104 protein-coding genes and 8 pseudogenes (1 of these 112 only partly in view) are annotated in these 113346 nt (G+C 63.3%); 61 read left to right on the top strand and 51 right to left on the bottom strand.

Annotation, left to right across the window (positions count from 1 at the left end; genetic code table 11):
* Both M3A49_RS31560 and M3A49_RS31555 read right to left on the bottom strand, forming a co-directional pair.
* Positions 1-391, bottom strand: the 5' portion of a protein-coding gene (locus tag M3A49_RS31560) for an MFS transporter (RefSeq protein ID WP_266232469.1). It extends 878 nt beyond the left edge of the window; only the first 391 of its 1269 coding nucleotides appear in the window; its start codon is at positions 389-391; the stop codon falls past the left edge of the window.
* Positions 392-520: 129 nt separating this feature from the next.
* Complete coding sequence (locus M3A49_RS31555; RefSeq protein ID WP_266232459.1) at positions 521-1603, bottom strand: tartrate dehydrogenase; 1083 nt, start codon at positions 1601-1603, stop codon at positions 521-523.
* 110 nt (positions 1604-1713) lie between these two features.
* Between M3A49_RS31555 and M3A49_RS31550 the strand changes: the two genes are divergently transcribed.
* On the top strand, positions 1714-2652 hold the full coding sequence (locus M3A49_RS31550; RefSeq protein ID WP_254353228.1) for a LysR family transcriptional regulator: 939 nt from the start codon (positions 1714-1716) through the stop codon (positions 2650-2652).
* Positions 2653-2659: 7 nt separating this feature from the next.
* Here M3A49_RS31550 and M3A49_RS31545 read toward each other — a convergent pair whose 3' ends face one another.
* The gene (locus M3A49_RS31545) at positions 2660-4147 is read right to left on the bottom strand and encodes a PLP-dependent aminotransferase family protein (RefSeq protein ID WP_266232458.1); all 1488 of its coding nucleotides are present in this window, start codon (positions 4145-4147) and stop codon (positions 2660-2662) included.
* 122 nt (positions 4148-4269) lie between these two features.
* Here M3A49_RS31545 and M3A49_RS31540 point away from each other — a divergent pair, with 122 nt between their 5' ends.
* From M3A49_RS31540 to M3A49_RS31515, 6 genes are all read left to right on the top strand, one after another.
* Positions 4270-4908 carry an FMN-binding negative transcriptional regulator gene (locus tag M3A49_RS31540; protein WP_254352978.1) on the top strand — a complete coding sequence of 213 codons (639 nt, stop codon included), beginning with the start codon at positions 4270-4272 and terminating at the stop codon, positions 4906-4908.
* Positions 4909-4938: 30 nt separating this feature from the next.
* Positions 4939-5292, top strand: coding sequence for a cupin domain-containing protein (locus tag M3A49_RS31535; protein ID WP_266232457.1), 354 nt, complete (start codon positions 4939-4941; stop codon positions 5290-5292).
* Positions 5293-5455: 163 nt separating this feature from the next.
* Positions 5456-6376: an SMP-30/gluconolactonase/LRE family protein gene (locus M3A49_RS31530; RefSeq protein ID WP_266232456.1), complete on the top strand. Its 921-nt coding sequence runs from the start codon at positions 5456-5458 to the stop codon at positions 6374-6376.
* A complete protein-coding gene (locus M3A49_RS31525) occupies positions 6373-7920 on the top strand; it encodes a UxaA family hydrolase (RefSeq protein WP_266232455.1) in 1548 nt (515 codons plus the stop codon). The genes M3A49_RS31530 and M3A49_RS31525 overlap by 4 nt, the downstream gene beginning before the upstream one ends.
* Before the next feature lie 71 nt (positions 7921-7991).
* Positions 7992-9266: an MFS transporter gene (locus M3A49_RS31520; protein ID WP_266232454.1), complete on the top strand. Its 1275-nt coding sequence runs from the start codon at positions 7992-7994 to the stop codon at positions 9264-9266.
* A 49-nt stretch (positions 9267-9315) separates the two neighbouring features.
* Complete coding sequence (locus M3A49_RS31515) at positions 9316-10434, top strand: malate/lactate/ureidoglycolate dehydrogenase (RefSeq protein ID WP_266232453.1); 1119 nt, start codon at positions 9316-9318, stop codon at positions 10432-10434.
* 23 nt (positions 10435-10457) lie between these two features.
* On the opposite strand, the gene M3A49_RS31510 is transcribed toward M3A49_RS31515, so the two are convergent.
* Entirely contained in the window at positions 10458-10871 is a 414-nt protein-coding gene (locus M3A49_RS31510) for a hypothetical protein (protein ID WP_266232452.1), read from the bottom strand.
* 143 nt (positions 10872-11014) lie between these two features.
* Between M3A49_RS31510 and M3A49_RS31505 the strand changes: the two are divergent.
* A pseudogene (locus tag M3A49_RS31505) lies at positions 11015-11203 on the top strand (cysteine desulfurase); the annotation flags it as partial.
* A gap of 283 nt (positions 11204-11486) precedes the next feature.
* Here the strand turns inward: M3A49_RS31505 and M3A49_RS31500 are convergent.
* Positions 11487-11954: a CBS domain-containing protein gene (locus tag M3A49_RS31500; RefSeq protein ID WP_266232451.1), complete on the bottom strand. Its 468-nt coding sequence runs from the start codon at positions 11952-11954 to the stop codon at positions 11487-11489.
* 275 nt (positions 11955-12229) lie between these two features.
* On the bottom strand, positions 12230-13126 hold the full coding sequence (locus tag M3A49_RS31495; protein ID WP_266232450.1) for a LysR family transcriptional regulator: 897 nt from the start codon (positions 13124-13126) through the stop codon (positions 12230-12232).
* Positions 13127-13227: 101 nt separating this feature from the next.
* Between M3A49_RS31495 and M3A49_RS31490 the strand changes: the two genes are divergently transcribed.
* Positions 13228-14829, top strand: a complete 1602-nt coding sequence (locus M3A49_RS31490) for an MFS transporter (protein ID WP_266232449.1) — start codon at positions 13228-13230, stop codon at positions 14827-14829.
* A gap of 4 nt (positions 14830-14833) precedes the next feature.
* Here the strand turns inward: M3A49_RS31490 and M3A49_RS31485 are convergent, their stop codons facing one another.
* Both M3A49_RS31485 and M3A49_RS31480 read right to left on the bottom strand, forming a co-directional pair.
* The gene (locus tag M3A49_RS31485; RefSeq protein WP_254352969.1) at positions 14834-15238 is read right to left on the bottom strand and encodes a DUF934 domain-containing protein; all 405 of its coding nucleotides are present in this window, start codon (positions 15236-15238) and stop codon (positions 14834-14836) included.
* Positions 15235-17025, bottom strand: coding sequence for a nitrite/sulfite reductase (locus M3A49_RS31480; protein WP_266232448.1), 1791 nt, complete (start codon positions 17023-17025; stop codon positions 15235-15237). Before M3A49_RS31480 ends, M3A49_RS31485 begins: the two co-directional genes overlap by 4 nt.
* 349 nt (positions 17026-17374) lie before the next feature.
* Between M3A49_RS31480 and M3A49_RS31475 the strand changes: the two genes are divergently transcribed.
* From M3A49_RS31475 to M3A49_RS31460, 4 genes are all read left to right on the top strand, one after another.
* Positions 17375-18301 (top strand): LysR family transcriptional regulator, encoded by a 927-nt coding sequence (locus tag M3A49_RS31475; protein ID WP_266232447.1) that lies wholly within the window; start codon positions 17375-17377, stop codon positions 18299-18301.
* 148 nt (positions 18302-18449) lie between these two features.
* Positions 18450-19658: a YbfB/YjiJ family MFS transporter gene (locus tag M3A49_RS31470; RefSeq protein ID WP_266232446.1), complete on the top strand. Its 1209-nt coding sequence runs from the start codon at positions 18450-18452 to the stop codon at positions 19656-19658.
* On the top strand, positions 19655-20935 hold the full coding sequence (locus M3A49_RS31465) for an MFS transporter (protein ID WP_266232445.1): 1281 nt from the start codon (positions 19655-19657) through the stop codon (positions 20933-20935). The genes M3A49_RS31470 and M3A49_RS31465 overlap by 4 nt, the downstream gene beginning before the upstream one ends.
* A 29-nt stretch (positions 20936-20964) precedes the next feature.
* Positions 20965-22065: an NAD(P)H-dependent flavin oxidoreductase gene (locus M3A49_RS31460; RefSeq protein ID WP_266232444.1), complete on the top strand. Its 1101-nt coding sequence runs from the start codon at positions 20965-20967 to the stop codon at positions 22063-22065.
* Positions 22066-22152: 87 nt separating this feature from the next.
* On the opposite strand, the pseudogene M3A49_RS31455 reads toward M3A49_RS31460, so the two are convergent.
* Positions 22153-22604: pseudogene (locus M3A49_RS31455) on the bottom strand (RidA family protein).
* Between the two features lie 102 nt (positions 22605-22706).
* Here M3A49_RS31455 and M3A49_RS31450 point away from each other — a divergent pair.
* Both M3A49_RS31450 and M3A49_RS31445 read left to right on the top strand, forming a co-directional pair.
* Positions 22707-23663, top strand: coding sequence for a LysR family transcriptional regulator (locus M3A49_RS31450; protein WP_254352963.1), 957 nt, complete (start codon positions 22707-22709; stop codon positions 23661-23663).
* A 312-nt stretch (positions 23664-23975) separates the two neighbouring features.
* Positions 23976-24935, top strand: a complete 960-nt coding sequence (locus M3A49_RS31445; RefSeq protein ID WP_416339050.1) for a hypothetical protein — start codon at positions 23976-23978, stop codon at positions 24933-24935.
* 91 nt (positions 24936-25026) lie between these two features.
* Here the strand turns inward: M3A49_RS31445 and M3A49_RS31440 are convergent, their stop codons facing one another.
* Entirely contained in the window at positions 25027-25386 is a 360-nt protein-coding gene (locus M3A49_RS31440) for a hypothetical protein (protein ID WP_266232442.1), read from the bottom strand.
* Positions 25387-25581: 195 nt separating this feature from the next.
* On the opposite strand from M3A49_RS31440, the gene M3A49_RS31435 reads away from it, so the two are divergent.
* The 3 genes from M3A49_RS31435 (at position 25582) to M3A49_RS31425 (ending at position 27898) form a co-directional block, all read left to right on the top strand.
* On the top strand, positions 25582-26652 hold the full coding sequence (locus M3A49_RS31435) for an MBL fold metallo-hydrolase (protein ID WP_266232441.1): 1071 nt from the start codon (positions 25582-25584) through the stop codon (positions 26650-26652).
* Between the two features lie 22 nt (positions 26653-26674).
* Positions 26675-26938 carry a hypothetical protein gene (locus tag M3A49_RS31430; RefSeq protein WP_254352960.1) on the top strand — a complete coding sequence of 88 codons (264 nt, stop codon included), beginning with the start codon at positions 26675-26677 and terminating at the stop codon, positions 26936-26938.
* Between the two features lie 111 nt (positions 26939-27049).
* Positions 27050-27898, top strand: coding sequence for an AraC family transcriptional regulator (locus M3A49_RS31425; protein WP_266232440.1), 849 nt, complete (start codon positions 27050-27052; stop codon positions 27896-27898).
* A 16-nt stretch (positions 27899-27914) separates the two neighbouring features.
* On the opposite strand, the gene M3A49_RS31420 is transcribed toward M3A49_RS31425, so the two are convergent.
* Both M3A49_RS31420 and M3A49_RS31415 read right to left on the bottom strand, forming a co-directional pair.
* On the bottom strand, positions 27915-28094 hold the full coding sequence (locus tag M3A49_RS31420; RefSeq protein ID WP_266232439.1) for a hypothetical protein: 180 nt from the start codon (positions 28092-28094) through the stop codon (positions 27915-27917).
* 26 nt (positions 28095-28120) lie between these two features.
* A complete protein-coding gene (locus tag M3A49_RS31415) occupies positions 28121-28873 on the bottom strand; it encodes a hypothetical protein (protein WP_254352957.1) in 753 nt (250 codons plus the stop codon).
* A 162-nt stretch (positions 28874-29035) separates the two neighbouring features.
* On the opposite strand from M3A49_RS31415, the gene M3A49_RS31410 reads away from it, so the two are divergent.
* The 4 genes from M3A49_RS31410 to M3A49_RS31395 all read left to right on the top strand — a co-directional run bounded on the left by M3A49_RS31410 (position 29036) and on the right by M3A49_RS31395 (position 32470).
* A complete protein-coding gene (locus M3A49_RS31410; protein WP_266232438.1) occupies positions 29036-29317 on the top strand; it encodes a hypothetical protein in 282 nt (93 codons plus the stop codon).
* Positions 29318-29396: 79 nt separating this feature from the next.
* Positions 29397-30980, top strand: a complete 1584-nt coding sequence (locus M3A49_RS31405; RefSeq protein ID WP_266232437.1) for a methyl-accepting chemotaxis protein — start codon at positions 29397-29399, stop codon at positions 30978-30980.
* A 188-nt stretch (positions 30981-31168) separates the two neighbouring features.
* Complete coding sequence (locus tag M3A49_RS31400) at positions 31169-31297, top strand: hypothetical protein (RefSeq protein WP_266232436.1); 129 nt, start codon at positions 31169-31171, stop codon at positions 31295-31297.
* Positions 31298-31372: 75 nt separating this feature from the next.
* Complete coding sequence (locus M3A49_RS31395; RefSeq protein WP_266232435.1) at positions 31373-32470, top strand: glycosyltransferase family 9 protein; 1098 nt, start codon at positions 31373-31375, stop codon at positions 32468-32470.
* A 135-nt stretch (positions 32471-32605) separates the two neighbouring features.
* Here M3A49_RS31395 and M3A49_RS31390 read toward each other — a convergent pair whose 3' ends face one another.
* A complete protein-coding gene (locus tag M3A49_RS31390; protein ID WP_266232434.1) occupies positions 32606-32737 on the bottom strand; it encodes a hypothetical protein in 132 nt (43 codons plus the stop codon).
* A 33-nt stretch (positions 32738-32770) separates the two neighbouring features.
* Between M3A49_RS31390 and M3A49_RS31385 the strand changes: the two genes are divergently transcribed.
* The 4 genes from M3A49_RS31385 to M3A49_RS31370 all read left to right on the top strand — a co-directional run bounded on the left by M3A49_RS31385 (position 32771) and on the right by M3A49_RS31370 (position 37249).
* Positions 32771-33790 carry an ABC transporter substrate-binding protein gene (locus M3A49_RS31385; protein ID WP_266232433.1) on the top strand — a complete coding sequence of 340 codons (1020 nt, stop codon included), beginning with the start codon at positions 32771-32773 and terminating at the stop codon, positions 33788-33790.
* Between the two features lie 61 nt (positions 33791-33851).
* Positions 33852-35228 (top strand): sensor histidine kinase, encoded by a 1377-nt coding sequence (locus tag M3A49_RS31380; protein WP_266232432.1) that lies wholly within the window; start codon positions 33852-33854, stop codon positions 35226-35228.
* Positions 35229-35247: 19 nt separating this feature from the next.
* A complete protein-coding gene (locus M3A49_RS31375; RefSeq protein ID WP_254332940.1) occupies positions 35248-35928 on the top strand; it encodes a response regulator in 681 nt (226 codons plus the stop codon).
* Between the two features lie 172 nt (positions 35929-36100).
* Positions 36101-37249, top strand: a complete 1149-nt coding sequence (locus M3A49_RS31370; protein ID WP_416339049.1) for a porin — start codon at positions 36101-36103, stop codon at positions 37247-37249.
* Positions 37250-37328: 79 nt separating this feature from the next.
* On the opposite strand, the gene M3A49_RS31365 is transcribed toward M3A49_RS31370, so the two are convergent.
* Positions 37329-37628: a hypothetical protein gene (locus M3A49_RS31365; RefSeq protein ID WP_266232431.1), complete on the bottom strand. Its 300-nt coding sequence runs from the start codon at positions 37626-37628 to the stop codon at positions 37329-37331.
* Between the two features lie 395 nt (positions 37629-38023).
* Between M3A49_RS31365 and M3A49_RS31360 the strand changes: the two genes are divergently transcribed.
* From M3A49_RS31360 to M3A49_RS31350, 3 genes are all read left to right on the top strand, one after another.
* Complete coding sequence (locus M3A49_RS31360) at positions 38024-39364, top strand: 2-hydroxycarboxylate transporter family protein (protein WP_266232467.1); 1341 nt, start codon at positions 38024-38026, stop codon at positions 39362-39364.
* A 118-nt stretch (positions 39365-39482) separates the two neighbouring features.
* Positions 39483-41348, top strand: a complete 1866-nt coding sequence (locus M3A49_RS31355) for a sensor histidine kinase (RefSeq protein WP_266232466.1) — start codon at positions 39483-39485, stop codon at positions 41346-41348.
* On the top strand, positions 41338-42708 hold the full coding sequence (locus tag M3A49_RS31350) for a sigma-54-dependent transcriptional regulator (RefSeq protein WP_266232430.1): 1371 nt from the start codon (positions 41338-41340) through the stop codon (positions 42706-42708). The genes M3A49_RS31355 and M3A49_RS31350 overlap by 11 nt, the downstream gene beginning before the upstream one ends.
* A gap of 5 nt (positions 42709-42713) precedes the next feature.
* On the opposite strand, the gene M3A49_RS31345 is transcribed toward M3A49_RS31350, so the two are convergent.
* Both M3A49_RS31345 and M3A49_RS31340 read right to left on the bottom strand, forming a co-directional pair.
* Positions 42714-43151, bottom strand: coding sequence for a hypothetical protein (locus M3A49_RS31345; protein ID WP_254358178.1), 438 nt, complete (start codon positions 43149-43151; stop codon positions 42714-42716).
* 384 nt (positions 43152-43535) lie between these two features.
* The gene (locus M3A49_RS31340) at positions 43536-45461 is read right to left on the bottom strand and encodes a hypothetical protein (RefSeq protein ID WP_266232429.1); all 1926 of its coding nucleotides are present in this window, start codon (positions 45459-45461) and stop codon (positions 43536-43538) included.
* Between the two features lie 641 nt (positions 45462-46102).
* Here M3A49_RS31340 and M3A49_RS42785 point away from each other — a divergent pair.
* The 3 genes and pseudogenes from M3A49_RS42785 to M3A49_RS31325 form a co-directional block, all read left to right on the top strand.
* Positions 46103-46570: pseudogene (locus tag M3A49_RS42785) on the top strand (LysR family transcriptional regulator); the annotation flags it as partial.
* 24 nt (positions 46571-46594) lie between these two features.
* Positions 46595-47247: pseudogene (locus M3A49_RS31330) on the top strand (MFS transporter); the annotation flags it as partial.
* Positions 47248-47448: 201 nt separating this feature from the next.
* Positions 47449-48003, top strand: coding sequence for a lytic transglycosylase domain-containing protein (locus M3A49_RS31325; RefSeq protein WP_266232428.1), 555 nt, complete (start codon positions 47449-47451; stop codon positions 48001-48003).
* Positions 48004-48412: 409 nt separating this feature from the next.
* Here the strand turns inward: M3A49_RS31325 and M3A49_RS31320 are convergent, their stop codons facing one another.
* The 3 genes from M3A49_RS31320 to M3A49_RS31310 all read right to left on the bottom strand — a co-directional run bounded on the left by M3A49_RS31320 (position 48413) and on the right by M3A49_RS31310 (position 50261).
* Positions 48413-48784 carry a hypothetical protein gene (locus M3A49_RS31320; protein ID WP_266232427.1) on the bottom strand — a complete coding sequence of 124 codons (372 nt, stop codon included), beginning with the start codon at positions 48782-48784 and terminating at the stop codon, positions 48413-48415.
* 397 nt (positions 48785-49181) lie between these two features.
* Positions 49182-49796: a GNAT family N-acetyltransferase gene (locus M3A49_RS31315; RefSeq protein WP_266232426.1), complete on the bottom strand. Its 615-nt coding sequence runs from the start codon at positions 49794-49796 to the stop codon at positions 49182-49184.
* Positions 49797-49844: 48 nt separating this feature from the next.
* On the bottom strand, positions 49845-50261 hold the full coding sequence (locus tag M3A49_RS31310; RefSeq protein WP_254358173.1) for a universal stress protein: 417 nt from the start codon (positions 50259-50261) through the stop codon (positions 49845-49847).
* Between the two features lie 167 nt (positions 50262-50428).
* Here M3A49_RS31310 and M3A49_RS31305 point away from each other — a divergent pair.
* Positions 50429-50749, top strand: a pseudogene (locus M3A49_RS31305) (AraC family transcriptional regulator); the annotation flags it as partial.
* A gap of 19 nt (positions 50750-50768) precedes the next feature.
* Here M3A49_RS31305 and M3A49_RS31300 read toward each other — a convergent pair.
* Complete coding sequence (locus tag M3A49_RS31300) at positions 50769-51752, bottom strand: aldo/keto reductase (protein WP_266232425.1); 984 nt, start codon at positions 51750-51752, stop codon at positions 50769-50771.
* Between the two features lie 142 nt (positions 51753-51894).
* Between M3A49_RS31300 and M3A49_RS31295 the strand changes: the two genes are divergently transcribed.
* Together M3A49_RS31295 and M3A49_RS31290 are read left to right on the top strand one after the other, a co-directional pair.
* Positions 51895-52818, top strand: coding sequence for a LysR family transcriptional regulator (locus M3A49_RS31295; RefSeq protein WP_266232424.1), 924 nt, complete (start codon positions 51895-51897; stop codon positions 52816-52818).
* 113 nt (positions 52819-52931) lie between these two features.
* The gene (locus tag M3A49_RS31290; RefSeq protein ID WP_266232423.1) at positions 52932-54281 is read left to right on the top strand and encodes an ATP-binding protein; all 1350 of its coding nucleotides are present in this window, start codon (positions 52932-52934) and stop codon (positions 54279-54281) included.
* 46 nt (positions 54282-54327) lie between these two features.
* On the opposite strand, the gene M3A49_RS31285 is transcribed toward M3A49_RS31290, so the two are convergent.
* The gene (locus M3A49_RS31285; protein ID WP_028204378.1) at positions 54328-54693 is read right to left on the bottom strand and encodes a hypothetical protein; all 366 of its coding nucleotides are present in this window, start codon (positions 54691-54693) and stop codon (positions 54328-54330) included.
* Between the two features lie 235 nt (positions 54694-54928).
* On the opposite strand from M3A49_RS31285, the gene M3A49_RS31280 reads away from it, so the two are divergent.
* From M3A49_RS31280 to M3A49_RS31270, 3 genes are read left to right on the top strand one after another with little or no spacing between them, the layout of a single operon-like run.
* Entirely contained in the window at positions 54929-55312 is a 384-nt protein-coding gene (locus M3A49_RS31280) for a GFA family protein (RefSeq protein ID WP_266232422.1), read from the top strand.
* Entirely contained in the window at positions 55309-55491 is a 183-nt protein-coding gene (locus tag M3A49_RS31275) for a hypothetical protein (protein WP_254358168.1), read from the top strand. The genes M3A49_RS31280 and M3A49_RS31275 overlap by 4 nt, the downstream gene beginning before the upstream one ends.
* Positions 55436-56179, top strand: coding sequence for a response regulator (locus M3A49_RS31270; RefSeq protein WP_069266943.1), 744 nt, complete (start codon positions 55436-55438; stop codon positions 56177-56179). Before M3A49_RS31275 ends, M3A49_RS31270 begins: the two co-directional genes overlap by 56 nt.
* 12 nt (positions 56180-56191) lie before the next feature.
* Here the strand turns inward: M3A49_RS31270 and M3A49_RS31265 are convergent, their stop codons facing one another.
* The 5 genes from M3A49_RS31265 to M3A49_RS31245 all read right to left on the bottom strand — a co-directional run bounded on the left by M3A49_RS31265 (position 56192) and on the right by M3A49_RS31245 (position 62427).
* Complete coding sequence (locus M3A49_RS31265; RefSeq protein ID WP_266232421.1) at positions 56192-57112, bottom strand: alpha/beta fold hydrolase; 921 nt, start codon at positions 57110-57112, stop codon at positions 56192-56194.
* Between the two features lie 76 nt (positions 57113-57188).
* The gene (locus tag M3A49_RS31260) at positions 57189-57746 is read right to left on the bottom strand and encodes a TetR/AcrR family transcriptional regulator (protein ID WP_266232420.1); all 558 of its coding nucleotides are present in this window, start codon (positions 57744-57746) and stop codon (positions 57189-57191) included.
* A gap of 120 nt (positions 57747-57866) precedes the next feature.
* Positions 57867-59921, bottom strand: coding sequence for an elongation factor G (gene fusA / locus M3A49_RS31255; protein WP_266232419.1), 2055 nt, complete (start codon positions 59919-59921; stop codon positions 57867-57869).
* A 197-nt stretch (positions 59922-60118) separates the two neighbouring features.
* Positions 60119-60892: a slipin family protein gene (locus M3A49_RS31250; RefSeq protein WP_254356836.1), complete on the bottom strand. Its 774-nt coding sequence runs from the start codon at positions 60890-60892 to the stop codon at positions 60119-60121.
* The gene (locus M3A49_RS31245) at positions 60889-62427 is read right to left on the bottom strand and encodes an NfeD family protein (protein WP_254356835.1); all 1539 of its coding nucleotides are present in this window, start codon (positions 62425-62427) and stop codon (positions 60889-60891) included. Before M3A49_RS31245 ends, M3A49_RS31250 begins: the two co-directional genes overlap by 4 nt.
* Positions 62428-62714: 287 nt before the next feature.
* Between M3A49_RS31245 and M3A49_RS31240 the strand changes: the two are divergent.
* Positions 62715-62804: pseudogene (locus tag M3A49_RS31240) on the top strand (metal ABC transporter substrate-binding protein); the annotation flags it as partial.
* A 252-nt stretch (positions 62805-63056) separates the two neighbouring features.
* Here the strand turns inward: M3A49_RS31240 and M3A49_RS31235 are convergent.
* Entirely contained in the window at positions 63057-63182 is a 126-nt protein-coding gene (locus M3A49_RS31235; protein WP_266232470.1) for a hypothetical protein, read from the bottom strand.
* A gap of 322 nt (positions 63183-63504) precedes the next feature.
* On the opposite strand from M3A49_RS31235, the gene M3A49_RS31230 reads away from it, so the two are divergent.
* Positions 63505-63867: a DUF4148 domain-containing protein gene (locus M3A49_RS31230; protein ID WP_266232418.1), complete on the top strand. Its 363-nt coding sequence runs from the start codon at positions 63505-63507 to the stop codon at positions 63865-63867.
* Positions 63868-64104: 237 nt separating this feature from the next.
* Complete coding sequence (locus M3A49_RS31225) at positions 64105-65142, top strand: 2-hydroxyacid dehydrogenase (RefSeq protein WP_266232417.1); 1038 nt, start codon at positions 64105-64107, stop codon at positions 65140-65142.
* 83 nt (positions 65143-65225) lie between these two features.
* On the opposite strand, the gene M3A49_RS31220 is transcribed toward M3A49_RS31225, so the two are convergent.
* On the bottom strand, positions 65226-65648 hold the full coding sequence (locus M3A49_RS31220; RefSeq protein WP_028204368.1) for an organic hydroperoxide resistance protein: 423 nt from the start codon (positions 65646-65648) through the stop codon (positions 65226-65228).
* A 40-nt stretch (positions 65649-65688) separates the two neighbouring features.
* A complete protein-coding gene (locus tag M3A49_RS31215; protein WP_028204367.1) occupies positions 65689-65937 on the bottom strand; it encodes a DUF4148 domain-containing protein in 249 nt (82 codons plus the stop codon).
* Between the two features lie 412 nt (positions 65938-66349).
* On the opposite strand from M3A49_RS31215, the gene M3A49_RS31210 reads away from it, so the two are divergent.
* The 3 genes from M3A49_RS31210 (at position 66350) to M3A49_RS31200 (ending at position 68130) form a co-directional block, all read left to right on the top strand.
* The gene (locus tag M3A49_RS31210) at positions 66350-67393 is read left to right on the top strand and encodes an alpha/beta fold hydrolase (RefSeq protein WP_266232416.1); all 1044 of its coding nucleotides are present in this window, start codon (positions 66350-66352) and stop codon (positions 67391-67393) included.
* Between the two features lie 11 nt (positions 67394-67404).
* Positions 67405-67647 carry a cytochrome P460 family protein gene (locus tag M3A49_RS31205; protein WP_254356829.1) on the top strand — a complete coding sequence of 81 codons (243 nt, stop codon included), beginning with the start codon at positions 67405-67407 and terminating at the stop codon, positions 67645-67647.
* 114 nt (positions 67648-67761) lie between these two features.
* Positions 67762-68130, top strand: a complete 369-nt coding sequence (locus M3A49_RS31200) for a GFA family protein (protein WP_254356828.1) — start codon at positions 67762-67764, stop codon at positions 68128-68130.
* A 5-nt stretch (positions 68131-68135) separates the two neighbouring features.
* Here M3A49_RS31200 and M3A49_RS31195 read toward each other — a convergent pair whose 3' ends face one another.
* Positions 68136-68408, bottom strand: coding sequence for a GFA family protein (locus M3A49_RS31195; protein WP_254356827.1), 273 nt, complete (start codon positions 68406-68408; stop codon positions 68136-68138).
* Between the two features lie 417 nt (positions 68409-68825).
* Complete coding sequence (locus M3A49_RS31190) at positions 68826-69389, bottom strand: thioredoxin family protein (RefSeq protein WP_266232415.1); 564 nt, start codon at positions 69387-69389, stop codon at positions 68826-68828.
* Positions 69390-69707: 318 nt separating this feature from the next.
* Between M3A49_RS31190 and M3A49_RS31185 the strand changes: the two genes are divergently transcribed.
* From M3A49_RS31185 to M3A49_RS31165, 5 genes are all read left to right on the top strand, one after another.
* A complete protein-coding gene (locus M3A49_RS31185) occupies positions 69708-71540 on the top strand; it encodes a cytochrome c biogenesis protein DipZ (protein ID WP_266232414.1) in 1833 nt (610 codons plus the stop codon).
* A 273-nt stretch (positions 71541-71813) separates the two neighbouring features.
* A complete protein-coding gene (locus M3A49_RS31180; protein WP_266232413.1) occupies positions 71814-72170 on the top strand; it encodes a DUF4148 domain-containing protein in 357 nt (118 codons plus the stop codon).
* A gap of 51 nt (positions 72171-72221) precedes the next feature.
* Entirely contained in the window at positions 72222-73010 is a 789-nt protein-coding gene (locus M3A49_RS31175; RefSeq protein ID WP_266232412.1) for an alpha/beta fold hydrolase, read from the top strand.
* 109 nt (positions 73011-73119) lie between these two features.
* Positions 73120-74316: an MFS transporter gene (locus tag M3A49_RS31170; RefSeq protein ID WP_266232411.1), complete on the top strand. Its 1197-nt coding sequence runs from the start codon at positions 73120-73122 to the stop codon at positions 74314-74316.
* A gap of 44 nt (positions 74317-74360) precedes the next feature.
* On the top strand, positions 74361-75761 hold the full coding sequence (locus tag M3A49_RS31165) for an amidase family protein (protein WP_266232410.1): 1401 nt from the start codon (positions 74361-74363) through the stop codon (positions 75759-75761).
* Positions 75762-75773: 12 nt separating this feature from the next.
* On the opposite strand, the gene M3A49_RS31160 is transcribed toward M3A49_RS31165, so the two are convergent.
* Positions 75774-76220: a winged helix-turn-helix transcriptional regulator gene (locus M3A49_RS31160; protein WP_266232409.1), complete on the bottom strand. Its 447-nt coding sequence runs from the start codon at positions 76218-76220 to the stop codon at positions 75774-75776.
* Between the two features lie 119 nt (positions 76221-76339).
* On the opposite strand from M3A49_RS31160, the gene M3A49_RS31155 reads away from it, so the two are divergent.
* Together M3A49_RS31155 and M3A49_RS31150 are read left to right on the top strand one after the other, a co-directional pair.
* Positions 76340-77599, top strand: a complete 1260-nt coding sequence (locus M3A49_RS31155; protein WP_323183445.1) for an MFS transporter — start codon at positions 76340-76342, stop codon at positions 77597-77599.
* A gap of 33 nt (positions 77600-77632) precedes the next feature.
* Complete coding sequence (locus M3A49_RS31150) at positions 77633-78988, top strand: pyridoxal phosphate-dependent decarboxylase family protein (protein WP_266232408.1); 1356 nt, start codon at positions 77633-77635, stop codon at positions 78986-78988.
* Positions 78989-79059: 71 nt separating this feature from the next.
* Here the strand turns inward: M3A49_RS31150 and M3A49_RS31145 are convergent, their stop codons facing one another.
* The 4 genes and pseudogenes from M3A49_RS31145 to M3A49_RS31130 all read right to left on the bottom strand — a co-directional run bounded on the left by M3A49_RS31145 (position 79060) and on the right by M3A49_RS31130 (position 81279).
* Positions 79060-79446, bottom strand: coding sequence for an MAPEG family protein (locus M3A49_RS31145; protein ID WP_266232407.1), 387 nt, complete (start codon positions 79444-79446; stop codon positions 79060-79062).
* Positions 79447-79492: 46 nt separating this feature from the next.
* A pseudogene (locus tag M3A49_RS31140) lies at positions 79493-80146 on the bottom strand (GGDEF domain-containing protein); the annotation flags it as partial.
* Positions 80147-80449: 303 nt separating this feature from the next.
* Complete coding sequence (locus M3A49_RS31135) at positions 80450-80836, bottom strand: hypothetical protein (RefSeq protein WP_254356818.1); 387 nt, start codon at positions 80834-80836, stop codon at positions 80450-80452.
* 20 nt (positions 80837-80856) lie between these two features.
* The gene (locus tag M3A49_RS31130; protein ID WP_266232406.1) at positions 80857-81279 is read right to left on the bottom strand and encodes a universal stress protein; all 423 of its coding nucleotides are present in this window, start codon (positions 81277-81279) and stop codon (positions 80857-80859) included.
* A gap of 209 nt (positions 81280-81488) precedes the next feature.
* On the opposite strand from M3A49_RS31130, the gene M3A49_RS31125 reads away from it, so the two are divergent.
* The 4 genes from M3A49_RS31125 (at position 81489) to M3A49_RS31110 (ending at position 83657) form a co-directional block, all read left to right on the top strand.
* Positions 81489-81809 (top strand): hypothetical protein, encoded by a 321-nt coding sequence (locus tag M3A49_RS31125; protein ID WP_266232405.1) that lies wholly within the window; start codon positions 81489-81491, stop codon positions 81807-81809.
* 203 nt (positions 81810-82012) lie between these two features.
* On the top strand, positions 82013-82240 hold the full coding sequence (locus M3A49_RS31120) for a hypothetical protein (RefSeq protein ID WP_245623649.1): 228 nt from the start codon (positions 82013-82015) through the stop codon (positions 82238-82240).
* Position 82241: 1 nt separating this feature from the next.
* Complete coding sequence (locus tag M3A49_RS31115; RefSeq protein ID WP_266232404.1) at positions 82242-83120, top strand: 4-hydroxy-tetrahydrodipicolinate synthase family protein; 879 nt, start codon at positions 82242-82244, stop codon at positions 83118-83120.
* 102 nt (positions 83121-83222) lie between these two features.
* The gene (locus M3A49_RS31110; protein ID WP_028204349.1) at positions 83223-83657 is read left to right on the top strand and encodes a phosphate-starvation-inducible protein PsiE; all 435 of its coding nucleotides are present in this window, start codon (positions 83223-83225) and stop codon (positions 83655-83657) included.
* Between the two features lie 29 nt (positions 83658-83686).
* Here M3A49_RS31110 and M3A49_RS31105 read toward each other — a convergent pair whose 3' ends face one another.
* From M3A49_RS31105 to M3A49_RS31045, 13 genes are all read right to left on the bottom strand, one after another.
* Positions 83687-84523 carry an IclR family transcriptional regulator gene (locus M3A49_RS31105; protein ID WP_416339048.1) on the bottom strand — a complete coding sequence of 279 codons (837 nt, stop codon included), beginning with the start codon at positions 84521-84523 and terminating at the stop codon, positions 83687-83689.
* A 33-nt stretch (positions 84524-84556) separates the two neighbouring features.
* Positions 84557-85285: an SDR family NAD(P)-dependent oxidoreductase gene (locus M3A49_RS31100; protein ID WP_266232403.1), complete on the bottom strand. Its 729-nt coding sequence runs from the start codon at positions 85283-85285 to the stop codon at positions 84557-84559.
* 27 nt (positions 85286-85312) lie between these two features.
* Complete coding sequence (locus tag M3A49_RS31095) at positions 85313-86614, bottom strand: MFS transporter (protein WP_266232402.1); 1302 nt, start codon at positions 86612-86614, stop codon at positions 85313-85315.
* A 57-nt stretch (positions 86615-86671) separates the two neighbouring features.
* Positions 86672-87409: an SDR family NAD(P)-dependent oxidoreductase gene (locus M3A49_RS31090; protein ID WP_266232401.1), complete on the bottom strand. Its 738-nt coding sequence runs from the start codon at positions 87407-87409 to the stop codon at positions 86672-86674.
* Positions 87406-87927 (bottom strand): 2,4'-dihydroxyacetophenone dioxygenase family protein, encoded by a 522-nt coding sequence (locus M3A49_RS31085; RefSeq protein WP_266232400.1) that lies wholly within the window; start codon positions 87925-87927, stop codon positions 87406-87408. Before M3A49_RS31085 ends, M3A49_RS31090 begins: the two co-directional genes overlap by 4 nt.
* Positions 87928-88043: 116 nt before the next feature.
* Entirely contained in the window at positions 88044-88964 is a 921-nt protein-coding gene (locus M3A49_RS31080) for a LysR family transcriptional regulator (protein WP_266232399.1), read from the bottom strand.
* 205 nt (positions 88965-89169) lie between these two features.
* Positions 89170-91587, bottom strand: a complete 2418-nt coding sequence (locus tag M3A49_RS31075; RefSeq protein ID WP_266232398.1) for a hypothetical protein — start codon at positions 91585-91587, stop codon at positions 89170-89172.
* A complete protein-coding gene (locus tag M3A49_RS31070; protein ID WP_266232397.1) occupies positions 91580-92407 on the bottom strand; it encodes a hypothetical protein in 828 nt (275 codons plus the stop codon). Before M3A49_RS31070 ends, M3A49_RS31075 begins: the two co-directional genes overlap by 8 nt.
* The gene (locus M3A49_RS31065; RefSeq protein WP_266232396.1) at positions 92374-93966 is read right to left on the bottom strand and encodes a hypothetical protein; all 1593 of its coding nucleotides are present in this window, start codon (positions 93964-93966) and stop codon (positions 92374-92376) included. Before M3A49_RS31065 ends, M3A49_RS31070 begins: the two co-directional genes overlap by 34 nt.
* A 118-nt stretch (positions 93967-94084) precedes the next feature.
* Positions 94085-95425, bottom strand: a complete 1341-nt coding sequence (locus M3A49_RS31060; RefSeq protein WP_266232395.1) for a hypothetical protein — start codon at positions 95423-95425, stop codon at positions 94085-94087.
* A 1087-nt stretch (positions 95426-96512) separates the two neighbouring features.
* Complete coding sequence (locus M3A49_RS31055; protein WP_266232394.1) at positions 96513-98861, bottom strand: hypothetical protein; 2349 nt, start codon at positions 98859-98861, stop codon at positions 96513-96515.
* The gene (locus M3A49_RS31050; RefSeq protein ID WP_266232393.1) at positions 98858-99652 is read right to left on the bottom strand and encodes a hypothetical protein; all 795 of its coding nucleotides are present in this window, start codon (positions 99650-99652) and stop codon (positions 98858-98860) included. The genes M3A49_RS31055 and M3A49_RS31050 overlap by 4 nt, the downstream gene beginning before the upstream one ends.
* Positions 99653-99875: 223 nt before the next feature.
* The gene (locus M3A49_RS31045) at positions 99876-101051 is read right to left on the bottom strand and encodes a hypothetical protein (RefSeq protein ID WP_266232392.1); all 1176 of its coding nucleotides are present in this window, start codon (positions 101049-101051) and stop codon (positions 99876-99878) included.
* 1832 nt (positions 101052-102883) lie between these two features.
* On the opposite strand from M3A49_RS31045, the gene M3A49_RS31040 reads away from it, so the two are divergent.
* From M3A49_RS31040 to M3A49_RS31030, 3 genes are all read left to right on the top strand, one after another.
* The gene (locus M3A49_RS31040; protein WP_266232391.1) at positions 102884-103426 is read left to right on the top strand and encodes a DUF6471 domain-containing protein; all 543 of its coding nucleotides are present in this window, start codon (positions 102884-102886) and stop codon (positions 103424-103426) included.
* A 314-nt stretch (positions 103427-103740) separates the two neighbouring features.
* Positions 103741-103884, top strand: coding sequence for a hypothetical protein (locus M3A49_RS31035; RefSeq protein ID WP_266232390.1), 144 nt, complete (start codon positions 103741-103743; stop codon positions 103882-103884).
* Positions 103885-103977: 93 nt separating this feature from the next.
* Entirely contained in the window at positions 103978-104811 is an 834-nt protein-coding gene (locus M3A49_RS31030; protein WP_266232389.1) for an HAD domain-containing protein, read from the top strand.
* 382 nt (positions 104812-105193) lie between these two features.
* Here M3A49_RS31030 and M3A49_RS31025 read toward each other — a convergent pair whose 3' ends face one another.
* A complete protein-coding gene (locus M3A49_RS31025) occupies positions 105194-107632 on the bottom strand; it encodes a hypothetical protein (RefSeq protein ID WP_266232388.1) in 2439 nt (812 codons plus the stop codon).
* A 1154-nt stretch (positions 107633-108786) separates the two neighbouring features.
* Here M3A49_RS31025 and M3A49_RS31020 point away from each other — a divergent pair.
* Entirely contained in the window at positions 108787-110286 is a 1500-nt protein-coding gene (locus M3A49_RS31020) for a G1 family glutamic endopeptidase (protein ID WP_266232387.1), read from the top strand.
* Between the two features lie 534 nt (positions 110287-110820).
* On the opposite strand, the gene M3A49_RS31015 is transcribed toward M3A49_RS31020, so the two are convergent.
* Positions 110821-111429, bottom strand: coding sequence for a hypothetical protein (locus tag M3A49_RS31015; RefSeq protein ID WP_266232386.1), 609 nt, complete (start codon positions 111427-111429; stop codon positions 110821-110823).
* Positions 111430-111756: 327 nt separating this feature from the next.
* Here M3A49_RS31015 and M3A49_RS31010 point away from each other — a divergent pair, with 327 nt between their 5' ends.
* Together M3A49_RS31010 and M3A49_RS31005 are read left to right on the top strand one after the other, a co-directional pair.
* Positions 111757-112557, top strand: a complete 801-nt coding sequence (locus M3A49_RS31010; protein ID WP_266232385.1) for an H-NS family nucleoid-associated regulatory protein — start codon at positions 111757-111759, stop codon at positions 112555-112557.
* Between the two features lie 169 nt (positions 112558-112726).
* Positions 112727-113346, top strand: a pseudogene (locus M3A49_RS31005) (IS5 family transposase); the annotation flags it as partial.

The raw sequence follows: 113346 nt of genomic DNA, 5'->3' as shown, positions 1-113346 counted from the left end.
ATGCGGCCGCTGCCGCGCGTTGTTTCGTCGGGAACCAGAGGCTCAGGTAGAGGATGATGCCGGGGAAAAAGCCCGCTTCCGCCACGCCGAGCAAAAAACGCAGCGCATAGAAACTCGTGGGGCCGGTCACAAAGGCGGACGCCGCCGAGACGATGCCCCACGTGACCATGACGCGCGCGATCCAGATGCGCGCGCCCACGCGGTGCAAGATGAGGTTCGACGGCACTTCGAACAGAAAGTAGCCGATGAAGAAAAGGCCGCCGCCCAGCCCGAACGCCGTGGGCGAAAGGCCAATCGCCTTGTTCATCGTCATGGCCGCGAAGCCCACGTTGACCCGGTCGAGAAAGCTCACGAAATAGAGCAGCATGACGAACGGGATGATGCGCCACATGAGCTTGTGCGTAACGATTGCTTCGGTATCCGAATTCACGTGTCTCCTCCTTGGAGGGTTTTGGCGGGGGGTGCGGGTATTTTTTGTGTCACGCCCCCGTTGTCGGATTTTTTTACGGCACGCTAGCGTTCAGGCAGCGACGGCCGCCTTCCCGACGAGTTCGCACACCGCGGCCGTGACCTGCGCGGTGGTCGCCTTGCCGCCCAGGTCGCCCGTGTGCAGCGCGGGGTTGGCGGTCACGGTCTCGATGGCCTGCATCACATGAGCGGCGGCTTCGGTCTCGCCGAGGTGATCGAGCAGCATCACCACCGACCAGAACGTGCCGATCGGATTGGCGAGCCCCTTGCCCATGATGTCGAAGGCCGAACCGTGGATCGGCTCGAACATCGACGGATAACGCCGCTCGGGGTCGATGTTGCCGGTCGGCGCAATGCCCAGGCTGCCCGCGAGCGCGGCGGCGAGGTCGCTGAGAATATCCGCGTGCAGGTTGGTCGCGACGATCGTATCGAGCGAAGCCGGGCGGTTGACCATGCGCGCCGTGGCGGCGTCCACCAGCTCCTTGTCCCACTTCACGTCCGGGAACTCCTGCGAAATCTGCTGCGCGATCTCGTCCCACATCACCATGGCGTGGCGTTGCGCGTTGCTTTTGGTGATGACCGTGAGCAGCTTGCGGGGGCGCGACTGCGCGAGGCGGAACGCAAAGCGCAGGATGCGCTCGACACCGGCGCGCGTGAGGATCGACACATCGGTTGCGGCTTCGAGCGGATGACCCTGGTGCACGCGGCCGCCCACGCCCGAATACTCGCCTTCTGAGTTCTCGCGCACGATCACCCAGTTCAGGTCTTCGGGCTTGCAGCGCTTCAAAGGCGCGTCGATGCCGGGCAGGATGCGCGTGGGCCGCACGTTCGCGTACTGATCGAGGCCCTGGCAGATCTTCAGGCGCAGGCCCCAGAGCGTGATGTGGTCGGGCACGTCGGGGTCGCCCGCGGAGCCGAACAGAATGGCGTCCTTGTTGCGGATGGCGTCGAGCCCGTCGGCCGGCATCATCACGCCGTGCTGGCGGTAGTAGTCGGCGCCCCAGTCGAAGTTTTCGAATTCGAACGCGAAGCGCTGGGTGGTTTTCGCAAGCGCTTCCAGCACCTCCTTGCCCGCGGGCACGACTTCCTTGCCGATGCCGTCGCCGGGAATGGTTGCGATGCGATAGGTCTTCATGTCTCGTTCCTGTGAAGTGTGGCCAGTGTGGGTTCACTTTACCGAACTCCCGGTTCAAAAACCGGTGCTAGACTCAAAGCATCCTTAACTTGAATTCACAAGTGGCGACCGTGACCGACACCGTTCAGCCCGCCGATCTGGGCTTTTTCTCGACGCTCGCGTCCTCGGGCAGCCTGAGCGCCGCCGCGCGCGAGCTGGGCCTCACGCCCGCTGCCGTGAGCAAGCGGCTCGCGCAAATGGAGGAGCGCGCCGGGGTGCCGCTCGTGAACCGCACGACCCGCCGCATGATGCTGACGCCCGAAGGCGAGGTGTACCTGGAGCACGCGCGCCGCATTCTCGACGAGATCGACGAGCTGGGCGAACTGCTGGGCGGCTCGAAGAAGCATCCCAAGGGGTTGTTGCGCGTGAACGCGACGCTCGGCTTTGGACGCAGTCATATCGGGCCGGCGCTTTCGCGTTTCGTCGTGCAGTATCCGCAGGTTTCCGTGCAGCTTCAGCTCTCGGTCATGCCGCCGCCGCTCACGGAAGATTCATACGATGTCTGCATCCGCTTCGGCGAGCCGCCCGATACGCGCGTGATCGCGCGGCGTCTCGCGGCGAACCGGCGTTTGCTCTGCGCTTCGCCGGCCTATCTCGCGAGCCGGGGCACGCCCGCCACGCCGCACGACCTCGCGAAGCACAACTGCATCAGCATTCGCCAGGGCGACGAAGCCTATGGCGTATGGCGGCTGTCGAACGAGCGCGGCAGCGCGCGCAAATCGGAAGCAGTCCGCATCAATGGCAATCTCACGACCAACGACGGCGAGATTGCCGTGAAGTGGGCACTGGACGGGCACGGCATTTTGATGCGCGCAGAATGGGACATCAACGAATATCTGGCGGACGGGCGGCTCGTGGTCGTGCTGCCCGAGTATGAAACGCCGGGCGCGGACATCTACGCCGTGTATGCGCAGCGGCACCAGCTTTCCACGCGCATTCGGGCGTTTGTCGACTTCCTCGCTATCGAACTGAGCAAGTCGCAGCGATATCCAGTAGCCCGAAGCGCTTAGCCTCGCTTCATTTCGCCGCCGCGGCGATCACGGCGGCGAGGCGCTGCGCGGCCGCTTTCATTTGCGCGCTGCTAAAGCCGCCAAAGCCGAGGATGAGCCCTGGGCGCGCGGTGCCCTTGGCGAACATGGGCGACGCTGCCCGCACTGCGATCCCCTCGTTCGCCGCGAGCCGCACGATCTGGTGATCGTCCAGCCTCGCGGCGAGCCAGAGCACGAGATGCATGCCCTGATCACCGGGCTCGATCCAGGCCAGCTCACGGGGCAAGAGCGCTTCGAGCGTTTCGATCAGGCTGAGCCGCTGCTCGGCGTAGACGTTGCGAACCTTGCGGACGTGTCGCTCGAGGTGCCCCTCGGTCATGAAGGCGGCGAGCACGTGCTGGTCGGCCGTCGGCGGATGGCGGTCCATGAGCACGCGCGCGCCGCAGAACGCATCCACGAGATGGGGCGGCACGACGACATAGCCAAGCCGCAATGAGGGAAACAGGATCTTGCTGAAGGTGCCGAGATACACCACGCGATCCGGCGCGAGGCCCTGCAGCGCCGGAAACGGATAGCCCTCGTAGCGCAGTTCGCTGTCGTAGTCGTCTTCGACGACCCAGCCATGCGCCGAGCGCGCCCACGCGAGCAACGCCGCGCGCCGCGCCATGCTCAGCGGCATGCCGAGCGGATATTGATGCGAAGGCGTGACGAACGCCACGCGCGCCTTCGGCGCCATGCGAATGCCGGCCTCGACGTCGAGACCCTCGGCGTCCACGCTCACGCGCACCATGGCGTCACGGTACGGCAGGCTTTCGAGGATGGCGGTGACGCCACGGTAGGCCGGGTTCTCGACCCATGCCTGGTCGCGCGGCCCCAGCAGCACCTGGCTTGCGAGAAAGAGCCCCTGCTGGGTGCCGCTCGTCACGATGACCTGATCCGCTTCGCAGCGCACCGAGCGGGACTTGCGCACATAATCGGCAATCGCTTCGCGCAGCGCCAGGGCGCCTTGCGGGTCGGCGTAGCCGGTCGGCGAGGCCGGGCCCCGCGCGCGCAAACGGTTGCCGAGCCGGCGCCAGATGTCGCCGGGCGCGGTCATACCCGTTGGCACCGAAATGGCAAACGGCACCGGAGGAAGCGGCTTGAACTCGCGTCCGATCCTGGCGAACGCTTCGGCGCGTTCCGGCAGCCCGGCTTGGGCCACCTGCGATGAAGCGACGCGGGGCTCGCGCGCGGGCGGCGGCTCGGCCAGCGCGAGCGCCACGCGGGTACCGGCTCCGGCTTTCGATTCAAGAAAGCCCTCGGCTATCAGCTGCTCGTAGGCCTCGACCACCGTGCCGCGCGCCACCTGGAGCGAAGCGGCGAGCGCGCGCGTGGAAGGCAGCGCATCGGCGGGCCGCAGATCGCCTTTGCGCACCGCTTCGCGCAGCCCCTCGGCCACCTGGCGGCTGAGGTTGCCGGCCTCCCGGTCCAGCGTGCCGAACGATGGCATCTCTGCGGCCTGCGCGGTTCTCGGCATGATTCTGGTTCACTGGAGTTTGAATAAACTGGATCTATAGAATAAACCACTTTTGAGGCAGACTCCGGTCTGTGGCGGCATCGGCCGCGCTAACCCATCACCTTACGAGCAGGGTCAAACGCATGTACGTACCAGCCCATTTCGCCGAAAACCGCAAGGACGTCCTGCACGACTGCATCGCCCAACATCCGTTCGGCACCTTGGTCACGCAGGGCAAAAGCGGGCTCGATGCCAATCACATTCCCTTTGAACTCGCGGCGGGTGAAGGCGAGTTGGGCGTCCTGCGCGCGCACGTCGCGCGGGCCAACCCGGTTTGGCAGGACGTGGCGAACGGCGACGAAGTGCTCGTGATCTTCCGCGCGGGCGACGCGTATATTTCGCCGAACTGGTATCCGAGCAAGCACGAGGCGCACAAGCAGGTGCCGACCTGGAATTACGTCGTGGTCCATGCTCACGGGCGCATCAGGATTCTCGACGACGAGCGCTACGTGCGCGGCGTGATTGGCCGCCTGACGCGCACGCACGAAGCCACGCAGCCCAAGCCCTGGAAGATGGCCGACGCGCCGAAGGACTACACGGATACGCTCGTCAAGGCGATAGTCGGCGTGGAGATCGAGATCACGCGTCTGGTCGGCAAGAGCAAGCTCAGTCAGAACAAGGAAGAGCGCGATATTCGCGGCGCGGGCGAAGCGCTCAAATCGAGCGGCGAGTCTCGCATTGCCGACGCCATGCTTGCCGCTGCCGACCAGAAGGCGCAATAGCGCGCAACAGCGCACACATGGGGCCCCGTCATGGCAAACGACCCGTCGCTCGCGTCGGGCTTTTCATGCATCGATTCAGCGAGCCTGCCATGGGTGTCCTCCCGCTACGCACCCGGCGTCGAGGTCAAGAACCTCGGCAAGGCAGACGGCCGCGCGATGCAACTGGTCCGGTTCGCTGCAGGGGCAACGTTCCCTGATCACCGCCATACGGGCCCCGAGTTCATCTACGTGCTCGAAGGCGAGGCCGTGCAAAACGGCCGGCGGCTCGCGGCGGGATACGTTGGCGTCGCCGGGCAGGGCACTGTCGACGCAGGATTTCATAGCGACACGGGCTGCGTGTTCCTGCTCATCTACGACCTGGACCAGGTGTTCGACAAGACCTGATTGCCATGCAGGCTCGCGGGTAAACACGGGTAATCCACATTCCAGGCGCTTGAAGAAAATCTTCACAGGCCTATTCAACTAGTATTTAATAAACCGGCGCGGCAGTGAGCGATCGGTCACGCGCGTCGCCGTGACCTGACCCTGACGGTACGAGGCCGGAACGATGAATCCCCACGAATACGAAATCCACGATGCGCGCTTTCGCATGCTGCTGCAGCCCAACGCACAGTTCGAGAAGCTCGCGGGCGGCTGCATGTGGGCGGAAGGACCGGTATGGTTTCCCGCCGGCGACTTTCTTGTCTGGAGCGACATTCCCAACAACCGGATGATGCGCTGGGTGCCCGGCATCGGCACGGGCGTGTTCCGCGCGAACTCGAATTTCAGCAACGGCAACACACTCGACCGCGAATGCCGGCTCGTGACCTGCGAGCACGGCACGCGCCGCGTCACGCGCACGGAGCACGACGGGCGCATCACCGTCATTGCCGACCGCTACGAAGGACATCGGCTGAATTCGCCCAACGACGTGATCGTGCATTCGGACGGCTCGATCTGGTTCACCGACCCCGACTACGGCATTCTCGGCGACTATGAGGGCTTTCGTGCGCCGAGCGAGATCGGCGCATGTCACGTGTATCGCGTGGCGCCCGCTACGGGCGCGGTGCAGCGCGTGGCCGACGACTTCACGAAGCCCAACGGGCTCGCATTCTCGCCCGATGAATTGCGGCTCTATGTGGCCGACTCGGGCGCGTCGCATATCGAGAGCGGCCCGCACCACATCCGCGTATTCGACGTGGACGCGCAAGGCGGGTTGCACAACGGCCGGGTCTTCGCCGAGGTGTCGCCGGGCGTGCCCGACGGCATGCGCGTGGACGAGCACGGCAACGTCTGGACGAGCGCGGGCGACGGCATCCACTGCTATGCGCCCGACGGCACGCGGCTCGGCAAGATCCTCGTGCCGGAGACTGTCGCGAATCTCGTGTTCGGCGGCCCGAATCGCAATCGCCTTTTCATTGCAGCCAGCACGTCGCTGTACTCGCTTTATGTTGGCGTGCGCGGCGCTTCCTACGGAGACCGGCAATGACGCTTCTCGACCCCGCCTCGCTTTCGGCCGCGCTCATTCTCCTCGACCGGCGCGATGACGTAGCCATCGCGCGCGGACAGTTGATGCCCGGCTCGACACTCTATGGCGACCATACGGTCGCGGGCATGATTGCGCCTGGCCACAAGGTCGCGCTGCGCGATATCGAGCCAGGCGAACCGGTGCGCCGCTACGGGCAGATCATCGGCTTTGCGAGCCGGCCGATCCGTCGCGGCGAACACGTGCATACCCAGAATCTCTCGATGGGCGATTTCGAGCGCGACTACGCATTCGGCGTGGACGCGCACGACACGCCCGCCGCCGCGCAACCTGCCACATTCCTCGGCATTCGGCGCGCGGATGGCCGCGTCGCGACGCGTAACTACATAGGCATCCTGACGTCTGTGAACTGCTCGGCCACGGTCGCCCGCGCGATAGCCGATCACTTCCGTCGCGACATCCACCCCGAAGCGCTGGAAGCCTTCCCCAACGTGGATGGCGTGGTGGCGCTCACGCACGGCGAAGGCTGTGCGCTCGCGGCCGAGGGCGAGCCGATTACGGTGTTGCGCCGCACGCTCGCGGGTTATGCACGGCACGCCAATTTTTATGCCGTGCTGATCGTCGGACTCGGCTGCGAGACGAACCAGATCGACGGTCTCGTGGAAGCCGAACAGCTCGAGCGCGGCGCACGCCTCTCGACCATGACGATCCAGCAGACGGGCGGCACCGCGCGCACGGTTGCAGTGGGGATCGAACAGGTGCGTGCGCTGCTGGCCGAAGCGAATCGCGTGACGCGCGAGCCTGTCGATGCGCGTCATCTCATGGTCGGCTTGCAGTGCGGCGGGTCGGACGGCTACTCCGGCATTTCCGCGAACCCCGCGCTCGGCGCGGCCGTGGACAGGCTCGTCACGCACGGCGGCACGGCGATCCTCTCCGAAACGCCCGAAATCTACGGCGCCGAGCATCTGCTCACACGGCGCGCGGTGTCGCGCGAAGTCGGCGAAAAACTGGTGGCGCGCATCCGCTGGTGGGAAGCGTATTGCGCGCGCATGGAAGCCAACATGAACAACAACCCTTCTGCCGGCAACAAGGCGGGCGGCCTCACGACCATTCTCGAAAAGTCGCTCGGCGCGGTGGCGAAAGGCGGCACGACGCGGCTCGTCGAAACCTACGAGTATGCGCAGCCCGTGCGCGCGCAGGGGCTCGTGTTCATGGATACCCCTGGCTACGACCCTGTGTCCGCCACAGGACAGGTGGCGGGCGGCGCCAACCTGATCTGCTTCACGACGGGCCGCGGCTCCGCCTACGGCTGCGCGCCTTCGCCGTCGCTCAAGCTCGGCACGAACAGCGCGCTGTGGCGACGCCAGGAAGAGGACATCGACCTGAACTGCGGCCGCATTCTGGACGGGGAGCAAAGCGTAGAGGAGGCAGGCGCTGCGATCTTCGAGTTGATGCTCGCGACGGCCTCCGGGCAGCGCACGAAGAGCGAGCTGCACGGCTATGGCCAGAACGAATTCGTGCCCTGGCATTTGGGGGCGGTCATGTAGAGCGGGAGCGATTCGGACAGGCGCCGCCACTCACTGGAGAGAGGACGCCACATTCAGAAGGAGTGCTTTCCATGAAGGAAAAATCGCGCTGGCTGGTCATTTTCTTCTGCTTTCTGGCGATTGCGGTCAACTACATCGACCGCGCCAATCTCGCGGTGGCGGCGCCGCACATCATGAAGGACCTCGGCATTGGTCCCGCCGCCATGGGGCTGCTGCTCAGCGGCTTCTTCTGGACTTACGCCGTGATGCAGCTGCCGTATGGCTGGTTCGTCGACCGGGCCGGCGCGCGCATCGCGTTGCCGTTCGCCGTGGGCTGGTGGTCGGTGTTTACCGCGGCCACCGCAGTGGCGGGCAGCTTCGCGGCGATGTTCGGTTGCCGGCTCATGCTCGGCGCGGGCGAGGCGGGGGCATATCCATCGTGCGCGAAGCTCGTGAGCCAGTGGTTCTCGCGCGACGAACGCGCGCTCGCCACGAGCATCTTCGACAGCGGCTCGCGCGTGGGCTCCGCACTCTCGCTGCCGCTCGTCGCCGCGATCATGGCCGCGTGGGGCTGGAAGGCGTCGTTTGTGATTACCGGCGCGCTTGGGCTCGTGTGGATCGTGGGCTGGGTCGTGATGTATCGGGAACCCGAGGCGCGGGCCGCACTCGATCAGCCGCGCGCCCCCGCGCCGGCCGCCGCCTCGATTCGCTGGAGCGCGTTGTTCCGCTACCGCACCGTGTGGGGCATGATGCTCGGCTTCTTCTGCCTGAACTTCGTCATTTACTTCTTTATTACGTGGTTCCCGAGCTATCTCGTCGAGGCGCGCGGTTTCTCGCTCAAGTCGCTCGGTACGCTCGGCACCTTGCCCGCCATTGCCTCGATACCCGGCGGCTGGCTGGGCGGCTGGCTTTCCGATACGCTCGTGAAGCGCGGCTGGAGCCTGACTGCCGCGCGCAAGACGTGCATCGTGGGCGGCATGCTGCTTTCGTCCGCGATCACGCTCACTGGCGTTGTGCAGGATATCTATGTAATGCTCGCACTCTTCGCGATTGCTTATGGGAGCCTCGCGGCCGCGGCAGCCAGCATCTGGTCGCTGCCTGCCGACGTCGCGCCCACGCCGCGGCACGTCGCCTCGCTGGCGGGCATCCAGAACTTCGCGTCGAATCTCGCAGGCATCGCGCTGACGACGTTTACCGGCGTGATGCTGCAGCTCACGCGCGGCTCTTTCACGATTCCGCTCGTTGTCGCCGGCGGGTTTTGCGTGCTCGGCGCGGTGAGCTATCTTTTGATTGTCGGACGCGTCGAGCCGCTGCATGCGCCCGAGGCCAGCGGCGTCGACCAACCGGCTTACGCGACGCGCACGTAAGCAAGAAAGCGCCGCCTCTTACTCCGCTGCCATACACAGGGTCATGGACATGTCGAATGCCACTGCTGCAAAGGGTTCAGAAGTCGTTATCGAGGCTCGCGCGCTGCACGCCTTCGTCGTTGCCATCTGGCGCGCGGCCGGCAGCGAGGCGCGCGAGGCGACGTTGGTCGCCGATCATCTCGTCGAGGCGAATCTCGCTGGGCACGACTCGCACGGCGTGGGCATGATTCCGCGCTATATGCTGTCGTGCCGCGAAGGCGAGCTTAAACTGAACGCGCACGCGCAGGTCGTGCGCGACGCGGGTGCGGTGCTCACGATCGAAGCCGGGCGCGGCTTCGGGCAAGTCACGGCGTTCGAGGCGATGGAGCACGGCATCGAGCGCGCGAAGTCGCTCGGCGTGTGTGCGCTCGGCCTGCGCAATGCGCATCACATCGGACGTATCGGGCACTGGGCGGAGCAATGTGCGCGCGCCGGGCTCGTGTCGTTCCACTTCGTCAACGTCGCGGGCGATCCGCTCGTCGCGCCGTTCGGCGGCATCGACCGGCGCTTCGGCACCAATCCGTTTTGCGCGGCGTTTCCGCTCGAGGGGCGCTCGCCGCTGGTGCTCGACTTCGCCACGAGTGCGATTGCGGCGGGGAAGGTGCGCGTGGCCTACAACAAGGGCGTGGATGTGCCCGCCGATGCGCTGATCGACAGCGACGGCCGCCCCACGCGCGATCCGGGCGCGCTGTTCAGCGATACCCAGCACGGCGCGCTGCGCGCATTCGGCGGCGCAGTGGCGGGCCACAAGGGTTCGGGGCTCGCCGCGATGTGCGAGATTCTGGCGGGCGCGCTCTCAGGCGGCTTCACGACGCGCGAGCAAACCATCGTCTCCACGCACGCGATCGTCAATTGCATGACGTCGGTGATCGTCGATCCGGCGGCGTTCGACGCGCCTTCGCGCGAGCAGGAAGCGCTCGCGTTCGTCGAATGGCTGAAGGCCACGCGGCGCGCGGCGGGCGTCGACGAGATCCTGCTGCCCGGCGAGCGCGAGGACGCGACGCGGCGCGCGCGCGAGGCGCACGGCATTCCCGTGGATGCGACGAGCTGGTCGCAGATCGTCGATGCCGCGCGCATGGCGGGCGTGACTGAGGCGGACATCGCCGCGTGCGAGCGTAGCTCACGCTAACGGCCAGGCTAACTACGAGCCGCTCACTCGTCGCACTTCACCTCGGTTTTGGGCGCGACGATGATCACCGGGTAGGTGCCGCGATCGAGTTCGACGCGCACGACGATGGCGGTGGTGGCAGGGTCGCTATCGTCGTACACGCTCACCTTCTCGTTCTTCAATAGCGTGACGCCGGTGCAGCCGGACGCGTGGCTGTCGTCGTCGGCGATCTTGCATTGAATCTCGTTGTCCTTCAGGTAGCGAATGCGGTCGCGCTCCGGCGTGGCCAGATAGTCGCGCACGCTTGGCGCCGAGCCTGCAACGCCGGTCACATAACCGATTGCGCAGTCGCGCTTCGAATTCGAATCGCCCGACGACGTTTGGGCAAGGACGGGCGTGGCGGCCAGCGCCATGGCAGCGAAGGCAGCGAGGACCGGCGAGGGGGTGAGGCACTTCATGAGTGATCTTTTGCCGCAAAAGGGGAAGCGCCGATTTTAACGCTTTCGCGTAGTCCACAGCGATAGCCGAGTCGAAAAGCATTCGATCGAAGTCGATCACGGCTTGGGATTCAAATGGATCCGTGCGAAGCTCTCCACGACTGTACGAGCACGACCTGTTTGCGTATGCAACGAGCGTGCTCGCGCCGGTGGCGGGCGCGCGCCTCACCGGTACGGCGCACGACAAGGCTAGCGTGCTCTCGTTCGTGCTGAAGGGCTATACGACCGAAGAGGTCGGGCAGGCGTTGAGCCGGGAAGGCAAGTGCGCTCGACCCATCTTCCTGGGTTACGGGGGACTCAGACGCTAAATCCCGCAACTCGCATCAACTGGCGCGACACTGCGCTGCCTGTGCCTTCCGCCTCGAATTGCGCGCGAAGGCTCATTTGCTGGAAACCGTCACAAATATGGGTTGATAAGACGAATCAGTCCCCGTTCCTGGCCGTCGCCGCTGCGGTTCAGGCGCATGGCATCGCGCCGAGTTTGCTGTGCCGCGCTTGCGGGAGGGACACCCTGCAAAGGAGCCGTCGCGCCTGGTTGCGTGTTCTCAGCTATACCTCGCGTGATCTGGGCGCGGTCTAATAGGCGCCGCCAGTATCGATCGTCAGATAGAGCATGTCATGCTCGAGGAGCGTGATGAAATGCTCGTCCTCCTGAAAAAGTTCTTCCAGGAGGTCGCTGCTGGAAAGCACGCCGATGACGCGCCCGGACTCGATGACCGGCAGGTGCCGGATCCGCCTGGTATGCATCGACGCGAGGCACTGATCGCAAGTGTGCTCGGGTGTCACGTAAAACACCTCGGTGGTCATGATCTCGCCAACTCTGGTGTTGGCGGCGTCGCGGCCGAGCAGTTCGACCTTGCGGGCGTAGTCGCGCTGGGACAGGATACCGGCAAGCTTGCTGCCCTGCAGCACCAGCACGGTCGTCACATCCTTTTCCGCCATTAAATGCAGCGCCGCGAGCACCGTGTCATCGGGGCTGACCGAAACAACCTCACGGGAGATCACGGACAGAATCTGCCGTGCGGTCTTCCTCTCCTTTTTCATGGCCACCTCCAGACAGAAGGACAGCACGCACCGACTCCGCATGATCAAGGCAAACGGGATACGATCAGTCCGCAACGGCTGGCCGATCTATTCGGTTGTGCTGAAGTGCAGTGTAGATCGTTTGACTTACAAGACCAGGTCTTGGCAGTTGCTCCTGTTCCTTCTCCTGGTACGGTTACGAGCGGCACGCCGGGTGCGATAGTGCATGCGAGACACACCGCGATGCTTGCTGTTGCGCCCGCGTTATTCCCCGCTGCGCAGAGCGGGCTCGACGGTCACTGACCGATCTCTATGCGCGCGGCTTCAGTGCGTGCGTATTGCAGGAATGCGCGCACTGCACGGGAGCGCTCGTGCCGGCGGTAAAGCAGGGCGATTTCCGAAGGAAGGGGCTTGCCGCCCAGTGGCCGGTAGACGACGCCCGGCAGCGTGACGCATGTGCATAGCGAGCCGGGAACGATTGCCACCGTATTACCGAGCGACACGCTCGCGACTACTGCGACCAGCGGGCCCGGCCGCAACTCGACCTGAGGCGAAAAGCGTCCACGCCGCGCCACTTCAAGTGTGCCTAATTCCTGCTCGGGCACCGCGAACCGCGCGTTGCGCAACTGCTGCGGCGCAATGGTTTTCTGTGCAGCCAGCGGGGAGTCTTCCGGCAGTGCGACGACGAATTCGTCCTGATGCACGCGGCTGGCTTGCAACTCTTCGGGCCAGGACATCGGGGGTCTGACGTAGGCAACGTCGAGTTGCCGGCCGACGAGTCGCGCCGGGATATCGTCCATGGGGATTTCCGAGAGCTGCACATCGATCCGGGGATGCAGGTCGCGAAATTGCGTCAAGGTCCTGCGCATGATGCCTGCAAATACCGCCGAGGCGACGTAGCCGATCTGGATGCGCCCCAGCTGTCCGCGCTCGGCCAGCAGCCCGTGCTCGTGCGCCTCGTCGAGCTGCGCAAGCGCGGCGGTGGCGCGCGGAATATAAGCCTCTCCTGCAGTGGTCAGCGACACGGAACGGCGGGTGCGGTGGAACAGCCGGAACTGAAGCAGGCGCTCGGCGTCCTGAATCTGCTTGGTGAGCGAGGGCGGCGCAATCCCCAACTCTTCGGCCGCGCGTGCGAAATGCAGATGCCGGGCGACCGCGAGAATGCAGCGCAGGTGACGGAGTTCCAGTGTCATCGTATTCATCCACGAATGAATAAACGTGATTTTATCTGCTATCGATAGACAACACAGCGCGCGCTAGCATCAGGTCTGCAATATTCGCTTGAGGAGCGCGCATGGGGAACGAACGGAGCATTGAAGCGGTTGGGGAAGCGGTTGTCGAAGATTCAGGACTCGATATCGAGCCGCGGTCTGCGGGCTTCCTGCTTGCCACGGCATCTGCGACCTGCGCGCTGATCTCGCTGGACACGAACATCGTCGCGGTCTCGCTGCCGTCGATCGCGCGTTCGTTCCACGCAGGATTCGCCGACGTCGAATGGGTCGTGAGCGCGTACATGGTGTCGTTCGCATCGTGTCTGCTGCCAATGGGCGGACTCGCGGACCGCTACGGGCGCAAGAAGATGCTGGTGCTTGGCTTGCTGGTCTTCGCGCTTGCATCGCTTGGCTGCGGGCTGGCGCCCAGCGTGACGTCGTTGAATATCTTCCGCGCGGTGAAGGGCGTGGGCGCTGCGATGCTGTTGACGGCGGCGCTCGCAGTGATCGCCAACGCGTTCCCCGGCCCGCGCGAGCGCGCCCGGGCATGGGCGATCTGGGGCATGACGATGGGCATCTCGACCACCGTCGCACCGCTCGTCGGCGGCGTGATCACGCAATGGGTCGGCTGGCGGTGGATTTTCCTGCTCAATCTGCCTGTGTGCGCCGTCCTGGTGCTCTGCGCGCAGCGTGCGGTAACGGAGTCCCGCAATCCGCACGCACAACGCGTCGACTTTGCGGGAAGCCTGCTGTTCGGCATCGGGCTCGCTAGCGGAATCTGGGCGTTGATCGGCGCGCAGGACAACGGTTGGTACAGCGTGGCCACCGGTTCGCGCTTTGGCGCATGCGTGCTGTTGATCGGGTGCTTCATCGTGGTCGAAAAGCGGCTCGCGCATGCGGTCATCGATTTGTCGCTGTTCTCGCAGGCCCGTTTCGTCGCTGCGGTGCTCGGCATGTTTGGCTACGCAGCCTGTGCCCAGGTGATGATGACGTTCCTGCCGCTGTATCTGCAAAACGCGTTCGAATGGACGCCTGTGCGCGCCGGCATCGGGATGCTCCCATTCGCGCTCTCCATGATCGTTGGCCCGTATCTGGGCGCACGCATCGGGCGGCGCCTCGACGGCGCCGCGTCGACGCTCCCGGTTGGCCTCTGTCTCGTCGGCGCCGGCAATCTGCTTACCGCCGCTGTCGCGCCTTCAGGCGAGTACGGCAGGGTCGCGCTCGGCATGATCGTGACGGGCCTCGGGGCAGGCGTGCTGAATGGCGACACGCAGAAAGCCATCATGGCGTGCGTGCCCTCGCATCGCACCGGCATGGCGTCGGGTATCAGCACGACGACGCGCTTCACGGCAATCGTCACGTCGGTCGGCGTGCTGGGCGCTGTGCTCGCCACGCGCACGCGCGCAGCGATCGATGCTGCAATCGCAAGTCACGGATCGGCGAGCGCGAGTATTGATCCGCTGTTCATGTCGAATCTGCTCGCGGGCGACCTGGGCCACGCGCTTGCGCGTGTCGCCCCCGATATCCGTCTGGAGATCGCATCGATCGCTCCGGCCGGCTTCAGCACAGGGTTCGCCGCGGCGCTGGGCGTCGCCGGTTGCCTCGCGCTGGCGGTCGCCGCGCTGATCTGTCTGCTCGCGGGACGCAACAGGGCGTCTGCGCGCTCAAACGCCACACGACTGTAGGCGGTCAGTCCAACGCCTTCCCGCGCCACGGCGCCTCGCGCAGGGCATCACCCTGATAAAACGCGGGGAAGCGGTCGAGCTGGCGAAGCGCATCCGTCATGGAGACTTCGGCGCCTAACACGGCGCTCGAAAATCCCATGCGCTCCATCTGCAGCAACTGGTCGACGAGCACCTCGCCCGTCGCGCGCAGGTCGCCTTCGAAGCCGAGCCGCCGCCTGATCAGGTAGGCCTGGCTATAGGCGCGCCCATCGGTGAACGACGGGAATTGAAGCTCCACGCGCGACGCAGCTGCAATTTCGATGGCGTAGGCAAGCGGATCGGCATCGTTCGGGAGGATCAAGGTGGATGCCGAAACATTGCCGGCATGATCTTGAGCGTCCAGAAGACGTATGCGTGAGGCGGTTTTCATGCCGTGCCCTCCGTCGTGGCTCGAACCACATCGGCGGCCGCCTTGAACGGTTCGAGCCCAACGCGGCGCACCGTTTCGATGAACGTCTCGTTGCATGCGCCGCGCGGTTCGCGCAGCGCGACGTAAGCACCGATCAAGGCGTCGATGACCTCGGGCACTTCCTGCGCCGAGAAAGACGGGCCGATCACTTTGCCAGGACGCGCATCGCCGCTGCGCACCGCCCCGTCCGAGCCGCCGAGCGTCACCTGGTACCACTCCGCGCCGTCCTTGTCGACACCGAGTATGCCGATGTGCCCGCTATGGTGGTGGCCGCACGAGTTGATGCAGCCGCTGATATGCAGGTCGATCTCGCCGATATCGTTTAGTTCATCGAGGTCCTGGTAGCGTTCCATGATGCTTTGCGCGACCGGCAGCGACCGTGCATTGGCGAGCGCGCAGAAGTCTCCGCCGGGGCAGGCGATCATGTCGGTGAGCAGGTGCACGTTCGCGCTTGCGAGGCCTGTCGCGGATGCCGCCTGCCACAGGGCGAGCAGATCGTCGGCGTGAACCCACGGCAACACGATGTTCTGCGTGTGCGTGACACGCGCCTCGCCCGCGGAGAAGCGATCGACGAGATCCGCCACGCGTTCGAGCTGATCGGCGGATGCATCACCGGGCGCCTGCAGCACGCGCTTGAACGAGAGCGTGACGATGCGCAGAGACGGGTCCCTGTGCGCCGCGACGTTGCGTTCGAGCCAGCGCCGGAGTGGCGGCGTGCTCGCGGCCGTGGCCTCGAGCATGGCGCTGGCATGCGTATCGGCGGTGCGTGCCGTGTCGAGCTTCGGCGGTTCGACAAAGCAACGGCTGACCCGCTCGAACTCGGCCTGCTCGATCGTGTGCGGCCCGCCGTCGATGTCGACGATCTGCCGGAACTCTTCCTCGACTTCGTCGACGAAGCGCTGGCCCTCGGCCTTCACGAGGATCTTGATGCGCGCCTTGTACTTGTTGTCGCGGCGGCCGTACTGGTTGTACACACGTACCACGGCCTCGATGTAGTTCATGATGTGCCGCCACGGCAGGAACTCACGCATCAGCGTGCCGATCATAGGCGTTCGACCCATGCCGCCGCCCACGGTCACGCGAAACCCCAGCTCACCCTGTTCGTCGCGCACGAGGCGCAGGCCGACGTCATGCCAGCCCGTCGCCGCACGGTCTTCGGTCGCGCCGGTGATCGCGATTTTGAACTTGCGCGGCAGGAAGGCGAATTCCGGGTGCAGCGTGGTCCATTGGCGCATGATTTCGGCGAACGGGCGCGGGTCTGCGATCTCGTCGGGCGCGACACCCGCGCGCTCGTCGCACGAAATGTTGCGGATGCAGTTGCCGCTCGTCTGGATGCCGTGCATGTCGACCGTCGCAAGCAGGTCCATCACGTCCGCCGCCTTCGAAAGCGGTATCCAGTTGAACTGAACGTTGGTGCGTGTCGTAAAGTGGGCGTGGTGCGTGGGCAGGCGCCCGGTGCCGAGCTTGCGCTGCGCCTCGAGCGCGCGGCGGTACACCTCGGCCTCGGGCTCGTCGTACTCGCGGGCCACGCGAGCGAGCACGCGAAGCTGCTCGCTCGACAGTTCGCCATAAGGGACCGCCACGCGCAGCATGGGCGCGTGCCGCTGCACGTACCAGCCGTTCTGCAGGCGCAGTGGACGAAATGCATCCTCGCTCAGCTTGCCTTGCTGCCAGCGCTCGATCTGATTGCGGAACTGCGCCGCGCGGCTCGCCACGAAGGCCTTGTCGAATTCGTTGTAGCGATACATGGTGACTGCGGAAATGCCGTGAAACGGCGGACAGGGAACGGGCGACGTTATCGCGTCCGCATCGGTGTCTCAAGAAGCAGATGCTGCAGAAATGAACGCAGCAGTAGCGTGCGCGATGGTCAGCATGGCTTCGATCGCGGAGTTCAATCATGGCTCGTGTGCGGTCGGTCCTGAGCAGTCTCCCGCCTCTTATCACGAGAATTGTGGCGAGTCGCGGCCTGCTTGAACGCGTGAACCCGCGCGTGCGGGTTCGTGATACAAAGTCTGGCAGACGCGAAAGTGCCGGCTATCACTCCGAAGAGCGACGCGGAATTCACAAAGCGAAGCGACCACCAGCCAAAAACGCCCAATGGACCGAATCGACGCCATGAAGGTTTTCGTCGCCACGCTCGACGAGGGGAGTCTCGCGGGCGCGGGGCGCCGGCTGGGCCGCTCGCCCGCGGCGGTGAGCCGGGCCATTGCGTTCCTCGAGGAGCACACCGGCACGCCGCTCCTGTACCGCACGACACGCACGATCCGCCTGAGCGAGGCGGGCGAGCGCTATGCGCTGGCGTGCCGGCGCATTCTCGCCGACCTCGAAGAAGCCGACCTGCTCGCCGCCGACGAGCGTTCCGCGCCGCGCGGGCTGCTGGGCGTAACGGCGGCGGTGGCTGTGGGCGAGGAGGTGCTACGCCCGATGATCGAGGAGTTCATCGAGCGCAACCCCGAGGTGTCGATCCGCCTGCATCTGCTCGACCGCCCCGCGAGCCTCATCGACGAGGGCATCGACGTGGCGTTGCGCATCGCGCATCTGCAGGATTCGACGCTAGTCGCCATTCCGGTGGGCGAGGTGCGGCGCGTGGTGGTGGCCTCGCCCGGCTATCTCGCCACGCATCCGGCCATCGAGACGCCCGCCGATCTCGCGAGTCACCCGATCATTTCGATGACCCATTTCGGACTCGACTCGTGGAGCTTCCCGGCGGCGCGCCAGACCGCGCTGCCCCAGGTGGTGCAGTTCTCGCCGCGCTTCATCGTGAATACGATACGCGCGGCGCGGGCTTCGGCCGTGGCGGGGCATGGCGTCACGCGGCTCTTTTCCTATCACGTGGCCGAAGAGGTCGAGGCGGGCCGGCTCAGGATCGTGCTGCGCGGCAGCGAGCATGGGCCGCTGCCCGCCAATCTGGTTACGCCGCACGGGCGCCTTTCGGTGCCCAAGGTGCGCAGTTTCGTCGATTTTGCCGCGCCCCGGCTGCGTGCGTACTTCGAGCAGGCCCGGCGCATTACCGACGCCGATTGAGCGACCTTCGCCTGAGCGACATTCGCCATCCGTTCGTGGCGCGGAAGAATGACTTCCATGTCGCGGCGATTCTCTCGCCGCGCGATCTAACCTAGACTGGCTCGCATGTTCAGCGGGTGCTTCATAGCATCCGCTCCCGGGAGTCGCCATGCATCGAGCCGTCTCGAATCCGTCCGCGCCTGCGACCTACAACGTCTGGCGGGGCACGCTCGCCGGGGCGAGCGCGAGCCTCATCGGCATTGGTCTCGCGCGTTTCGCCTATACGCCGCTGTTGCCCGCCATCATCGGCGCACACTGGTTCCCCGCCTCGACGGCCGCTTACCTCGGCGCCGCCAACCTGGGCGGCTATCTGGCCGGTGCGCTGCTCGCGGGCGCGATGGTTCGCGCCGCCAGGCCCGCCACCGTGCTGCGCGCGATGATGCTGCTCGCCACCCTCGCCTTCGTCGCCTGCGCGGTGCCGGTTTCGTTCCTCTGGTTCTTCGTCTGGCGCTTCGCCTCGGGCCTCTCGGGCGGCGCGCTGATGGTGCTCGCCGCCCCCACGATCCTCGCGCACGTGCCGGCGGCGCGCCGCGGCTTTGCGAGCGGCGGCATCTTCACGGGCATCGGGCTCGGCATTGCCGCCTCGGGAACGATCGTGCCGATTCTGCTGCGCCAGGGGCTGACGGCCACGTGGCTCGGGCTTGCCGTCGTCTCGCTGCTGCTCACGGCCGTCGCGTGGAACGGCTGGCCCGAGCACGGCGCGCCGGCGCACGCTCACGCGCCCTCGCGCTTCGAACATGCCAAGGCTTACCCCCGCGCGAAGCTGCGCGCGCTCTACGCCGAATATGGGTTGAATGCCGTGGGGCTCGTGCCGCACATGATCTTCCTCGTCGACTATGTGGCGCGCGGGCTGGGCCGCGGCGTGGATGCGGGCGCCGAGTTCTGGGTGCTGTACGGCATCGGCGCGATCGTCGGTCCGCTCGCGGCGGGGCATCTCGCCGACCGCGCGGGCTTCGGTCCGGCGCTGCGCGCCGCGTATCTGGTGCAGGCCGCGGCGGTCGCGATTCCGGCGCTCGGCCTGTTCGGCCCGGCGGGGCTCATGGTCTCCGCCGTGCTGGTGGGCGCCTTCACGCCCGGCATCGTGCCGCTGGTGCTCGGCCGCGTGAACGAGCTGCTCGTGCATCATCCGTCCGCCGTGAAGGGCGCGTGGAGCCGCGCCACGACGAGCTTCGCTGTGATGCAGGCGGTTGCCGCCTACGGCCTGTCGTTCGTGTTCTCGTCGAGCGGCGGCAACTACCTCGTGCTCTTCGCGATCGGCGCCGCGGCGCTCGTGCTCGCGCTCTTCGTCGATCTCTTCTCTGCGTTGGGGGCCAAGTGAATACCACCGTTTCTTCTCCCGCGGCAGCGCTGCGACAGACAAAGCCGCAGCCGCGCGGCTATTCGGAGCGCAACGCGCAGTACTGGCAGCGCAATCTGGTCGTGTGCGTGATCGGCTCGTTCACCACGCTCGTGAGCCTCAGCATGCTGCTGCCGTTTCTGCCGCTCTACGTGCGGCAGCTCGGCGTGACCTCGCAGTCCGCCGTGATCCAGTGGTCGGGCGTGGCGTTCGGCGCGACCTTCCTCGGCACGGCGCTCACCGCGCCGATCTGGGGGCGTCTCGCCGACCGCTATGGCCGCAAGCCCATGCTGGTGCGCGCGGCCATCGGCATGGCCGTGGTGATGTCGTTGATCGGCATGGCGCACAATGTGTACGAGCTCGTCGCGCTGCGTCTGATCGCCGGCCTCGTAGGTGGCTATGCGTCGGCTTCCACGGTGATGGTCGGCACCCAGGCGCCGCGCGAGCGGGCGGGCTGGGCGCTCGGCATTCTTTCCACCGGCGCGCTCGCGGGCAATCTCATCGGGCCGCTGGTGGGCGGCGTGCTGCCTGGCTGGATCGGCATTCGCGGCACCTTTTTCGCCGGCGGCGCGATGATCGCCGCGGCGGCGCTCTTGACCATCTTCGTGGTGAAGGAAGAGTTTCATCCAGAAAGCGACGCGAAATCCCACGCACGCAACGCGGCGGCGGGTTCGGGCAGCGCCGCGCGCCGCCCCGACTATGCGGTGGTGGCCGCGCTGCTCGTGACCGCGATGATGGTGCTGCTCGCCAACATGTCGATCGAACCCGTCATCACCGTGTATATCGGCAGTCTGGGCGTGGGCGCGGCGCATCTCGCGCGCGTGGCGGGCGTGGTCATGGCATGCTCGGCGCTTGGCAGCATGCTCACGGCGGCGCGCCTGGGCGCACTGGCCGACCGCTTCGGGAGCTGGCGCGTGATCGTCGTTTGCCTCGTGCTCACGGGGCTCGCGATGGTGCCGCAAGCGTTCGTCACACACTGGTGGCAGCTCGCGGGCCTGCGCGTGGTGATGGGCATGACGCTCGCGGGACTCTTGCCTTCCATCGGCAAGCTCGCGCGGCAATCGGTAGACGAAAGCAAAACGGGTCGCATGCTCGGCTATCTGCAATCGGCGCAATTCAGCGGCCAGGTGGTGGGCCCGGTGATCGGCGGCGTGATCGGCGTTCACTTCGGCCTGCACGCCGTGTTCTTCGCGACCGGCGCGCTGCTGGTCGCATGCGGTGGACTCGCGCACTGGGCGCAGCGCCGCGCTCACGCTTGAAACTGGAACGCATCCGGAGGGAACGCAACATGAGCACTCAAGTGGACGAACGGGCGTTGCTGCGCTCGCTTGGCATTCAGAAGCCGATCATTCAGGCGCCCATGGCGGGCACCACCACGCCGGCGCTGGCCGCCGCCGTGTCGAATGCGGGCGCGCTGGGCTCGCTGGGCGTGGCCGCGATGAACGCGGAGAACGCGCGCCGCGCGATCCACCAGACGCGCGAGCTGACGGCCAGGCCGTTCAACATCAACGTGTTCTGCCATCGCCCGGCCACGCCCGACGCGGCCGTGGAGCGCGCGTGGCTCGACTGGCTCGCGCCGGTGTTCGAGCAATACGGCGCGAAGCCGCCTGCGTCGCTTTCGGAGATCTACGCGAGCTTTGTCGTGGACAGGGCCATGCAGACCATGCTGCTGGAAGAGAAGCCGGCGGTGGTGAGCTTCCATTTCGGCCTGCCGCCCGATGCGGTGATCGCCGAACTCAAGGACGCGGGCATCCATTTGTTTGCGAGCGCAACGAATCTCGATGAAGCGGCCGCGGCGGTCGAGGCGGGCGTGGATGCGATCGTCGCGCAGGGTGTGGAGGCGGGCGGCCATCGAGGCGTGTTCGATCAGAATGCCCGCGACGACGGCCTCGGCACGTTCGCGCTCACGCGCCTGCTGGTCAGCGAATTCGACGTGCCCGTGATCGCGGCGGGCGGCATCATGGACGGCGCGGGCATTGCGGCCGCGCTCGCGCTGGGCGCGCAGGCGGCGCAACTGGGCACGGCGTTCGTGGCCTGTCCCGAGAGCGCCGCGGACGAAGGCTATCGCGCCGCCTTGCTCGGCGACGCCGCGCGCCATACCACGTTCACTTCGGCGATCTCGGGGCGCCTTGCGCGCAGCATCGTCAACCGCTTTACCGCGCTTGGCGAGGACCCCAAGGCGCCGCGCGTTCCGTCATATCCGATCACGTACGACGCGGGCAAGGCGCTGATCGCCGCTGCGAAGGCCAAGGGCGAATCCGGCTACGGCGCGCAGTGGGCGGGCCAGGCCGCGCCGCTCGCGCGCGCATTGCCGGCGGCGGAACTGGTGGCGCAACTGGAGCGCGAGACGCGTGAGAGCATCGCACGGTTGCAGTCGGTGTGGGCTTGAGCGGCATTTGATCGACGCAAACGGGAACATCGGCACGCGCGATGGCTGCGCGTGCCGATGTTCCTTTACGTGGCGGGAAAGGCGGCTTCAGGCAGGCAGAATCTGCGCGATCACCACGAGTTCGACGGGCAAATCGAGGGGCAGTCGCGGGTGCGAGAACGCGGAGCGCGCGTGCCCGGCCTTTTCGCCGAGCGCGGCGGCGAAGAGGTCCGGCGCGGCGTCGAGCACGGTGGGCTGGTCGAGAAAGCCTTCGGCGCTGCTCACGTGGCCTTCCATGCGCACGATGTGATGGAGGCGCTCGAAGCTGCCCAGGTGCCGCTTGATTTGCGCGAGCACGTTCAAGGCGGTGAGCTGCGCGGCCTCGCGGCCTTGTTCGAGCGTCAGCTCCACGCCCACGCGTCCGCTCCAACGCAGCCTGCCGTCGACGAGCGGCCCCTGGCCGGAGATGAAGAGCAGATGGCCTTGTAGTTGCCGAGCGGTTGCGGTGAGTCGGGCAGCGCGAGACCGAGATCGGCAAGTTTTTGTTGTTCGACGGACACGATGTTCTCCTCCAGTGGTGATGAGCATTCGCCTCATGTGGGACGCTTCAGGATAGAACCAAAGCACCGGGCGCGAACAGGAGCAATCAGGAGAAAACGGGCATGCAACGCAAATTCGACGATCTGCTGCTGGGCAGCATTGAACTGTTCTGCCAGGCGGCGGAGCTGGGCAGCTTCACGCTGGCGGCCAATGCGGCGAGCGTCACGCCCGCCGCGGTGAGCCGATCCGTGGCGCGGCTCGAAGAGCGGCTCGGCGTGCGCCTGTTCGTGCGCACGACGCGCCAGATCCGCCTGACCGATGCGGGGCGGCGCTACTTCGAACAGTGCCGCCAGGCGCTCTCGCAACTCGTGGACGCCGAACGCGAAGTCACGGGCGAGCAGACCACGCCGGCTGGCGTGCTGCGCATCAGCATGCCCACGCCCTACGGGCACTATCGCGTGCTGCCGCTCTTGCCGGCGTTTCGCGAGCGCTATCCGGAGGTGCAGGTCGACACGCATCTGAGCAACCGCAACATCGACTTCGCGGACGAAGGCTTCGATCTGGCGATTCGCGGCCGCGCGCCGGCCGATTCCAACCTGGTGGCGCGCAAGCTGGAAGACGCGGAGATGGTGGTGGTGGCCACGCCCGCCTATCTGAAGCGCGCCGGCGTACCCAAGTCCGTGGCGGATCTACAGTCGCACGAATGCATACAGTTCGAACTGCCAAGTAGTGGGCGCCATCTCGCGTGGACATTCGACGGCAATGCCAATGAAGATGGCGATGTGATCACGAGCGGAAGTTACGGAACGTCGGGCGACGCGCTCGCCGGCGTGACGCTCGCGCGCGCGGGGGCGGGGCTGTTCCAGACGTATCGCTTCGTGGTGGCGGACGACCTGCGCGAGGGCAGGCTCGTGGAAGTGCTGCGCGAGGAGGGCGGGCGTACCCGGCCGTTCATTCTGCTGTATCCGCATGCACGTTATTTGACGTCGCGGGTACGGGCGTTCGTGGACTTTCTGGTGGAGCAGCTGGCGGCGCCTGTGGTTGCACCGAAAGCGCAAACCGGAACGGCGAAACGTTGAAGCGCGCGCAGCGGAATAGCCTCGCTGCTGGATCGTTTACGCAGGACGCGGGGCGCGCGAAGCATGGTGCGTTCACTGGCCGCGCGAGTCGTCCTGGCGTTCCGGACCGTCCCCGCGAGAAGGAGGTGTCAGATGAAAGCTTCTCGCTCGTTGTCTGCATGTCGTTCATACTTCGGCAGGAACCGGGCCGCGCTCGTGCCGCGGCTGCGTCACGTGGCGTTGGGCGCCGGGCTCTTCGCCCTTTCGCTGGGAACGGTCCGCGCCGACGACCTGCAGGCGATCCTGCCGCCGGCGTTCGCGACTTCGTCGACCGTGCCGTCCAATGGCGACGTCAATCCGTACGGCATTGCATTCGTACCGTTCGGCGTGCCCTCATGGAGCACGCTCAAACCCGGCGACGTAGTGGTGTCCAACTTCAATGCGCAATCGAATCTGCAGGGCACCGGCACGACGATCGTGAAGCTCGTTCCGAATGGCCAGCCGGTGACGTTCTTCCAGGGAGCGCACCTCGGTCTCACGACGGCGCTCGCCGTGTTGAGAAGCGGCTTCGTGCTGGTGGGCAACGTGCCGACCACCGACGGCAAGAACGTCACCGCGCCGGGCTCGCTTCTCGTCATCAATCCGCAGGGCCGGGTCGTGAAAGAACTGAAAGATGCGCGGCTGCTCGACGGCCCCTGGGACCTCACCGTGATCGACGGCGGCCAGGTCGTGAAGGTCTTCGTCTCGGACGTGCTCAACGGCACCGTCGCCCGGATCGACCTTGCGATCGGCGAGAACGGCGTGACGGAGTTGCCGTCCTCGACGATCGTCGCTTCGGGCTATCTGCATCGCACCGATCCGGCTGCTCTGGTCGTTGGCCCGACGGGGCTCGCCTATGACGGCCAACACGACGTGCTGTACGTCGCCTCGACGGGCGACAACGCGGTGTTCGCCGTCTACGGCGCGGCGGGTGCGAATCATAGCGGCGGAGTGGGGAGGCTGATCTATCAGGACAATACCCACCTGCACGGACCGCTTGCCCTTGCGCTCGCCCCCAACGGGCATCTCGTCACGGCCAACGGCGACGCCGTGAACGCCGATCCGCAACAGCCCAGCGAGATCGTCGAATTCACCGTGGAAGGCCAATTCGTCGCGCAGATGTCGGTCGATCCCACGGCGGGTTCCGCGTTCGGGCTCGCATTTGGCATGGACAGCCACCATCACTCGCAGTTTGCCGCCGTAGACGACAGCACCAATGCGGCAACGGTCTGGACGTTGCGCACGGGTGACTGATCGACAACAACGCAACGTCACTACCCACGGCTCGCCCCGAAGCACAGGGGCGAGCCTGGCAATGTCGATCGATTAGGTAGCCGAAATAATATCAGGGCTTCACGGTGTGCCACATGCCTTTGAAGCCATCGCCGTTCATCTGGCCGGCGTGCGTGTCCTTCGAGTAGCGATAGAGGGGGTGGCCCTTGTAGGTCCATTGATGCTTGCCGTCTTCGGCAGCGATCAGCCCCCAGTCGCCGCTGGCCTTGTCGTAGGGGTCGGCGAGCGCGGCCGGCCACATGCTTGCGCACGCACCGGCGCAGGCGCTTTTGCCTTGCACCGTGTCCTTGTCGAACGTATAGAGCGTCATGCCGTCATCGTCGACGACCATGCCGCTGGCCACTTTCGGCGCTTCCGCGAACACCGCAATGGGCAGAAGGCAAGCCATGGCGCACACCAGGATTCTGGTCATGATTTCAGTCCTTGTAAAAACCCCGCCGGGATACGTGATAAACGGCTGACGGCGACCTTTCTTCCATTTTCGATTCGTTCGTTCGTTCGTTTCCGAACAAACGCGGCTAGTTCGCGCACGTCGAGCAGCCGGGCCGAAACCGGATGCGGCATACTGCAAAGCGAACCCACGCGTTTGCCAGGACAGAGAGCCGCGATGATCTTTCGCCAGCTTTTCGACCCCGTATCGTCCACCTATACCTACCTGCTCGGCGACCCCGAAAGCGGCGAGGCGCTGCTGATCGACCCGGTCTACGAGCAGGTGCCGCGCGACCTCGCGCTGCTGCAGGAACTGGGCCTGCGCCTGCAGGCGACGCTCGATACCCATGTGCACGCCGATCATGTCACGGGCGCGTGGCGCTTGCGCGAGCGCAGCGGCAGCCAGATCGCGCTCGCCGAAGCGGTAGGCGCCGAGGGCGTGGACCGTCCGCTGCGGCACGGCGATCGCATCGCCTTCGGCAAGCGGTATCTGGAAGTGCGCGCCACGCCCGGCCACACCAGCGGCTGCCTGACCTACGTGCTCGACGACGCGAGCATGGCCTTTACCGGCGATAGCCTGCTGATACGCGGCTGCGGCCGCACCGATTTTCAGGGCGGGAGCGCGGAACAGCTGTTCACTTCCGTGCGCGAGCAGATCCTCTCGCTGCCCGACGACTGCCTGCTCTACCCGGCGCACGACTATCGCGGCATCACGGTCACGAGCGTGGCGGAGGAGCGCCGCTTCAATCCGCGCCTGGGCGGCGACGTCGATCTCGGCGACTTCGCGGGCTACATGCGCAACCTGAATTTGCCGCACCCCAAGCAGATGGCCGTCGCGGTGCCCGCCAACCTGCGCTGCGGCAAGCCCGAAGGCGACGCGCCGATCCAGGAATCGCCCGACTGGGCGCCGCTCACGCTGCGCTTTAGCGGCGTATGGGAAATCGAGCCCATGGCGCTGCTGGAGCATGCGGCGGCGCTGCAGATCGTCGACGTGCGCGAGGCGCCCGAGTTCATCGACCATCTCGGCCATCTGCCCGATGCGAAGCTCGTGCCGCTCTCGCAACTGACGGCGCGCATCGACGAGCTCGATCGCGATCGGCCGGTCGTGGCGGTGTGCCGCTCCGGCGTGCGCTCAGCGCAGGCAAGCGTATTGCTGACCAAGGCGGGCTTCGGCAAGGTGGCCAATCTCGCTGGCGGCATGTTGCGCTGGAAGGCCGAGGGATTGCCGGTTGCGCCATGCAGTCCCTGATGACGCCTTGGAGGAGACGAACATGACAGCCCACGACTTCGCGGAGTTTTCCTGGGACGAACAGGAAGACATCAAGGCTGTGCTCGCGAGCCGGGGGCTCGACCTGCGCGAGTTCCGGATCTCGGACCACGAGAAAACGGCCGTCGGCGGCGAGCGCGCGGCGATCCGGCAGGTGTCTGTCACGCGGATCGCCAACGGCAAGACGGCCACCTACGACACCGACCACTTTGCCCCGTGGATCACGGATTTCGACGAAGCGCTGCAGGCCGGCGAGTTCGACGACTGAACCCGGTCGAGCGGGCCCTGACGACACCGAGGCCACGCTCTGTCTTCCACGCATGCTGGCGTACACTCGTGCCCTTGAGAAAGGAACCGGTAACGAGGAGCGAGGCTGGCCATGACGAACGCCACGGTGTCTGAGGGCCGGAACGATCACTGGCTCGTCGCGCGGCGCGATGTGCTGACGGGCATCGAAAGTTTGCGGGCGCATTTCAGCGGCCACGCCTACGACCCCCACGATCACGACGACATGTTGATCGGCTATACGGAGCAGGGGGTGCAGCGCTTTCAGTGTCACCGGTCGCTGCATACGAGCGTGCCGGGCCGGGCGATCCTGATCGAGCCGGGCGCGCTGCACGACGGCCACGCGCCCGAGCCGGGCGGCTTCACCTATGCGATGTTGTACCTGCCGCAGCCGTGGGTAGAGCGTGCGGCGCGCAGGCTCAACATCGCGGGACTGGGCGGCGTGGCGGCCGCTTTCGGCCAGACGCTCGTTGACGACCCGCGCCTGACCGAGGCGATCCGCCGTGCGTTTCTTGCGCTATATGGCGAGGAATGCCGGCTCGCGCGCGACGAGGCGCTCGACTGCTTGCTGGAGCGCCTGGGCGGCCATCTGCTCGATACGACCGCGGCGGCGCCCTCCGCTTCGCCCGCGCTTGCCCGCGTTCGAGACCTGCTGCACGAGCACATGGGCGCGAACATCGGGCTCGACGAACTCGTCGATAGCTCGGGCATCGACCGGTTTCGTCTGACGCGCCTGTTCCAGCGCGAGTTCGGCACCTCGCCCCATGCGTACCTGGTGCGCTTGCGTCTGCGCGCCGCGCGCAGGCTGCTTGCGGCGGGCCACACGCCGGCCCGGGTCGCCGCGGAAGTGGGTTTCGCCGACCAGAGCCATCTCGGCCGCTGGTTTCGCCGCGCGTACCGCATGACGCCGGCCACCTACCGGCGCATGTGCGCGCGCATGTGATTGCGCTGCGCTCGCGTTACGGGCGGAACAGCCAGCTCGCCAGTTGCGTGCCGACGAATGCGCAAGCGCCGCCGGCAAACGCGGCGATGCCCAGCCATGGGTAGCGGGCCGTGAACGGGTGCACGCAGATCAGCGCGACGCAACTGAAGAGCGCAGTGAACATGCCACGTTTGAACTTGACGGTGGTTTCTCTCACTGCGGCTCCTCGCAGGAAGGTCTGCGCTACCGGCTCAACGCGGCCTGAGCCCGTTGCAGCCACTCGCTATTGTGCTCGCGGGCGTGGCGGGGCCAGTGCTTCGCGTCGTGCACGATCTCGGCATAAAGCTCGCGCGAGCGCTGGCGGTCGGCGTCGCCGGGCTGCTTTGCCAGCCAGTCGGCGAAGAGGCAACGCGGGGCGGCGTCGCTCGCGCACGAGAGCGCGGCTTCGAACGCGGCGCGCGTGCCCGCTGCGCCGTTCGCAGCGAGCGCCCGGGCGTACAGCAAGGAGGGATCCGGTTGCTGGCGGGCGACAGGCTGGACGGCGAACAGCTTCTCCAGCGTCTCCTGCGTGGCCGCGGCATTGCCGTTGGCGAACTGCGCGCGCGCGAGGCCCTCGAGCAAGGCGGGATCGGATGCGAACGGCCCAGTGGCCGCCGCCTGGTAGTGCTCAAGCGCTTCGGCCGCGTTGCCCGCGTCGAGCAGCGCCGCGCCCAGGCGCATGCGGTGCGCAACGGTCGGCGCGCGGTCGAAATCGTTGCGCGCTTCGCGCACGGCGCGGTTGGGGTCGACCAGTTGCGAGATGGCCCGGCCTGTCGCCCTCGCCCCGCGCGACTGGCGCAGGCTCGGCAGATAGATGACGAAGAAGTAGACGAGGCTGCCGAGGCCGGGGAAAAGGAACAGGATCAGCAGCCAGTACATGTTCTGCTGGTTGCGGATGGCATGCACTGCGAAGAGTAGCGCAATGATGACGTAAAGACTGATTCCGAAAATGCGCATTGACGAGAGGGCCCGTTGTGGTGCGTGGTTGTGTTACGTGTCGCAAGGCGTCGAATTGGCCTGAAACTGGCGGATCAATGGCGACGCCCGCGCAGTTTGCACTGCAGCGATTTCAACTGTTCAATAATACCCGCCGGCAGCTTGCGTTCGCACGCAGGTGCCGTGGATTACGACGAATGCGTCGGGTTCGAAATCCGTCTGCCGCCGCCACGCCGGGTGCGGTCCCGGCGTGCCGCGAGCGAGGCCGAGCACGCAGCGCAGCGCGTCGCGCACCTCGCGTTCTTCGTCCGTTTCGTCGGGTTTGAGTCGGCCGAGGAAACCCTTGCACCTGTCGTGAAGCACGGGCGCATTGAGCGGCACTGTTTCGCATGCATCGATTTTCGCAAGAGCTTGTTGCGTCATCTGTCTCTAATGCGGACGCAGCCGGCGCCGTATACGCAGTAACTCTCGCAATGCGTGCCGGCGAAGGCGGGGTGCCGCTTGCTCAGGCACGCTCCTCAAAATATTAGAAAACGACAGACTGATGAAGCTTTCATTTGTGCAAAGGCTTTGGTTGCCGCTGATCCTGAGCCTCGTGTGTCTCGCAGGCGTATCGATTTATGACGCCTGGCAGATGCGGGCAACGCGCCTCGAGGAGCGCAAGGCGGATTTAAAGCACGCCTCGGAAATCGCGCTCGCCGTGGTGAAGTCATACGGCGAGCGCGCCAATGCCGGCACGTTGTCGCAAGAAGACGCCCAGAAACGCGCGATGGAAGCCGTCAAGAACATGAAGTATGGCGAGGGTGGCTACTTCGGCATTATGAATTCGCAGTACGTGCTGCTGATGAATGCCGCGAGCCCGCACCTGGTCGGCAAGAACGTGGGTGACTTTCAGGATTCGAACGGCGTTTATCTGTTCAAGGAAATTGTTGCCGTCATCAAGCAGGAAGGCCAGGGCTTCGTGTCCTATTCCTTCAAGCGCGTCGGCTCGGAAGGCGTTGCGCCGAAAATCTCCTATAGCGTGAGCTATCAGCCGTGGGACTGGATTCTCACGACGGGTCTTTACGTCGACGATATCGACGCGGCGTTCCGCGTGACGCTCTATTGGAGCCTCGGCATTCTGGCGGTGATCGCGCTGGCGCTCTCGGCGGTCGTGGCGGTGGTGAACCGGGGCATCCTGCGCTCGCTGGGCGGCGAGCCCGCCTACGCGGCGCAAATCGCCAACCGCATTGCCAACAACGACTTGACCGCCGTAGTGGAGATCGCAGCGGAAGACCGTTCGAGCCTGCTGTTTTCGATGAAGCGCATGCAGGAGCAGCTTACGCAGACCATCGACACGATCAAGCATTCGGCTGACTCCATCGCCACCGCGACCAACGAAATTGCCGCCGGCAATCAGGACCTCTCGCAGCGCACGGAAGAGCAGGCCGCGTCGCTCGCGCAAACGGCGGCGAGTATGGAGCAACTGACGTCCACGGTTTCGCAGAACGCCGACAGCGCCCGCGAGGCGAATCAACTCGTCGCGCAAGCCGCCGAGGCCGCGGAGCAAGGGGGCGCCGTGGTCTCGCGCGTCGTGCAGACCATGGAGGACATCAACGCCAGTTCGGATCGCATCGCGAGCATCGTCGGCATTATCGAGAGCATCGCGTTCCAGACGAATATTCTCGCGCTCAATGCGGCCGTCGAAGCGGCGCGCGCCGGCGAGCAGGGGCGCGGCTTCGCCGTGGTGGCTTCGGAGGTGCGTTCGCTCGCGCAGCGTTCGTCGGCGGCGTCGAAGGAAATCAAGGAACTGATTCACGAATCGGTCGAACGCTCGCATGCGGGCGCGGCTCACGTGCAGGAGGCCGGCGAAAAGATGCGCGTCATCACGCAGGAAATCCGGCGCGTGACCGATGTCATCAGCGAGATCACGGCCGCGTCGGAGGAGCAAAGCAAGGGCATCGGCCAGGTCGGCCAGGCCGTCACGCAGATGGACGAGGTCACGCAGCAGAACGCGGCGCTCGTGGAGCAGGCCGCGGCGGCGGCAAGTGCGCTCGCCGCTCAGGCGAACGACCTCAAGGGCTCCGTTTCGATGTTCCGGCTGACCGGCTCGCACGATATGCCGGATCGGCGCGCCTTACACGTGTAAGCTTTCCCGCGCGGGCGGCGCAATGCCCCCGCGCGCAACCGCAGCCGCCGCCAATTTTGCACGCGCGGACACGGCACAGGCAGAATACGAAATTCCGGCCGACTCAAATGGGGCTGGATTCCGCGGGCTTGTGGCTACAAGCGGCCGCCCGCGCAACAATCAAAAATCGAGCTTAGGGGGAATTGAACATGATCGGACGGATTCTGGTGGTGGTATCGATGATCGGCGCACTGGCCGCTTTGGCGGGCTGCAACACGGTCGCCGGTTTCGGGCAGGACATCACAGACTCCGCCCGGGCCGTCCAGCGCGTTCTGTGACCTTCGCGCCGGGTGGCATAATAGCCGCTCGGTCAAAGGTTACGGATGGGCTGGACAGGGCTCCTGCTGAATACAATGAAAGTCGATACGGTCCGCGGTTTTATCAGCAAGAGTCTTCGCGTTCCCCATCCGGAAATCGTCCAGGATGAGGTCGAGAGCCTTTCTGCTTATAAAAAACTTTCGCTTCTGAAGAAGCAGTTGCATAAGTGGTCGATCCTTTCGTTGAACCGGCAGCTGGGTCTGTATTCGGAATCTGCACAGTTGCGTCCGGGCGCCCGGATCCTGTTGTTCTACAGCGGCGTCAACAACCTCGGCGACGCGTTGATGGACCTGTCCGGGCGCGCGCTCCTCAGCGGCACGTCGTACAAGCTGGACGTGGTGCTCGATCCTTCTCTGGCCGAGCTTTTCCGCCACGACCGGTATTTTTCGAAAGTCTATACGGATTACCGTGAAATCGATTTCGGCGAATACGATTTCATTATTCTGAACAAGCTCGGCATTCGAGTCATTAAAGAGAAAATCCGCTATGCCGGCCAAGCGAGATTTACGAGCTTGATTGGATGGTATGCGGGCCGCAATTTCAACCACATTCAGTTCAGCTACTACTCGTTTAACAAGATTCTGAATTCCGGGATCGAAGAAGCTGCGCTGTACAGGAACTCGCGGCTAACTCTCGATGTGCCGCAAAGCCAGGATTTTCCGGCGCAAGCGTGGGCCGGCAGAATTGCGATTTCGGTTGGCGGCAGGGAGTCGAACCGTATCTACGGCAAGTGGGCCGACGTTCTTGCCCGGCTCGATGACGATCCCGAGTTGTCGCGCTATCAATATGTGCTGATCGGATCGGACAACGGGCTCAAGGAAGCCAACGATCTCACTGCCTTGTCATTCAGGAACTTGAAACTCGACTCGCTGGTCGGCAAGTTGAAGATCCACGAATGCTATGCGCTCATCGGGCAGAGCAAGCTGTTCGTCGGCGCGGACGGCGGCTTGTTGCATATCGCGCACGCAGCCGGCGTGCCGACCGTCGCGTTGTTCAGCGACGATATCGACCCGAGAACCCGGTACGTGGAGAACGACTTCTTCAGGTGTTCCCCGCTCATCGGGCCGACCGACGTAACGAGCATCGAGCCCAACGATGTGGTGCGCGTCATGAAGGGCGCGCTGCCGCGCTAGGCCCGCGCGAGCCCCGGCTGGCAACTCTCCCTGGCAGATACCCGTGAACCGGGTCTCGCTGCTTTGCGCGAAATCGATCAGGAATCCTGTTGGAATCGACTGCGCCTCGGCCGTCATTCTGAATAAAAGCCATTTTCATTCAGAAAGTTTAAAAGCATAAATAGTGCCGCCGCTCATGGAAATCCCGTATAAATCCGCGTGACCCGCGAAAGCTTCGGGAAGGGTTTGAATCTCTAAAATCCCCGAAACGATCGAGGTGGCGAGCATCGCGCCGCCGGCCCATCCTGACGGAGACAATCAATGCAATCCAGTTTTGGCGCGCTGCGTCGAGCCGCACTCGCTGGTGGCCTGCTGTTTGCCATGGCGCTTCATGGCGCGCATGCCGCCGACGATGCCGGCGACAAGATCACCATCATGGTCGGCGGTATTACGAAGCTCATTTACCTGCCCGCGCGCCTCACCGAGCAACTGGGTTATTTCCGGGACGAAGGGCTGAACGTCGAGCTGCTCTCGCAACCCGCGGGCGTGGATGCGGAGAACGAACTGCTCGCAGGCGCGGTGCAGGCCGTGGTCGGCTTCTACGATCACACCATCGACTTGCAGACCAAGGGCAAGGACGTCAAGGCGATCGTCGTGTTCGGTCAAGTGCCCGGCGAAGTGGAAGTGGTGTCGTCGAAAGCGGCCGGCACGATCAAGTCGATGGCCGACGTCAAAGGCAAGACGCTGGGCGTGACGGGCCTTGGGTCCTCGACCAGTTTTCTCACGCAGTATCTCGCGAGCCAGCACGGCATCGCCTCCAGCGCCTACACCATGTTGCCGGTGGGCGCGGACGCGAGCTTCATCGCGGCCATCAAGCAGGGGCGTATCGACGCGGGCATGACGACCGAGCCGACCGTCTCGGCGCTGCAGAAGGCAGGCGACGCCAGGGTGCTCGTCGATATGCGCACGGTGGAAGGCACGCGCGCCGCGCTCGGCGGCACCTATCCCGCTGCAAGCCTTTACGTGCAGGACGCATGGGCCGAGGCGCACAAGGCTCAGGCGGTGAAGCTCGCGCACGCGTTCGTGCGCACCATGCAGTTCATTCACACGCACAGCGCCGAGGAAATCGCCGCGCAAATGCCCGCCGACTATCAAAAGGACAAGGCGCTCTACGTGAGCGCACTCAAGGCCTCGCTGCCGATGTACACCGCAGACGGCAAGATGCCCGCCGACGGCCCGGCAACCGTGCTGAAGGTGCTCTCGAGTTTCAATCCTTCGGTCAAGGGCAAGCACGTGGATCTGTCCGGCACGTACACGAACGAATTCGTCAGCGCGAAATGAAGCACGCCCGCAGCCGCCGTCCTGCGCGAGCCTCGCGGTTCGGTACCTGAGAGAGCGCGACATGGTGCATAGCCTGCGTGGGCGATTGCTGTTGTGGCTGCTGGTGCCGCTCGCCGCGTTTGTCGTCGTGACGAGTTGCGAGTCGTACGATGCCGCCCGGCAGACCGCGGATCTCGTGCAGGACCACTCGCTGCTGGATTCGGCGCGCACGATCATCGAAGATGTCGACTGGGACAACGGCTCCCTCAGCGCGACCATCCCGCCGGCGGCGCTGGAACTGTTCGAGTCGCCGTGGCAGGATCACGTGTTCTACAAGGTGCTCGCCGACAATAGCCGCCTGCTGGGCGGCGCGCCGGACTTGCCGCTGCCGCGCGCGAGCTCAGCCGAGGCGCCTGTGTTCTACGACACCACGTATGCGGGTTTGCCGATTCGCGCCGTGGCCTACGAGCGCATGCTCTACGACTCGGGCCGCGCCGAACGCGTCATGGTGATCGTCGGCAAGACAATCGCGTCGCGCGAGGCGATGGTCAACGCCTTGTGGAGGCCGCAGCTTACACGCCAATGGTTCATGCTGGCGCTCGTCGCGCTGCTCGTGCCGCTCGGGCTCACGCTCGAACTGCGGCCGCTCATGAAACTCAAGGACGACGTTGCCGACCGCGAGCCCGTGCAACTGGAGCCGATCCGCCCGGATCCTCTGCCATCCGAGCTGAGGCCGATCGTCGAGGCGATCAATCAGTGCATCGCGCGGCTCAAGGTGCATGCCGCCATGCAGCGCCAGTTCATCGCCGACGCGGCGCACCAGTTGCGCACGCCGCTCACGCTGCTCACGACGCAAACGCAATTCGCGAGTCAATGCGACGCGGGCGATCCCGCGCTTTTCGACGCACTCAAGGGCGTGCGCCGCACGAGCCAGAAAATGGCGGAGTTGACAAATCAACTGCTTTTGCTCGCGCAGGCGGAATCGATGACACAGTCGTCGCGCAGTCAGACGCGCGTCGATCTCACGGAAGTCGTTTCTTCCGTGCTCGAAGAGATGGTCCAGGCCGCAGAACGGCGCGGCATCGATCTCGGCGCGGAACTCGACGACGACGTGCACGTGGCGGGCAACACCGGCCTGCTGGCCTCGCTCGTGTCCAACCTGATCGACAACGCCATTCGCTATACGCACAAGGGCGGCCGCGTGACGGCTGTGTGCCGCAGCGAAGGGGAGCAGGTCATGTTGCAGGTGGTGGACAACGGCCCCGGCATTCCAGCCGAGGCGCGCGCGCACGTGTTCGAGCGCTTCTATCGCGTCGCGGCGGATACCGAGGGCACGGGCCTCGGTCTTGCCATCGTGCATCAGGTCGCCCGCTCGCACGGCGGCTCGGTGAGCGTTGCCGCGGGGGCCGAGCGGGTGGGTCTGGTCGCGACGGTGCGCTTGCCGGTCTGGCCCGGATGAGGAGAGGTGAGGAGGCACCATGAAGCTGCTGCTCGTAGAAGACAATGCCGAACTCGCGCACTGGATCGTCAACCTGCTGCGCGCCGAGAATTTCACGGTGGACTGCGTGGCCGATGGCGAAGCCGCCGACACCGTGTTGCTCACGCAGAGCTACGATCTCGTGCTCCTCGACATGCGCCTGCCGCGGCTGAGCGGCAAGGACGTGCTCAACCGTTTGCGGCGCAGGCGCAATAACGTGCCCGTGCTCATGCTGACCGCGCATGGCTCGATAGACGACAAGGTGGCGTGTTTCGGCGCCGGCGCCGACGACTACGTGGTCAAGCCGTTCGACAGCCGCGAACTGGTTGCGCGCATCAAGGCGCTGATACGGCGGCAGACGGGCGAGAAGTCGGGCTGGCTGACCTGCGGCGACCTGCAGTACGTTTGCGACACGCGCGAGTTCCGCCACCAGGATGCGCCGCTCAGCCTGCGTCGGCGCGAGCATTCCATCCTCGAAGCGCTCATGCTGCGCCAGGGCAAGGCTGTGCCGAAGCAGGCGCTGCTGGAGCGCATCTGCAGCCTGAGCGACGAACCGAGTGTGGACGCGATCGATATCTACATCCACCGCCTGCGCAAGCATCTGGCGGAGTCGAGCGTGCAGATCACCACGCTGCGCGGCCTCGGCTACATCCTTCGCGCGAAAGAGCCGGTGGCGGCCTAAGCAGGGCGGCTTATTTACCGGTATTGGTGGATGTACTTAGATATACGAATCGTACGTGAAAGAATCGCGAAGGATTCACCTCTCTAATATTCGTCTCACCCGCTGATTCACACGGCTCGCCGCAACCGGTGAGTGATGGCAGCGGGTCCATGAAAACTTCCAACGAAGCACCCTGGAGACGATCTTGAAGAGAAAACAACTTGCTGTCGCTGCAGTTGGCGCGACCTTCGGCGCACTTGCAGCGAGCGGCGCACACGCGCAATCGAGCGTTCAACTCTACGGCCTTATCGACCTGAGCGTCCCTACGTATCAATCGCATGCGGACGCCAACGGCAATCACGTGATCGGCATGGGCATTGCCGGCGAACCGTGGTTCAGCGGCAGCCGCTGGGGCTTGAAGGGCGCCGAAGACATTGGCGGCGGCACGAAGGTGATCTTCCGCCTCGAAAGCGAATACCGCGTGAGCGACGGCCAGATGGAAGACCCGGGCCAGCTCTTCGACCGCGACGCCTGGGTAGGCGTGGAGGACGAGCGCTTCGGCAAGCTCACGGCGGGCTTCCAGAACACCATCGCGCGTGACGCCGCGGCTATTTACGGCGACCCGTACGGCAACGCGAAGCTCACGACGGAAGAGGGCGGCTGGACCAACGCGAACAACTTCAAGCAGATGATTTTCTACGCGGCGAGCGCAACGGGCACCCGTTACAGCAACGGCGTCGCGTGGAAGAAGGTGTTTGACAACGGCATCTACGCCGCGGCGGGCTACGCGTTCGGCAATTCAACGAGCTTCGGCAATAACGCGAACTATCAGGTCGCGCTCGGCTACAACGCCCCGACTTGGACGGCTTCGACGTTCTATAACCACGTGAACCGCGCCGGCAACACCAACCAGGCGTTCTCGGTTGGCGGCAACTACACGATCGGCATCGTACGCGCCAATGCGGGCTATTTCCGCTACTGGGGCAATCAGGGGGCGCTCGGCCAGCGTCAGGACAATGCGTGGACGGTCTCGTTCAAGCTCGTGCCGAAGGGCGCGCTCGACTACGAACTCGGCTATCAGCAAATGCGCACGCACAACGCCGCGTATAACGTCGATGGCGATATTCCGAACGCCAACCTCGGCGCATTCGATCCCACGAGCGGGCTGCACAACGGCTTCAAGGAAACACTCTACGGCTCGATCTTCTATCACCTGTCCAAGCGCACCGAGGTGTATCTGGCGGGCGACTACATGAAGCTGCACGGCGGCTACACGGTGGGTACGACCTTCGGTGCGACCAACCAGGTCGAAGTGACGACGGGCGTGCGCACGCGCTTCTGATCGCGCTTCTCATTCGTTCTCATGGCACGCGGGGCTCGATTCGTCAGGCGAATCGAGCCCCGCCGTTCTTTCTGCGGCATCAACCGGCGTTCACGCAGGCTACGCTCGGCGCCGTATAGGCGGAGGGATAAGGCGATTCCGGTCCGCTCACGAGCCGCAAACGCTGCGTGGCGAGGACATCGGCTTCCACCTGCTCGCGACGCGTGAGCGCCGCCGTTTCGCCGGCAGGCTGTGATTCGTTCACGCTGCAAAGCAGATTCCTTCCGCTCGATAACTGCACAGGCGTCTGGTAGGCCGAACCCGGCGGCGCGGCCAGCGCGCCGGCACTCCACAGCGCCGCGGCGCAAACGACGGCGCATCCTGGCAAGACGATCTTCATGGCTCGCTCCTCACATTGCGGTATTCCATGTTCTGCCAACGATCGGTGTCGTTCCAGAGCGAATTCTGAAAATCACTCTTGCCATGCACTCAACGGTCGGGCCGAGGCAGGCCGAGATTTCAGCCTGCGGCTCGGACCGATTCTGAAATCTCGGATCGGCGGCGGCTTCGAGAGAAGTGACGCTCCGGAAAATTGCAAATAAATCAATGTGTTGCGGATTATTCGAGAGGCCGGCGCGTGCTGGCACGGCTACTGCTTTATAGAGGCCCGGCGGCCTATCCCATGATGGGCCGCCGCCCTCATTAAACAAGCACCGGAGACGCGACGCAGTCCGGTCGCGAAAACGAAGGAGACATCCCGTGCAGAACAGCGTATCCGCATCCGCCGCCTCGCAGGTGACCCAGACGGTCCCCGAATCATCCCCGACGACCCAAACCCGCTTCTGGCCCGAAGGCTGGTGGAAGCTGATGGAAATCCGCATCGGCATCATTCCGCTGCCGATCTACGTGATCCTGTTTGCGCTGATCGCGGGCTTCGCGGTCACCGGCAAGGTGCCCGGCGAGATCTCGATGGCCATCGCCGTGCTCGCCTTCTGCGGCTTCACGTGCGCCGAACTCGGCAAGCGTCTGCCGGTGTTGCGCAATATCGGCGCGGCGGCGATTCTCGCGACCTTCGTGCCTTCGGCGCTCGTGTACTACCACGTACTGCCCAAGCCCGTGCAGCACCTCACGGTCGAGTTCACGAAGCAGACCAACTTCCTCTATCTCTTCATCGCCTCGATCATCGTCGGCAGTATTCTCAGCATGGACCGGCGCGTGCTGATTCAAGGCTTCCTGAAGATCTTCATTCCGCTTGCGGCCGGCACGGTGGCGGCGACCATCGTTGGCACCGCGGTTGGCGCGGCGCTCGGACTCGGCGTCAAGCACACGCTGCTCTATATCGTCGTGCCGATCATGGCCGGCGGTGTGGGCGAAGGCGCGATTCCGCTCTCCGTGGGCTATTCGGAAATCATGCACGTCGCGCAAGGTGACCTGTTCGCGCAGGTCCTGCCGCCCGTGATGCTCGGCAGCCTGATCGCGATCATCCTCTCGGGCATGCTCGACATGCTGGGCAAGCGCATGCCGCATCTGACCGGTAACGGTCGTCTGCAAGTCGGCGCGAGCGATGAACTGGCGTCGTCGAACGACGAAGCTCGCGGGCACGTGGACGTGAGCCACATCGCCGCGGCCGGCATCACGGCGATCACGCTGTACCTCATCGGCCTGATGGCGAACAAGCTGTTCGGCCTGCCCGCGCCGGTGGCAATGCTGTTCCTCGCCGTGCTCGTGAAGCTCGCGCGCGCGGTTTCGCCGCCGCTGCAGGAAGGCGCGTTCGTGGTCTACAAGTTCTTCTCGACCGCGGTCACCTACCCGCTGCTGTTCGCGATCGGCGTGGCGATGACGCCGTGGGACAAGCTGATGGCCGCGTTCACGCTCGTCAATGTCGCGACGATCGCCGCGACCGTGGTCACGCTCATGGGCACGGGCTTCGTGGTGGGACGCCTGATGAAGATGTACCCTATCGACACCGCAATCGTGAACGCGTGCCACAGCGGCCAGGGCGGCACCGGGGACGTCGCGATCCTCACCGCGGCGAACCGCATGCAGCTCATGCCGTTCGCGCAGATCGCCACGCGTATTGGCGGCGCCATCGTCGTGACCGTGACGCTCATCCTGCTCGCGCATTTCGGCGCATGACGCGCTGCTGTGCGCCCCTCGTGCGCGCCTTCGCGATAATGGCGCCGGTGCTTCCGGCGCGCGGTATCCGCTGAACCCGCCGTCTGGCGGCAGCCAATCGACGAGGGCGAACGTGCAGATGCGTTACAAGGGCATTCCATGGTGGGGATGGGCGGCGGCGGCCGTGCTGTATGTCGGTGCGGCCGCCGCCGCGGTGGAGTTCGCATGGAACCGCGCGATCGACGCGCTGGCCGACGTCGGCGAGCATCGGCTCGATCTCTACGCGGCGAGCCTGAAAAGCGAGCTGGGACGCTTCGAGATGGTCCCCGCGCTGGTGGCGCGGCAGGACAGCGTGCGCGCGTTGCTCAAAGCGCCGCCCGATGAAGCGCGCGGCATGTTGCCCGCGGTCGATGCCTATCTCGAAGCGGTCAACAGCGACGTCGGCAGCGGCGCGGTAGACGTGATCGACGCGCACGGCACGGTGATCGCCGCGAGCAACTGGAACCAGCCGGTCAGCTTCGTCGACACCAACGTGTCGTATCGGCCGTACTTCAAGGACGCGCTCGCCCAGGGACGCGGCCGCTTCTTCGGCATCGGCACGAACACCGGCATCCCGGGGCTGTACTTCGCGAGTGCGATTCATGACGGCGACACGGCAATCGGCGCGGCCGCGGTGAAGGTCAGCGTCGACGCGCTCGAATCCGCGTGGCGCACGCCTGGCGAGGCGGCGATCGTCGTCGACAGCAACGGCGTGATCGTGATCTCGACCCAGCCCGAATGGAAATTCACCGCCATGCGTGCGGTGACCGAGCCGCAGCAGCGCGACATCCAGGCGTCGCGCCAATACGCGGGCCGCATCGTCGAGGCGCTGCAATACCGGCGCATTGGCGACTGGAATGACAGCGCGTGGATCGGCATTTTCCCCGACCTGCGCCGCGCGGGCCGTACGGCCCGCTTTCTCGTGATGGCGCGCCCCGCGCCGCAAGGGCAGGACACGATCATGGTGCTGCTCGACACGGCGGGCGCGCGGCGGCAGCAACGGCTCGCGTTCGCATTCGTGACGGGCGCGTTCCTGATCGCCGCGCTCTATGCGCTGTATGCGGTGCAGCGCCGCCGCGTGATCGTGGAGAAGCTCAAGGCGCAAGAAGCCTTGCGGCGCGCGAACGACCAGCTGGAAACGACCGTGGCGCAGCGGACCGCCGCCCTCACGCAAGCGAATGCGCAGATGCAGCGCGAGATCGCCGAGCGCGAACGCACCGAGCAGCGCTTGCGCGCCACGCAGCAGGAGGTCGTGCACGCCGGCAAGCTCGCCGTGATCGGCCAGATGGCGGCCGGGCTCACGCACGAGCTGAACCAGCCGCTCGTCGCGATCCGCACGCTCTGCGACAATGCGCGTACCTTCTTCGAGCGCAATCAGGGCGCCCAGGCGAACGCCAATCTCGAGCGCGTCGGACGCCTCGTGGACAGCATGGCGGTGCTGACGAGCGAGCTGAAGGCGTTTGCGCGCAAGCCGGAAGTGGAGCGCGTGGCGGTGTCGCTCGGCGAAGCCGTCGCGCATGCGCGGCTCATCTACGAGTCGCGGATCCGCGACGAAGCGGTGCGGCTCGACTTGCGGATCGCGCCCGGCACGACGGTGTATGCGGAGTCGAGTCAACTGCAACAGGTGATCGTCAATCTGCTGGGCAATGCGCTCGACGCCGTGCGCGACGCGAGCACGCGCGCGATCGCGATCGAGGCGGGTGAGCCCGACGCGCAAGGCCGTGTGCGCTTCACGATCGAGGATAGCGGCCCCGGCATCGCGCCGGATGTGCTGGCGCACCTGTTCGAGCCGTTCGTGACGACCAAGCCGCGCGGGCAAGGCCTCGGGCTCGGGCTCGCGATCACGTCGCGCATCGTCGAAGGCTTTGGCGCAAAAATTACCGCAACGAATCGCGACGAAGGGGGAGCCCGCTTCACGATCGAATTCGCGGCAGCCGAGCCGCAAAGGACAGAACATGGCAGATGAGATTCGGGTGCTGGTCGTCGAGGATGACGAGAATGTCCGTATCGGCGTCGAGCAGGCGGTGGCGCTGGCCGGCTTTCCGGTGAGCGCCTATGCGTCTGCCGCCGATGCGTATGCCGACATCGCGCCGGGCGCTCCGATTGTGATCGTCTCCGACGTGCGCATGCCGGGCATCGACGGCCTGCAACTGCTCGACCACGTGATGGCGATCGATCCGCAAATTCCCGTGCTGCTGATCAGCGGGCATGCGGACATTTCGACGGCGGTCAGCGCAATGCGTGTGGGCGCCTACGACTTCATCGAAAAGCCATTCTCCTCCGATGTGATCGCGGGCCGCGTGGCGCGCGCGGTCGAGAAACGGCGGCTCACGCTCGAAGTCGAGGGCCTGCGCGCTTCGCTGCACAACTGGCAGGGGATCGAGGCGCTCGTGCTCGGCAAGTCGCCGGCCATGGCGGAGGTCCGCAAGATGATTCTGCGTCTCGCGGATACCTCCGTGTCGGTGCTGATCACCGGCGAAACGGGCACAGGCAAGGAACTGATCGCACGCAGCCTGCACGACTTCAGCGCGCGGCGCGACGCGCATTTCGTGGCGCTCAATTGCGGCGGTTTGCCCGAGCAGGTGTTCGAGAGCGAACTGTTCGGGCACGAGGCGGGCGCGTTCACGGGCGCGATCAAGAAGCGCGTTGGCAAGATCGAATGGGCGAATGGCGGCACGCTCTTTCTCGACGAGATCGAAACGATGCCGATGCCGCTGCAGATCAAGATGCTGCGCGTGCTGCAGGAGCGCGTGGTCGAGCGCCTGGGCGCAAACGAGCTGATTCCGGTGGATTGCCGGATCGTAGCCGCTTCGAAGGCCGACCTCGCCGAAGTGTCTGCCGAGGGCGGCTTTCGCGCCGACCTGCTGTACCGGCTGAACGTCGCGCAGATCGAATTGCCGCCGCTGCGCGAGCGGCGCGAGGACGTCCCCTTGCTGTTCGAGCATTTCGTGCTCGCGGCCGCGCGGCGTTTCGGCACGCCGGCGCCGGTCGTGACCGCTGCACAGGTGTCCGAACTCATGACGCACGCGTGGCCCGGCAACGTGCGCGAGCTGCAGAATGTCGCCGACCGCTTCGTGCTCGGGCTGACCGGCGACAGCCTGCTTTCCGCGGGCGCGGCTACCGTGAAAGGGGAGACGCTGGCGGATCAGCTAGCGTATTTCGAGCAGATGCTGATCGAGAACACGCTGCGCCGCCATCACGGCAACGTTGCCCAGGCGAGCGAGGAGCTTGGGATGCCGAAGAAAACGCTCTATCACAAGCTGCGTCAGCTGAAGATCGCGGATCGCGACTCGCAGGGTGACGAGAAGGACGACAAGGAAGCTTAACCGGGCTAGTTGGTGCGGTACGTGGTCGTCGACGATTGCAGCTTGGTGAGCGCGCCGTTCTTGAGCCGGAACCAGCCCTCCGAGCCTTGCATCACGACTTCGTCGGGTTGCCAGAACACGCGCTTGATCGTCATGCGTGTGGTCACGTGCTGCACGAGCGGCGGATTGCGTCGAAAGTCGTACAGCACCGGACCGTAGGCGGTCTGCACGAGCATGCGCGTAATCGTGCTGTTGTCGTGGCCCACTTCGTCGAAATGCGCGAGCGTCTTCGCGTCGAAGCGGTCGAAGATATCCTTGCCGAGGACCGCCACGAAGTCGCGGTCGTCGCGCACGAATTGCACCGTGCCTGCGGGGGTGGCGAACGAGCCGGTCGCGTCGCTTTGCGCATGAGCGCAGGTCACGAACGAGGCGGCGGTGAGTGCGACGAGTAACAGTCGTTTCATGTTGCTTTCCAGTTGGTTCGCAGCATTTTCGTTCATTTCTGTCGCTGCGTCGAAAGCTTAAGGGTCGAGAGCGCCGCCAGCAACTGATTCTTCACAATAGCCGTTGCCCGCGGCTGGCGGCTACGTGCCGTCGCTACGTAGTCCGGTTCACCTGATAGTCGACCCATGCGGCTCCGCGCTCCGCGCATACGGTTCGCACTGCTGCCTCGACATCGTTCCGCCAGCAGTCTCGACACAGAGATCGCCACGCCGGACGCACCGCATGCCGCAAGCGTGCCCCGCCGGTGGTAAACGGAAGAGGCGCTCGGGCCGCGGAACAGTGTCCGCGGCCCGGGCGCTTCAGGGTACGGCTTTTTCGTGCGACCAGGCGGCCGCCCGGTTCGGTCAGTTCGGCACGTAGCCCGTGGGCAGCGTCGCATTGGCGCTCGCCACCGAAGCGTTCTGCGAAATCACATAGACCGGCGATTCAGTCAGGCTCAGCGCGACCTTGCCGTTGCTGTAGCTCTTCGTCGTCGGATTGCCCATTTCGTCGAGCACGGTGACCGTGCCGCTCGTGCCGGGTGCATCCACCGCGAGGCTGTAGCCCACGCTATAGGTCGAACTGTAGCCGGCGCTCGCGCTCCACACGCTGTTGTTGTGCGTCCAGAGGGCCGTGATGACCGCGCCGTTGCTGAGCTGCTGGAACGCGTAAGCGTAGACCCCCGAGGGCGTTTTCTTCACCGGACCAAGCGTGTTGGTGCCGTCGAGAATACGCGTCATCGCCGCGACGGACATGGCCGCGGGCTTCGGGCTGATGTTCTGCGCGCCATACTGACCCTGTGCGTCTGCGAGATCGAAGAACGTGCCGTAGCCCACGAGGCCCGGGAAGTCCGCACCGTAGAAGATCCAGGTTTGATCAGCGCCTTCGCCCAGAACGATCAGGTGGCTGCGCGCCACCACCGCGCCTTGTGCGTACAGGATATTGCCGGTCGGATAGTTGGGACCGTACGACGAACCGTTGTCGTAGCTGATGCCAAGCTCCGTGCTGAACAGCTTCATGCCCGGCTTGTAGTCAGCCGCCATTTCGCTGCGCAGCGCGCGCATTTGCCCCATCAGCGAGCCGGACGCGTTGGCCGGATCGGTTTCTTGACGCTCGGGCGGGAACGAAGGCGAGCTGCCGTTGATGTCGTAGTAGCCGTGCGTCGTCACGCCGTCGATGTCCTGCGCGTAGCCGAGCGGCGCGAGGGCCTTGAGGTGATCGGCGGTGCCGGACGGCGCCGTATCAGTCGGCCCCATCACGACTGCGTGAGGATCGGTCGAGTGAATACCCTGATAGACGGCCTGATAGAGCTGCACGAATTGCGTGTTATTGCCTTGCCATTGGGCGTCCGGTTCCCAGGTGAGCTGGTAGTAGTTCGACGCCTGCTTTGGAAAGTAAGTCGTCCGAATGAGGTTCGATTCCGTGCCGATCCGGGCCATGTAGTTCTGGTAATACGCGAGATCGGTAGGCGGAAGCGATTCGTCCTCGAACGCGCCCGTCGGGCTCGCCCAGGCGGGAATGCCGTCCAGACGCACGAGGCGCATCACGTTGGCCGCGGTGTAGAACGGGTCGAGATTGTTGGCGTTCGGGTTGAAGGTGTTGGGGCCGTTCGGCTCCATGTTGTACAGCTCGCGATGGTCGTACGTCCACGAGATGCCGAGCGAAGAGAGCACCGAAGTGTTGTCGTCTTCGCCTTGCATGCCGAAGCGATGCAGGTCCTGGTGCGGATACGTAACGGTCGGCACGATGCCGGCCAGATTGGGCAGCACGCCGAAGGTCGCGGTGCCGGCGGGGCGGGTGCCCAGCTCCGGGAGCTGACCGCCCGCGGTGGCGAGCTTGGCGGTCACGGCAAAGTAGCCTGCGAGCGTCGACGAGCAGTTCAGCGTGGTCGTCACCGGGCCTGCCGCCACGCGCAGGCTGCCGCTCGTGACCACCTTGCCGAGATGGTCGCTGATCGACCAGTTCACGGTGTCGGCTGCGGGCGCATTGGTGGTGAATGCGAGGGGAAACGCCGTACCCGAGGCGAAGATACGGCCGCTCTGCGTGGTCGGCGTATCGGCGCTCACCGGCTCGCTGCTGGAGCTCGCGCTAGATTTCACGGCGGAGCCGCAGTGCAGCGTGCCGCGCGTGCTGGTGGCCGCATTCGCGCTGGCGTCCGTGGCAGTCGCGTCACTCGCGCTTTGTGTCGTGGCCGAGGCATTGGTCGCATCCGTCCCGGAGCTTCCGGAACTGCCACCGCCGCACGCCGCGAGGAATAGCGACGACGACAGCAAGAGATAGAAGAGTTTCATCGATCGAAAAAAAAAGACAAAACGACGCCCAGCCGGCGACGGCGCGCAATGGCGCTCAGATGCTGGCTAAGGTCTGAAGAATGAGATTTAACGGACGCTGCACGACGGCTCGGTGAGCCCTGCGCCCGCTACGTGCACCGCGCGGCTCGCGCTATTGCGCGAACCTGCGTATCTGTCCTTTTGCTTTCGCGCGGGTAAATATTGCACCCTCGCTACGGCTGCCCCGTCGGGAATTTCGTCCCTGCGCTGGATCCCTGAAGGAGGGAGACGTGCGCAATTTTTTCGGACGAAGATTACGAAGTCACTGCTTGAAGTCAGACGCGCGGCGGATATTACCGATAATTCCCCCTGGCATGTGAAAATCAGACGTAACAAAATGTCACACGAATTCTCTCTAGTTTCAATTACCGAGACTTAGTCAATTTCCGCCAATAGCAAGGTATTAATTACCTCAAATGCGGACGGTAATGCTTACTGCATAGATTGCGTGTTTCACCTGCTATTGCCCGCAATATCGGCAGTTCTGGGACGGTCTGAAGTGCACGGATGTAATTAATTCTTTGGTCTATATTTCCCTTTTAAATGGCTTTCTAATTAAATCGGGTCGGACGTTAATTGACTCTGCTGATAGTATTGCGGCCATGCGAATCGATCCCTATAGCCTCGAGTTGTTCATCCCGGTCGTGGAGGAAGGCTCCATTGCCCGAGCGGCCAGCCGCAACCCCATTGCGCCGTCGGCACTGAGCCGCCGCATGGCGGATCTGGAAGCGGCGATGGGGCTGCCTTTGCTGATCCGCTCGCCGTCGGGCGTCGAATTGACGGAGGCGGGCCGGCACGCGTTTTCACGCGCGGTGGCGGTACACGACCAGTTGCAGTCGCTGGCGCGTGAGGTTCACTCGCTCAGTGGCGAGGTGGCGGGTGTGGTGCGCCTGTTCGCCAACGCGTCCGCGATCGTTGGTTTTCTGCCGGAATGGCTCAAGGTCTTTCAGGCGCGCTACCCGCTCGTGCAGATCGCCCTGACCGAGCAGATCAGTGACGAAGTCGTGCGGGCCTGTATGGAGGATCGCGCGGACGTGGGGATATCCGCGAGCGGCAGGATTCCCGGCGCGCTGGATTCGTGGCACTTCGCGAACGGAGCGCCGCTGCCTGCGGTCGGCCCGGCCGACCCGGTGCCGCGAAAAGCCGGTTTCGCGGACATGTGGAAGCCGCCATACGGCAAACGCACCGTCATGCTCATCGTCTCCATATCTTCCAGACAGTGGGCTTTTACGGCTTCGCGAACTGGGTGCCCACGCTGCTCGTGAAGCAAGGTATTACGGTCACGTCGAGCCTCATGTACACCACGGTGATCGGTCTTGCCGCGCCGCTGGGACCGCTGCTCGGCTACTGGATTGCCGACCGCTTCGAGCGCAAGCATGTGATCGTCGGCATGGCGGCGATCAATATCGTGAGCGGGCTGCTGTTCAGCCAGGCGTCGGCGGCGGTCGCGATCGTGACGCTCGGCGTGCTGCTGACGCTCGCCGGCAATATCATTTCGTTCACCTATCACACATACCAGCAGGAGCTTTACCCCACCGCCATCCGTGCGCGTGCCGTGGGCTTCGTCTATTCGTGGAACCGGCTCTCGGCGGTGTTTAGTTCCTTCGTCATCGCCTTTACGCTCAAGGAGTTCAGCGTGACAGGCGTGTTCGTTTTCATAGCGGGGGCGATGGCGCTCGTGATGGTGTCCATCGGCTTGATGGGGCCCCGCACGCTCGGCAAGTCGCTGGAGAGCATTTCGCATTGAGCGATCCCCGCTTTCTACCCAGGCGTGTTTACGCAATTTTTTCGTAGGAGAGCCACCTTTTTCTGAAATTGTTCGGTCGACCGGCGTAGCCTTTCAAGGAGTTTGATCAGTAAAGCGCTAACGCATATGAACAACAATCCCGGTGATCGGCGAGGCGCTCGTTCGCATGGCCTTCGCTCTCTCGTTCTGGCGGCGATCCTGGTGGCTGGTGCGTTCAATGGAACGACCTATGGCGCCGACGCATCGGTCGTTGCGCCGCCCGAGCCGGCCTGCGACGCCGTCCCACAGGGCATACCGACAGCCGAAGACATCGCGACCGTGTTGAACGTGCGGTTTCATATCGGCCTGCACGATGCGTTGAGAATCGGTGAGGCGGTGCTGCAAGCCGCACGACGCGACACGATCTCGCCGATTCTGCTGCTCGCCGTCATCGCCGTCGAATCGAATTTCAACCGCTTCGCCGTGAGCGTCGCCGGCGCCAGGGGGCTCATGCAGATCCTGCCGTCGCAGCACAGGGACATTGTCCATCATGCTTCGGATCTGACCGACGCGGGCACCAACGTCAGCATCGGCTCGTCGATTCTGCGCGACTACATCGAGGCGTCCGACGGGGACGTTCATGACGCGCTTCTGCGCTATAGTGGTGGCGCTAAAGACTACCCGCGGCGCGTGGCCGATCGCGTAAGCGTGATCAAGACGGCATTCCCCGGCGAGCCGCGTATTCAGGCATCCGAAGCGGCGGCGCAATTCAAGTAATGACGCTTGCGTGGGAGGTACAACAACCATGATTCAGCCAACTGCTTATCTCACTGAACCCATCCTGTCCGCGGACTCGTCCGTATGGTTTTCGGCGTATCGGTTTGGATGGGGATATTGCGCCTATTCACTGCCTTGCGAGGTGGTTTGTGAAAAGCTGGGTGCGACGGACGAGTCCCCGAAACAACTCATGCTGGCATTTGCGCTCAATAAATCGAGGCTTGTTCGCGTAATCGAGCGTCGATATCCTCTACTCGTCAACGAGCGGATCACGCTGGCAGCCGCGGATCTCTGAGTGCGTTCTGGCTGGCTCGCCAATATAGACCCGACTGAGCAAGGCGAATCCCCCGAGACCGCACGTCAACGGGGGCTTCGCTTTTGCCAGGCGTACCTCGTTCATCCGCTCGCACTAACGGCGTTGCATCCTGATGACGCGCGACACCTGCGCGGACGTCAATCCACAGTTTTGCACATACGGCGCGCAGGAAGGCGGGGTGACGAAGGACTCGCCCGCAGCAAACAGGCCTGCAAACCGGTACGAGTCGGTGTCCGTCTTGATGAATACCGGTATGGCATCGCGTTGTCCCGAGAGCGTTCGGCCCGCCGCATTCGCAGAAGCACTGCTGTTGCAGATGATGACATCCGGCGCTTGCGGATTGAGGTCCGTCCGCAAACAAGCGGCCACGACCTTTCCGTTCTTCGTGGGAAGAAATGCCTGCTTGTTCCCACCGCAGACCTGGTGAATGAATTCGCGAGTGTAGTTCTTGTTAATTTCAAACATGGAAAAAGCTCCTGAATCGACTGCTGTTGATTTCCACTCGGGGAATGGCCGAGCGGAATGAGGGTGCTTTGCGCATTGCAGTGACGTGCGAACCGATCGGGTACAAGCCCACGGCTGATCAACCGCAATTGCGGTGCTCAGATGACAAAGAAGGTCACGCGGAAATGCTGCCGGGACGCGCACCGTTCGCCTGCTGGCAAGACGGCGGCTTGAGGAGAAGGCTCAGACGTCTTGTCTGTCAGGCAGAGGAACAACCAGGGGGGCGAGGACATCGGATGTTCATGGAACATCTCCGTATTGGATTACCGCAATATTTTAATGCGCTATCTTTTTGCGGCAAGTAAAAAGAGCGTAAAGCCATCCAGAGGATAGTGAATATGGCGCCGCTCAATATCCGTTATCGATTGTTCTGCAAGCGACGGCTAGCGTGCGACGCAGGAGCATGCCGCCAGCCAATTAAGGTCGGACGACTGAGCACGGCGCCGTCATCGGCGCACCCGGGGAAGTGGACCGTATCGACGAGCCTGAACCCTAACGTATGGTAGAAGTCGAGAAGACTGCCCGCGGCAACTGGGGTATCGAGAGCCAGTTGCGCATAACCCAAGGCTGCTGCCCATCGATTGGCGAATGACAGTAATGCCCGGCCGATGCCCAGGTGTTGCCAACGTGGATCGACGCCGTACCGGTGAATCGTTGCAACGTCCTGGCGCCGGTAGTGGCGGCAGGGTGAGGAGAGATTAGTCCCCTCTATGGTCAGCGTTCCCACGAGTTGACCCTTGCACGCGGCGATAAAGCACGCCTCTGCTTTCGCGCTTCGCCGCCGGCCGGATTCGCGGCTTGCGTAGTAGCTGCTAATTTCCTCTTTCCTGTCGAGACTGGAAGCGGCGCTGCGAAGCAGCTTCGCGATCAGTTCCGATGAATCGCGATGGATGTTAAATCGCCGGATCTGGAGCCGGACCATTTCAGACGGATCCAGGCTGAGCCATTCGTCGTGTTCTTCTGTTGCGATCATGAATGCCCCGGCTTCACTTGATGAGCGTGGGATGAGAGAGACGGCACCTCAATGCAGCAGCGTGACGGGCGTTGCGCGCAGCCGCCAGACCTTCATGAGCATGCCCAGCTTGCGCAGCATGCCGAGATGGCTGGCGTCGACGACGACGATGTCGGCATGTCCGCTTTCAACGCAGCGGGACACGCTCCGCACGAACGGGCCGCAAATATAGCTCGATGTGTAGGGCACTCCGGCGTCGTCGAGAATCGCGCAGGTTTCGCTGAGCGCGTGGCTCAGGTGGCGCTGACTTTGTTCACGCAACTCGTCTTCCGACCAGAACGCGCTGGTGCGCTCGATGGTGACGTCTTCAAGGACCTCCAGGATTTCGACTTCAGCCACGCAATGTTCGGCGAACAGTAAAGCACTGTGACGTGCCGCCTCTGCAGCGCCGCGCCGGTCAAAAATGGGAATCAGTATTTTCAGCACGTTCGCTCTCGCCAGAATGGGGCTCAGCGTTGCCGCGTGAGCACGGAAGCACGGAGATCGATCCAGTGATCGCCTTCGTACAGCGTAGAACGAAGCCCGTAAACATGGTGCAAAAAGATGGTGCTTCACGGCATGGCGCATGCGCCGCTCGCCGCGTTGAGCGCGCTAAGCGTCTTGCATGGCAGGCGCGCGAATGGGGACGCTCGCATAGCGCGCGACAGGTGGAGCGGCGCATCAAGGCGTACAGCGGGCGTTCGCTGCGCGAGTGGCACTCGCTCGTGAAGGCCGAAGGTGCGTATTTCGCGGCCACGGAGCGCCTCGCCAACGGTCCGTCCTTCGCCTGGGCGGCGTTCGCCCAGGACGAAGGCTTCGCGGATCAGCCGCACCTGAGCCGCACGACCCGCCGCATGACCGGCTTCTCGCCCACCGACTTCGCGCAGCGCCATGTCGAGGACGAGTCGATCTGGATGTACCGATTGTGGGTGTGAGCAGGCCGCGCGCGCAGGCTCAGCGATCCACCCGCTGCTGCCACTGGGCCGGATAGCGGTCGCCCACCACCTGGATCTCCTTGAGCGCCGCTTCGATGGCGGCGAGATCGCTAGCGCTCAACTCGACACTGGCCGCGCCCACGTTCTCGTCGAGCCGCGTAAGCTTCGTGGTGCCAGGAATCGGCACGATCCACGGCTTTTGCGCGAGCAGCCAGGCCAGTGCGATCTGCGCGCGCGTCGCGCCTTTGCCATCAGCCAGGCGGCCGAGCACGTCGACCAGCCCCGCGTTGGCCTTGCGGTTCTCCTCCGTGAAGCGCGGCACCATGGCGCGGAAGTCGCTCTGGTCGAACGACGTGCGCTCGTCGATCGCGCCGGTCAGAAAGCCCTTGCCGAGCGGGCTGAACGGCACGAAGCCGATGCCCAGCTCCTCCAGAACCGGTATCACCTTGTGTTCCGGTTCGCGCCACCAGAGCGAATATTCGCTCTGCAGCGCCGCGACGGGCTGCACGGCGTGGGCGCGGCGGATGGACTGCTCGCCCGCTTCGGAAAGGCCGAAGTGCTTGACCTTGCCCTCGCGGATCAGGTCCTTGACCGTGCCGGCCACGTCTTCCATGGGCACGTTCGGATCGACGCGATGCTGATAGAACAGGTCGATGCGGTCGGTCTTCAGGCGCTTGAGCGACGCCTCGGCCACGGCGCGGATGCGCTCGGGACGGCTGTCCATGGGCTTCTTCGAGTCGCCGTCCTGAAAGCCGAACTTCGTGGCGATCACCACCTGGTCGCGAATCGGCGCGAGCGCCTCGCCAACCAGTTCTTCGTTGACGAAGGGCCCGTAGACTTCAGCCGTGTCGAAGAACGTGACGCCACGCTCGAACGCCGTTTGGATCAGGCGGATCGCGTCGCTCTTTTCGGTGGCGGGGCCGTAGCCGAAGCTCAGGCCCATGCAGCCAAGGCCCAACGCGGAAACTTCGAGGCCGTTCTTGCCGAGTGTGCGCTTTTGCATGTCTTGCTCCTGGTTGCGTGAACTGAAAGGACCGGCGCTCCCGTTCGTGTGGGAGCCGCCTTCGACCCGACCGAGTGTAGGTTGCTGCAGGCCGCTCAACAATCCCGCTAAACTTGCATGGGGTATTGAGGGAAATTCACAAATGGTGCGCACCGGCTTATCCGAACTGACGGCCTTCGTGAGGATCGCCGAGCAGCGCAGCTTCAGCGGCGCAGCGCGCGTGCTGGGCGTTTCGCCTTCCGCGCTCAGCCACACTGTGCGCAACCTGGAGGCGAAGCTCGGCGTGCGCCTCTTGAACCGCACCACGCGCTCCGTGGCGCTGACCGAGGCGGGCGAGCAACTGCTCAGCCGCGTGCGGCCCGCCATGGCCGATCTCGAAGACGCCGTGAACGACGTCGCGACCGCGAGCAACCGGCCTTCGGGATCGATCCGCATCAGCGCCTCGGAATCGGGGGCGCGCCCGCTCATTCGCCATGTGCTGCCGGGGTTCCTCGCCCGCTATCCGGACATCCGCGTGGAATTCGTGGCGGACTCGCGGCTCGTGGACATCGTGGCCGGCGGGTTCGACGCCGGCGTGCGCGTGCTCGAAGACGTGCCGCGCGACATGATCGCCGTGCGCTTCACGCAGGACATGCGCTTTGGCGCGGTGGCCTCGCCCGCATATCTGGCGCATCATGCGCCGCCGCGCGCGCCGCACGACCTGGAGCAGCACCGCTGCATCCGCTTTCGCTTCGAGAGCGGCGCGCTGTTCCGCTGGGATTTCGCGCACCGCGGCAAGAGCGCCAGCATCGACGTGGACGGGCCGCTCACGCTCGGCAATCTCAACCTGATGGTCGAGGCGGCGCTCGCCGGGGTGGGCGTGGCCTGGGTGCCGGAATCGCTCGTGGCCGACCATGTGGCCGCCGGGCGGCTCGTCCACCTGCTGCCCGAGTGGGGGCCGGTGTTTTCGGGGCTCTGCCTTTACTATCCGGCCAATCGCCATCCGCCCGCGGCGCTGCGCCTGTTCGCGCAGGCCGTGCGCGAATGGGCCGATGACGCACCGCAGCGCAAGCCGCAAACGCGGTAATACGAACGGGCCTGCAATGTATTGTGTCCCGCGCCCGCGCCGATACAGTGAGATACAAAGCCTCTCGCGGCATGCGGTATAAACCCATCATTCCCTGCACACGGAGTCCGAACATGCACACCGCTGGTTTTGCGGGCGGCGCGGCAATGAGCGCGCTGCACTGGCCGCGCACGCTGTTCGCGCGCCTCGCCCTGATCCTTTGCGTCGGCCTCGCGCTCGCGCAGGGGCTGTCGTTCAAGCTCACGATGACCGAGCGCAACGACGCCACCGCGAACATGATGACCAATTACATCTCGCGCGAAGTCGCCATCTCCGTGGCGCTGCTCGACCATCTGCCCGCGGCCGAACGCGCCGCGTGGCTGCCGCAGCTCGCGCGGCGTACCTATAGCTTCATCCTCGGTCCCGGCACGCCGGGCGAGCCGCCCGAAGCGAGCCGCTCGAAGGACGTGGCCTCGGCCATCGCGGCGGGCCTCGGCGACAAGTATGCGCTCACGACCAATTCGGTGCCCGGCAAGCGCGAACGCCTGCAGATCCACCTGCGGCTGTCCGACGGCTCGCCGCTCACCATCGATTACCGCCCGGGTCCCGCGCTGCCCTTGTCGGGCTGGCTGCCGGCTGTGCTCGCCGCCCAGCTCGTCGTGCTGGCGGCGTGCTGCTGGTTCGCGGTGCGCACCGCCACGCGGCCGCTGCACGAACTCGCGCGCGTGGCCGACGCGCTCGGTCCGGACCTGAAGGCGGAGCGCCTGGAGGAAGAAGGGCCCTCCGAAGTGGCGCGCGCGGCGCGCGCGTTCAACGCGATGCAGCAGCGCATATCGGCGCACGTGGCCGAGCGTATGCAGATTCTGGCGGCCATCTCCCACGATTTGCAGACGCCGATCACGCGTATGCGGCTGCGCGTGGACCAGATGGACGACGAAGCGCAAGCGGGCAAGCTCGCGCAGGACCTGCACGAGATGGAGCAGTTGGTGAAGGAGGGCGTGGCCTACGCGCGTACGCTGCACGGCACCGGCGAAGCGCCCGCTCGCGTCGACCTGGACGCGCTGCTCGACAGCCTGGTATGCGACTACGTGGATGCGGGCTCGCCTGTGAGCTTCGAGCGCCGCCTGAACGTGGCGATCGTCACGCGCGTGCAGGCGCTGCGGCGCATCGTCGGCAATCTCGTGGATAACGCGCTGAAGTATGGGAGCACAGCGGCCATCGAGGTGAGCGCGTCGCCGCAGGACAAGACCGTCACGATCTCGGTGCTAGACAGCGGGCCCGGCATTCCCGAGGAAGCGCTCGAAAAGGTATTCGAGCCGTTCTACCGGCTCGAGACCTCGCGCAACCGGGGCACGGGCGGCACGGGCCTGGGCCTCGCGATCTCGCGCCAGCTCGCCGTGGCGATGGGCGCGCAGCTCACGCTGCGCAACCGGCCCGAAGGCGGCCTGGAAGGGCGGCTCGTGCTTGGCGGCGCGGATGCGTGAAAGGCGGCGCGCCTTAGGCGTCCGGTCGTGTGAGTCAAGCGGTTGATCAAGCGAGCGGAATGAACACGTTGAACTGGCCTTCCTCGGGGTGGCGCGAGCGATGGCCCTTGCCCACGGTGTCTTCGCACAGCACGACCGTGCCCGGCTCGCAGTGGCGCGTGTCGCCGTCGCTCGTTTCGAACTCGACCCAGCCGGTCATCCAGATCACGAACTGACGAACCGGCGTGGTGTGCCAGTCCGCCTCCTTGAGGCCCGCCGGCACCCAGCCAAAGCGCACCGCCTTTGCCGGCTCCCACGTCGAGAGGTAAATGGGCGGGATGTTGGGAAATAGCTCAAGCGGGGTGAGCGGGATATCGATGTCCTCGAAATGGGACTCACCCTGGGCGTCGGCATAGATTCGCAGACATTTCATAGGGATCTCCTGGAGCCGTTCTCTCAGTTTCGCTCGCTACCAGCTTGCGAGCATAAACAATGCCGGTCTGTTGCGGGCCGGCTGCGGTCATTGCCGGCCATTTCAGGTCGATATGCTGCGCGCCGAATCTGCGCTAGCGCACATTGTCGTCCCGAATCGGGCGGCGCGGTTCCGGTTTGTACGCGGCCCGTAGCAAGTTCAATCACCCAACGAAATCAACCGAGCGGAGAGCAAGATGAGCACGTCGGCGAACACGACAAACTGGAAGGGTTCCTGTCATTGCGGTGCGGTACAGTTCGAAGTCCGCACGGCGATCGAGCCGGCCGGGCATTGCAACTGCAGCCTGTGCCGGCGCAAGGGCGCGCTGATGAGTCCGCCGTTCGAGGGCCCCGAACTGACGATCCTCGCAGGCGAAGACGCGCTCACGCTGTACCAGTTCAACACGCGCGTGGCGAAGCACTATTTCTGCAGGCACTGCGGCATTTATCCGTTTCACCAGACGCGCAGGGATCCGGCGCGCTGGCGAGTCAATCTCGGCTGCCTTGCGGGCGTGGACGTCTACGCGCTCGAAGCGTCGGTTGCCGACGGTGCTAGTCTTTCCCTGGTGGAGGACGCATGAAACGCCTGCTCGCCATCCTGTTCTTCGCGGCGAGCGGCCTGGCTGCGGAGATTGCGCATCCGGTGTACTGTTCGTGCATTGCCGAAACCCGTTCACGCCTCGCGCGCAAGGAGAAGAAAACCAATGACGGAAAAGATGGATCACGTTCTGATCGTCGACGACGATCGCGGCATACGTGAACTGGTCGGGGCCTACCTCGAAAAGAACGGCATGCGCGTGTCGCTGGCCGCGAACGGGCGCGAAATGCGCTCGGTGCTGGAGGGCGGCGCGCCCGACCTGATCGTGCTCGACCTCATGATGCCCGGCGACGACGGGCTCGTGCTGTGCCGCGAGCTGCGCGCGGGCAAGTTCCGCGCCGTGCCCGTGGTGATGCTCACTGCGCGCAACGAAGAGACGGACCGCATCGTGGGCCTCGAAATGGGCGCTGACGACTATCTGCCCAAGCCCTTCGCCGTGCGCGAACTGTTCGCGCGCATCCGCTCGGTGCTGCGCCGCACACGCATGCTGCCGCCGGGCATGGAAGTGAGCGAGGCGGCGCAACTGCTCGCGTTCGGCGACTGGCGGCTCGACACGACGGCGCGGCATCTGCTCGACGCCGAGGGCACGATCGTCGCGCTGAGCGGCGCGGAATACCGGCTGCTGCGCGTGTTTCTCGACCATCCCCAACGCGTGCTGACGCGCGACCAGCTGCTGAGCCTCACGCAAGGCCGCCAGGCCGACGCGTTCGACCGCTCGATCGACCTGCTCGTAAGCCGGCTGCGCCAGCGCCTGCGGGACGAGGCGCGCGAGCCGCGTTACATCAAGACGCTGCGCAGCGAGGGGTATGTGTTTTCCTCGGCGGTGACCACGGTCGAAGCGCCGGAGTAAGGCCGGTCCGAGTCAGGTCTGGCCGAACAAACGCAGCAGTTCTTCGGCCACGGCCGCGGGCTGCTCCTCCGGCAGGAAATGGCCGCAGTGGGCAAGCGTCGCGCCTTGCACCTCGTCGGCGTAATGGCGCAGCGGACCGGCCATGTCGGCAATCGAGCCCTGATCGGCGCTCAGCGCGAGAACGGGCATCGGCAATTTGCCGCGCGTGCTCAACTCGCGATTCTGGCGCGCCGAAACATCGGCCGCGCGGTAGTAGGCCAACCCCGCGCGCAATCCGCCTTCCTTTGTGAACACGCGCAAGTATTCGTCGATATCGGCATCTGTGAAGGATTGCGGATTCGCCGTTTTGCGGCGCAGAAACCACTCCAGATACGCGCGCTCCTTGCCCGCTATCAGCAGCTCCGGCAGATCGGGAACCGCATGGAAGGCGAAGTGCCAGGTGCGCCACGCGCGCTCGGGCGCGACGGGCAGCGCTTCCGGCAGCGTGATGCCGGGAATGCCGGCGTCGAGCAACGCGAGGCTCGACACTTCAGCGCCGAATAGTGCCGCATAGGGGTAAGCCACCCAGGCGCCGACATCATGAGCGGCGAGGTGGTAGCGGCGTGCTTCGAGCTTGCCGAGCAGCGCGTGCAGGGCGGTTGCGAGCGATTGCGTGTCGTAGCCAACCGGTGGACGATCGGAGTCGCCCTGGCCGGGCAGGTCCGGTGCGATTACGCGATACCGCCCGGCGAGGAGCGGCATGACCTTGCGCCACGCGAACCAGCTCTCCGGGTAGCCGGCCAGCAGCACGACTGTTTCGCCATCCTTATTTCCGCCGATTACGTAGTGAAGCCGCGTGCCATCGATGGTTTCGAAGCGATGCGCGAAGCCGGGCAGGATGGGGTCGGCCACCGAGGCTGGACCGTGGTCAATGATGCGTGAGGGTGTACTCATGGCGTGACACTCCTATGGGTTCAGGGAACGTTGACATTGATTGGAAATAATCATTTCCAAATTAGCCAAAAAAATTTCAACGCAGTAGACGCATGGCTTCGGCGGCGACGGCTAGCATGTCACGCTGCGTGCGGCCGGATTTGCCGATCAAACGAAAGCCGTGGAGCAGGGCGAGCAAGGTACGCGCCATGGCCGGGACATGGATTTCCGCTGCAACCGAACCGTCTTGCTGACCTTGCTGGAGGAGTTCGCGCAGCATCTCTTCGGTGCGCCGCATGGCGGCTTCGACGCGCGTGGCGACTTCGTCGTCGAAAGTGGCGAGCGCCGTTGCGCTGGAAACCACGAGGCAGCCGCGCCGCCCCTCGCTGCCGTGGGACGATTCGGCGTAGAAGAGGAAGATGACGCGGATCTTCTCGCTTGCTTTGGACTGCTTGTCGATGCGATGGCGCAATTCGGCGTTGCGCGTGGTGACGTAGTGGTCGAACGCGGCGAGAAAGACGCCGCGCTTGTCGCCGAAGGCCTTGTAGAGGCTCCCTGCAGTCAGGCCCGTTGCTTCGCTGAGATCGCCCACGGAGGTGGCGTGGTAGCCGCGCTCGCGGAAAACGCGCACGGCGCCGTCCACGACGGTTTCCATGTCGAATTCGCGCGGTCGGCCGGGGGAGCGGGCCAGGGGTTGGGATGGGTGGTCGGATGCCATGGGGATGATTATAGGAAATGTTTATTTCCTAATCAATAGCCCCGTTTTCAACCCCCCTCACTCCACACTCTCCCCCCGCCCCTTATGCTGCGCTGCCAGCCTTTCCTGATGCGTCGGCGGCACTGGATCGTAGTGGCTCAGCTGGATGCTGTAATTCCCATGCCCGCCCGCGAGCGAATTCAGCCGCGACTGATAATCGTTGAGTTCGGCAAGCGGCACCTTCCCCGCAATGACCATAGCTTGGCCGCCCATCGTGCGCGTGCCATGCACCTGCCCGCGCCGCGCGGAAAGATCGCCGATGATGTCGCCCATCGCGGCTTCAGGCGTCATCACCTCGATATCGACAATCGGTTCGAGCACGATAGGCTGCGCTTTCAGCACCGCATCGATAAACGCCTTGCGGCCCGCGGTAACGAACGCCACTTCCTTCGAATCCACCGGATGGTGCTTGCCGTCGTACACAATCACCCGCACGTCCTGCATGGGAAAGCCCGCGAGCGGACCGCTGTCGATCACCTGCAAGATGCCTTTTTCCACCGCAGGCATGAACTGCGAAGGAATCGCGCCGCCTTTCACGGCATCCACGAACTCGAAGCCCGCCCCGCGCGGCAGGGGCTCGACACGCAACATGACTTCGCCGAACTGGCCCGCGCCGCCCGTCTGCTTCTTGTGGCGGCAATGGCCCTCGGCTTTGCCGCCAATCGTCTCGCGCCACGCAATCGTAGGCGGACGCGTCACGACGTCGAGTTTGTACTGATCGGTGAGCCGCTCCAGCATGTAGCGCAAGTGCAGTTCGCCCAGCCCACGGACAACGGTTTCATTGGTCCCTTCGGGGTGATCGATCTGCAGGCAAGGATCTTCCGCCGCGAGCTTTTGCAGCACTTCCCACACGCGTTGCTCATTGCCGGGCCGCGCCGGCTCGATAGCAAGCCCGTAAATCGGATTGGGAAACGCAGGCGGCGTGAGGTGGATGTTGCCGTCCTCGGGCGCGTCGTGCAGCACGGCGTCGAAGCCGATGTCGTCGGCCTTCGCCACCGCGCAGATATTGCCGGGCCCCGCGCGCTGCACCTCTGTATGCTCCTTGCCCTGCAGCATCAGCAGATGCGCCACCTTGAACGGCTGCCGCGCGTTGCCGATATAAAGCTGGCTGTCGCGCGTCACCGTGCCTTGATGAATGCGAAACACGGCTACCTTGCCGATATACGGATCCATCACGATCTTGAACACATGCGCGAGCACGTGCTTGTCGGCATCCGGCTCGGCGCGCACGGGCTCCCTGCCTTCCTTGCCCTCCACCTCGCGGTAGAACAGCGGCGGATTGCCTTCGGTGACATTGGGCAAGAGCCGCACGAACACGTCGAGCAGTTGCGCGATGCCCGCACCCGTCGCCGTGGAGGTGAAGCACACCGGCACGAGATGCCCTTCGCGCAACGCGCGTTCGAACGGCTCGTGCAGTTGCTCGGGGCTAACGGCTTCGCCTTGTTCGAGGTACAACTCCATCAACTCGGGATCGAGTTCGATCACCTGGTCGACGAGCGCGTTGTGCGCGGCTTCCACCGAATAGAAGTCGGCTTCGCCCGCCGGGTTGAAAAAGCAGTCCACCACTTCGCGGCCGCCTTGCGCAGGCAGATTGATCGGCAGGCAAGTCTTGCCGAAGGTCTCCTGGATCTGCGCGAGCAGTCCCGGCAAATCGACCTTTTCCGCGTCGATGCCGTTCACGATGATCATCCGGCACAGCTTGCGCTGCTGCGCGTACGCCATCATGCGGGTCGTCGTCATCTCGATGCCGGTGCGCGCATTGATGACGATGGCCGCCGTTTCCACCGCGGGCAGCGCGCTCATCGACATGCCGGCGAAGTCGGGGTAGCCGGGTGTGTCGAGCAGGTAGATGCGCGTGTCCTGGTGGTCGAGGTGGGCGATGGCGGAGTTGAGGGAGTGGTGATACTTGCGTTCGAGGGGATCGAAATCGCAGAGGGCGGTGCCGCGATTCACGCTGCCTGGCGCGTGCAGCGCGCCGCCCTGGTGCAGGAGCGCTTCGGCAAGCGAGGTCTTGCCGCAGCCGGCATGGCCGACCAGAGCGATCGTGCGGATGGCTTCGGGACTGTAATCCATGGCCGCCGTCGTCCGTTAGTGGATGTTCGGCAATTATTGGCGATATTTCCGCGCTCTGCCAATCCCAAGCTCAAAAGAAGCGCGCACGAGCGCGCGCACTGCGGCGGTCGACAATTTTCGCTGCGCTGCAATATTCAGGTGAACTGTCAAAGATGTCGCGAGGGCGCAAGCGGCTCAAAACTGAGGGGACGGATCACTCAACGTTCGCGCGGCGGGCCCGACCGCTCGATCAGCGCATTGAGCAGTTCGATCGGCAGCGGGAAGACGATGGTGGAGTTCTTGTCGGCGGCGATGGTGGTGAGCGTCTGCAGATAGCGCAGTTGCATGGCCTGGGGCTGTTGCGCGAGACATTGTGCGGCCTGCAGCAATTTTTCGGATGCCTGCAGTTCGCCTTCCGCGTGAATCACCTTCGCGCGGCGTTCGCGTTCGGCTTCGGCCTGGCGCGCAATCGCACGGATCATCGTTTCGTTGAGGTCCACGTGCTTGATCTCGACGTTCGACACCTTGATGCCCCACGCGTCCGTTTGCGCATCCAGCACTTTCTGGATGTCGGCGTTCAGTTGCTCGCGCTCGGCGAGCAGGGCGTCGAGTTCGTGTTTGCCGAGGACGGCACGCAGCGTGGTCTGCGCGAGCTGGCTCGTCGCGTCCACGTAGCGCGCGACCTGAATCACGGCCTTTTCGGGGTCCACCACGCGAAAATAGACCACGGCGTTCACTTTCACCGAAACGTTGTCGCGCGTGATGACGTCCTGCGAAGGCACGTCGAACACCACGGTGCGCAGGTCGATGCGCACCGCCACCTGCACCACGGGAATGATGAGCACGAGGCCCGGTCCCTTGACCTTCCAGAAGCGCCCGAGCATGAATACGACGCCGCGTTCGTACTCCTTGAAGATGCGGATGGACGATAAGGCGATCAGCACCAGCAGCGCGATCAGAAGACCTGTGAAGCCGAACGTGAAGCCGATCATGAACGTTCTCCCTTGTCGTTTGCCTTGTCGTGTGCCGCGCCGTGCAGCGGAGTGACGGTGAGCATGAGGCCGCTGCGCGAACTCACGCGCACGCGGCTGCCGGCGGCGAGCGGCGTGGTGCATGCCACGCGCCAACGCTCGCCATGCACGCGCGCCCAGCCCGTGGAAAGGGCTGCGTGGCCGGGGCGCGGGTCGGGGTGCAGGCCCTCGTCGATCACTTCGCCAGTGGCGCCTACCATCGCCTCCGCGCCGGTCACCACGGGCCGCCGCCGCGCGCGCAGCGCCACGCTGGAGACGGTGGCGACGAACGCCGCGCCGCCTAGCGCCAGGCCTGCGATGAGCGGGATGGGGATGCCGTAGCCGGGCGCGCTGGTGTCCATCAGCATGAGCGCGCCGATGGCGAACGCCACGATGCCGCCGAAGCCGAGCACGCCAAAGGTCGGCAGAAATGCCTCCGCAATGAGGCATGCGAGCCCGAGCAGCACGAGCCCGAGGCCCGCGTAGTTCACGGGCAGCAGCTGCATGGCGAAGAGGCCCACCAGCAGGCAGGTCGCGCCTGCCACGCCGGGCAGCACGAAGCCTGGGTTCGCGAACTCGAAGAAGAGCCCGTAAATGCCGATGGTCAGCAGAATCAGCGCGACGTTCGGGTCGGCGACGATCGAGAGGAAGCGGTTGCGCCAGTCGGGCGCGACGACTTCGAGCGGCGCGTGTGCAGTGGCGACGCGCAGCGTGCCCGCCGTGGTCGTGACGGTGCGGCCGTCGAGCTGGCGCGCGAGATCCGCGGGGTCCTGCGCGATCAGATCGATCACGTGCTGGTCGCGCGCTTCTTCGTCCGAGAGGCTCACGGCCTCGCGCACCGCACGCTCGCCCCACGCCGCGTTGCGCCCGCGCAGTTGCGCGAGGCCGCGAATGTAGGCGGCGGAGTCGTGCATGACCTTGCGGGCTTCCGTCGATTCGTTGTCGTCGGGGTGCGGGGCCGATGCGCCGGGGGCTGTCTCGGGGGCGCCTGGCGGGCCACCTGGAAGGCCACCGCCACCGCCGCCGCCCACACCGAGCTGCACCGGCGATGCCGCGCCGAGGTTGGTCCCCGGCGCCATGGCCGCGAAGTGGCTTGCGTAGACGATATAGGTGCCCGCGCTCGCGGCGCGCGCGCCGCCGGGCGCGACGAACGCCGCGACCGGCACCGGCGAGGCGAGAATCGCCTTGATGATCTGGCGCATCGACGTGTCGAGGCCGCCGGGCGTATCCAGCTCGAGGATCGCAAGCGGCGCGTGCTCGCGCGCGGCGCGCTCCAGCGAGCGGACGATGAAATCGGCGCTGGCGGGGCCGATCGCACCGTTCACCGTCATGACGACGACGGGCGCCCTGGCCGCCGCGAACGCGTCCGGCACAGCCAGCGCGGCCGCCAGGGCGGCCCACGCGACCAGCAAGGCGACGAACACGACGGCGCGAGCAAGCCGCGCCGTGAGCGGATGGTGCGGGTGAACGGGCGGTGCGTCGTGCACCGCGGCATGCGAGGGGCGATGATCGCGCATCGGGAGTCCGGAAGGTGGCGCACGTTCCGGTTCACAGATGGGGCAAGAGCCGATACCTCAAGATTAGGCGCTTTCCGCCCAAAGCGCGAACCGGCCCGAATGGCAGGAATACGCGCCGAACGTTGCGCCGCACACTGATTGCGCGGCTCCGAAGGCAATGGAGGAATCGAGATTTGGCGCGCCGGGCTTCGTGGCGAACATCCGGTGGCCGGCAGGTCGTTGCTATCGCAACCAAATGGCAAGAGGACTGTGCAAGCGCGCATGGACCCATTCGGCGGCGAGGCCTATGGGCGCGCGAACTGGTGGCTGCGTACGACTCGAACGCGGTCGCGCATTTCATCCTCACGCGCTACCAGGATTCGGTGCGGCGGCGATGGCAGGAACGACGTGCTCACCTGGCGGCGTCTGGACGACCGGCCGGTCACGCATGCGTTGCGTGGCTAGGCGCACGCCTTTGCCGGCGCGCTTCTGGCGGCGCCGGGGTGGCGTCCCAATGCGGCGCGCGCGGATGCCCCGGAAGCCGAGGTTTGGTTGGGCGCCGCATAAAACCCGACCGCTCGATGCGGCCGCGTGTTACTTCTCGTCCCGCGTTTGTGCGGGCGGGGACGCTTGCTGCAGTCAGGCGCGGATTAGTACCAGCGGCGCTGAGCTTCTGCGAGCAGTTCGCAGTATTCGAGGTGACGGTTCAGCGCTTCGGCGCCAAGACGACGCAGTGCAGCCAGGACTTGAGTCACTTTTTCGACGATTGCACCCATGATTTCCTCTTTGCTAGGGTTAGTGCCTAAGGGATAACCCTTATTATAGAGATTTCGGGGCGGAATGCAAGGCGCGAGGAGGCTAAGTGTGCAGTGCAGCAACACTTTTGAATCGTCCCTTATTGGCGTGCTAACGGACCCCGCCTGGCCGGCCGGGCGGGTTCTTGTATCGCACTGTGTCTGGCCGTCTGTCCGACAAACGCGCTTGCAAAAACGGGCTCGCGTGCAAACAAGCCAGATACATCGCGGCGTTCAAATGTCTCCTACGCAAGGTTGATACACAACAGTGCGCAACCACTCACCCAACGTCAGGAGAAACACCATGAAGCTCGCACACTCGCTCGTCGCCGCCGCTCTTGCTGCCCTCGTTGCCGTTCCCGCGCTCTCGTTCGCACAGTCGAGCCAACCGGTGACCCGCGCCGAAGTGAAGGCCGAACTCGTGCAACTCCAGAAGGCCGGCTACAACCCCGCCAGCGATAACACGCAATACCCCGCGAACCTGCAAGCCGCGCTCTCGCGCGTGAGCGCCGAAAGCGGCGCCGCGGCGTCGGCGTTCGGCGGATCGGCCGAGGGTGCGTCCGCAGCAGGTAGCCGCACGCACGCCCGCGCCGCATCGAATGCCGCCGGTGCCAATGAGGCCGGCCAGGATGTCGTTGGCCTCGGCCCGATCTACGCCCACTCGTAATGCGCGCGGCACCACGCCGCGAAGTTTGCCGCGCACCGGCAGGCTTCGCGGCGTTGCCGCGTCCATGCCCGGCCCGCGCATTCCCGATCGCGCGCCAGGCTGCTGTTACTATGTGGGTGCGCGCATGCACGCCCGCGCGGCGGCACACGCGAACGCTTTGACGTTCGGGTTCAAGGCGCATCCATGCGCATCACGGCGCAATTCGCGCCGACACCCCGAAGCTCGCACGAGGTCAACATGCCGGGAACCCAGATCCCCCCTTCCGCTCGCCCACGCATGATCCTGTTCAGCGCGCGCCAGTACGACGTCGACACGTTTACCGAAGCGAACACCGCTTTCCAGTACGAATTGCACTACCAGGAATCGCATCTCGATGCCGATACGGCCGTGATCGCCGACGGCTACGACGTGGTGTGCCCGTTCGTGAACGATGCGGTCGATGCCGCCACGCTCGAGCGCCTCCACAAGGGCGGCACGCGACTCGTGGCGCTGCGCTCGGCGGGCTTCAATCACGTCGATCTTGCCGCGGCGCAGCGTCTTGGCATCACCGTCGCGAGAGTGCCCGCGTATTCGCCGCATGCGGTGGCCGAACATGCCGTCGGGCTGATCCTCGCGCTGAACCGCAAGCTGCCACGCGCCGTGTCGCGCACGCGCGAAGGCGACTTCTCGCTTGCCGGGCTGCTCGGTTTCGACCTGCATGGGAAGACGGCCGGCGTGATCGGCACGGGCATTATCGGCCGGTGTTTTGCGCGCATCATGGCGGGCTTCGGCATGCAGGTTCTCGCCCATGACCCGGGCACGCCGGCCGCCGACTTGCTGGCGCTCGGCGCGCGCTACGTGCCGCTCGATACGCTGCTGGCACAGTCCGACGTGGTGAGCCTGCATTGCCCGCTCGTGCCCGCCACCCGTCATCTGATCGACCGTCACGCGCTCGCGAAGATGAAGCGCGGCGCCATGCTCATCAATACCGGCCGCGGCGGGCTCGTGGAAAGCAGCGCGCTCGTGGATGCGCTCAAGAGCGGCCAGCTGGGGCATCTCGGCCTCGACGTGTACGAGGAGGAAGGCGGCCTGTTCTTCGAGGACCACTCGGATGCGCCGCTGCAGGACGACGACGTGCTCGCGCGTCTCCTGATGTTTCCGAACGTGATCGTCACGTCGCACCAGGCGTTCTTTACGCGCGAGGCGATGAGCGAGATCGCGCAAACGACGCTGCGCAACGTGGAGGCCTGGCGTAACGGTTCGCCGGGCAATCTCGTGGAAGCGCCGCACGGCTAAAGCGCAACGCGCACCTCAAGACGCAAAGGCAAAGCGGGGCGCGCGCAAGCCGCCCCGCTTTTTTGCTTTCTACTGCTACGCGATCACGCCTCGACCACGCTGAGCGTCACGTCGATGTTGCCGCGCGTCGCCTTCGAGTACGGGCAGATCTGGTGTGCCGTTTCGACGATGCGCTGCGCCGTCTCGCGGTCGACGCCCGGCAGGGTCACGTTCAGGCGGCCGCGCAGCTTGAAGGCGTCGTCGGCGTTGACGAGGTCGATCTCGGCGTCGACCGCCACGTCGCGCGGCAGCGTCGTGCCGAGCTTGGTGGCGGCGCGGCCCATCGCGCCGATAAAGCACGCCGACCAGCCCGCCGCGAACATCTGCTCCGGATTCGTGCCCGGCGCGCTCGAACCGGGCGGCGAGAGCTTCACGTCCAGACGCCCGTCTTCGCTGCGGGCCGCGCCGTCGCGCCCGCCGGTGGTGTGGGTCTTGCCGGTGTACAGCACTTTTTCTGCCTGGGTCATGGTGTTTATCTCCTGGGGTTAGCGTCGTGAGGACAAGGATTTAGCTGCCGCGATACAGCTGCTGGAGCGCGGCGAGCTGGCCGTCGTGCTGTGCCTGAACCAGTTCCTGGCGAACCTGTGCACGCGTGATCTTTGCGTTCGCCGCATTGCTGGCGGGCGTCCATGCCTGGCCTGTCTGAACCGCGGGTTGCGCCGCGCTCGATTGAGCGGGCATGGCGGCGAAGACCGGAGCGGCGGTGAGGACTGCCGCGCTGGCGGCAAAGGCGAGGGCGAGCTTCGATACGTTCATGACTTTCTCCTGGGAAGGGTTCGGAAATCCGTCCGGTCATCAGCAAGTTCCGGCGTTGATGCATTACAACCACCGGACGTATCTGCCGTGTTTCATGAACGCCGCGTTTTGCAAGGGTATGTGTCCGCGCTCGCCGCTTATACATTGCGATACAAACTAGCCGCTTTTGCAATCCCGCTCGCGTCGCATCGATCCTGCCACGCCGACGCTTTTTTGATTCGTTTTGTGTACGCGCTCACAACAGACACATTGGGATACATGGCGCTTTTCCCGCCCGGTTATAAATTTACCGGGGCGTTTTGCCTGCCGCCGCGAGCGCGATCGACCGAATCGAACGATCCGCTGCCGCTGGCTCATCAACGAGGCCAAGCCGTTCGGGCGCGGCCTGCATGCACAACAAGGAGAAGTGGTCATGTCAGATCCCGTCAACGTCCGGCGCCGTCGCCTTCTCGGCACGTCGCTCGCCGGCCTCACGCTCGCGGACTTCGCATTCGGCGGTCTCGCGCACGCACAGTCGGCTGGCGGCGCGGAAGGCAACACGCGCACGGGCAACGGCGTATCGTTCGGCCCGATCAAGCAGATCAACGCGGGCCTGCTCAATGTGGGCTACGCCGAAGCGGGTCCGAAAAACGGCCCGGTAGTGATCCTGCTGCACGGCTGGCCGTACGACATCCATAGCTATGTCGAGGTCGCGCCGATGCTGGCCGCGTCGGGTTATCGCGTGCTCGTGCCGTATCTGCGCGGCTACGGCAGCACGCGCATTGTGTCGGACGACACGCCGCGCAACGGCCAGCAGGCCGTCACCGCCGTCGACCTCATCGCGTTCATGGACGCCCTGAAGATCGATCAGGCCGTTCTGGGCGGCTACGACTGGGGCGCGCGCACGGCGAACATCGTCGCGGCGATGTGGCCCGAGCGCGTGAAGGGGATGGTCTCCGTGAGCGGCTATCTGATCGGCAGCCAGGAGGCGAACCGCAAGCCGCTGCCGCCGCAAGCCGAGCTGCAGTGGTGGTACCAGTTCTACTTCTCGACCGAGCGCGGCGCGCAGGGTTATGCCGCGAATCGCGACGCGTTCAACAAGCTGATCTGGCAACTCGCCTCGCCGAAGTGGAACTTCGACGACGCGACCTACGCGCGCAGTGCAGCGTCCTTCCAGAATCCGGACCACGCGGCCATCGTGATCTCCAATTACCGCTGGCGCCTCGGGCTCGTGCAGGGCGAAGCGAAGTACGACAGCCTCGAGCAGCGTCTCGCCGCCGCGCCGGCCATCACCGTGCCGACTATCACGCTCGAAGGCGACGCCAACGGCGCGCCGCATCCCGCGCCGGCCGCTTACGCGAAGAAGTTCACGGGCAAGTATCTGCACCGCAATCTCGACGGCGGCATCGGCCACAATCTCCCGCAGGAAGCGCCCAAGGAGTTCGCGCAGGCCATCCTGCAAGTTACGCATCTGTGACGGGGGCCGCGATGCAAGCCCGTTTTTTCGGGCATCGCGCGCTTCTCGCGCAGGGTCCCGCCGCATGGGCCCAGCAAGGCGCGCAAGCGCCGGGGCAGACCGTTTCGCCGATCTACGGCGTGACGATTCCGCCCGGCTACCGCAAGTGGGAAATGATCGCGCCGGCCGAGGAGGCGCAGCATCAACCCTGTTTTGCGTGCCACGCGTCGAAGGTGAAGGATCGCGACTACGTGTTTACGCGATTCGCGCCTTGACGGGATGCCAAGGCTCCTGATTCAGGATCGGTGACATAATCCCGCAGTCGTCGTCAAACGGATCGGGAGAGCCCCATGCAGCGGACATACCGCGGAAGTTGCCATTGCCAGTCGGTGAAGTTCGAAGCCCTAATCGATTTCAGCAAGGGCACGGGAAAATGCAACTGCAGTTTCTGCGGAAAACTCCGTCTTTGGCTCGTCCAGGTTCGCCCGGAAGCCTTCGTTCTGCTCTCGGGCGAAAGCGATCTCACCCATTACGAAGGGAACAACCCGGTAGCCCATCATCCGTTCTGCAAACATTGCGGCGTGCACGTATTCGACCGCGTCGATATGCCGAACGGGACGGGCTACCCTTACATCAACGTGAATATCATGTGCATCGACGACTTCGACCTGAACGAAGCCCTCGATGCACCGATCTCCTATGCCAACGGTCTCGCGAATGACTGGGGCAATCCGCCTCGGGAAACGCGGCATCTATGAGTGTTTCAGGGCGCTCGTCCCGCATATTGAGCGACGCCGGGCTCGCGGGCGTCCAGTTGATGCCGTTCACACGTGAACTGAACGAATCCGGCATGGAACCGTGAAGGTTCATCGAGCGTTCCGGCGTAGAGCGTCACGATATCCGGCGCATGCTGCGGTGTGCCGAAGAGCAGGCTGCCGCAATGCGCACAGGAATTTCGCGTAGTCGGCATGCCGCTGCCGCCGGTCATCGTGTAAGAGCGGATTTCGCCTTCGAACGAGAATTCGGCCGCGCTCACGACGAGCACCGGCAAACCGGCCGATCCGGAAGCGCGCTGGCAATCGCGGCAGTGGCAAATGAGCTGCGCCGCGCGCGTTGTATTGCACCGTGCCACACAGGCTGCAGCCTTTCCAGGCTGTCGACATCGGTCTTCTCCCTTTTTGCGGGTACGCGCGCATGTTACGCGTATAGTCGGTCTCTTCGCTCGCGATCTCGAACCATCGCACGCTGGGCACCACGCTGAATACGCTGATCGACGCGGGGTTTTCTATTCAGCGCGTGAATGAATTTGCGCCGACGCTCGAGCAGGTTCAGCAAACGCCTGCATTGGCCGAGGAACTCGAACGCCCGATGCTGCTGCTGGTATCGGCGAATACGTAGCGTAGCGCCTTGTGATCGCCGCCGCCCCGCAAGCCGGAGCGGCGGCGCCAGCCGATCATCCCTGCTTGCCCTGCATGCCCAGCAGATCGCGAACTTTCTGCTCGGTCTGCGCGTAGTCGCCCTCGCCGAAGTGGGTATAAACGAGCTTGCCGTTCTGGTCGATGAGGTAGACCGCCGGCCAGTACTGGTTGCCATAGGCATTCCACGTCGCGTAACCGTTGTCCTGCGCGACCGGGTACGTAATGTCGTATTGCTTGATGGCCTTCTGCAGGTTGCCGGTGTCGCGCTCGAACGAATACTCGGGCGTGTGCACGCCGACCACTACGAGACCCTTGTCGCGATAGCGCGCGTCCAGCTCCTTGATGTGCGGGATCGTGTGCGCGCAGTTGATGCAGTCGAAGGTCCAGAAGTCGACGAGCACGACCTTGCCGTGCAACTGCTTGAGGTCGAGCGGCGGGCTGTTGAACCAGTTGTTGATACCGGTGAAGTTGGGCGCCTGCGCGCCGGTTTGCAGCGCGGCCGAGCCGCCCGACGGCGCTTCGCCCGAAGCGTACGCGGCGAGCCCGGCGGTGGCGGCGAGGCCGATGGCGACAGCGGCTATCTTGAGACGAGAGATCATGAGCGTTCTCCTTGTGTGGACGACGAGCGTATTGGAACGCTCCCACGTATCTGGCTCGTGTCCCGCTTGCGGCACTGTTGAAACTTAGTGTGTCGCCGCCGGGGCGCGATACGTAGAGATACAAATCGTCCACTGCGCGTCCACAGTCTCGCGCACGCCGCTGCGCGCGTTGCGCGTGTTTGTATCCGTATGTATCCAGCCGCTTTCGCGATACATGACGATGCACGACGCGCGCGTTCCAGACATTCCCCGGATACATGCCCGCGCTGAAATACGCCACATGGCAAGTCCGCCGACATTCGTCTGGAGACCGAACTCATGTTACTCATCGTCATCGCATTCGTGGGCGGTGCGTTCACCGTCCTGAGCCCCTGCATCCTGCCGGTCGTGCCGTTCGTGTTCGCGCGTTCCGACGAGCCTTTCCTGACTGGCCGCCTGCCCATGCTGCTCGGCCTCGCGCTCACGTTCGCGCTGCTCACGGGGCTCGGCGCCGCCGGCCTGAACGGCGCGGCGCAGTTGAGCGAGTACGGCCGCTGGGTCGCGCTCGGGCTCTTCGCGCTGTTCGGCGCGGCGCTGCTCTTTCCTGCGCTCGCCACGCGCCTCTCCGGCCCGCTCACAGCGCTCGCCGACTGCTTCATGGCGCACTCGCAGGACGACGGCGCGTCGCGCCGCATCGGCTCCGCCGTGCTGCTCGGCGCCGCCACGGGCTTGCTGTGGGCGCCGTGCGCCGGGCCGATCCTCGGTCTCATCATCACCGGCGCGGCCCGCCACGGCGTGACCTGGGAAACCTGGGCAGCGCTCGCCGCCTATGCCGTGGGCGCCGCCAGTTCGCTCGCGGTGGTGGCGGGCCTCGGCCATCGCGCAATGGCTGCGCTCAAGCGCTCGCTTGGTGTGGGCGAGCATGTGCGGCGCGCGATGGGTGCGCTCGTGCTGCTCACGGTCGGCGCGATCGCGCTGGGTGTGGATACGCGCCTGCTTGCGCTGGTGCCGGGCGCGCCGACCAATGGCGTGGAGGCGCGCCTCGTCGATTTGCTTGCGAGCCCCGCTGCGGCACGGCAAGCGCCGAGCGCGGAGCCGGCGCGTCATGAGGAGCGGGAAGCCCAGGCACGCCCAGTTGTACAAGACGAACAAGCGGCCCAGATCGTGCGCGTGTCGCTGCCGGCCCCGGCGCCCGCCGTCGATCTTGCCGTGGAAGGCCGCCTGCCGGCGCTCGACGGCGCGAACGCGTGGCTCAATTCCGCGCCGCTCACGCCCGAAGCGCTGCGCGGCAAGGTCGTGCTCGTCAACTTCTGGACCTATTCGTGCATCAACTGCTTGCGAACCCTGCCGTATCTGAAGACGTGGGCCGACCGCTACCGTAACGACGGCCTCGTCGTGATCGGCGTGCACACGCCGGAGTTCGGCTTCGAGCATGACACGGGCAACGTCAAGCGGGCATTGGCCAACCTGGACATCCGCTATCCCGTTGCCGTGGACAGCGACTACCGCATCTGGAACGCCTTCGGCAACCAGTACTGGCCGGCGTTCTATCTCGTCGATGCCGAGGGGCGCGTCCGCTATCACCACTTCGGCGAAGGCGACTACGCGCAGGCCGAGCAGGCGATCCAGCAGTTGCTGGCCGACAACGGCCGCGCCACGCCCTCGGCCACGCCGAAAGCGCCGCAGGCGAGCGGCGCGCTGGCCCCCGCGGATCCGCGCGACATCGGCTCGGGCGAAACCTATGTGGGGTATCGCGAGGCGCAGGGCAATGCGAATCCGGAGCGCGTGCAGGCCGATACGGCCGCATCCTACACATTGCCGGGGCAGCTCGGCTTGAACCAGTGGGCGTTCGGCGGGCAGTGGAACGTGGGCGCCGAGTCCGCCGTGGCGTGCGCGCCGCAGGCGAGCATCGCCTATCGCTTTCATGCGCGCGACCTGCATCTCGTGCTCGCGCCCACCGCCGACGGCAAGCCCGTGCGCTTTCGCATCAGCATCGACGGCGCGCCGCCGGGCGCCGCGCACGGCGCCGACGTCGCAGCGGACGGCAGCGGCGTCGCCACCAGCGCGCGCCTGTATCAGCTCGTGCGCCAGACCGGTCGCATTGGGGATCACACCTTCGAGATCCGCTTTCTCGACCCAGGCGCGCACGTCTACAGCTTCACGTTCGGCTGATACGCGCCACGCCATGCGACGCCGCCGTGCCCTCGCGGGCCCGGCGGCGTTTGCGTTGCGGCCCGCGCCGCGCATCGTGGCGGGCTTTTTGTAGCGCAATGTATCTGCGCGCAATTCGGACACGTTCATATGCAAACCGCGCCCCAAATGGAAACACGGCAGATACATCCGGACGTTCAAATACCCCTACGCCAGCTCGATACACCACTCGCGCTGAACCGAACCCGGATTGAACCCGATCGCTGTCTACCTCATTCCTCTTTGGAGAACGTCATGAAAGCCCTCAAGCTCCTCGCCCTCGCTGCTCTCGTCGCCGCCCCGGTTCTTTCGTTCGCTCAGTCGAACGAGCCCGTCACCCGCGCGCAGGTGCGCGCCGAACTCGTGCAGCTGCAGAAAGCCGGCTACAACCCGGCCGCCGACGAAACCCAATACCCGAGCAACATCCAGGCAGCGCTGGCGCGCGTGGAAGCCACGGAGGTCGCGCAGCAAGCCGCTTCGTCGTCGTATGGCGGTGTGGCGGACGGCTCGTCCGATGCGTCCGCTCCGCGCGTGCCGCATCGCGCCGCGAAGGCCGCGCGCGCCGCGCAGGACGATATCCCCGGCCTCGGCCCGATCTACGCGCATTCGTAATCCGCCTTTCCCGACCCACCGAACGACCCGATAAGAGAAGAGAGAAAAACGATGGCTTCGATCAAGCAGATTTTCACGTCCGTGGCGCTCCTCGGCGGCCTCTTCGCGCTGCAAGCGGCGCACGCCGCGCCGCCGCAGGACCTGAAAGGCACCAACGTCGTGCTGGTGCACGGCGCGTTTGCCGACGGCTCCAGCTGGAGCCGCGTGATTCCGTTGCTCGAAGCGCGCGGCCTGCACGTCGTGGCCGTGCAGAACCCGCTCAGCTCGCTCGCCGACGACACGGCCGCAACGAAGCGCGTCATCGAGCAGCAGAAGGGCCCGGTGGTGCTGGTCGGCCACTCGTGGGCGGGCGTCGTGATCAGCGAAGCGGGCAACGACGAGAAGGTGAAGTCGCTCGTGTACGTGGCGGCCTTCGCGCCCGACAACGGCCAGTCGATCGCCGATATCACGCAGGGCCAGCCGGACGCGCCCTGGGCGAGCGAACTGCGCAAGGACTCGGCGGGCTACCTGACGCTCTCCGACAAGGCGATTCGCCAGGACTTCGCTCCCGACCTGCCGCCCGTGCAGCAACGCATCGTCGCGGCCACGCAGGGCCCGTGGTTCAGCGGCGCGCTTTCGCAGAAGGTCACGCAGGCCGCGTGGCACGACAAGCCCTCGTATTTCGTCGTGACGACGCGCGACCGCATGATCGACCCCGCGCTGCAGGAATCGATGGCGAAGCATATCGGCGCGAAGGTGACGCGCGTGAACGGCAGCCACGTCTCGCTGCTGAGCCAGCCGAAGGCCGTGGCCGACGCGATCATCGACGCGGCGGAGCACGCGCAGCAGGACGCCAGGTAACCGGCCCGCTCGCCTGCCATCGACATCGAACCCGAGGAGCACCTGAATGCCGCGCTGGGTACAGGCACTGATAATCTACATACTTCCGTCATCGTCCGGAAGTCCCGCCGTGCGCCCATTCAGTGCCCTCATCATGCTCGTCGGCGTCCTGCTCGCATCGGCAGGCTATGGCGCGACGTTCCTGTTCTCCATGCACGTGCGCGCCATCGGCGGGAACGACATCAACACCGGCGTGGCGCTCGCGGGCGCCGCGCTCGGCACCTTCGTGGGCGTCTCGCTCACGGGCTGGGTTGCCCAGCATGTGGGCGCGGCGCGCATGGCCGCGCTCGCGGCGCTCTGCGTGGGCGCGGGCGTGGTGAGCTTCGCGCTCGTCGAGCACGTGAGCAGCTTCGACGTCGTGCCCGGCTTCCTCGTGGGCTTCGGCTGGGGCGCGTTCTGCCTCGCCGCGCCCATGGCACTCGCCGAGCGCACGAACGACGCCGAGCGCGGCCTGTGGTTCCTGCGCTTCGCCACCATGCAGATGACGGGCATCGGCGGCAGTCCGGCGCTCGCGGGCTTTGCGATCCGCTTCTGGCGCATGCCGCTTGGTGGCGTGCTCTACGCGATCGGCGGCCTGTGCGTGCTCGCGGCCGTCCTGCTCGAGCTGTTCGGCCGGCTCGCGCCGCACGTGCGCTCCGCTTCCGCTTCCGCGACGCAGGAGCCGGCCTCGCCGGACCCGTGGCTGCTGAAGATGGGCGTGATCGCCCGCACGCGCGCGGTGTATCCCATCATCATCATCGCCCTGGGCGGCTGCGTGTTCTCGGGCCTCATGACGTTCCAGATGTCGCTCGTGCAAGGCACCGAGGCGAAAGCGACGACCTTCTTCAGCGTCTACACGGTGACGGTCGTCGCCACGCGCTGGCTGCTCTCGCGCGTGGTCATCAAGATGCGCTCCGAAACCGCGACGAAAGTGCTGCTCATCATGATGGTGATGGGCAGCGCGGCGATGTTCGTCGTGCCGTTTCACGTGCTGTTCCAATCGGCGGCCGCGGTGCTTCTGGGCACCGGGTATGGGCTCGCTTACCCGATCGTCCAGCTCCAGGCCGTCAACGACTCCGTTGCCGCGCACCGCCGCGCCGCGCTCACGTGGTTCGTCGCGGCGTACTTCGTCGGCGCTTTCGGGTTTCCGAGCGTCGGCGGCTGGGTGCTGGTGCACGGCGGCCGCGCGGCGCTGCTCGCGCTCATCGCGGCGTGCGGACTCGCGGCGCTCGCGCTAGCGGTTCTGCGCGACCGGCGGCGTGTCGAGACGTTGTCGGCCAGTGCCTGAACAGGCCCTGGCCATTCTCAATTTGCTGACGAACCGGAGGGATCGTGACTGAACTATGGCGTTTATCCGCAACTGAGCTCGCCAAGCGGGTTCGCGCGCGCGAGGTGTCGGCACGCGAGGCCGCGAAGGCCGCGCTCGAGCGCCTCGAAGCCGTCAATCCGCTCATCAACGCGGTGATCGAACACCGGCCCGAATGGGTCTTCGAACAGGCCGACAAGATCGACGCGGCGATAGCACGCGGCGAAGACCCGGGGCCGCTCGCGGGCGTGCCCGTCACCACGAAGATCAACATCGACCAGGCAGGCTTCGCGACGACCAACGGCACGCGTCTGCAAAAGGATCTGATCGCGCAGGTGAACAGCCCCGCTGTCGAAAACCTCGTGCGCGCGGGCGCCGTGCTGCTCGGCCGCACCAATTCGCCGACCTTCGCCCTGCGCTGGTTCACGAGCAACCAGGTCCACGGGCATACGAAGAACCCGCGCAATGCGTCGCTCACGCCGGGCGGCTCGAGCGGCGGCGCGGCGGCGGCGGTCACGGCCGGCATCGGGCATATCGCGCTCGGCACCGACATTGGCGGTTCGGTGCGCTACCCGGCCTATGCGTGCGGCGTGCATGGCCTGCGGCCCAGCATCGGGCGCGTGCCGGCGTTCAACGCGTCGTCGCCCGAGCGGCCGATCGGCGCGCAGATGATGTCGGGCGCGGGCCCGATGGCGCGCACGGTCGAGGACCTGCGCGTAGCGCTCGCGGCGCTTGCCGCGCCCGACCTGCGCGACCCCTGGTGGGCGCCGGCGCCGCTCATCGGGCCCGACGTGCCGCGGCGCGTGGCGCTCTGCCTGCGCCCGGGCGGCATGAGCATCACGAAGGAGGTGGAGGACGCGTTGCTCGACGCAGGCCGCCGACTCGCCGACGCGGGCTGGACGGTCGAACAGATCGACGACGTGCCGCTCTTGCGTGACGCCGGGGAAGTGCAGGAACGCCTGTGGCTCGGCGACGGCTTCCCGGCGCTCGCCGACGCCGTGGCGCGCGACGGCGACCCGGGCGCGCAGGCCGTGGTGGACGGCGTGCGCGCCAAGGTCGCGGCGATGCCCGAGAACGTGGTGGTCCCGTCGCTGGTGCGCCGCACGACGCTCACGCGCGCATGGCGCTTGTTCCTGGCGGATTATCCCGTGCTGCTGCTGCCGGTTTCGGGCGAACTGCCATTCCCCGATAACCTCGACATGCAGGGCGCGGCGGGATTCCAGCGCGTGTGGGACGCCCAGCTGACCATGCGCGCATTGCCCGCCATGGGCCTGCCGGGACTCGTCGTCTCCACGGGCATGGTGAAGGACGTGCCGGTTGGCGTGCAGATCGTCGCCGGGCACTTCCGCGAAGACCTGTGTCTGCTGGCAGGCCAGGCCATCGAGGAACGCGGCGCGCCGCCTTCGCCCATCGACCCGGCCATGTAAGCCGGGCGGGCGTCATGCGGGCTTCTTGACCACGGTGTCGTGAGGGGTGAGTGCGTGCCCTTCGCGGGTCTGCGGAAACATCGAAAGCAACGGCTTGCCCGTTGCTTTGTCGATCAACCACGAATGCCGTTCGCCGCGCTCGAACAAATGACGCTCGCCCCACTGCTGAAGGGCGACGATAACGGGGAAGAGGCTTTCCCCTTTCTTCGTTAGCACGTACTCCTGATAGGTCGTGCCGTCGGAGGCAGGCCGCGTTTCGAGAATGCCGGCCTCGACGAGATGGCTCAAGCGGCCGGACAGAATATTGCGCGCCACGCCCAGATTGCGCTGAATGTCACCGAACCGGTAGATGCCGTCGAAGACGTCGCGCAGGATCATCAGCGACCACCGGTCGCCGATCACGTCGACCGAGCGCGCGACGGGGCAGGTCTCCTTCTGCATGGATTTGCGGCTTGTCATGACGATTTCCTCTTTCCGGTCCATGTTGACGACGAAACGCGTACGCCTTACGTAGTTGCATTTTAAAACTGGTCGGCATACCATTCAATCAGTTTTGTTTTGAAACTGGATTGAAGGTCATGGACGCGGATCCCGTTGCGCTTGCAACGTCGGCCCGCGGCGCTCCCGTGCGGCCGCGCGCGCCGATGCCGCGCGGCCTCGTACTGCTGTTCGCCGCGGCCAGCGGCTTGAGCGTCGCCAATGTCTACTACGCGCAGCCCTTGCTGGACGCGTTGGCGCGCGATTTCGCCATTAGCCGCGCCGCCGTTGGCGGCGTGGTCACGGCGACGCAGACCGGTTGCGCGCTGGCGTTGCTGCTGCTCGTGCCGTTGGGCGACAGGGTGGAGCGCCGTCGCCTGATGATCGTGCAATCGCTGGCGCTGGCGGGCGTGCTGGGCCTGGTCGGTCTCGCTCGGTCCGTAGCGGTGCTGCTGGCCGGCATGCTGGGTGTGGGCATGCTGGGCACGGCCATGACGCAGGGTTTGATCGCCTATGCGGCGGCCGCCGCCGCGCCCGACGAGCGCGGGCGCGTGGTGGGCGCAGCGGGCAGTGGCGTGTTCATCGGCCTGCTGCTGGCTCGCGTGTTCTCCGGCGCCGTGAGCGATCTTGCCGGTTGGCGCGGCGTGTATGGCTGTTCCGCCGCCATCATGCTTGCACTGGCCGTGCCGCTGTGGCGCCGGCTGCCGAAACTGGTGCGCGGCGCGCCAGTTTCGATGAGTTATGGACAACTGATCATCTCGATGTTTGCGTTGCTGCGCTCGGATCGCGTGCTGCAGATGCGCGGCGTGCTTGCGCTGCTGATGTTCGCGACCCTCAATGTCTTCTGGAGCGCGTTGGTGCTGCCGTTGAGTGCGCCGCCCTACAATTATTCTCACACGGCGATCGGGGCCTTCGGCATAGCCGGGGCGGCGGGCGCGCTAGCGGCCGCGCGCGCCGGCCAATGGGCCGACCGGGGTTGGGGTCAGCGCACCAGTGCTGCCGCGCTGGCGCTGCTGTTGCTGGCATGGTGGCCGCTCTCGATGCTGGGACATTCGCTAGGGATGCTGCTGGTCGGCATCGTGCTGCTCGATCTGGGCGGTCAGGCGTTGCACGTGACCAACCAAAGCCTGATTTTTCGCAGCAACGCGCAACTGCATAGCCGGCTCGTGAGCCTTTACATGCTGTTCTATGCGGTTGGCAGCGGGCTTGGCGCGATCGGCACGACGGCGACGTATGCCGCGGCGGGGTGGCATGGTGTGTGTACGCTGGGCGCGGCTATGAGTTTGCTGGCACTCGCGTTTTGGGCCGCCACGGTGCGCAGCATGCCGTGCGCGGCCCCGTGCGCCTGTACGTCGAATTGAAGCCTGAATGGAAACACGAACCGGGAGACATGGATGGATGAACTGAAACTGCTGGCGGATGCCGACGCACGCGGCCTGCGCTACCTCGAAGACAACGCCACGCGGCGTGTTTTTCCCTCGAACGAAGCCATCGCGGCGCTCAGTGCGTTCGATGAGCCGCTGCCGGCAAGCGGATTGCCCGCCGAAGACACACTGTCCTTGCTCGACCGCGTGGGCTCGCCGGCGACCACGGCTTCGAACGGCCCGCGCTACTTCGGCTTCGTGATCGGCGCGGCGCTGCCTGGGGCGGCCGCGGTGGAGCGGCTCATGCTGGCGTGGGATCAGTGCGCCTCGACGTTCGACAACTCGCCGGTCGCGGCCACGGTGGAACGCATCGCGGGCCGCTGGGTGCTCGAAGCGCTCGACCTGCCGCGCGACAGCGCCGTGGGCTTCGGCACCAGCGCCACTGCGTGCACGCTCGGCGCGCTCGCTACCGCCCGCCGCGCGCTGCTGGCACGGCAAGGCTGGGACTTCGACCGCGAGGGGTTGATGGGCGCGCCCGAGATCAAGGTCGTGGTCTCGGAACTCGCGCACATAACGGTGAAGAAGGCGCTGCGCATCCTGGGCTTCGGGCTGGATCGCATCGTCTACGCGGCCGTCGACGCCCATGGCCGCGTGGATGCGGCGCGACTCCCGCCGCTCGACGACCGCACGATCCTGTGCCTGCAGGCCGGCGAGGTGAATACCGGCGAATTCGACCCGTTTGCGCCGATCATCGCGCGTGCGCGGGAGGCCGGCGCGTGGGTGCATGTCGATGGCGCGTTCGGCCTGTGGGCGCGGACCTCGTCACTGGCTGCGCTGACCGAGGGCATCGAAGGGGCCGATAGCTGGACGACGGACGCGCACAAGTGGCTGAACACGCCGTACGACTGCGCCATGGTCATTTGCCGCGATGCGACGGCGCTGGCCGAGGCGATGAACAGCGACGCGGCCTATTTGTCCGCGAGCGCCGACGCGCAGAAGAACCTCACGCTGGAATTCTCACGCCGCGCACGCGGCATTCCCGTGTGGGCGGCGCTACGCACGCTGGGCAGAGGCGGTGTCGCGGCCATGGTCGAGCGCCATCACGCGCAGGCGCAGCGCATCGGCGCGGAACTCGGGCGCCTGGGCTACGAGGTGCTCAACCGGGTCGTGCTGAACCAGGTGCTGTTCCGCTGCGCCACGGATGCGCAGACGCAGGCGCTGCGCAGCGCCGTGCAGGCCTCGGGCGAAACGTGGTTCGGCGGCACGGTCTGGCAAGGGCGGCCCGCGTTGCGGATCAGCGTGTCGTCGTGGCGCACGCGGGACGAAGATATCGAAGCGCTCGTGCAACTGCTGGCCTCGCTGCGCGGCGATTCGCGTGCACCGTAGCGAACACCGGTGACAACGTTGCGCGCACAGCGAAAGAGGCAGCATGGCTGCGCACGGCTCACGTCCTCGAGTCAACGCAGCAATGCGAGACTCAGCGCGATACCGGCCGCGTAAGTGCCGAGCGCGCCGAGAAATCGGGCGGGATTGGGTTTCGCCATAGAGGGAAACGCGATCAGCCCGACGACGAGCAGGCATCGGCAGAAGGTCGCGGCCACGATCAGCGCGAGCGTGGCCGGCGAGGGCGAGCGTGTGCCCAGATAGAGAAAAAGCACGGCCAGGAAGGGCACATATTCGGCAGTGTTCGCATGCGCGCGCACGAACTTGTGCAGCAGGCTGGCCGGGTCCGGCGCGCAACCCGAGAGCGTGCCTTCGCGAAAGCGAAGCGTGGAAATAGACAGGCCGAGGCCAAACAGCAAAAGACCCAGCACGGCCACACAGGCCAGCGCAATTCTGTCCACGACAGGCTCCTTGGCGAAAGACGGCGATGCGATTGCGGCGCGCGCGTTAGCCGACTTCCACGCGGTTGCGTCCGCTGTCCTTGGCCCGGTAGAGCGCCACGTCCGCGCGTTTGACGATCGCGCCGAAGTCGTGCTCGCCCGGCAGGCGCTCGGTTACGCCAATGCTCACCGTAAACGGAACAGGCTTGCCCAGCCGCCACTTATGCTCGAAGTCCTGCTGCTCGATGGTCTGGCGCAACTCTTCGGCCACGGCCGTCGCCTGTCCGATATCGAACTCGGGCAGTGCGGCGACGAACTCTTCGCCGCCCCAGCGGGCAAACACGCCAATGCGCCTGTCGGCGTTCATCACGACCTTGGCCAGCACGCGCAGCACTTCGTCGCCGATGTCGTGCCCGTAGCTGTCGTTGATCTTCTTGAAGTAATCGATATCGAGAATAAAGACGGAGAGCGTTTTGTCCGCTTCCAGAAGCTGTTCAACGGTATCGGCAAATTCACGGCGGTTCGGCAGACCGGTCAGCTCGTCGGTCACGGCCTGCTTCTGGAGCAGGTCCATCAATTGAACGCGGTCGGCAATATCGCGAATCACGGCGGTGAATTCGATCAGCCCGCCCACGTTGATTTTCGAAATGGCGATTTCAACAGGCAATAGCGACCCATCCCGATGCAGGCCATACACGCGGTTGCGCTCGACGAAATCCCGAATCATGTCCGACCAGTCGGCCATCGAGCCTCCGTTGCCAGGTTGCCCAATACACTGACGATATAGTAATTCGCATTGCGCGGCGCGGCGGCGTAATGTGCCCCTCGGACGTTTCCGAACATGCCGGTTCGCGCGCGTTCGGGCAGACTCGATCGGACTCCACTTAGCCATGCGCTACCTCCGCGGCAAACTCGGTGGCCTTGACTCAGCAAAGGGCGCGCGCGGCGGAGTTGCCGGTTTGCCGGTAACGCAGCGATGACGACGCGTTGATCTCGCGTGATCTCCCGTTGACGCTGGGCGCCGCTAGCGCGCCGCGACGATGCCCCCGTGCAGTTCCACATGCAGCACGACGAGCCACCGCGAAGGGCAGGCGCTCGCCACGCGCACTGCACGGCCAGGGCGAATCGCGGCCGGCTGCACGAAGCCCGACTCTCGCGCTCGCGACCATGCATGGCGCGCATCGGAGCGTATCCAGACCGCAAGCAGCGTGCAGCACATGAAGCAGAAGAATGCCGTGAGTCCCAGCGCGAAATCGGGATGATTCGAAAACGCGAAAAATGCGAACGCCGAAGTCAGAATGGGACTGATCAGCAGAATCAACGCGCATACGCGCAGCAACGCGCGCTTTTGAGTACTGTTGGCGCGTGCGGCGTTCAATGTGCGCCGAAGCGGCGAAGAGATGTTACGCATGCGATGGGACCGATACGCCGTCAATGCAACAAGGTCACGGGCACGCTGCAAAGCCGTCTGAGCCTTGCGAGCATCATCCATTTGCGCAGAAAGCCGAGATGGCTCGCGTCCACGAGAACGATATCTGCGCCGCCACATTCCACGCATGCTGCAATGCTGCGCTCCGCAGGTCCCGGTGCGTGCCGTAGCCGGTACGGCACGCCTGCGTCCTTGAGAATCGCGCAGGTGGCGTGGAGCATGTCGCGGCTGTGCTGTTGCTTGCGCTTGCGGGCGCCGTTGCTCGCCGCGGCTTGCTGCATCGTCTCCACGATCTCGACCTCCACCATGCCGCGTTCGGCGAAAAGAAACGCGCTGTGGCGTGCGGCTTCGGCTGCGCCGTGCCGGTCGATGACGGGAATGAGGAGTTTCAACACGAAATGGCCCGGGAAATTGCGGATCAGCATGATCGTAGCGAACGGCGCGTAAACAAGCCGTAAAAGATTGGCCGCCGGCGTGTAAATGCGGCGTTTGTTTACGGCATTTTTTCTTGTGCGAGGAAGAAACTCACGCCTACACTTGCGCGTCGAATCCGCCCGAGGAATTCCATGCTTTGCCACCCGCCGTACAATTTTGCGTTTCCCCGTTGATCATGCCGATGCGCTTCCGAGGCTGGTTGAAGCTCGCGCTTCTCACGTTTTCCGTGGACCAGATACTGACCGCCGCGTTCGGCTACGTCACCCAGAAAATCGATCCGGGCATTTCGGACTTCGAGACGGTGATCTTCAGTTGCATTACGTGCCTGCTCGTCAGCAACTGGCTGGTGACCGATGCGCGCGCCGCGTGGGCTGCGGCAAAGAAGCAGGGATTCATTGGACCTGCGCGAACCGGTGTAGGTGCGCCCGAAGCGCAACTCGAAATTGCCAACGCGTGCCCGCGACGCTGGCTCGTCGTGCTGCACCTCGAGTTGAATCCCCAACTCGCACAGGGCATGTGAAATTTAGACACGCGCCCCGCTATTTTTAACACCGGTTTTACGCGTTCGGTAATACGCTGAAGTTGTGTTCACAACCTGCGAATAGCAATTCAAATCTCATGGCTTGCGCAAATCCCATCCCCCGTAACGAGATCGTGGCGCCGCGTGCGCGCCCGCTTGCAAAGGTCGTTCCGTTGCGGGCCCCGCGTGCCTGGCTCGAAGTCATGCTGACCGCAAATACCGAAGAAGCCGCGCGGGCGCATCTCGCGGCGCTGCTTCATTCGCCGCTCGGCGTCTACGTCGCGCAAACTGCCTTCGTGCGCGGCGCCATGCGCGTGCAACTCGATATCGCGCCCGAAGACATCGACTTCACGATGCATACGCTGATAGGCAGCGTGCCGCAGGCTACGATCGGCGCGTTGCGCCCGCGCATCGGCAACAAGGGGGCCTGATATGTTCGAGGGAATCTGGTTGCCGATCGTGACGCCGCTGCGTGACGGCGAAGTGGATGTCGAGGCGTTGGAGCTCCTGACCGACAAATACGCGAGTGACGGCGTTGCCGGCATCGTCGCGCTCAGCACGACCGGCGAGTCGGCGCTCCTGAACGACGTGGAGCGCGTGACCGTGCTGCAAGCCATCACGGAGGTCGCAGCGGGGCGCGTGCCCGTGATCGCGGGCCTGGGCGGCAGCGATACGCGTGCGTTCGTGCAGGACCTGCGCACGCTGGAAAGGTGGGACGTGGCGGGCTTTCTCGTTCCGCCACCGTCGTATGTTTGCCCGGACCAGGCAGGGCTCGCATGGCACTTCGGGCAGATCGCGCGTGCCACGTCGAAGCCGCTGGTGCTCTACGACGTGCCGCATCGGACAGGCGTGCCGATCGAAGTCGAAACGGTGCGCGAACTGGCGGAAATCGACAATATCGTGGCGATCAAGGCTTGCGCGAGCGAGCGCTTCAAGGCGCTGGGGCAACTGCCCATCTCGTTGCTCTGCGGGACGGACGAAGCGTTTCTGGAGTGTCTCGAATCGGGCGCCGCCGGTGGCATACTCGCAAGCGCGCACGTTTGCCCTGACTTGCTGCGCGATGTACACGCGCTCGTGAAGGCGGGCTATGGCGAGGCGGCGGCCCGGCTATTCGCGCGCTTCAAGGGCGTGCTGCGCCTGTTGTTCGCCGCGCCGAACCCAAGCGCGATCAAGGCCATCCTGGCGCTCGACGGGATCCTGTCGCACGAAACGCGTATGCCGATCCGGCCGGCTTCGCCCGCCCTCGTCACACAACTCGAATTCGCCCGCGCCGTGCTCGACGACCTGCGCGCCGCCGCGCCGTCGCCCTGATTTCGCTTCGCGCTCGCGCCCGCACGGATTTTTTTCCGCATTTTCGAACTTTCATCTTGTCGCGCTACTATCCCCCTACCGTGTCATGGGGAAACCGCGAAGATGAAGTACGAGAACGCTCTGCAGCGAGCGATCAAGGAGCGCCTCGAGCGCGCCATGGAACTGGCCGAACTGTTCGGCCTGTTGATCATCGGCATTGGCACCGTGGCCGCCATGGGCGTGCTGATCTGGCATATGGTGCATTCGGACGGCGTGACGCTGACCGACCTGCTGCTGATGTTTCTCTACCTCGAGATCTTCGCCATGGTCGGGCAGTATCTCAAGGCGGGGCAGTTGCCGGTGCGCTTCCCGCTCTATATCGCCATGGTGTCGATTGCGCGGGATCTCATCTTGCGCGCGGGCGCGAACACGGAGCTGCATTTGCTGGCTTCCGCGGGCGCGATCGTGCTGATCGCGCTGGGCGTACTGATCATCCGCTTCGGGCAGGCGAAATATCCCAGCAACACCGATGAGCGGCGCGTGGAAGAGGCGAAGTAGGCCAGACCGGCTGCCGTAGTGCCGTTGAGTTATCGCACGCAAACCGGCCCAAGCCGCGCGGCGATGGTGCGGCACGCGGCGAGCAGGGGTTCGATGTAGCTGCGTTGCGCGTCCGCCTGGCGGCGGAACATCGGCATGCTGACGCTCACGCAGCCCACTGCGTGGCCATCGGCGCCGAGTATCGCCGCGCCGTAACACCAGATCGACTGCTCGTTTTCTTCGCGGTCTTCCGCGTAGCCGCGTTGCGCCGTGAGTTCGATCTCGTCGCGGATCGCGCCGAGGTCGGTCATCGTATGCTCGGTGAAACGCACGCGCGGCGCCTGCGCGAGCAAGGGCTCGCGCTCGTCCGGCGTGAGCGTGGCGAGCCAGGCCTTGCCGACCGAACTCGACGTGAGCGCCACGCGCGTGCCGATACGCGAGGCCATGCGCACGGCGTGCGGACTTTCGAGCTTTTCGATGTACACCATGGCGCCGTCGCTGGGCACGGCGAGGTGCACCGTTTCCGAGGTGGTGTTGCGCAGTTCCATGAGCGCGTCGACGGCGGCGATGCGCAGGTCGGAACGCTCCCAGCTGCGGCTCGCGAGATTCACGAGACGCGGCCCGAGCGCGAACGTGTTGCCGCCACCCACCGCCGCGACGAGCCCTTCGGCCTGCAGCGCGGCGACGATGCGATGCACGGTCGGGCGCGGATAACCGCTCGCGGCCACGAGCTTCGCGATGTTCGGCGGCGCGCTGGCGTCGGCGATGAGCTGCAGCACGGCGATGAACTTCGAAAAGGCGGCCGTGCCGGCAACGCCCTTGGCGTCGCCGGGTTGGGAGGAGGCAGGGGATTCAGTGGTCGACATCGGCAAGCTTGCGGGCACCATGTGTGGCGCCATTATGCCCGCAATTCCAGCGGATCAGGCGCACAGATAGCCGCCGTCCACGGGCACGATCGCGCCCGTCATGAACGAAGCGGCGGGCGAGCAGAGAAACGCGGCCACGTTCGCGACTTCTTCGGGCTGCCCCCAGCGCTTCATCGGCGTGCGCTCGAGTATGCCCTGCGAGCGGCCACTGTCATCCTGCAGCGCCTGGGTGAGGGGCGTCGCGATCCAGCCGGGCGCGAGCGCATTCACGCGGATATGGTCGGGCGCATAGGCAATGGCGAGCGAGCGCGTGAGCTGTGCCACGCCGCCCTTGCTGGCGCTATAGGCGGGCACGAGGCCGCCGCCGAAAAAGCTCAGCATCGAAGCCGTGTTGACGATGCAGCCTGAAGAGGCCTTGAGCAGCTCGCGCGCGCTCGAACACACACGCATGGTGCCGTTGAGATTGATGTCGAGCACGCGCTCGAACGCCTCGATCTGGTGCTCGTCGCCGCGGCTGATCACACCCGCGCAGTTCACGACGATATCGAGCCGCTCGAAGCCGCTCACCAGTCGCGCCACGTCTTCGCTCGAACGTACGTCGAGCGAGGCGCGTTGCACGCCGGTATCGAGTACGTCTGGCTTGCCGGCAGGAGGCGGCAGTCCGGCGGCCGTGGTGTGTGCGCCGAGTTGCGCGAGCCGGTTGGCAATGGCCGCGCCGATGCCGGAGTGGCCGCCCGTGACGAGCGCGACCTTGCCCGCGAGAAAGTTGTCCTTGAATGTCATGATGCGTAGTGCGAATGAAGGGAGGAATCAGGTGGGTTGGGTAGCTGCCGCCCGGCGCTCGCCCACAGGCGCGACTTCCCTGACGACGAAGAGATAGACGAACGCGGCGGCAAACGCCACCGCTGCGCTAATGAGCAGGGCGTTCACGAACGAATGCGTCCGGTCGACCACGATGCCGGTGATGACCGGCGCAAACGAGCCGCCGAAATAGCCGCCGAAGTTCTGCATGCTGCCAAGCGATGCCACGAGATGGCGCGGGGCCGCCACGCTCACGAGCGCCCAGGCCGCGCCGCTCGACATGTTCACGAAGAACATCGCCACGGAAACATAGGTAATGGCGAGCGCGGTGCTAGGCGTGTAGGCAGCGGGCACGGTGAACGCCGCCGCGCCGATCAGCCCGACGCACAGCGGCCACTTGCGGCTGCGGATGGGCGCCATGCCGCTCTTGAGCAGGTAATCGGAGATAAAGCCGCTGCTGGCCATGCCGATCGTGCCGAACACATAGGGAATGGCGACGAGCCAGCCCGTATGCGCGATGGAGATATGGCGCTCCTTCTCCAGATAGCCGGGCAGCCAGGTGAGATAGAGCCACACCATGTAGATCACGCCCATGAAGCCAAAGATCATGCCCCACGTGTTGCGCTGCTTGAGCAGCGTGCCCCATTCGGCGAAGCTCAGCGCGCTCTTTTTCGGTGCTTCAGTGGCGCCGTCTTCGAGCCATGCCGTTTCTTCGGTCGTGAGCGTGACCTGATCGCGGTTGCGATAGACGACATACCAGCCGACCGAGACGAGCACACCCAGCACGCCCATGATGATGAACATCGGGCGCCAGCCGAATGTGAGCATCAGCGCGGTGAGGAGCGGGGGTGCGATCATCGGTGCGATGGTCGAGGAGGAGACGAACGTACCGGTTGGCGCACCGCGTTCGCGCACGGCGAACCATTCATGAATGACCTTGGCGCCCGCGGGAAAGAGCGGCGCTTCGGCGATGCCCAGCACCACGCGCGCCGCCAGAAAATGATTGAGCGTTTGAATGAAGCCGCCCGTGACCTGCGCAACCGACCACACCAGCATGCCGAGCCCGAGCATCACGCGCGAGCCGAAACGGTCGAGCATCGCGCCCACCGGCAATTGCGCGAACGCATAGGCAAGCGAGAACGCCGAAAGCAGCAAGCCCATCTGCGATGCGTTCAGATGCAGTTCCTCCGCCACCGAATGATTGGCGATGGAAAGCGTGCTGCGGTCCAGATAGTTCACGATGCCCGCTATCGTCAGAAAGGCGATAGCTATTGTCTGTGTGCGTTTAAGCCGGTGCGATTTTTTGATCATGGGTCGTCTCCTTGTGGCTGTTTTCGTGGGTGTGTTCTGGTTCGGGCGGTTCGGGCGTCAGTATGTGGCGCGGCCGCCGGAAAGATCGAATATCGCGCCGGTGCTGAACGTACAGGAATCCGAACAAAGCCATAGCGCGAGGTCGGCCACTTCGTCAACGGTGCCGAGCCGCCCGAGCGGGCTTTTGTCGATCATCGTCTGCACGTGGGCGGGCGACATCTGCGCGAGCAGCGGCGTTTCAACGGCGGCGGGCGCAATGCCATTGACGAGAATGCCCGTTTGCGCGAGTTCCTTGCCAAGCGATTTGGTGAGCGAGATCACGCCGGCCTTCGCCGCGCTGTAGGCGGACGCGTTCGGCGTGCCCTCCTTGCCCGCGAGCGAAGCCACATTGACGATGCGCCCCGCACCCGCGCGGCGCATGGCGGGCACCACGAAGCGGCAAACGTGATAGGTGCCCACCAGATTGACGTCGACAATGCGTTGCCATTCGGCGGGATCGTAGGCGTCGAGTGGCACGGTCGAACCGGCGAAACCCGCGTTGTTCACGAGGTAGTCGATGCGCCCGAATTCCGCGAGCGTCGCTGCCAGCGCCGCTTCGATCGTTTCGGGGCGCGTGACGTCAACTTCGATGTGACGGGGTGCGTCTTGCGTGTCCAGCGAGCCGGGAACGCGGTCCCAATTGACGGTGCGCGCCCCGCCGCGCGCGAATGCGATGCAGATCGCGCTGCCTATGCCGCCCGCCGCGCCGGTCACGACGGCTACGCGCCCCGCGAAATCGTATTGGGCACGGCTCATCGGATGAACTGATCCACGTAATCCTCGCCAAGACCTGCCGCCGCGTAATGCTTGCGGCACATGTCGATCTTCGTGAACACGTCCTCATAGCCTGTGTAGTTGCCCCAAGGATCGCAATAGAACATCACGCCATTCACCTGGAAGTAGGTGATCATTTCTTCGACGTCTTCCGGTACGTAGAGCGTGTGCGTTTCGCCGGGCGGCTCGAACACGTAGCTGCCTTCGGTCGCTTCCCAGTCGTGCTCCAGATAGCGCCAGCGGCCCTTGAGCACCATGCCGTGAACGGCCTGCGGATGCCGATGCCTGCTCAAGACTCCTGATTTACGCACGCGCAGCAAATTCATCCAGTAGCCCTGTGCCGTGTTCAGACACAGCGGGCGGAACCACACGTTCTCGGCCTGGGGCACCCACACGCGCTCGTCGGTGGGAATGGCGTGGGGAATGACGATTTCCTGCTGCGCTTCCTTGGGGAACGGAAGCTGATACGGCGTCATGGGGGAATAGGTTTTGTCCGTCATCAGTCGCTCTCGTTGTGTCCACAATATGGACGTTAAGTCCACGATATGGTTCATTGTGCGGGAGGCATTTGATGTAGGTCAATGCCAGGGTTTCTCCGGGTTCGGTTGCGACGCACTCAGAATTCGATGCCCTGCTTGTCGCACAGCGCATCGATGAGCAGCCGCGCCGCGGGCGCGAGCGGCGCGCCCTGGCGCGTGACCAGCTCATAAGGTTCGCTGCGGGAAGCGAGGCGCAGCGGCAGGATGCAGGCCATCTGCTGGCTGGCGAAGAACTGCGCAACGTCGATGGACACCAGCGCGACGAACGACGGATTACCTTGCAGCAGCGCGAGCGTGGCAAACGCGGAGGTCGTTTCGAGCAGATGCGTGGGAAAGCGCAGTTCGGCCTCGCGAAACTCGCGTTCGAGCAGCAGACGCATCGGCATGTTCGCGCGGTAGACCACCCAGCGGTACTTCTCCATGTCCTTGAGCGTGAGCTTCTTCGCGCGGCGCAGCGGATGCCGCACGTTGGCGATCACGGCGAGCGTTTCGTCCTGCAGCTTGACGCTCTCGTAGTGCTGCGGCGTCTGGCTGACCGTGGTGCGGCAGATCGCAAGATCGAGCCTGCCCGCATCGATCTGGCTCAGGAGCGCAGTGCTCGTGTCTTCGACGATTTCAACCGACATTTCCGGATGCGCCGCGATCAGCGTGGAAATCGCATCGGTCAGCAGCGGCACCGCGCCCATGATGACCCCAACCGCTACGCGTCCGCCACGGCCGCGCGAGAGTCCGACGAGCTCCTCGCGCAAATGTGTGAGATCGGTCTGGATCAGGCGCGCGTAGCGGATCGCGCAGTGTCCGGCCTCGGTGGGCTCGAGACCTCGATTGGTGCGATTGAAGAGCGCGGTGCCAAACGTCATTTCGATCTCCTGCAATGCCTTGCTGGCGCCGGGCTGCGTGAGTGCGACCTGTTGGGCAGCCTTCAGCAGCGAGCCGTGATCGCCGAGGGCGATCAAAAGCCGGAGCTGTTTCACATGGAGGCGGGAGATGATTGTCAACGTCCAATAGATCCGGATACAGTCGGGACATTAGATGCGGATACATCGCTGAAAGCCCCGCCAGGAAAGGCGCGGCGGCCGTTGCTGTCGCCCGAACGGCCCGCGCCTCAGAATGAATTTGCGCATCCCGACGATCACACCGTGCATGGACAATAGAAGCGGATACAACTGGCCGAACGCTGCCATCGACGGCAGTTCATGACGACTACCCCGACAGATCGTCGCCACCAGTATCGCCGAGATATTCCTCCTCTGCGAGTCGAGCCGCCTCCGCCAGTGGGTCATCGCTGAGGCAAGCCTCATCGTCGCCAGTTTCCCGGTACATCCCGAACGACGCCGCTTCATCCTCGCTTTCCGCCGATTCCTTGTGCTTTGCAGCATACGCGGCCTTTTGCTGTTTCCACAGCGTTCCTGCTCGAAAGGCCGCACTGTTGCGCCTGGCGTCGGCTTTCGTCGCGCCAATAGCGCCGGCCAGGTCATCGGTGCGGAAGTCTTCGGGGCTATCGGCATCACCCTGCGCCTTGCTGTGGGTTGATCCGGAGGGCCGACGCTTACCGGGCGAAGTCGACGTCGCCCGCTCATGTGCCTTCTTCTGTCCGCGAACCCGTTCGTCCATTTTCGCGAACTCGAACTCCAGCCACGTCAAGTCCTCGCCAAAGCGGACCTTGTCCTCGTCGATCATCTCAATCTCAAAGACAGTGCCGTCCGGTACACGACACAGAAGATGTTGAGCGCCGCGGAAAGGGCTCTTCACCTCTACCCAGAGCGTCTTTTTTCCAGGCAGGCGCGAGTGCGCCTCCGCCACAGCTTTCAGTTCGTTTGACGAATAGCGTGCCTTCCTGAAAAGAATGCGGCCCCTTGCGGACCTCACGCGTTTCCATGGAAGAAAAATGTCAAAGACCTCGGCGGCGGAACGGATTCTCTTTGCTTTTGCTCGCCTTGTTTTCTGATGATACTCATGGAGGTCGGCCGGAGATATGTCAGTCCCTTTCCGTCGCATTTTCGCCGTGCGCAGGTGCGACTTGTTGCTGGTGCGGTTGTAGACGTCGATGGCGCGAAGGACGACCCTCTCAAGAGCACGAGGGAGAATCGGCGCTAGTTTGGATCGTTCTCGACGTTTTGTCTTCTCCAACGGATCGTTCGCCCGCTTGTATCCTTGCTGTGTTTCTTCTGAAACGATATTGATGATGATTTCGTTGAAGCGCTCAACCACGGGTTTCAGGTCCGGTCGTGCTCCGGGCGGGTTGAACATGATGCCGCCGTACGACTCCGTCGTAGCCTTGCGGACGGCTTTCGCCTTGCCCGGTCCATTGTCAACGAAAACGCCGTCGAAGTTGCCCTGCACAAGGCCCGGCAGCGGATCCTGACCCAGCTCTTCGAGGTAGTAGTCCAAGGGTAGAAGTGTTGAAATGAGGCACCGCTGATAGCCATCTGCGCGTTCGCCTTCAGTGCAGATCGCATACCCGCGTAGCGCACCCGTCAGGCGAGATAGTGCGAAGATGATTACGATGTCCGCCGCGACAATCTTGTTTCCTACCAACGCAGCTGTCGCGATTTTCGGGCGAAAACCGTCGATATCGAGTATTTCGAGAACACCTTGGGTGAGTTCGCTGGAAGTGCCTGGCCGCGGAGCGATGTGTTTGATTGTGAGATCACGTCCATTTCTCCGCTCCAGCAGGCGCTTCTTTTGGACGATCTTCCCATATCTGTATTTCAACGCGCGGTAGGACAGAACCTTATCAATGCTGGTTCGACCATAGTGCCGGTAGACCATTCGGCTATGTGTTGTCGCGAGGCTCGTCTTGTCATCTGCCCAGTCAATGGTGAGGCCTTCCTCCATGTTGCGAATATCGTCAAGGCCAACGCGTCGTGCGCGCCGGACATAGACTTTGCCTTGCGCGTTCGCTCGGGCCTTGTCCAGCGTTTCCTTGGCGGTTAAGGGTCCAGGCTTCGCCGCCGGGTTTGTGCGTTCCTTACCGGGGCCCCCTCGCTCCGGTGTCCGAGAGAAAAGGGCGTTGTAGTCTCCACCGTACCAGATGAACTTCGTAAGCAGCTTGATCATGTACGGCCTAAAACCTGCGCCGCCGCCAAGCGCTTCCCGCATCGCTTTGATGCGTCGATTTCGCAGGGTTTTGTCGAAGAAAACGAAGTCGTTGACGATCCAGTCCGAGGGTTGGCCCTCGCCAACGGGATCGACCATGATTAGTGCGCTAACCAATGCCATGCGCCAATCGCATCCCGTCAGCATGCTTGAGGGGACTGCGGCCACGGGCGCGTTCATGTACTCGGGGCGGATGGCACCCGCTATCGGCCGGACTCGCGAAATCCAGTCATCGGCGTCAACCTTGACCAGCTCCGGCAGGCGCGAGGCCGGGGGAGGCTCGCCCACGTCAACTGTCTGCGCGTGAAGCATTCTGGTGGCCGGATCCCATGCGACCGCAACGTATGCAACGTCCGGCTTGTCTTCTGACAGCGCGTAAGCTGCATAACGGTAGAGATTCGCCGGCCATTCCACTTCGTGGAGCTGGCGTAGATGCGAGAGGAGGATGTCGTCTGCGACCGGCGGGCTAATCTCTGGGCTAACCGCCTGACTTACGGCCGGATCGACGGTTGGTTTATCCATCGAATCCTCCGCTTAAGACCAGAGGCAAGTCGACCCGGAGGTACTTCGTGTGGTCGATATACAGATATCCGAAGGACACCGCGACGGCGAACAGTTCGAACGCGTGGTCGACGGAGATGCCCATCTGCCGTGCATGTCGCTCGAGCACGTGCGACAGTGTTCCACGAAGTGACCTCGTTTTAACCCGCGCACCCAGGGAACGGGCTGCTTCATGATGCTTCCAGATGTTCACCTGGCTGATCCAGCGGCTCATAAGCAGGTTATTTCCATATCCCTTCTTGGTGAAACGGTCGCCGTTTACTTTCTGCCACGTCCACCCGCGCTCCAGGCTCATTGCGTGCTCGCGCCTGTCCCGTGGAGATGAGGGCACATTCGTCTCACCGGGTTTGTTCCAAAGGGATAGTGTGTGGTAGTGCAGGCGAAAATCCGGCGGAAGCACGAGAGTCAGGTTGATATTGCAGATCGTGCATTCGGACTCCGGCACGGACACACCGCGCCGCGTTGCGCGCAGATACGATTCGCGGCTGCACAGCGGGTACTCCTCGCGGATATCAATGACGTACGGGGAGAAACTAAAATGCAAAATTGCTCTCAGCTTCTGCATGGACAGTGCCTCGTGGTTGCGAAGCACCTTGACACCGGGCCACGTTGAGCGGGTCGCGAGATTCATGGCCGCCGCTGTACGAAACGGCGTGTAGCTGCCTCCATGCGCGTTGCCGTATGAGTCACGAAGCGGGCGGCGAACGTCCCGAGGTGTCTCGAAGGGTAAAGGGAGCTCGAAAATATTCATCGCGGTTTTACCCGGGATCTTCTGTTGCAACGTTGCCAGAGCAACACGACCTGATGGTCAGTCATCTCGTCCATCCGCTCTGCATCCTCCGACCCGAAACGACGGAACTTGCCCGCAAGAAGGTCAATACGAAGCACTCTGCGCATTCGCGTCATCTGTGAATCGCGGTACTTGTCCAGCGCCGCAGCCGTTGCTGGGTAGTTTGCGCGCGCGAGCGGCACACCCCATGAGTAGCGCATTTCGTGGCCGTATAGGAGACGGGACGCAGTAATCCTGAATCGAGCGCCGTTTTCAATCAGTTCCTTGTGACGTCGCTCGATATGCGCTGCTCCCGATGCGTCCATGGCCGCAGCATTGCCCTCTCCGAGTCTTAATGGCATATCCGTCAGTCCGTGTGCGCGAAGGATCTCGGCTGTCACACGGTACCGATTCCGAGACGGAAGGGCCAACACGATCCCGCTATGTGACAGATGGGGATTCGCGTCACGGATCTGCCGGTATAGTTTGACGGTTTCCGGAAGGAGAGACATGGATCTTTCGAGCCTCGTCTTCATGTATCGCTCGTACTGTTCGCCGGCCTTATTTTTTTTTGATACAGCACGCTCTCGCTGAGGCAGTGGGGCAGGGATTCGCGCGGGATCACGAATCGCCGCTTCCACATCGTCCCAAGAGCCAAAAAGTACAATCAGAAGGAAAATGGCATGGATCGGATTGCGGATCATTGCCTTGCCTCGCAAAGCATCTCCGACAGAGGCATTGCGAAACGTGAAGCCCAAGCTTTCTCCGAGTGCGGCCAAGGGCGGCGCATTGAATATCTCGTTAAAAAATCTCCAGTGCACGCCTTGGTTATTCAACAGTCCAAGGCTTCTCGCCTTTCGACTGGTGAGATGCAGAAACTCCGGACCTTGCATGTGAGGGGAAAACTCGGGATCGAGCAATCTTGACCACGCACGGGCGATATCCAGTTCCAGATGCTGAACGGGATAAGTTGAGACATGCTCGCGGACTTTCAGGCGGTTGCCGCACTTACAGATGCTATCTGGAGATGTGATGGTGCGAGATTTCCGGTGTCCGTGGACGCAAGTGTGGCAGTGTGTATAGATTCTGGTGGCGTGTCGCGGGCAAAAGCGTATATGAGAAAGGAGAAGATCCCTGCGCCAGAACGTTTTTCCGCCGGGCGCAACGTCTTTTTGTAGACATTCGAGACAGATCGCCGGGTTCCAGGCGTGACCGTGCTGGCCATTCTTGATCAACCCGACGAGAGTGACGGAGGAGTGGGAATATTGGCCGAGATGGGATGCGCGCAGACGTAGGGCGTCGTCGCGGGACAGAAAGCGGTTGAATCCCGTACACAGCGTGTGGTACCGCAGAACATGCTCGACCGACCCGGTGTACTCGATGAGAGAAGATAGACGCTCCTCGAGCCGGGAAGGAACAATCCACGGAATGTCGCCGTGCCCATTGAGTTGCTCAACAAGTCCGACTGCGGAATTATCGCGTTGCCTGGCAAGAAAGCCGCCAAAGACTTCCCCCGGACAAATGGTTGATAGTTGGAAGAGCTTGTGCTGAAAAAGTATTTCGCCGTCCATTCGAGATGGTCTCCGTCGAAGTTAGAGAACAGGAGGAGCATTGAAGCTCCCCCTGCGACGAGCGCAGTTTCGTCGCGCCGGGTTAGTCACGCTGTCTGCCAATGGTGGGCCATGCGGTCTACCCCGGCACGTCCTCTGCGTCGTCCTCTGAGATTAGCAACTCCGGCACCGAGAAAACAGCGCCAAGCTTTGCAATGGACAGCCAGTCGCTGTACCGAATTAGCGTGTGAGGTGTGATGACCTTTTTCCTGCGGATCGATTTCACTGCATCGAGATGAGGCGCATGCAGTCTGAGCGCTTGCATGCCGTAGGTCACGAACACTTCCCTGGATAGGGTCGGTGTTTTGAGTGCCGACAGGGCAAGGGCGATGCTCTTGAGCACGATGGCCAACAACCCTGGATAGCCTGCCGTCAGTTGATAGGCGACCGACGGAAGCCAGAGCGGCATCGACTCGATGCCGGCGACGCGAAGCGTTCTGTCGAAGAGTGCCCGGCATATCGCGAGCCAACGTATGTCGCGCGAACTGGGAGGTGGGAGGAGTTCAATGGGGGCGGCCGCTGTCAGGTCACCAAGGACACCCGGTAGACGCCCTGCACCTAGTACAGCAGCGCCCGGAGTCGCTAGACAGAGAACTGGGATGCCCGTTGTCCGGGTGAACTGCCCGATTGCGTTCCAGGTTGCAGGCGCCCAACTGCCAGATGCGTCCTCCATACTGATGCGCTCGATAATCAGCATCCCGAGGTTGGCTGCCACCGACAATGCACATATCGAGGGCACTATGTCACGTTCGCGGAAGAGCGGCGACCTCGTGTTCAATGCATATTCGGTCTGCATGGCGGCGTCAAACGCCCCGAAAAATCCTTGTGCAAACGAAGTCAGTTTTCCGTCTATTGGCCAGAGCAACCGGAGGCATGGAAGCTGAAGGTAGTCTGTGAAACCGTTTGACTCGGGCACGCGAACCGCCAGCGCCTGACTCCCGATCGCATTGTGCATGGCCTGCGCTAGCAACCGTCTTCCCATGCGCACTGGAATGGAGACGATCATTCCCCGCGGTTTTGCGCGTGGGGCGATCCCGAACCGCGAAGGGAGCACGTGCCCGTGCGTGTTGTTCCTCCTGTGAAGGAACGAGGCTGCGTTCGCTGCGTAGTCCCGGTAGTGGGATTTGCGAAGATCCCTGTCGTGATACGAATCCCTGACAAGCGTGATGACCTTTGTAAGGACACTGCCGATCGTCGCATTGCTGACCAATGTATCGGCAGCGCCTGCCACGATCAATTCCTGTTTGGACCTGTATTCGTATTCGGACGCGTCAGGGGGCGTTACCGTCGTCAATGCCATTGCTTCAGGAAGGGTAGGAACACCCCTGATGCTCGCCAGGAGCGGATTGCCTCGAGCTCGAACAGCTTTCTGAGTCGGAGTAATGCTGTTACCGCCGGGCGCTTGTTCGCTCGTGCTCATTCGGCATCCTCCCGTTTGGCAAGCGAGGCCCCGATCTCCTGCGCCAAGACCAGCATCGCCACGCGGGCCAAGGGGTCCCGATGCTGTCTCTGTTTCTTGGACTTGCTGCCCTGAGTGGTCCCGGGAGCGTGGTCAGCTGTTGTGCGGGACGTTGATTCTGTGCGCGGCAGGGGCACGGGTGGCGGCTTCCCGACTAGGCTGTAGCTTTCGGTAGCAGGAGGATCCTGCCGTAAGGCTTTCTTCTTCATTGGGTATCCTTGCGAAAACGCGTTTCGTACAGACGTGTCTTGACAACGCCCCCTCGTTGTGAGACGCTACGCGTGTGTTGGCGCGCGAGGCCTTGAGGGCACCGTGAGGACGGCGCATCGGAGTTCGTACCTCTGATGCGCCGTTAGTTTTTGTGCGAGGGTCTACCTCGCAGCTTTCTTACTCTTCGTTAAAATCTCCTTGCAGGTAAGATCAGGATTCTGGGCAGCGCAAATTTCGTCGCCCGCCACGCTTGACAAATGTGGTATTTCGGAGTACTATGTAGGTATATTGGTTTAGCGTACCCTAAAATTGGGTATTTTTGCAAGCTCGCCGATTGATATCACGTGTGAACATCTGCATTACGCCCGCACCGCATTCGTTGTACATACGAAAATGAATGCGAGTCCGAAACGGGAAACATCCTCCATCTGCGCTGACTCCGCTGCTCGACTCTTTGGTGTTACCTATGCCCTCGGTCTTTTGATACTTCTCAAAGGATCGCCGGCGAGTCGTCCGCTTATTTCGTCTGCCCGTCCTGCACATGCATTTGCGACTTGCTGCTTCGGTGTGGGTGCAGGTATTACACGGCCAGTGCCGTCAGGAAGTCTCACTTTGAACGATTGCTTTGGGCGCGGCTCATCTCGACAGTTCTGAGACATTCCACACATCGCCACGGCGCAAACTGACATGCCAAAGGTCTCAGGGGGAACCTGAGAGCCAACGGAAGCCGCCAATAGTCGTTATTTTCAATAACGGGATGCTTTTCTGGTGTCGACCTTGAACTGCTCGTCGAGATAGCGTCTATGTCCTTCCCCGGGGGAGGTGGATTGCCTCACCGTTAGTCGGGCATATTTGGCTGCCCGAGAGATTTGCGGAAAGCCTCTTCGACCTGACGCGTTGCTGCGGCTAGCGGATCGTCATCGAAACCCTCCGGCGTTTCCGATGCCCCCGCTTGCGCTCCGGAACCGGGCGGATTCTCGAGCGGAAGCCCGTAGGCAGCCCGTTGCTTCTTGGCCAGTTCACTTTCCCGATGCGCGGTGCTGTTTCGCTTGGCATCCCTTAGTGTTTTTCCTATTGCGCCTGCGAACGGGTTGCCCCGAGCCATTTCGATATCGTCGATGTTCTTCTGCTGTTCGACCGGAAGTCTGCTTCGGGACTGGGTGCGCCCGGCCGCCTTGATTTTCGCGGTGACGCGCTCGTCAAACCTGGCAAATTGCAGGTCCAGCCAGCTCGCACCCTCGCCAAAGCGGCGGCGATCCTCGGGTATCATTGCAATCTCAAAGACTGCCTCGTCCTTGGTTTTGCAAAGCAGTGTCATTGAACGACGCGAGATGCGCTTTACCCAGACCAGCAAAGGTGGTTTTTTGCTCGGTATCCTGGAGTAGGCAGTCGCAACATCCTTCAGCCGCTGTGACGTGTAACGAGCCCGTTCGTAGAGGATCCGTCCCCTCCTGCAGGTGGCGGGTTCCCACGGCAGGAAAATGTCATACACTTCCTCGGCGCTGTACACCCGAGCAGCATTCCCCGACCGCAACGACTGATAGTACTGGTGGATTTCTGCAGGAGATGTGCCATAACCAGCGTTTCTCATTTCTTTCGTGCGCAGATGTGCACAGTCAGCGGTTAGGTTCAGGCGGTTACACGCACAAAGAAACAGCTTCTCGAGTTTGTCGGGCTCCACAGGTGGCAGCTTGCGTCTCTCGCGGCGCTTGGTTTTCTCAAGAACGTTATTCGCCCGCGTGTAGCCCTGCGGGGTTTCTTCCGAGATGATCTGGATCATCGTCTCGTTCAGACGCTCAATGATCGGGTTGAGATCCGGCCGCGCGCCCGGTGGGTTGAACATGATACCGCCAAGCGACTGGGCAACCGCTCCGCGAACAGATTTCGATTTTCCGGCGCCATTATCGACAAATACGCCATCGAAATTGCCAAGCACGATGCCAGGAAGGGATGGCAGGCCGAGAGATGCTATGTGGTCGTCCAATGGAAGCAAAGCGCTGACGCAGCATAGTCGATAGCCCTCCGCCCGCTCTCCTTCAGTGCACATCGCGTAGCCGCGGAAGGCGCGAGACAGTCGGGAGACTCCGATGATGATCCAGACCTCCATCGGCTCGAGCTTTCCATTCACGATGGCGCCGACGGGCACCTTGGGGCGAAAGCCGTCAATATCGAGAATTTCAAGGACGCCCTGTGTGATCTCGCTCGCCGTCCCCGGCCGGGGATCAAGGTATTGCGCGGTTGCCCGATGCCCGTATCTGCGCGCCAGCAACCCCTCGTCGGCCGCGATCTTGCGGTACCGGTAGTAAACCTCGCGGTAGGTCGGTGTGTCCGCTGGACCGCAGTCCTTATAATCTCTCGTTATCATGCGGCGCACAGTCGTGGCGAGGCTAACTTTCTCATCCGCCCAGTCGATCGTGAGGGCGTTTCTTATGTTCGCGATGTCGTCGCAGTCGATACGTCGTGCACGTCGCGAAAAGCTCTTTCCTCTTGCGGCTGCGCGGGTCCTTTGCAGCTTCTCATAGCTCGACAATGGGCCTGGCTTTCCGCCAGGCGTCAGTCGTTCTTTTCCAGGCCCGCCACGCGCCGGCGTCCGGGCGAGTATCGCTCGTTGATCGCCGCCATACCATATGAATCTTGTCAGCAGCTTGACCATGTAAGGCTTGAATCCGTTTCCCCTTTGAAGGACCAGTCCGATTTCCTTGATGCGTTCGTTGCGGCAATTCGCGTCGGAGAAAATGTAGTCGTTCAGGATGTAGTCCGATGGGTTGCCGTCTCCGCCGATATCCACCATGATCATTGCGGCGATGAGCATGGCGCGCTCGTTAAACCCCTTGAACATGCTATCCGGCAGATCAGAAAGGGGCTTGTTCATGTATTCCGGTCGCAAAGGCCCTGGAATTGGCGACACACTTGCGAGCCAGCCTTCGGCATCGACGGACATGGGTGTGGGGAGCCGTGAGGCCGGCGGCGATTCGTCCAGGTGGGTGCGCTGCACGTGCAAGGTTCGCGACACAGGATCCCAGGCGACGGCAATGTAAGCGTTCTCCGGGTCACCCGACAGGGAAAACGGTGCGAAGCGGCTTAGGCCCGCAGGCCAGGTCGCGAGATGCAGTTCTCGCAGTTGCGCGACCAACCTGACATCGCCAGTGATTGGGCGCACTTCCTTCGGCGTGAGGGCGGGGGTCATGGCATCCACCTCTGAAGACCCAACGGCCGGTCAACACGCAGGTATTGGCTGTCGTCGATCCATAGGAACCCGAAGCTGACTGCGACGGCGAAAAGCTCGAATGCGTGGTCCAGTGATATGCCAAGATGCCGGGCGTGCCTCTCGAGAATATCGTGAAGCGTTCCACGCAGGGACCGTGTCTGCAGGCGCATGGCCAGAATGCCGGCCTCGTCGTAGAGGCTCCGGATGTCTGCGTTTGCAATCCAGGTTTGCATTAGCGCGTGATTCCCATACGCCAGCTTGGTCAGCTGGCTTCCGAGTAATGATTCCCACGTCCAGCCACGAGCGGCGAAATTGTCGCTCTCGCGCTGATGTCGTTTGATAACCCTCGAACCAAATCTCTCGTTGCCGTCCTTAATGGAGACCCCGTGGTAGTGGAGGTAGGAATCTGGTGGAAGCACCAACGTCAGTACAACGTCGTATCTCATGATCTGTGACTTAGGCATACGGCTGCCGGCGAGCCTTGCGCGGTTGTATGCTTCCTGGTTGTACACAGGGTACTGTTCCCTGATATCGATTACGTACGGATTGAAACTGAATGCATAAATCGCTCGCATTTCGTTGAGTGAACGCGCCTCATGAACACGCTGCACTTTCACGCCCGCGAAGCTGGCACGGGTTGCGATGTTTATTTCCGCGGGATCGCATAGTGGTACATACTGTGCGCCATGCAGGACGCCATATGCATCACGCCGCGGCAAAACGACATCTCGGGGCGTTACATACGGAGCGGGAAGCTCAAGGATCTTCATTCTCTCTTCCTCCACATGCAGGAAGCGTGATTCATTCATCAGTGGCTGGATTTCCGGTGCTGATCATCCCGTTGACCGACCGGCAGCAGGCGGGCATCGCAGATGACTGTGCGGGTCCGGCGTGGGCTCGATCTACGCCGTAGTTTTGCTGGCGCGCCGTCGTTTCACACATCCCGGGTCCTCCTGAACCCGCGGGGGCGCCCGATATTTGGCAGGCGACTGTTCATTGGAGCTCGGGCATCATGTGCGTCGGCACAAGTTGATCAAACGAAAGCCAGTCGCCGTAACGGATGAGGCTTGATGATGTGAATTTGCCTCCCTGTCGAATGATTCGGATCGCGTCGATATGCGGCTGATCCAGCCTGAGCGCGCGCATGCCGTACTTCGTGAGGACTTCGGCGCTGAAGGCGGGAGTTTTCAGGGCGACAAGATGGAGCGCGACGGCCGTGAGGACTTTCGCAAGAAGACCAGGGTAGCCCAGCGTTAGCTCGTATGCCGTATCAGGAAGCCATGCCGGCATGGACGGGATTCCCGCAAGGCGGATCGTTGTGTCGAAGATGGCGTTGCACATTGCAATCCAGTGCGCTTCGTAGGGGGCACGAGCAGGGGCAATCTCAATGAGACCTCCCGCCGTCAAGTCAGCCCTCGCGCCAGGCAATTTCGAGAGGCTGACGGCAGCCGCACCAGGTGTGGGCAGGCATAGAACCGGGATGCCGGTCATGCGTGTGAACTGCGCGAGCGCGTTCCACGTGCTGTCGTCGGCGCCCGTGCCCGTATCCTGGATATTTATTCGCTCAATCACAAGGAGGCCAAGGTTGGACGCAACGCCGAGTGCACATATCGCGGGGAGGAAGTCACGCTCGCGAAACAGCGGTGTATGGGTGCTGTACGCGTATGCCGTGTGAAACGCCGCGTCGAACGCTCCGATGATCCCCTGCGCAAGTCCGGGCAGCTTTCCGTCAATTGGCCAAGTCGCCCGCAGGGCAGGGAGTTGAAGGTATTCGGTAAAGCCCGTGGTGGTGGTGACTCGGACAACCTTGGGCTCGTCTCCGATAAAAAGCATTACCCGGTCTACCAGTTGTTTCCTGCCCAACGCGACTGGACAGGCAACAACCATTCCCCGGGGCTTTGCCCTCGGCGCGACGGCAAACCGGATCGGGATCATATGCCTGCCGCGACCGCCATGCAGAAGATGTTGCGCTGCTATGGCGTGGTCGCGGTACGCTGGGGTTCTCAGATCCCGGTCCCGGTAAGAGCTCCGAACCTGCGCTATCACGCTAACGAGAACGCTCGCGCGAGCGGCGTCGGTGATGTGCACGCCGGCAGCGTGGTGTACGATCCGTTCGTGAACCGACCAGCCCGTGGCGTCGTCCGATCCGCGCGCTTCCGTGAGGTGCATGGCTTCCGTCAGGGTCGGCACAGGTGGCACGTTCGCAAGGAGAGGATTGTCCTTGTCCTCGCGTACATTGCGGGTAGTGATGACGTCTGTGAGGCCAGATGTTCGTAGAGCTCGGCTCACGCTCACTCCCTCCGAGATGTAGCTATGCAGCAGATGTCGCGCGCCACTCGAAGTGGACGCGGTATATACGGTTTTGCGGGTTCTTGTCCTGGTAGAAGCTTCGAATCCGGGCGACGTTCTCCGCCGCAATCTCGACAAATCTCCCACCCGTCCGTCCAGAACAGCAGGTGGACATTCACTTCGAGCCCGACGCGCTCTTTCTGCGCGATCTAAAGGCCTGGGCTTTCCGTGCGCCTTGGCAATAGCCGGTTCCCTCGCGCAGTACGCCGTGCGTATTCAATATCGTCGAGCGCTGTGTCTAGCATGGCCACCCCAATCGGATGTGGAGACGTGTTTAATCGCGGTATGCAACGAATCGTGTGGATCAGGATGCGGCCGCTAGCCAGCCAGACATTTAGTCTTGGATCCTCGAAGCCATTGGAGTAAAAGGCAGCAAAATCACGTTTCAGGCTGCTAATCCTAATGCGGCCGTTCTCTGCAACGTATCCCCTTGTGCGCAACGTTCTTTCGAGCTTTGCTACATAGCATCGGTAGTCCGAGTGACTTAGCATCCGAAACAACGCGGTACTCAACCGCATGCTATTAAGCTTAGATTTCGTGTTACAGACCGTGAGTACGGGGACTTCCTCCGCGCTGCGCTCATCGACCAATCGATAGCGGCATTCGTGCAGCGGGCAACGAGTTTGCAAGGGGATGCAGTGGAACGAAAGTGAGCATCTTCTCCCCGTTTGGGGGCGCGTTAGCGCGCTGCACTCCGGACATTCAAGGCCATATCGATTGACTGAGCGGAGTGATGGCGGCAGTCTCGGGCCTGGTAGTCGGCGTCGACCTCCGTCGCAAACAGCGGACTCGACATAAGTTGCGACTGCCTCGCCCATGCAGCAGCGATGAAGGGGGAATAGTGTACGTCCCATCAGAACTTCCCTGGGCGATCCATAGAATCCCTCAGTCAACGCGCAGAATCTTGAAAGCCGACACGGCGTGGTCTCAAACAGTTGCGGCGTACGGCGGCGAACTGCGGCCATCGCGAGAATACGGACGTTACTGGAGAGTGTTGTTGACGCCAACGCCGCAAGTAGGCTGAACGGTGTCTCGTAGGGAACTGGTGCGTACAGAGTTCTGAACATGATGGTCACCTCAACTCGATTGGCGTTCCGGCCGGAGATACATCGGGCCGAACTCCTCGAAGGTGAGTCAATCGTCGTGGCGGATGGGACGTAGATGGATTCGAATGCAGGAGCGTTTGCGGAACACGGATGTTGCGTTCCGACATGGTCGATGCAAAGATGGATCGCGCTTGGCGTATATTCAGAGGGTGAATTGGTGTGGATCTAGGACTGGTCAGGCTGAGCGGGTAAGGCGTGTGGCTGGTCGGGGTCTTGGCTATGGGCTTGAATCGCCCAGCGTTGACTCATCGTGGAAGACGTGAGCTATTCACTCATCGAATCGACACCGTATACCTCTCTCCATGGTTGTGTGAGTTGTGCTCGGGCGTGTCACACGTTGTGCATCGGTGTTGTGCGTTCCGGTGCCGCAGGGATTCTGGCTATTATTTTCTCTGGTGTTTATTAACATCTTGAATGTACGTCTGCCCCTTGTTGTAGGATTAGACATTCGGCGTCGTATCGTTACATGTGCGCGTGTTAGTGAATGTCAGAATTTGATACGAACGTCATGGTTTCGTCGGCGCGATTCCTTCACTTTAGGCGGAAATGCAGAAAACGCAAGAAGGATTGATGGGTGAAGTGCCCACGTCTTGGGCCAACTTGGCTGCGCGAGTTATCCGCGTTGCCTTGGCTCGGGCGGATTGCAGTTATGGAGATTTAGCCGTAGTCCTAAATTCACTGGGAATCGAGGATACTGAGCGCGCGCTTATCGCTCGAGTAGCTCGCGGTTCGGCCCGGTTCACGCTGCTCCTTCAGATTCTGCACGCGACGGAAGCCGGCGCGCCGCGCCTCTGGATGGCGCCCCTTGCAATGACAGGCACGTGGGAAGCGCGTGCCCGCGCGGTTATGGCTGTGGAGCTTTCGGAGCAACCTTGGATTACGGTGTCCGAGTTGGTTAGGCGGTTGTCGTCAATCGGTGTCACGACAACCGAGAAGACTCTTGGTTCGCATCTGGCCGCGGGAACATTTTCCCTTACCCTTTTTCTTCAGTGTATGACGGTGCTGCGGAGTTCGAACCTCGATCGTTACATTGATTTCCATGTCCTAGCCGCCGCAGCTGAAAGTGGTGTCGCGACTGACGACGCTTGACCTTAGCACCATTGTGCCGCCTTGCAAAACTGCGGACACTGTCTAAAATGAAACCGTGACGTTTGTTCCGATTTCGTCGACGAGGATCTTCGCCTCGTTGGGCGAAATATACCGCTGACGGACGACGATGGACATCGACTCAGCACCCGCCAATTTCCCGTGGCGGCGGACGTTAGGCGTCGTGCCCGGCGCCCAGCCGAAGACCCTGTGCGGTCCTTTGCGATGGTGTGTACGTTGGGGGCGACGGTCCTGCCGAGCGGCACGAACGTTGGCTGGTCTGCGAGGATCTGGCGAAGCAACTTGGGCGGGTTGCCATGAAGGACGCTGCCAAACATCCTCAGAAATCGAGCGAAGAAGTCCTCGGGCGCGTCCAGGCAGCCCTGACGCGCAAGAGCTGGCTGTCCGAAGATGAACTGGGTTGGTTGGTAAGTCGTTTGCGTGTCCTGCTCGCTTGGTAAGCCCGCGCAACCGCACAAGATCGGCGTGTCGTATTTGGGAAGGGGGAAGTCATGTCGCCTGCCTCGTCAAAGCCAGATTCGAAGGCATGCCCATTGGCGACAGACCTTAAGGGAATCGGACAACTGATCCGTAGCAGGCGGCACGCGTGGGAGTTCGATCTCCTCTACGCGTCTGAGCTGGTTGACGTTCCAGTCGGAGCGTTAAGTCGCCTTGAGGACGGGTTGTCTGTCGAGACGGTGGACTTACTCAAGGTGCTGAATGATTTTGGCCTTGCGATGCTCGTTCTGCCGAAAGACGATGCAGTTACGGCGATGGCAGCCGTTGGCCACACCTACGAGCCCGTTTGGAAAGCGCAGCCGGAATCCTCCGTCGTCCGGCACTTGAAGGCGATACCGTTGGTGCTCAATAACATCACGCCGACGCTGTTTCTGGACTTCGACGGAACGTTGCATATCGGACATTCCTATCTGGGCGACGACGGCGAAATCACCCTCGACACTGGGCGCCCTCTGTTGGAGTTCGCTCCACTCCTTGCCGATCTTCTCGAGCCATATCCAGCGGTCGAAATTGTCTTGACCACCTCGTGGATAAAGACACTGCCGGTAGGCGTAGTCGGCTCGTACCTTCCGCCCAGCTTGGCTCTCAGGGTCGTAGGTTCGACGCGAGACGTCAAGCCGCGCTTGAGCTACGTGTTGGACGGGACGGATCGGACCTACGTCATTAGCAGCTTCGCACTTGGTAAGGGGCTACGGCACTGGTTAGCTCTCGATGACGCCGCGCACGGCGCCTATCATTTCGGACCAGAGCCTGGATCGCTGGTGAACCACTTCCTCTTACTTGATGGAGCACAAGGTATCAGCGATGTTAGCGCTCAACGGCGCATCCGAGAATGGCTCGCGGACGTTCACGCGGCTCGCGAGGCATGATAGGGCACATGCAGTGGAAGTTCAGCGACGTTGACGACCGACGGGGGCGATGCGAAAGCAATCTGCATAGCGTCCGCAGTTGTGCTGTCGTTCGATGAGTTGAGCTTGGAGTTGCGCTACCGGCGAGCAACGGAGTGGGCTCAAGCAGGGTCATTCTGATTCTCCGCCCACCATACTCGCTAGCTGCATCATCGCTTGCTTGTTGCGCTCACGTGCGTCACACGTTGGCCGATTGAGGCTGTCGATGAACCCGTTTAGACGCTTATCGGACTGGCTGCTTCGACTCACATCCCCATGTTCCTCGTCGAGAGAGATTGGAGTACCCAACTAGGCCCCCGTCACACAGTCGACGATTCGTCGACAGGGCGACCACGGCACGCGTTCATACTGTTTTTGGGGTCGAGTCGTCGGGCAATATGTGCATTGGCACTTTGATTACTGTGCCTGATACGGTAGTGAACGCGACAGTGGCCTTGCCTGGATTTGCGGTGCTTCTCTCGCTGAAAAAAACTTCGATCCGTTTGTTGAGATCATAGACAGCGAAGTCGGCTGGTATTCCACCGGGTAAATCTTGGCCTGCCGTGGCTGGTTGCGCGGGTTGGGAGTCTGCGGGGTAAAGCGCTACACTGGCGATTCCGTTGAGATCTGTTCCCGACCATTCCACGGGACCGCGACTTAGACTGATTATTCGAGGTGGCTTGAAGTCGTTAATAATGACCGGATGTAGTGGGGGCGTTGGTTCTATCGGCATCGGAAGCAGGTAGGGTTCAGCAGTTCCAATGCGAATTATTATGTTTTGATATTTTCTGGCAATAGCCGTATCGATTTCAAATCGATAATCCACCGCACTGGCCTTCTTCAGTTCTGGCTCCGTCGTATAGGTCTTGTCAAGGTCAACGGTGATTGAAGTAGCGAAGCCAAGTGGGTGCGCGATCCTAAAGACAGACTTCACTTCATCGCCTCCAAGCCTCGAAATTGAAGGTTCCGAAAAACTCAACGGGAACGATGCGATGAATTCGGACCCACAAAAAGGCGCCGTGAAAGTAATAGATGGGTTGATTGCCAGTGTTTTGGCGCTAATCCACGCACCCACCCGTATGAATTTCCCCGTGCTGATTGGCTGGCTCGGATTGATTGGTTGGTTCGGATTGGTTGGGTCGGTTTCCGAAGTTAGATTTTCATAGTCATAGGGTGGCGGGACAGTTTCGTCCCCAACAAGTAGCATCGGGTCGGGCATATTTTCAAATAGTTTTGTTGTGAGATCGACAGGTTGGCCATCGCCTTCATTATTTGGGCATTTCACATCAATTGCGACACGGAATTTTCTAGTGTATCGACTTGGTCTGATTGATGCTCTTGCAATATAGAAGCCTTGCATCGGCCTGCTTCCCGGTGGCACTTCAAGTCTGAATGACGGACCGAAACGCCCATTCAAGACAGCATCTCCGATAGAAAGTGAAACGATGGCAGTGGTGAACTCCAGCGCCTGTTCCGACTTTAGTGTTAACGTACCCTGTTCTTCGCAGAACGTCTTTCCGCCGACTGTGACTTTGGTGCCGGAGAAGAAGTTTGTTCCCTCCACGATCACTGTAGCCTGGTCTGGTCCTGAGTGTACCCACCGGATTTTGTTGATCGTTGGCGCGAGGTTGGATTGTGTCTTCGCGTTATTAGGGATGGCGAGATTTTGTGGTTCACCAAGGACAAGCTTCGAATCGTCGACCTTCCATGGCAAAAAACGCCACCTGGGCCGAGACGTCAAGGTCCGCCGGTTATACCGGCGCCAATAGGTGCGTGTCCGGATCTGCAGGAGAACTTCACCGGTTTGGGTCACATCCTTTTTCGGAATTGCTACTACGGCTAACATTTGTCGGGTTCCGGCTGTAACGCAACTTGCGCCCAAGACAGGCCGAAATTCCCAGCCGAAGATTGAGGACGGTTGATGTGGAGGAAAAAAGCGCGGCACAGTGTCCTGTCCGCGTTCAAACGCTATCGTATCCGAGTCACGATGAACATATAGTTGCCGAAATCTGTGTCTGCTACCCGCACCAATCTTCAACATCTTCGCGACGGCTGAGCCACCCAGTGAGTAGGCTTTGGTGTTCACAAGTAGTGTGTTGTAGGTCCTTTCCTGTGGGATCAGTGCAACCAAAGAGATTGAATCGTTGCTTTCGGGAACCCGAACGCCAACCTCTACGACCGCAACGCAGTTCTCGTCTCCTGCTTGAGGATTGACTGAAACTTGAAAGCCGAGGACCGTTTGAATCCGGGTGCCATTGTCAAACATACGGTCCGTCAGGGAGCGCTCGTACAGCAACTCGAGATTCATGATCTGCGAGGCGAGGTTAAGCTGACTACCCAACAGGTCGCTTGCCGCCAGGCCGACGTCGATTTTCTTGTCTTCGTTCGGCTCAGAATTGCGGGATTCTGGCTTCGTTTCCGGCTTCTCTTTCGACGTCTTTGAGGAGGTTTTGGAGGGTGTTTCGGCGTGCTCAGTCGTCTCTTTAACGTTGAGGCCAACTGCCAGTGAGTGAAGCGTGTCCGATGAAGTATCGCCTTGCATCAAAGACAGGCTATCGGTGATATTTTGATTGACTGTCTTTAGCGCAGAAAGACTGGCGCTCAATCGTTCTATCCGCAGCTGAAGGGAGCGGTTATCGAAGGCTTTGGCGTTCCCGACGATGATCCCATTGCTGGTCGCATCTTTTGGGCCCCGTCGTCTGAGCGCGATAAACTGTACGCAGGCGTAAAGCACGCAAAGCACCACTCCAGCGACAGCGATGGAGAACCAATGCTCAGATACGAACAGGCTCACTACTCGCATACGTATTCGTACACTATGGTGCCATCTGATTCAACTCGTCCCCTCAACACAGGTTTGGTTGGGGGTGGGCAGACTGGACCTGTTGCCGTCGAGAGTTCGATTCTTATCTTCCTGACCACAGCTCCGGGAATTCCGAGGTCTGCAGCTGCCTGCTCGGCTGCCTCAAGCAACTCGTCCGCGGGGGACCGAGCTTGAATACCTGTGGTCATGTGCGTCTCCAGCAAAGAGTTGTTGGCTTTCGAAAGCTACACGTAACTAGGTGCGCCGCGCGACAGCGTCGGGCGAACGGTTGCGTCAACACGATCTAAACTGCGTCACCTAGGGTGAAAATGCGATTCATACATACTGAATCAGTCGCAGGTCGATAGTTTCAATGTCGGACCGATTCGAGGAGCCTTGTTGGCGGCGTGCAAGGTCTTGAAATTCGAACAAACGGCTCTTGAATATTAGGATAGGTATCTCGATGTGACGGGGCTTTCGCTGAGAAATGTGCGTCCGGACACATTTCACTATTGACGGGCAGGTGTATGTCGTGCACTCAGTTCATTGGGAACGCTGCTTGCCGACGATGCGTCGGGCAGCGTTGTAGTCTCGAAGTCGTCACCACACTCAGAAGGGTTTGATCTTTCGGCGGCGGAGGCGGGACGAGGTACTGAAGCCTTGGCCAATGCGTCAGAGGCTCGCACGTGACGGGGGAAGGCAGGAGCGAGACGAGCGCTTCATGCATATCAGCTTCTCGGAGGTTCGCTCGGAGTGCCGCACGTGCATACTTGAACTGATGTTCACTTAAACTTGATTTAAAGGAAATCGTGCACTGTCTAAGGTGATTCGGAACTGGTCGCTGTGATTTATTTGCGAACTTGCTGACCATTTTATGAATCTTGCGCGCCGTGGAACGGTATCTCGCAATACGCCACAGTAACGTCACCCGGGTGTGATGAGAATTCAGGTCTTCTTCACTTTGTCTCCATGGTGTTACCTGAATTCAGGTCAGAAACTCGGCGGGACGCTATCGACACAAAGGCGAGGTCTTCGCGGGTGGCCTTGTGTCGGTGGCGGCCGCGCACCAGCAGTTCAACTCTGGTGCGCCCCCCGTCCGCGCCAACGTGCGCGGTCCAATTCCAGATTTCGAGCGTCCGTTATTGGAGACAAACATGAGCAAGATGCGTAGCGAGAATTCCGCAAAGGCGTCGCCCACACTACCGCTGCCACCACCCGTCGATTCGGGATCCGATCATGGGACGACGCGAGGGCCGATTGCCGCCGGCAAGCGTTTTGAGCGGCTAGTTCCTCCAGCCCAGGCAACCCTGGTCACGGTCGGGGTCAAGCCGGAATCTGTCTGTTACTTCTACCATCCTGAGGCGCCAGAGCGCCGCATTCAACTCGATGCCGACAGCGGGGGCATCGTCCGCTTTTACGCGCGTGCGCTCAATGGTGCCACACCGACCGAGTTCCACCTTGAATGCCATTGCGCTGGCCACGCTGAATTGCACGTTGTTTCGCTTGGGACGGAGGTCCGCTACACGCAGTCGCTGAGTGCGCCGGAATTAGCTTCCGGAGCCGTCGTCCTAGGCGATGTTCGCGGGCCTCTCGAAGGTGACCCGTTGGCGCCAACGAATGCTGAACTTCTGGCGAAGGGCTACCCGCCGAGGCCCGATCCTCAGCGGTCGCCGGCGCAGTATTCGCGATGGTTAAGGAACGTATTGCGCTCGTTCACCAAGGTCGACACGCGTCGAGTGGCGCACCCCGAGCACAGTCGGTCGAAATATATGCGGGCGCCTGAAGGAATCAAGGTGCCGGATGGCGAACGCGCGACGGCAAAACGTTCCTTGGCCCAGGCGGCAGCTTCGCAAGCCAACGCCAACTCCCCAAACTGGACCGGTGCTTGGTACCAGAATCCAATCAATCAGTTCGCGGCGATCCAGGCGGAATGGAACACGCCGCTGGTCTTCACGCTCGACAACGGGCCACCTTTCTCGGCTCTCTCAGAGTGGGTCGGTCTCGACAATGGTGCCGGAGACCTCTATCAAGCCGGTACGGGATCCGAGTGTTACAACCTGTTCTTCTGGGAAATCACTACCTATTACATGTGGATGGAATCATTGCCGTGGAGTTGGTGGGTGGTTCCTGGATTTCCTGTAAATCCAGGCGACCAGATCTCCGTCGACATCTGGGTAGCCGACCCGTACGGTACGACCTTTTACCAGGACGGAGACTGGGGCGGCCTCACGCCGCAGGATAACAACGTCTGGTTTTATTTGACCAACGCGACCAACGGCGCCAGTTTCATGGGCACGTATCCCACCTCTCCCGAGTCTGCGGGTGGCAAGAGGAGTACAGGATTCACAGGCACGACAGCCGAATTCATCCTCGAGCGGCCGTCGTTTAACAACAATCCGGCACCTCTCGCATTCTTTCTACAACCTGCACTCATGTGGAACTGCGCGTATGCCGACGCCCAGTATGGTGAGTACCACATGTTTCCGCTCGGTGCGGATGACGGTTCGCAACCTTTCGACGGGCAACTTAGCTACCTCAACATGGTCGATCCGAACAACAACAACACGCTGTTGGCGTTCCCATTCGCGATGCCCGATCCGAACAATCCCTCGGACGCGCAGGCAATTCAATTCTTTTGGATGAATTTCCAGTAAGCGCGGTTTGGGTGCCTCGATTTATCATGTCCTGATCGGAAGACTGTCTTCTGGACAATCTGCTGATCGGGACATTCTCATCCTACCACTCACAAGAGGCGCCCAGTCTTCGAGGCTAGCGACTAAGAAGTCAGTCCCCGAGGAAAGCGTCAGCAGCCAAAGCAGCGGCCGCAAATAATGCAACGCCAAGCACGAAAACAGTAATGAAGACTGTCGAGAGCACGTGAGCCGGGACGGTTTCTTAGTGCTTGGCGCGATCGGGAATAGTGTGTGCGTTGGTTGCCAGCAACCTAGGACCAGCTGCAGTGCCGCGCAACTGTTCCATTGGGCCGGCGGGCTAGAATACATCGATGTGCGGGCGATAGAGGTGCTTCCGGCATGAAGCGCGTACTCGCTCCTCGCTGGAGGATGCAACCCGCTTGGTTAAGGGTGCGAGCAGTTGCAAACGTCCGACGACGACCTATACTCTCGGCGCGAGCAAGACCGCGTGCGATGGCCATGCGCCTTCAGCGTGGCGCGGCTCGACTCCGATATTTACTCAGTGAAAAGGAAGGGAAATTCCCAGGCGCATCCTTTGCGGAGCTTTTGCGCCAGATTTTCGGCTTCGTCCTGACTACCTTCCTCATGAGTCGCGAGGTCAAGGTAGTAATTGGCATCGGCGTGCTTGACATAGATTATCCAGTCGCCTGTGAGTCCACGCGCTGCTCGCTCCTCGTACCCGCCAACGACAAGGCGATGCACAAACCGGTTGATCCATTGTTCTGGATGATCGCCGTGCTCCCGGGCAATGTCGTTGATCATCCGGGCGAGATCTTTGTTGCCGCCGCCGGGAAGATTCCACCTTATTCCAATGTTCGTTGTGACGTGCCGACTGGACGTGAAATGCTTGTGCCAAAACGGTTCAAGATGCTGCCCTTTGAACGGGGCTTCGGCCTTTGTCCGCGACGTTGGGCGAAGTCCCTCAAGGTAGTCAAGTTCGAGCATCACTGCACTGGGGTCAAGATGTTGCCCGGACTGGCCCAAAAGTCGAAGCGCGAGTACGAGACTGACGCGATTGGCGTAGGTGCGACCGCGGACCGCGACAGATTTCAACTGTGCAACCTCTTGCAAGTCGAAGCTCATTTGCGCAGGTGCGCTGTCCATAAATCAGTACCTTTCATCGAAATCAGTCAGCCGAAATCCAACCTTTGCCCCGCGGCTGCACGCGCATCCGCGATTTGGAATTCACTTGAAACAGCCAAACACACTGTCATCCAAGACGTGCCGGCGTCTGGCAGTAGAGCGTTGCGTCGCAACTTCTATGGTTCGCTATCGGGGGCACGCGGAAACTCTATCTCTGTCATGCGGCGCAACACGCGTTGCCCTCGTTACAAAGTTTAATACAGCACATCTCCTATATCTGCATTCCCTAAGCAAATCTGGCTCACTGTGTGGCATAGTGCGACTCATTATCCACACCAAGGGAAGGCAATGGCTACTCTGCAAACCATACACGCCAAGATTGCGAAACTTCAGTCGCAGGCGGAAGACATCGCCAAGAAGCAATCTTCCAGCGTTCTCGAGAAGATTCGTGCCCTTATGGAAAAGCATGGCGTCACGACTGCGGACATTGATTCGTATGTTGGCGGAAAGCGACGCGGTCGTAAGCCGAGTGCGAACGTCTCTGACAAGCAAACTGCTGGAGTTGCAAAGTACCGTGACCCGAAATCTGGTGCAACCTGGACTGGGCACGGCCGCGCGCCGGCATGGATTGCCAATGCGAAGGACCGAAGCAAGTTCCTTGTCAGCGGGGCATCTGCCACGTCGGCGGCTCCTGCAAAGAAAGCCGCGAAAGCTGGCAACTACGTGCGGGGACCACAGCCTCCCAAATATCGGGATCCTAAAAGCGGCGCCACTTGGAGTGGTCGCGGCCGCGCACCGGCATGGATTGCGGGTGCGAAGGATCCTTCAAAATTCTTGATTGCTGAGAACGAGGTAACCGCGACTGCGAAGAAACCGGCCGCTGCGCAACGCAGCACGGTTGCGAAGAAGGCAACAGCGGCGAAGAAGGTTGCGAAGAAGGTCGCTCGACGGGCCGTGACCGCTAAGGCCGCACCGAAGGCAGACGCTGCGGTGAAAAAGGTGCCAGGGAAGAAGCCGTCTGTCCGAGCACAGGCACCGAAGAAGACGGCGCCCGCGAAGCGCGTGCCCAAGGCCGCCATACGGGAAGCGGCTGCTAAAAGCGAGCTCGATTCCGCCACCGTGGCTGCGTCGGCGGCGGAGAACATCTGAGTCTGCGGGTTGCCACGCAGGGGACGAACGGCCGTCTTCACTCGTTGCCAAACGGCAAACATCTCGAGTGAGGACGGCCGTTTACAATTTCGTTTATGTGAATAGCCTAGGGTCTGTTTACATTCGATGAAATGTGTTTACATCTTGTCTTTTGCGCGAGCAGGCCAAGATGATTCGAACGTTGTTGAGCGATGAAGTATGGGCACGAATCGAATCCGTCTTGCCAGGCAAAGAAGGCGATCCAGGGCGAACGGCGACCGACAATCGTTGGTTTGTCGAAGCTGTCCTCTGGATCGGCCGGACCGGCTGCCCGTGGCGCGATTTGCCGAAGGCGTTCGGCCGATGGCATACGGTGTACATGCGTTTCTCCAGGTGGCGTCGCAAGGGTGTGTGGGAACGCGTGATCCTCGCCGTGGCCGACGAAACCGAGATCAAGCATGTGTTGATCGATTCGACCATCGTGCGCGCACACCAGCATTCGTCCGGAGCTCAAAAAAAACGGTCCGCAAGCGCTCGGTCGCTCGCGAGGTGGACTGACCACCAAGTTGCACCTGGCCGTCGATGACGCCGGACGCCCCCTGCGGTTGATTGCCACCGAGGGACAAGTTTCCGATATTTCGTGCGCGAATGAACTGGTTGAGCATTTGCGCACCGGTGCGGTCATCGCTGACAAGGGCTACGACTCGAACGCCTTTGTGGAGAGTATCCGCACTACGCGTGCGAAGGCCGTAATCCCGCCGCGTTCGAACCGCAAGACCAAGCGTCGCTATAGCCGTGTGCTGTATCGGA

Origin of the sequence: Paraburkholderia sp. CNPSo 3076 (genome assembly GCF_026343935.1) — a bacterium.
In the GTDB taxonomy this organism is placed as follows: Bacteria; Pseudomonadota; Gammaproteobacteria; order Burkholderiales; family Burkholderiaceae; genus Paraburkholderia; species Paraburkholderia nodosa.
Note: the sequence above shows the minus strand (reverse complement) of the source record. Positions and strands in the feature narration are given on the sequence as shown.

Coding starts and splice junctions, on each gene's coding strand:
- M3A49_RS31555 (WP_266232459.1), bottom strand. CDS start 1,603: ATGAAGACCTATCGCATCGCAACCATTCCCGGCGACGGCATCGGCAAG.
- M3A49_RS31545 (WP_266232458.1), bottom strand. CDS start 4,147: ATGCCGAGAACCGCGCAGGCCGCAGAGATGCCATCGTTCGGCACGCTG.
- M3A49_RS31540 (WP_254352978.1), top strand. CDS start 4,270: ATGTACGTACCAGCCCATTTCGCCGAAAACCGCAAGGACGTCCTGCAC.
- M3A49_RS31535 (WP_266232457.1), top strand. CDS start 4,939: ATGGCAAACGACCCGTCGCTCGCGTCGGGCTTTTCATGCATCGATTCA.
- M3A49_RS31530 (WP_266232456.1), top strand. CDS start 5,456: ATGAATCCCCACGAATACGAAATCCACGATGCGCGCTTTCGCATGCTG.
- M3A49_RS31525 (WP_266232455.1), top strand. CDS start 6,373: ATGACGCTTCTCGACCCCGCCTCGCTTTCGGCCGCGCTCATTCTCCTC.
- M3A49_RS31520 (WP_266232454.1), top strand. CDS start 7,992: ATGAAGGAAAAATCGCGCTGGCTGGTCATTTTCTTCTGCTTTCTGGCG.
- M3A49_RS31515 (WP_266232453.1), top strand. CDS start 9,316: ATGTCGAATGCCACTGCTGCAAAGGGTTCAGAAGTCGTTATCGAGGCT.
- M3A49_RS31510 (WP_266232452.1), bottom strand. CDS start 10,871: ATGAAGTGCCTCACCCCCTCGCCGGTCCTCGCTGCCTTCGCTGCCATG.
- M3A49_RS31500 (WP_266232451.1), bottom strand. CDS start 11,954: ATGAAAAAGGAGAGGAAGACCGCACGGCAGATTCTGTCCGTGATCTCC.
- M3A49_RS31495 (WP_266232450.1), bottom strand. CDS start 13,126: ATGACACTGGAACTCCGTCACCTGCGCTGCATTCTCGCGGTCGCCCGG.
- M3A49_RS31490 (WP_266232449.1), top strand. CDS start 13,228: ATGGGGAACGAACGGAGCATTGAAGCGGTTGGGGAAGCGGTTGTCGAA.
- M3A49_RS31485 (WP_254352969.1), bottom strand. CDS start 15,238: ATGAAAACCGCCTCACGCATACGTCTTCTGGACGCTCAAGATCATGCC.
- M3A49_RS31480 (WP_266232448.1), bottom strand. CDS start 17,025: ATGTATCGCTACAACGAATTCGACAAGGCCTTCGTGGCGAGCCGCGCG.
- M3A49_RS31475 (WP_266232447.1), top strand. CDS start 17,375: ATGGACCGAATCGACGCCATGAAGGTTTTCGTCGCCACGCTCGACGAG.
- M3A49_RS31470 (WP_266232446.1), top strand. CDS start 18,450: ATGCATCGAGCCGTCTCGAATCCGTCCGCGCCTGCGACCTACAACGTC.
- M3A49_RS31460 (WP_266232444.1), top strand. CDS start 20,965: ATGAGCACTCAAGTGGACGAACGGGCGTTGCTGCGCTCGCTTGGCATT.
- M3A49_RS31450 (WP_254352963.1), top strand. CDS start 22,707: ATGCAACGCAAATTCGACGATCTGCTGCTGGGCAGCATTGAACTGTTC.
- M3A49_RS31440 (WP_266232442.1), bottom strand. CDS start 25,386: ATGACCAGAATCCTGGTGTGCGCCATGGCTTGCCTTCTGCCCATTGCG.
- M3A49_RS31435 (WP_266232441.1), top strand. CDS start 25,582: ATGATCTTTCGCCAGCTTTTCGACCCCGTATCGTCCACCTATACCTAC.
- M3A49_RS31430 (WP_254352960.1), top strand. CDS start 26,675: ATGACAGCCCACGACTTCGCGGAGTTTTCCTGGGACGAACAGGAAGAC.
- M3A49_RS31425 (WP_266232440.1), top strand. CDS start 27,050: ATGACGAACGCCACGGTGTCTGAGGGCCGGAACGATCACTGGCTCGTC.
- M3A49_RS31415 (WP_254352957.1), bottom strand. CDS start 28,873: ATGCGCATTTTCGGAATCAGTCTTTACGTCATCATTGCGCTACTCTTC.
- M3A49_RS31405 (WP_266232437.1), top strand. CDS start 29,397: ATGAAGCTTTCATTTGTGCAAAGGCTTTGGTTGCCGCTGATCCTGAGC.
- M3A49_RS31400 (WP_266232436.1), top strand. CDS start 31,169: ATGATCGGACGGATTCTGGTGGTGGTATCGATGATCGGCGCACTGGCC.
- M3A49_RS31395 (WP_266232435.1), top strand. CDS start 31,373: ATGAAAGTCGATACGGTCCGCGGTTTTATCAGCAAGAGTCTTCGCGTT.
- M3A49_RS31390 (WP_266232434.1), bottom strand. CDS start 32,737: ATGCTCGCCACCTCGATCGTTTCGGGGATTTTAGAGATTCAAACCCTT.
- M3A49_RS31385 (WP_266232433.1), top strand. CDS start 32,771: ATGCAATCCAGTTTTGGCGCGCTGCGTCGAGCCGCACTCGCTGGTGGC.
- M3A49_RS31380 (WP_266232432.1), top strand. CDS start 33,852: ATGGTGCATAGCCTGCGTGGGCGATTGCTGTTGTGGCTGCTGGTGCCG.
- M3A49_RS31375 (WP_254332940.1), top strand. CDS start 35,248: ATGAAGCTGCTGCTCGTAGAAGACAATGCCGAACTCGCGCACTGGATC.
- M3A49_RS31365 (WP_266232431.1), bottom strand. CDS start 37,628: ATGAAGATCGTCTTGCCAGGATGCGCCGTCGTTTGCGCCGCGGCGCTG.
- M3A49_RS31355 (WP_266232466.1), top strand. CDS start 39,483: ATGCGTTACAAGGGCATTCCATGGTGGGGATGGGCGGCGGCGGCCGTG.
- M3A49_RS31350 (WP_266232430.1), top strand. CDS start 41,338: ATGGCAGATGAGATTCGGGTGCTGGTCGTCGAGGATGACGAGAATGTC.
- M3A49_RS31345 (WP_254358178.1), bottom strand. CDS start 43,151: ATGAAACGACTGTTACTCGTCGCACTCACCGCCGCCTCGTTCGTGACC.
- M3A49_RS31340 (WP_266232429.1), bottom strand. CDS start 45,461: ATGAAACTCTTCTATCTCTTGCTGTCGTCGTCGCTATTCCTCGCGGCG.
- M3A49_RS31320 (WP_266232427.1), bottom strand. CDS start 48,784: ATGTTTGAAATTAACAAGAACTACACTCGCGAATTCATTCACCAGGTC.
- M3A49_RS31315 (WP_266232426.1), bottom strand. CDS start 49,796: ATGATCGCAACAGAAGAACACGACGAATGGCTCAGCCTGGATCCGTCT.
- M3A49_RS31300 (WP_266232425.1), bottom strand. CDS start 51,752: ATGCAAAAGCGCACACTCGGCAAGAACGGCCTCGAAGTTTCCGCGTTG.
- M3A49_RS31295 (WP_266232424.1), top strand. CDS start 51,895: ATGGTGCGCACCGGCTTATCCGAACTGACGGCCTTCGTGAGGATCGCC.
- M3A49_RS31290 (WP_266232423.1), top strand. CDS start 52,932: ATGCACACCGCTGGTTTTGCGGGCGGCGCGGCAATGAGCGCGCTGCAC.
- M3A49_RS31285 (WP_028204378.1), bottom strand. CDS start 54,693: ATGAAATGTCTGCGAATCTATGCCGACGCCCAGGGTGAGTCCCATTTC.
- M3A49_RS31280 (WP_266232422.1), top strand. CDS start 54,929: ATGAGCACGTCGGCGAACACGACAAACTGGAAGGGTTCCTGTCATTGC.
- M3A49_RS31275 (WP_254358168.1), top strand. CDS start 55,309: ATGAAACGCCTGCTCGCCATCCTGTTCTTCGCGGCGAGCGGCCTGGCT.
- M3A49_RS31270 (WP_069266943.1), top strand. CDS start 55,436: ATGACGGAAAAGATGGATCACGTTCTGATCGTCGACGACGATCGCGGC.
- M3A49_RS31265 (WP_266232421.1), bottom strand. CDS start 57,112: ATGAGTACACCCTCACGCATCATTGACCACGGTCCAGCCTCGGTGGCC.
- M3A49_RS31260 (WP_266232420.1), bottom strand. CDS start 57,746: ATGGAAACCGTCGTGGACGGCGCCGTGCGCGTTTTCCGCGAGCGCGGC.
- fusA (WP_266232419.1), bottom strand. CDS start 59,921: ATGGATTACAGTCCCGAAGCCATCCGCACGATCGCTCTGGTCGGCCAT.
- M3A49_RS31250 (WP_254356836.1), bottom strand. CDS start 60,892: ATGATCGGCTTCACGTTCGGCTTCACAGGTCTTCTGATCGCGCTGCTG.
- M3A49_RS31245 (WP_254356835.1), bottom strand. CDS start 62,427: ATGCGCGATCATCGCCCCTCGCATGCCGCGGTGCACGACGCACCGCCC.
- M3A49_RS31235 (WP_266232470.1), bottom strand. CDS start 63,182: ATGGGTGCAATCGTCGAAAAAGTGACTCAAGTCCTGGCTGCACTGCGT.
- M3A49_RS31230 (WP_266232418.1), top strand. CDS start 63,505: ATGAAGCTCGCACACTCGCTCGTCGCCGCCGCTCTTGCTGCCCTCGTT.
- M3A49_RS31225 (WP_266232417.1), top strand. CDS start 64,105: ATGCCGGGAACCCAGATCCCCCCTTCCGCTCGCCCACGCATGATCCTG.
- M3A49_RS31220 (WP_028204368.1), bottom strand. CDS start 65,648: ATGACCCAGGCAGAAAAAGTGCTGTACACCGGCAAGACCCACACCACC.
- M3A49_RS31215 (WP_028204367.1), bottom strand. CDS start 65,937: ATGAACGTATCGAAGCTCGCCCTCGCCTTTGCCGCCAGCGCGGCAGTC.
- M3A49_RS31210 (WP_266232416.1), top strand. CDS start 66,350: ATGTCAGATCCCGTCAACGTCCGGCGCCGTCGCCTTCTCGGCACGTCG.
- M3A49_RS31205 (WP_254356829.1), top strand. CDS start 67,405: ATGCAAGCCCGTTTTTTCGGGCATCGCGCGCTTCTCGCGCAGGGTCCC.
- M3A49_RS31190 (WP_266232415.1), bottom strand. CDS start 69,389: ATGATCTCTCGTCTCAAGATAGCCGCTGTCGCCATCGGCCTCGCCGCC.
- M3A49_RS31185 (WP_266232414.1), top strand. CDS start 69,708: ATGTTACTCATCGTCATCGCATTCGTGGGCGGTGCGTTCACCGTCCTG.
- M3A49_RS31180 (WP_266232413.1), top strand. CDS start 71,814: ATGAAAGCCCTCAAGCTCCTCGCCCTCGCTGCTCTCGTCGCCGCCCCG.
- M3A49_RS31175 (WP_266232412.1), top strand. CDS start 72,222: ATGGCTTCGATCAAGCAGATTTTCACGTCCGTGGCGCTCCTCGGCGGC.
- M3A49_RS31160 (WP_266232409.1), bottom strand. CDS start 76,220: ATGACAAGCCGCAAATCCATGCAGAAGGAGACCTGCCCCGTCGCGCGC.
- M3A49_RS31155 (WP_323183445.1), top strand. CDS start 76,340: ATGGACGCGGATCCCGTTGCGCTTGCAACGTCGGCCCGCGGCGCTCCC.
- M3A49_RS31150 (WP_266232408.1), top strand. CDS start 77,633: ATGGATGAACTGAAACTGCTGGCGGATGCCGACGCACGCGGCCTGCGC.
- M3A49_RS31135 (WP_254356818.1), bottom strand. CDS start 80,836: ATGCGTAACATCTCTTCGCCGCTTCGGCGCACATTGAACGCCGCACGC.
- M3A49_RS31130 (WP_266232406.1), bottom strand. CDS start 81,279: ATGCTGATCCGCAATTTCCCGGGCCATTTCGTGTTGAAACTCCTCATT.
- M3A49_RS31120 (WP_245623649.1), top strand. CDS start 82,013: ATGCTGACCGCAAATACCGAAGAAGCCGCGCGGGCGCATCTCGCGGCG.
- M3A49_RS31115 (WP_266232404.1), top strand. CDS start 82,242: ATGTTCGAGGGAATCTGGTTGCCGATCGTGACGCCGCTGCGTGACGGC.
- M3A49_RS31110 (WP_028204349.1), top strand. CDS start 83,223: ATGAAGTACGAGAACGCTCTGCAGCGAGCGATCAAGGAGCGCCTCGAG.
- M3A49_RS31105 (WP_416339048.1), bottom strand. CDS start 84,523: ATGGTGCCCGCAAGCTTGCCGATGTCGACCACTGAATCCCCTGCCTCC.
- M3A49_RS31100 (WP_266232403.1), bottom strand. CDS start 85,285: ATGACATTCAAGGACAACTTTCTCGCGGGCAAGGTCGCGCTCGTCACG.
- M3A49_RS31095 (WP_266232402.1), bottom strand. CDS start 86,614: ATGATCAAAAAATCGCACCGGCTTAAACGCACACAGACAATAGCTATC.
- M3A49_RS31090 (WP_266232401.1), bottom strand. CDS start 87,409: ATGAGCCGTGCCCAATACGATTTCGCGGGGCGCGTAGCCGTCGTGACC.
- M3A49_RS31085 (WP_266232400.1), bottom strand. CDS start 87,927: ATGACGGACAAAACCTATTCCCCCATGACGCCGTATCAGCTTCCGTTC.
- M3A49_RS31075 (WP_266232398.1), bottom strand. CDS start 91,587: ATGGATAAACCAACCGTCGATCCGGCCGTAAGTCAGGCGGTTAGCCCA.
- M3A49_RS31065 (WP_266232396.1), bottom strand. CDS start 93,966: ATGGACGGCGAAATACTTTTTCAGCACAAGCTCTTCCAACTATCAACC.
- M3A49_RS31060 (WP_266232395.1), bottom strand. CDS start 95,425: ATGAGCACGAGCGAACAAGCGCCCGGCGGTAACAGCATTACTCCGACT.
- M3A49_RS31055 (WP_266232394.1), bottom strand. CDS start 98,861: ATGACCCCCGCCCTCACGCCGAAGGAAGTGCGCCCAATCACTGGCGAT.
- M3A49_RS31050 (WP_266232393.1), bottom strand. CDS start 99,652: ATGAAGATCCTTGAGCTTCCCGCTCCGTATGTAACGCCCCGAGATGTC.
- M3A49_RS31045 (WP_266232392.1), bottom strand. CDS start 101,051: ATGCACCTCACGGAAGCGCGCGGATCGGACGACGCCACGGGCTGGTCG.
- M3A49_RS31040 (WP_266232391.1), top strand. CDS start 102,884: ATGCAGAAAACGCAAGAAGGATTGATGGGTGAAGTGCCCACGTCTTGG.
- M3A49_RS31035 (WP_266232390.1), top strand. CDS start 103,741: ATGAAGGACGCTGCCAAACATCCTCAGAAATCGAGCGAAGAAGTCCTC.
- M3A49_RS31025 (WP_266232388.1), bottom strand. CDS start 107,632: ATGCGAGTAGTGAGCCTGTTCGTATCTGAGCATTGGTTCTCCATCGCT.
- M3A49_RS31020 (WP_266232387.1), top strand. CDS start 108,787: ATGAGCAAGATGCGTAGCGAGAATTCCGCAAAGGCGTCGCCCACACTA.
- M3A49_RS31015 (WP_266232386.1), bottom strand. CDS start 111,429: ATGGACAGCGCACCTGCGCAAATGAGCTTCGACTTGCAAGAGGTTGCA.
- M3A49_RS31010 (WP_266232385.1), top strand. CDS start 111,757: ATGGCTACTCTGCAAACCATACACGCCAAGATTGCGAAACTTCAGTCG.